The organism is Peptostreptococcus anaerobius 653-L, assembly GCF_000178095.1.
Taxonomy (GTDB): domain Bacteria; phylum Bacillota; class Clostridia; order Peptostreptococcales; family Peptostreptococcaceae; genus Peptostreptococcus; species Peptostreptococcus anaerobius.
Window position 1 is genome coordinate 57,672 of record NZ_ADJN01000015.1, and the last position, 115,343, is coordinate 173,014.

Genomic DNA, 115,343 nt, shown 5'->3' on the forward strand with positions numbered 1-115,343 from the left:
TACTCTATTCCTGTACCTATGATAGGAGCTTCTCTTCTCACTAGAGGTACCGCCTGACGCTGCATGTTTGATCCCATTAGGGCTCTGTTGGCGTCGTCGTTTTCAAGGAAAGGTATCATGGCTGTGGCAACTGATACAACCTGCTTAGGAGAGATATCCATGTAGTCTACCCTATCCTCTGATACAAGTTCAACAGCACCTAGTACAGTTCTACAGATTACCCTGTTATTTATGAATCCACCATCTTCATTAAGTGGTTCATTGGCCTGGGCTCTAACATATAGGTCTTCTTCATCTGCTGTTAGGTAGTGTATTTCGTCAGTTACAACCTTATTTACCTTGTCGTATTTTCTATATGGAGATTCTATAAATCCATATTCATTTATCTTCGCATATGTAGAAAGTGAGTTTATAAGACCGATATTTGGACCTTCTGGAGTCTCTATCGGACACATTCTACCGTAGTGTGAGTGGTGAACGTCACGCACTTCGAAGCCTGCTCTTTCTCTTGATAGACCACCTGGTCCTAGAGCTGAAAGTCTTCTCTTGTGTGTTAGTTCTGATAGTGGGTTTGTCTGGTCCATGAACTGAGAAAGCTGTGATGATCCAAAGAATTCCTTAATAGCAGCAGACACTGGTCTGATGTTTAAAAGGGCCTGTGGAGTCATAGATTCCATGTCCTGAACCGTCATCTTTTCCTTGATTACTCTTTCCATTCTAGAAAAACCTATACGAACCTGGTTCTGTAGTAGTTCACCTACACATCTGATTCTTCTGTTTCCTAGGTGGTCTATATCGTCTATATTACCAACTCTCTCCTTACCGTCTATTATATAGAATAGGCCAAATTCATATGATATAGATGCTATGATATCATCTAATAATATATGCTTTGGTGATAGGACCTTGTGGTTGGCCTTTATTACTTCCTTAAGCTCTTCATCATCTTCATACTTGTCTAGGATTTCCTTTAAAGTTGGATAATGAACCTCTGGCTTGATACCTAGTTCGTCTATATCAAAGTCAACATGGGCTCTGATATCTACAAAGTTGTTACCTATAACCTTTATTTCCTTGTCTTCAGCAACACTTACCCAAACGGCATTTATTCCTGAATTCTGGATTGCTGTTGCAGTCTCAAAGCTTATATTTTCGCCCTGCTTAACAAATACTTCACCTGTTTCTTCATTTACTACATCTCTAGTAGCTATCTTGTCCATAATCCTGTATCTTAGGGCAAGCTTCTTGTTGAACTTGTAACGTCCAACCTTGGCTAGGTCGTATCTCTTTGGATCGAAGAACAGTGAGTTTAATAGTGAAGAAGCACTCTCTACTGTCGGTGGTTCACCTGGTCTTAACTTCTTGTATATCTCTACTAGACCTTCTTCTACATTAGTAGTATTGTCCTTTTCAAGAGTAAGTCTTAGTCTCTCATCATCTCCTAATAATTCTAGGATTTCTGCATCTGAACCAATTCCTAAGGCTCTTAGAAGAACTGTAACTGGCTGCTTTCTAGTTCTGTCAACTCTTACAGATATTACACCTGTTGAGTCTGTCTCGTATTCCAACCAAGCACCCCTATTTGGTATTACTGTAGAAGATATAAGTCTGTTACCAGCCTTGTCTCTTTCTTCTGCATAGTAAACACCAGGAGATCTTACAAGCTGTGAAACTATAACTCTCTCAGCACCGTTTATTATGAATGTACCCCTGTCTGTCATTAGAGGGAAGTCACCCATAAATACTTCCTGTTCCTTGATTTCTCCTGTCTCCTTGTTGATAAGTCTTACCTTAACCTTCAAAGGAGCACAGTAAGTAGTATCTCTTTCCTTACATTCTTCAATATCGTACTTTGGCTTTTCATCTAAAGAGTAGTCAACGAACTCTAATATTAGATTACCAGTGTAATCTTCAATTGGAGACATATCGATAAATACCTCTTTTAAGCCCTCTGCCAAGAACCATTTATAAGAATCCACCTGGATTTCTATAAGGTTAGGCACGTCAGCTATTTCCTTGATCTTGGAAAAGCTCATTCTTTCTCTTTTTCCAATCGTGACTGGATGTGGTAGCACAATCTTCACCTCACTAAATTAAATTTTGATTGCATTTGTTAATTTATGAGTATACGATTAAAAATCCACCTCGCTCTTTGTAATTAAATGCAGAAATTTACCTTTGCGAGCCCACTTTATTAACCGTAATATACAAAATAAGTGTTTAATGACTTTTATGGCTTGATTTTTTTAGGAAATTGTGAACCCTTTGATTTTCAAGTACAAGAACTTTTTCTCAATCTTAAAAATCCGAGTTTCAACCTAAAAATCGGCCTAATCTCTCATATTAAACAGTATTTTATTATACACGTTTTTTGTATTTTTTTCAAGCCCTTTAGAACTTTTTGTTTTTCCAAAATTGCAATATCAATTTGTACACTTTTTGTTTTTTAATGTTAATTCGCAAAGTAGATTCTAGTAAATCCTTGAAAGTAGAATTTAACATGATATATCTATGGCTAGCCTCAAGGGAAAAACGCCTTATGAAATATTTGAGTTTACATACGTTAAAAAAATATCTTGGGAACAGAACTCTAAAACTGGCTAAAAGAGAAACGAAACTAGAGTTAAATGGGGGTCAACCATACGAGGATTAATCATTCAAAAAGAGGATATATTGCACTCTTTTTTTTGAATGAATTTATCAAAAAAATCTCAAATGGGGTATAATAGTATTGAAAGCAAAATAATGGGAGAATTTCTATTGTTTTATTAGAAATATCATAACAACGAATTTATGGAGGAGAAAAATGTTAAAAAATCAATTAAAAAAATTGACTGTAGCAGCGTTGATTGCGGCTATGATTGTGCCAGCAAGTGTATCAAATGCTGCGGAACAAAAAGTTATAAGAATTTCAGGCAAGGATAGAATCGCAACATCTGTAGAAATATCCAAATCAGCATATTCCACATCTGAAAATGTCGTACTTGCAAGTGGATTCAACTTTGCAGATGCATTATCAGCAGGTCAACTTGCATCGGCACTTAACGCGCCACTATTATTATCTTCAAAAGATAAGTTGGATAATGAAACTGAAAGCGAAATTAATCGTTTAAAAGCAAAGAATGTTTATATTGTTGGTGGAAATCATACCATCAAAAAGAGCAGTGTTGATTCTTATTTGAAAAAGAAAAACATCAAAGTAACTAGATTAGAAGGTAACAACAGATATAAAACTTCAGAAAAAGTAATGGAGAAAACTAAGGAGTTTATCAATCCACAATACTTGCTAATCGCAAGTGGCAAGGACTTTCCAGATGCATTAGCTGCAACATCACTTATGGTAAATCACAAATCAGTAATGGTTTTAAGTGATGGTAATTCTTACCCTAGTTCAAACTTAAAAGAAATTGCAATAGGTGGTAAAAAGCAACTTCCGTTAGAAAAATTCAAAGGAGAAAGAATTTCAGGAAGAAACAGATATGAAACTGCGCTTGCAATAGCCAAGAGATCATTTAATGATAATGAAAATGTCGTTTTAGCAAGTGGACAAGTTTTCGCAGATAGCTTGTCAGCAGTAAGTTTAACTAAAAAACACAATGCGCCAATTATTCTTACTGAATTCGAAAATCTTACTAAAAATACTAAAGAGTATTTGAATAAGAAAGAAAGTATATATATTGTTGGCGGATTCAAAACTATCGATAAGGATATTTTAGCAAATATTACTTCTGAAGAAAAATACGAAAGAAACAAAGAAAGAATTAAAGATCAAATCAAAAGCCTTGAAGAAGAAGCTAAACAATTCGAAGAAACTAGTAAACCTAAAATCGAAGAAGCGAACAAGAAAATTTCTGAAGTAGATGCTTTATTATCAAAAACTGATGAAAGAATAAAAGAGGGGGCATTTGCATTCTTCCCATGGGTAGTAGAAAATTATCCGGAATACAAGGAAGATGTGGATAAAGGGCTTGCAATATTGAATGAATTTTATGAAAAAGGCGATGTTAGGAAGACACCTGAAGACGCAACATCCTATGAAAACATGGTAATGACTGCAGATTGGCTTGAACAATTAAACGGTTTAAGATTAAAGGATGAACACTTCACAGGTTTGAAAAAATTAGATACTAATTTTGAAATTCTAGCTAAGGCTATGGTTAGTTGTGATAGATCATTGGATTACACTAAAGGTCACAGACACACATTTAGTGTTTGGGAAAATTTATACTGGGGAGCTACAAATCCATTTAAGGGATGGTATGATGATGAAAAATTAGTTTATGAAGAATTGATGAATACAATAAACACTAAATATTCTGCAGAGAATAAAGATGTTGCGCTTGAAAAGGCAAAAGCCGATTTTATGATAAAATACAACGGAGAAAAACCTGTAATCGGTCATTACACTAATATTTTAAGTGATAGCATTAATGTTGTCGCTGTAACTAAAAATTCTTCACAAAATGGATATTTTAGAAATACATTTTGTATGAATGGAGATTTCGGACATAGATATAAAACTTTTATTTCCGAAGAAAAATACCGCGAAATCATCAATGCATACGCTAAGATTAACGACAAGAAATATCTTCTTGAAGAAAAAGCAAGTGCACAAAAAACTATAAAAGATATTGAAAACGAAAAAAATTCAAGAAAACAAAAAATTCAAAATCTCAAAAAAGGAAACACTGAAAAGATTATTAAAATCAAATAAAACATCAAACTTGCGGAACAAGAATTAGAAAAAGCGGAAAAAGATTATAATATTCACAAAGTGTTATATGACAAAGTTAAATAGTTTTAGAGGTGGACACAAATGAAAAAAATCTTAGTTACAGGCGCAACAGGTCAAATAGGCGGAGATTTAATATCCGAATTATCTAGAATATATGGTAAGGACAAGGTCATAGGAAGTGCAAGAAGAAAAGATCCTCTAGACCTAGACTGCAATCGTTATTATTCAATGGACTGCAGAAACCTTGATGATTTCTATAGGATAGCCAAGGAGGAGAAGGTCGATACAATACTCCACCTTGCTGCAATACTCTCAGCCAAGGGCGAGGAAGATCCAAACCTACTTTGGGATATAAATGTAAACGGACTCTACAATGCCCTTGAAGTCTCAAAGGAGATTGGAGCAAGTCTTTTTGTGCCTAGCTCAATCGGTGCATTTGGTCCATCTACACCAAAAGACAGGACCCCTCAAAATACAATCCAAAGACCAACTACAGCTTATGGAGTGAGCAAGGTGACCGGAGAACTCCTATGTGACTATTACCACCAAAAATACGGATTAGATACGAGGGGGGTTAGGTTTCCAGGATTGATATCCCACAAGACACTTCCAGGTGGAGGAACTACAGACTATGCTGTACACATCTACTATGAAGCGATTAAAAATAAGCACTACACTTCTTTCATAGACAAGGGTACCTACATGGACATGATGTATATGCCAGATGCTATAGATTCAATTATCAAACTAATGGAGGCAGATCCCGACAAACTTATAGATAGAAATGCATTTAACGTTTCTTCTATGTCATTCGAGCCAGAAGATATAAAAAGATCAATACAAAAATATATACCAGAATTCACTATGGATTACGATGTAGACCCTATCAGGCAGTCTATAGCAGGTTCTTGGCCTAATTCACTTGATACTAGTCAGGCAAAGCTACAATGGGGCTTTAAACCAAGATATGACCTAGACGCCATGACAAAGGATATGTTAGACAATCTCAAAAATAAAATATAGCATTTAAATACAAAAATTAAAGGGAGAAAGTATAACCAGTCTATCAAGACCAGAGATACTTCCTCCCTCTTTTTTTAAAAATAAAATCATCTACAAAACCACATATAGTTTTATAGGCTTTGTTTTATTCAAGTACCACTATATCTCCATATAAGGCACTACTACATCTTTCCTATAATATTCATAAGCTCCTGATTATTCATAAGCTCTACACCAGATATTACTATAGATATAATTAAAAATACAAATACTGCAGCAACAGATGTTCCACCCTTTGCTATAATTTCAGACTTTCTCTCTTCTCCTCTTGAGCTTATAGCCTCTATATCCTTCTTTGCATGCCTAAAATACAACCAATTGGCAGTAGCTGGCACCAAAAATGTAATTATAAGGCTTATCACATGTAAAAATCCTATCTTTTTAGTGAGTAGGCCTAGCGCTGTGGAAACAACCAGTAATATACCTGACTCTATATACATCTTTCTATAGGCCATCCATAATACAGGAACAAATAGGGCCGGCCAATTCCACCCGATCTTAGACTCACTGTCTATTATATCCTCAAATCTTGTTGAGTAATACACCTCTTTTTTGGGACCAACATACAGCTCCAACTCTTCAAGAAGGGACATACTATTGTTAGTAGTGTATGTTTCATTTTCAATATCTTTTATTACCTCTTTTACAGTTTCACTTCTCTCTTGACCAAGGTCATTATTTTCCGAGCTCATATTTTCTTGTGCATTTTCTTGCCTAGAGATATTTTTATTGTCTTCCATAATTTTATCCTCCCCAATATTATAAAACTGACTCAAAGTATTTTTTAATTGCTAATTCAATTCATTTAATTATATCATAGGGTATATAAATCCTCAATTAAATTAATATATTTTAGAGTAATCTTTTTTATTATCAACTTTTTCTAAATCACTCTAAGTAACAAGTTTTTCATCAAATTATTTTTCCAAGATAGAGGGAAATCTACCCCTTACCCACCACAACTTAATAATTACTTTTTAGTTACTTTATAGTTACTTATTAGACACTGTATTTTTGTATTCTATCATTTTAGTCACTTAAAAGGTACTTTTTATTAGCAATTTAACATTACATAAGTTCCTTATTAGTTACTTTTTTATAATATACTATTATTTGTGTAGCTATTTAGGAACTAATATGGTATAATCATACATAGACAATAGAAAGAACAAAACAAATATAATCTAATATAATAAAATAAGACATATATTATTCAAACGATAATTTTGGAAGATAATTAAGAGGATAATTAAGAGGATAACTAAGAGGAGGAAGAAAAATGGATACACAAATAATAGGATTAGATATAGGTAGAGGCTATGTAAAGGGCTACTCATTATACAACGAAAACGAGTATTCATGCCTATTTAAGAGCGTTTATGGAGACGGAAGAAACATATCATTGGAAGACTATAAAGACAACCCGATCTACATAGAAATCGAAGGTACAGAATACTTTGTAGGAGCCTTATCTGAAAAAGAGAGTATGAAATGTATAAGAAATGCCGGTGATAGCAAGGTTTCACCTGTTGTAAAAACACTTATAAGCGCTGCACTATCAGAAATAGCAGTATCTGACAACGTAAGTATTATGCTAGGTGTACCATACAAGATATTCAAGAAATCAACTTTGAAGGAAGTACAAAAGGAATACAAGGACACTACTATATCAGTGAAAAACAAGATAAACAACAGTGTCAAAACAATAAACATAGAGAACATCAACATATTTAGGGAAGCAGATGCAGCCCTAATATACGCCATGGACGGCAAAATAAACGACAAGAACCCAGTAGGCATGGTAAATGTAGGCTTTAGAACTACAGAGCTTAGCTACTTCGACAAGGGCTTTAAGTTCAATGACAAGCTTTCAACTACTATAGAATCAGGTAATCAGAACGCCTTGAAGCTAGTACAAAAAAGGCTTGTAGATATAGGTATCACTAAGAGCCTTCCAGAAATAGACTCAGCCGACGACTACCCAGAGTTAAAAGATCTTGCATACACACTTACTTCTGATGATACCAACGAAATAATCGAAGAAACATGGAATAACCTAGATGAAATGAACATCTATGTATCAGGTGGAACTAGCTTAAACCTTAACTTAAACGATAAATTTACAGTAGTAGATGACAGCCAGATGGCAACTGCTAAAGGCCTGTATGAGGTTGGTGTTAGACTTGAAAAATAACAGGATCAGACTAACTTCATACATTAGTCCAGACCTTGATGATTTGATAGAAGAGTTCATGGAAGAAAATAACATATCGACAAAGAGCCAGGCACTAGAGAGAATGCTCATCGAATTTAGGTATATGAGAAATGAGGTTGAGTTTCTAAGAGGTGTAGTAGGTGGCGGTGGTATGACGGGTAGCTTTGGCTATAGCAGGCCACCAGTAGGTCGTAGAGCAGCTTCAAAACCAATTGACAAGGTAAAGACTAGCATAGACGATATATACTCAAATATGCCGGATTAAACATAACAAAAAGAGGGAGTAAGCTTAAATACTATCCCTAAACATCGAAAAACACCGAGGGTGAAATCCCTCGGTGTTTTCGTATATTTAATTTCTATATTTTTACTCGTTCAAGCTAAGTATTGACGCATCTGTATTAAAAGTATTTATATTCCCTAAAATCAATACATCTGTAACCTCAGCATTATTCATTAAATCTTTGATACTACCAGTAAAGTATCTCATGTCTACCACATTTATTTCAGAGAAGTTGTTCACCAAGAAAGGCAACATAGCATTTGCATAGGAGTCCTTTATAACCAACAACTTTCTTTCCGTATCTATGTTTGTTCTTATCCTGATCTGAGTGTGGTTACCTCCAGTGAAGACCTGGTAAGGATCCTTTGTAGATAACTTAGATACATCATATAGACTGGCTACCTTCTTCTTTGTATCAAAGTACTTGACAAGTACTGGATTGTTGTCCTGTTGCAGGCTAAGGTACAATTGATCCGGTTTACCAATACCAGCTGCATTCTTGTAGTAGAGGCTTCCATAGAAATCATTGCTAGCAAGTGAATTTGTAAAGGAATTTCTGTTCGCAGGTTGTAAATTCATGGCCTTACAATAGTCCTCGTAGGCTGCATAGGCCCCTTCTACAGTCCAGTGATGGTCTGTCTTAAAGTACAGCTGCTCATTGTTCTTTAGCCTGTTAAAAGTGCTTATAACATCAACTAACTTGACCTTTGAATTTAACTTTGACTTTAGAACCTTCATATACTCAGTCTGTGAATCTTCCGGCGCAAACTTAGGTAGGTAGTTCTTGTATATCTCGACCTTATTAGGAGACAGCAAGACTGATACATTCAATTTAGAATTGTTTTGAGCAAACTTATTAATTGCATCAATCTTGGTCTGTGTAACCTCATCACTCGCCATCTTGAACCCTTCCATCAAGTAACCGTCTTTACCTATATAGACACCATTTATCTTGTCCTTACCTGTTAGGAGATCAAACCTTGACTTTGCCTTTATAAATCCTGATCTCATAGGGAATTGGTCAGACACATAATCAGAGAATTTTGAACTATATTTTCCAGATACTATATCACTTATAGATAGCGCCGGTCTCTGTTCAAGCGTCCTATTTTCTGCTTCAGATTTAGGAAGATCCTTATGAAGTATGTTCATAACCAACAACAAGACCATAAGGCCCATGAATACAAGGGAAAATACTTGATTAAATTTCTTATCAAGTTGCTTTTTCTTTTCTTGAGATACACTGAGTTTCTTCTCCCCTCCATGAAGCAAGAAGTTAAAGAAAACACTTATGCCATGGATAACTACAAACATCAGGTTAGAAAAGTTAAAAGTCTTTGAAGATTTTTCTCTTTTTATCCTTGTTTTTTTATTATCGTCCAAGCCCCTAGAAGGCGTTTTTAGCTTTCCTTTATTGACATTTATATTGTTGGTACTATTTCTCTTAGTATCCGGTTTATATTGGCTTGTAGGGGCTTTTTTAGCATGTTTTGTTTCAGATTTAATAGCGACCTTGGTCTTCTTAGTCAGTTTATCATTTTTCTTAGGGACTTCCTTTCTAGGACCAACTTGCTTAGTCGGTCTAGGTTTCTTGGCATCTATTTTTTTACTCTTAGTTTTGGACTTTGTTTTTTTGGATGCATACTTCTTGGGTCCTATTTTTTTGGTGCCCCTACCAAGGGTATCTTCAGCATCCAAATCCATCAATATTCTAAGGCTTTCAGGCATTTTCGGTTCTTCATAACGTACTTTTTTCATATCCTACTCACCTCCATTTAAAATTTAAAATATAGGAATGGACTGAAGCTGTCTCCAACAAGAGATGCTACAGATAGGTAAAGAACTACAATATAGAATACTGACATTCCTATATATCCCCTCTTACCAAACCTAGACTTTATATTATTTATAACTTTCATTACAAAAGGTGTAGAACCTATAATCGCTGGTAACATCAACTTCCAAGAAGTCTTTATGATGTGTAGGGCCTCTTTATCAACGAGACCTGTAGATCCAAATATAAACATATTTGAATAGAATTTAAATATCTCAGAAAGGCTAGTAAAGTCAAATAATACCCATCCCATAACAACTATCAGCAAGCAGTATAGGCTTTGTATCTTCTTATTTGTTTTGGCTAGTCTCCTTCCCAAGCTAAGCTTTTCAAAATATATAAGTAAGCCGTAGAAAAGCCCCCAAAGGACAAAGTTCCAATTAGCTCCATGCCATAGACCTGTAACCATCCAAACTACAAATATATTCCTCATATTTATAAGCTTTGAACACCTATTTCCTCCAAGTGGAAAATATATATAGGTCTTAAACCAGTTTCCTAATGATATGTGCCATCTTCTCCAAAACTCTGTTGCAGACTTGGCCACATAAGGATAGTTAAAGTTTTCGGCCCATTCAAATCCCATCATATATCCAAGGCCTATAGCCATATCTGAGTAGCCACTAAAGTCAAAGTATATCTGTAGGGTATAGGCTATTATACCCAACCAAGCGGTCATAGCAGACATTTCAAGACCTGGAATACCCTTGACACTGGCCCATATAAGAGCCATGTTATTGGCTATGAGTACCTTTTTACCAAGACCTATAATAAACTTTTCTACTCCCCTACCAAAGTGGTCAATATCATTTGTCCTAGATTTTAACTGACCTTCCATCTCTGAGTACTGAACTATAGGTCCTGCACCAGCCTGAGGAAATATAGATATGTACAGAGCAAAATCTGCGAGAGATTTTTGAGGCCTTGTCCTAGCTGTATACACATCAACTATATATGATATTATCTTGAATGTATAAAATGATATACCAAAAGGAAGCGGTAAATCTATTATCTTAAGGTTTAGTCTAGTAATAAAATTAAAGTTATCGATTAAAAATCCATAATATTTAAAGAATCCTAGAATTGCTATGTTAAATACTATTAGACATACCATGTAGAATTTGGCTTCTTCTCTACTCGTTCTAATCCTGTGTATATGCCTAACCCCAAACCAAGTCACCAAAATAGACAGCAACAAAAGTAAAAGATAGGCAGGCTCTCCCCAACTATAAAAAATCAAACTCAGTACTAATAAGCTCTTATTCTTTAACTTCTTCGGAGTCAAAGCGTAGACAATCATAGCTAGAGGGAAGAAATAAACTAAAAATGTTAAACTAGTAAAACTCAATTATCATCCCCCCTTACTTATAAGAATTTTTAATAGCTTCATCAATTGCTTTTTGGTTCTTAGAAGAAATAAAGTATATGTAATCACCCTTTTTCTTCAATTGACTGTTGCTGATTATCGTATATTGGTCAGGCGCATAGTTTTTAAAAGAATTAGATTGGGCATCAATTCTAGCCTGAATCTTGGCCATAACAGGATCTGTCATACCTTTTTTGCATTTTACTATCAAAATCTCTGTAGCCTCCATATTGGATTTAGGAGCCAGCAAAGTATAAGCTTCAACCTCAAGCTTATCTATACCATAAAGCTTTCTAAGAGTAGCATCATTTCCCATGACCATATTATCCATACTGACCCGGTTCTCAATCTGACTAGATAGCTCCTTAAAGTCTATATCCCTTACTTTTACAAACTGATATGCAAGTATAAATACTATAAGGACAATTCCCCAAAGTATGGCATACTTTTTCCTATACATGGAACTCATCTTCATAGGCTTTCTATTTACAAACCTGTCCTTTATGGATTCCTTGGGCCTATTACCACCCTTTACAGTGTCTTCTATTTCTTCACTTGTAATTATTCTGAGCCTAGCTGTCTGTTCATAATTGGAGGCATTAGGCTGTTTTTTATCCCTTTTATCACTCATATTCTACCCTCCTATATATTCTCGCTCAAGAATTGAAGCCAATTTAGGTAGAATCCATACTTAAAATGTATTCCATCCTGCTCAAATTGTTCTTCATCGTTTACAAGGCCATCAGAAGATAAGAATGTAGCACCTGTCTCATTTGCTGCAGCCTTTGCAGCCTTAGTGAATTCACTGATATTCTCGTTGCTTATTCGATAATCCTTGGCCTTAGATATCCTATCAAGAACTGGTAGAGGAGCCTGAATATATATTTTAACACCCTTATCAACCGCCTTGATATCCTTGATCAACTTGATGTAGTTTTTCCTAAAAACATCCGGAGAATAAGCAGTGATGTCATTAGCTCCATACAATATGACTATGCTCTTTGGCTTTAAGCTCTTGACTTCATTTATATGCTTGCGAGCCTGTAATACGTGCTCACCCTTCATGGCTAGAACACTGGCTGCATCTAGAATATTAGCTTCCCTAAGGTACTCAGTTATAGAATCGCCCAAAAATACCACATCATCAAACCTGCTCCTAGCACTCTTGATATCGAACTTTCCTAGCTGTGTATCCTTATTAACCTTATTTATTTCCCTCTCAACATCATTGATGTTTTGTTTTTCTAGCTTTGTCAAAAAGTTTTTGGTCCAACTAATACTTTCAGAATCCGTTTTTAGTGAGCCAGCCGCAAATACTTGACTCGCCATCACAGATGTAATTAAAATACCAGTGATAGTTAAAATTCGTTTCTTCATAAGTTATATTACCACCCATCCAAATATTATGCCGCTTAAAAAATTGTAAAAGCTGGCATTCTACGTTTATTATATCATGTAAGCAGACTTTAGGTAACTACTATTAACAAAGTATTCTTAATTAACAGCTTATTGTCCACAAAAAATAAACAAAGTCCACACCCTGCCTTGTGCGTGGTTAATTATACAACAAAAAAAGAGCCCCCCGATCCTAACGATACAGACGACCCCTTCTTATCAAATTAAATGCTATTGTTTAATCTTAATTAATATCTAAATAAAGTCTTAATTATTTAACTTCTACAGTTGCACCAGCAGCTTCAAGCTTTTCCTTGATCTGTTCTGCTTCTTCCTTAGATACGCCTTCCTTAACAGCCTTTGGAGCGTTGTCAACAACTTCCTTAGCTTCCTTTAGTCCAAGACCAGTTATAGCTCTAACTTCCTTGATTACTCCAACCTTTGAAGAACCAGCTGATGCTAGTATTACATCAAACTCAGTCTTTTCTTCACCAGCAGCTCCACCAGCAGCTCCACCAGCAACCATTACTGGAGCAGATGCAGATACACCGAATTTTTCTTCTGCAGCCTTAACTAATTCATTTAATTCTAAAACTTTCATGTTTTCTATAGCTTCTAATATCTGTTCTATTGTCATTTTATTGCACCTCCGTGTGTTATTTTTAAATTCTTTTTAATATTGACCGACCGAAAATGGTCATAAACTATATCCTAGGCTATGCAGCCTCTTGGACCTCTTTTTTGACTATGCTTCTACTGCTTCGTCCTGCTTCTTTGCAACAGCATCCAATAAGTAAACAAAGTTTGACATTGGAGCCTTCAAGCTGCCAAGAAGTTTTGCGATAAGTTCTTCTCTTGATGGTATTGCTGCAAGAGCAACTATCTTAGCTTCATCGTAGAATTCACCTTCTACAACACCCATCTTTAGAGAGATCTTATCAGGGTTCTTATCCATGAATCCCTTTAATATTCTAGCTGGAGCAACTGGATCTTCATATCCGAATGCTATAGCGTTTGGACCTACTAATTCAGTATCATTGAAGTTAGCATATGCTTCACCTTCTATAGTCTTAGCAGCTCTTCTTACAAGTGTATTCTTGTATACCTTGTAATCTACACCAGCTTCTCTCATCTGACTTCTTAATTCTGTAACCTGTTCAACTGTTAGTCCCTTGTAATCTACAACGATAACAGAAGCAGCCTTTTCTAGCTTTTCAGCAATCTCAGCTACAACAGCTGATTTCATTTCAATAGCCTTACTCATTTCTTAGTGCACCTCCTTCACAAAAATAAAGTTTAGCACTCACCGTAAAAATAAAAGTCCTCCCTATCATAGACAAGGAGGACGCAAGTATCACGTATATCGCAACCTCGGTGGGAAATTAAGTCATACAACACCCACTGTCTACGGCAAATCTATTCTTTTTCAACATTGACAATAATATCATATTTGTCAACCTGTGTCAACAGTTTTTTAATTATTCAGTAACTCTAACTGGGTTTACTCTTACTCCAGGACCCATTGAAGAAGCAACTGTTACGCTTCTTAGGTACTGTCCCTTTGCAGCAGATGGCTTAGCCTTTATTATAGCTTCCATTAATACCTTGAAGTTATTGAATAATTTTTCCTGACCAAATGATGCCTTACCAACTGGAACGTGGATGATATTAGTCTTATCAAGTCTATATTCAACCTTACCAGCCTTGATTTCATCAATAGCCTTAGCTACATCAAATGTAACTGTACCAGACTTAGGGTTTGGCATTAATCCCTTAGGACCAAGTACTCTACCTAGTCTACCTACTACACCCATCATATCTGGAGTAGCAACTACTATATCAAAGTCAAACCAGTTTTCTCCCTGGATCTTCTGAACTAGTTCTTCAGCACCTACAAAATCAGCTCCTGCAGCTTCTGCTTCCTTAGCCTTTTCACCCTTAGCGAAAACTAATACTTTCTTTGTCTTACCTGTACCGTGTGGTAGCACGATAGCACCTCTAACCTGCTGATCAGCATGTCTAGAGTCAACACCCAACTTGATGTGGGCTTCTACTGTTTCATCGAACTTTGCACTTGCAGTATCAACTACTAGTCCAAGAGCTTCTGATCCATCATAGTAAACACTTCTGTCTACTTTAGCGATCGCCTGAGCGTATCTCTTACCTCTTTTTGCCATTTTAAATTCCTCCTTGTGGTAATTACGGTTTTTAACCTCCCACTATTAGGCACTGCCTATATAGCGAATAAATAAAATATGCTATTATCGCCAATTATGACGATAATCAGCATTCACTTTAGACTTAATTAGTCTATAACTTCAACACCCATACTTCTAGCTGTTCCAGCGATCATTCTCATTGCTGATTCAACTGAAGCTGCGTTTAGGTCCTTTAACTTTAACTCAGCGATTTCTCTAACCTGAGCTGAAGTTATCTTACCAACCTTCTTCTTGTTTGGTTCTCCTGACCCTGACTGTAGGTTGATTGCCTTCTTGATAAGAACAGCTGCTGGTGGAGTCTTAGTTATGAAACTGAAAGATCTATCCTGATATACACTGATTACTACCGGTATAATCATTCCTGCCTGATCTGCTGTCTTAGCATTGAATTCCTTTGTGAACGCCATAATGTTAACACCGTGCTGTCCTAGTGCTGGTCCAACTGGTGGAGCTGGAGTAGCCTTTCCTGCAGGTATCTGTAATTTAATCTGTCCAATAATTTTCTTAGCCATTTTATTGCACCTCCTTATACTTTTTCTATATTTTCAAGCCCTAGAGTTACTAGTGCCTTTCTACCAAATGCATTTACATAGACTTTTACTTCTCTTTTTTCAATGTTTACATCGTCAACTTCTCCAACATTATCGACAAAGGCTCCACTGATAACCTTAACTGTATCTCCAGGAGCTAAATCTATCTCACCACTAATAATCTTAGAAGCTGGTAGCTCTATTCCCATCGCCTTTACCTCATCAACTGTCAAAGGTACTGGCTTTGATCCTGGGCCAACAAATCCTGTTACACCCTTTGTATTTCTGACAATGTACCATGATTCGTCTGTCATTTCCATCTTTACTATTACGTAACTTGGAAATACTTTTCTCTGTGTTAGTTTTTCCTTACCTGTCTTAGTAGTTGTAACTACTTCCTCAGTAGGCACTATCACCTGTTCGATAATGTCTTCCATACCTCTGTTTTTTACAGTATTTTCAATTGTCGTTTTGACCTTGTTTTCATGTCCTGAGTATGTATGTACGACATACCATTTTAAATCTCTTTCTTCTGACATCAAAATCATCCTTTCAAAGTTGCCAAACTACTTAACTATCAAGCTAAGTACTTTTGATAAACCTGTATCCACTAGCCATACAAAGACTGTTGATACAACTACAACCCCTAGTACGACACCTGTCTTACTAGCAAGTTCTTTTTTTGTCGGCCAAGTAACCTTCTTTAATTCTTGTCCAGTTCCTTTTACAAATCCGACCTTTTCTTGTGATAATTCTACGTTTTCTTTAGCCATTTACTCACATCCTTATCTTATTATTTAGTTTCCTTATGAGTAGTGTGCTTCTTACAGAACTTACAGTATTTCTGCATTTCTATTCTGTCAGGATTGTTCTTCTTGTTCTTAGTAGTATTGTAATTTCTCTGACCACACTCTGTACATGCTAATGTTACTTTAACTCTCATCGTTACACCTCCAAATTAGATTTTTATATGATGATATAGCTTCCTGAAAAAATCAAGTAACTATTACCTTCCGCAATTAATTTTATATATTTTTCCAACTCAAACTAACGACTATAACAAAGCCGTCTTACATAGAATACTATATAGACGGCTAAATGTCAATTATTTTGAACATATTTATGTGTTTAATTTAATTTTGTTTTTTCTGAGGATGACTCAGATTACTCAAAGTTTATTTTTCAGTAAACTTCTCAAATATACTGCTAATCTTTTCCATATACATTTTTTTAGCTTGCTGGCTTTCTATATTAGTATCAACCATTGAAGTATATAAGTCTTTAACTTCATTTATATTCAAATACCTCAACTTTTCTCTTACAACTGGAAATTCACCTATTAAATATTTAATGTCACTCTCTTTAAAGTCACTTTCTTTATTCAATACAGAATAAATAACATATTCATTGTAATTGACTTTAATATTTTCCAGGCTAGGATCAAGAGCATTGTTTTTTATAATCAACTTAGAAAACTTCTTGTAATCATCTTCCTCTATTTTTTTGTCTCCATCAAAATAATTTATTCTCTCCAATGAAGAATAAAAAACTTTCATCTTATCCAAAAAATCTAGTAGTTTATCCTCGCCTTGTTTTTCTGATATATCTTCATTTTTATACTCATACATAAATAAATTGCCTGTATCTATTATGGTCATATATTCCTGTCTTTTATCTTTCCCACTGTTGCCGTAATATACTAAGCCTACAATAACCATAGACAATATTATAGCAAAAAGTGTAAAACAAGCATTCTGATTTTTGTTTTTCATAGTAACTCACCTATCTAAAAAGTAAGAGTTTCCTGAACTATCTTTTCACCCCTAACCCTTCTTAACAAAGAATTTCCAAAGTCTCCACCATCATTATGGAAATTATAGTATCCTGGTGGCAGTTATCCTTAAATTTGCTTTCGCATATTCTACCGCACCCTCTGCATCATAACTTGGTATAGCCTTTGTTGAAATCATATTTTTAATACTTTCCTCAAAATAGACCGATTTATCAGATAACTTAGTTAAGAGACTGCTGTCTACATCATTTGAACAATCGTTCAACCTAGTCAAAAGCGAATATAACAAATCTGCATACTCCTCATCACTTAAATGGTAGCACTGTTGCCTCAGTTCGTCGTAGTTTTGGATGATACATTCCATTTTGGGTTTGTCCAACTTCGCTATACCATCATCAAAGTTTTTCTTCAAAAAACAGTCCAACTTAAATCATTTTCGTGGTATTCAGCATCCCCAGAAATACCATTTTCTGCATAATTTGAATCATCTGACAACACTACCATCATCTTGAAAATGCAAGTATAGCCGATAATAGCATAGTCTCTTGGTTCATTTTAATTTTCATAATAGCAGGATGTATTTTTGAAATACTCTTCTACAACTTCATCTGGACTTTTAAATTTTAAACTTGTTTTTGCCGTACTATTATATCTTCTTTCATGCTTTGCCACCTGATTTATCAGATCTTTTTCGCTAGTAAATACTTTTCGATTCTTGGATAGTAAAATCATTAAAACTACATAACTTTTCACTTGACAAATATCGCTTAATTATATACAATAATATTGAGAATATTCTTGATACTACACATCGAATTAAAAGGAGAAACATTTATGAAACTGAAAAACAAATTTTTTGTAACTTTTTTATTATCCGCATTGTTGATATCAAATATCCAGATAATATCTAATGCTTATGAACCAGATTCATCTGCACCTGAAATAAATAAAAATATTGTCAGTTCAAGTGCAAGAAGTGATGTTACAGTTAAATCCATTAACCCAGTTAGGTATAGGAAAGAAAACGTCAGAAAATCCACTGAGTATTCACCCTACAAACGTGCATCAAAAAGTTATGGAAGAGGCTTCACTATTTCTGTAGACAGAAGTGTTTCATTCTCTGTTACAGCAAGCGGTGCAGACGGTCTATATAGTCTCGGCGCAACAGTATCTCATAAAGAAAGTGCAACAAGAACTAATAAGAAATATAAGATGGCATATATAGGTTGTAGGTGCCGCTATTCAGTAGAAAGAGGAACAAGAGTAGTTTATAATGCCATGAATGGTAAAATTCTTGGAAAGAACCCTTACGTTGTTAAAAAACCTGTTTCTTACCAGTATGAATTATGTCCGGACAGGTAAATTCTATGAATGGAAGAATTAATAAAAAAGACTTAGGAATGGCTCTAATACTTATCGATATATGTATATGTATCCTGGTTTATTTATATTTATCAAGAACCGTTCCAATAGACAATAATGAAATCCTAAATATACTTTATTTCGGAAGAAGCAAGTTATTTATCATCGGTCTGTTTCTGATTTTGTTGGATAAACTAGAGCACAATAATAAATAAATTCAATTTATTTAAAATAAAGAGTATGCAGAAAGCTCTAAATTAAAATAAGTCCTTCTATGGTAACCTAATATCATAGGAGGACTTTTAAGGTTCTTCTCCAAGTCTTTGTAAATAATCCCCCTTTAAACATAGATTTGAATAAAAGGGGGATATACTTATAAGATTATTATATTTCTCTTGTTGCTTCTTTTAACCAAGCTCTTTCTTCATCTGTTAGATGTGGTCCTATGATTTCATACACTTTTTTATGGTACTTGTTCAATTCTTCCTTGTCTGAATCAGTCAACATATCAACATTTATCGCATCAAAGTCAAATGGGCAATATGTGATAGCTTCAAACTCCATAAACTGGCCATACTCTGTCTTTGGTCCATACTTAACTAGCAATTCATTTTCCAGTCTGATACCATGTGAGCCTGCTATATATATACCTGGCTCATTTGTAATTACCATACCCGCTTCAAATGGGTGTATTTCATGCTTTCTCACCTGCCACCTGAAACCTGTTGGTGGTTCGTGGATATTGCCTAGGTATCCAACTCCGTGACCTGTACCGTGGTTGAAGTTTCTTCCTGCATCCCAGAATGGTTGTCTAGCTAATATATCTAGGTTTAATCCTGTACAACCATACATAAATTTAGCCTTGCCTAGTCTTAGGTTGGACTGAAGTACTGTAGTATAATCGTCTTTCATTTCCTGAGATATTTCTCCTAGAGCTGTCGTCCTAGTGATATCAGTTGACCCCTGCATATAGTTAGCACCTGTATCTGTCAAGAACAATGTTCCCTCTGCAAGATTTACATTAGTTTCTTCTGTAGCAGCGTAGTGAACTATGGCTCCATGCTCTCCAAAACCTGCTATAGGTTCAAAGCTTGGGCAGATAAAATCACCTTGGTCTACTCTAAGTGATTCTAACTTGTCTGATGCTGACATTTCTGTTTCTTCACTTATCTTGCCATTTTTAACCAACTCTTTCATCCAGTAGATAAACTTTGTATGAGCTATACCGTCTTTTATGTGGGCCTTTATTATATTGTCTATTTCAACATCATTTTTTATAGCCTTCATGAGTATTGTAGGGTTCATAGCCTCTACTACCTTCACAGACTCTGGTATATTCTTATACATAGCATAGTTCAACCTATCTGGGTCAACTAGAACACTTGTCTTTAAAGATTTTACATCTTCATAGATATCATTGTATGGCTTTATAACTACATTGTCCTTTACTAATATAGCCTTTATCTCATCGCTTATCTTGTCCTCATTTATGTATAATACAACCTTGTCATTGTAAACTATTGAATAACAAAGAATAAGTGGGAAGTACTCAACATCCCTACCCCTTATATTTAGCAGCCAGCCTGTATCATCAAGTGTTGTTATGATATGGGCTTCTGCACCAAATTTTTTCATCTGTGCCCTTACTCTTTCTATCTTGCTAGCAGCAGATTCACCACTGTATTTTTCATCAAGATAGAATATTGGTTCCTCAGATAGGGGAGGTCTATCTTCCCATACTTCATCAACTAGGTCAAGATCGTAAACTATGCTACCATTTTTAGCCTTTACTATAGATTCTAGTTCTACACCGTCACCAAATGGAACAGACCTACCGTCAAAGCCTAAGACCCCACCTTCTTTTAATTCACTCTCTACAAACTCATTTATTGTAGGAACATTTGGCTCACCCATCTTGTATAGGTCTACACCTGAACCCTTTAACTGGTTGCCAGCCTGTAGGAAATATCTACCATCTGTCCATAGACCAGCCTTATCTTCCTTTACAAGAGCTGTACCTGCAGAACCGGTAAATCCTGTCAAAAATGCTCTTTCCTTGAAATGTTCCCCTACATACTCACTATTATGATAGTCAGCAGTAGGAACCATATATAAATCTATCTTATTGTCTTTCATTAAGTCTCTTAATTTTGCAACTCTATCAGATACCTTCATAAGTTAATCCCCCTTATTTGAATAATTCTTTAAATCTATCTGTAGCCCTAACCAAACTATCTACAATTTCAGGTTCTCCTGAAGAATGACCTGTAATAGTAGCATCAAGCGTACAATTATTTAGCTTCTTACTAAGTAAGTATGCACCTATAAACCTACAGTCCATATCGTATCTACCATGGGCTATATGAGTAGGTATATCCTTGATAATATCTGCTTCATCTAGGATATAGTTCATATTGTCTCTGAACATATTGTTCATCCAGAAGTGGCACTCAATAGTTGCCATAGATATTGCATAGTCTTCATCACCAAAGTCCTCAACTAGATCATCATTTGGATGAAGTGTAACTATACTACCTTCCCACATAGACCAAGCCCTAGCAGCCTCAACCCTAGTAGCCCTGTCTTCGCTAGTCAACCTCTTGTAGTAGGCAGTTATAAGGTCTCCTCTTTCCTCTTCTGGTATAACCTTAATAAAGTTCTCCCACTTGTCTGGGAATATATTTGATGCTCCACCCTCTTGGTAGATCCAATCTATATCTTCCTGTCTTCCTAGGAAGATTCCTCTTAGGACTAGACCCATAGTCTTGTCTGGATGCTGTAGGGCATAGCTAAGGGCTAGAGTTGATCCCCAGCTACCACCGAATACCAACCACTTGTCTATTCCTAATTTTTCTCTTATCTTTTCCATATCACAAATAATGCTATCTGTATCATTGTTTGTAAGGTTAGCATGAGGAGTACTCTTTCCACTACCCCTCTGGTCAAATAATATTATCCTATAAAACTCTGGATCAAAGAACTGCCTGCATGATGGTGCTGTACCGCAGCCAGGACCCCCATGAAGAAATACCACTGGATGACCATTCGGGTTACCAGATTCTTCGTAATAAATTGTGTGTACATCGTCTACCTTTATGAAGTCTGTAAAATTGGCCTCTATTGAAGGATATAGTGTTCTTAGTTCTTTCATGATTCCACCTCTATTGTTTTATTTGCGAGAAAATCTCCCAATAATAATTAAGAAACCTTTTCTCACCTAAGACAAATTATAACATATTTGAACTAACTTTTCTAGCTAGTAGGACTATAATGAATATTCAAATAATGTTACAGGACAATTTTCACAAAAATATTATAGTAAATAATAGATTACTTTCACACTTTTCAAATTATATCGACATTTTTTTATTTAATTTTTGAATATAAGTGTTATAATATACATATCGGTGGGCTGGATAAGGATTTCAGGCGAGTTTTTGTGGCTTGGACCCTACTTACCTACCTACTATAAATAGATATTAGGAGGCTTTATATGAAAGAAAACAGAGTAAGTCAAGTATTGAAAAAGATGAAGGAAAATAACATTCCTCAGTTCCTAGTGAGTGATCCACTTTCTATATTTTATTTAACTGGTTATTTCCTAAATCCAGGAGAAAGATTATTCTCACTATACCTTAGCGAAAAAGGTGACCACAAGTTATTTGTAAACGCCCTATTCCCTATTGAAGAAGACCTAGGCGTTGAAAAAATAATCTTTACAGACACAGACAACTCAATAGAAGTAGTTGCCAACCACATAGACAAGTCAGCTACAGTAGGTGTAGACAAGAACTGGCCAGCTAGATTCGTTCTAGGTCTAATGGATTACTGTGATGGCAAATTTGTAAATGCCTCATATATAGTAGATACCCTAAGAATGTACAAGGACGAAGAAGAAAAGGACCTAATGAGAAAGGTTTCTTTGATGAACGACGAAGCTTGTGAAGAAATAATAAAGAGAATAACTGGCGACAAGACTGAAAAGCAGATCGCTAGCGAGTTAATAAAATTATACGAAGAAATGGGCGCTGAAGGCCTATCATTTGACCCAATCATCGGTATGGCAGCTAATGGAGCTAACCCACATGGAGAACCTGGTGACAGATATGCACAGCCAGGAGATGCTATCATAATTGACATCGGTTGTAAGAAGGATATGTACTGCTCAGACATGACTAGGACAGTATTCTGGAAGGAAGTAAGTGAAAAGGGCAAAGAAGTATTTGAAATAGTACTTGAAGCCAACAGGAGAGGTATAGCAGCATCAAAGCCAGGTGCTAGATTCTGCGACATAGATGCAGCTTGTAGAGACTACATAACAGAAATGGGCTACGGCGAATACTTCACTCATAGAACTGGTCACCATATAGGACTAGAGGACCACGACTACGGAGATGTATCTTCTGTAAATACAGCAGTTGCTGAGCCAGGAATGATATTCTCTATAGAGCCAGGAATCTACCTACCAGGAGAATTCGGTGTAAGAATAGAAGACCTAGTTCTTATAACAGAAGATGGTTGCGAAGTACTAAACAAGTTCGACAAGGAACTTACAGTAATCGGCAACGACTAATACTAAAACTTAAAACTAATCTTGGGACTAGGGATTTTATCCCTAGTCTATTTTTTTAAATATAGGTAAAATCGACAACAATATAAAAAAACACTAGCTTGTGCACACAAGCTAGTGTTTGTAATTATTATCTTCAAAATGATATTCTTATTCTTCGTCTTCCTTCATCAACTTAGTTAAAGGCTTTGTTAATAAGAATAGTATTATTGCTGTAACAAATGATACAACAGCAAAAGTTGTGAATATAGTCATTATACCAAGCTTTTCAACGAATATCTGAATGTATCCGTTTAACTTAGCAGCTGCGAATGAAGCAAATAGCCATACACCTAGTAATAATGATAGGTACTTCTTTGGAGCATGCTTACTGATGAATGAGTTTCCAAGTGGAGAGAAACAAATTTCAGATAGAGTAAGTAATGCACCAAATAAGAATAACCATAATACAGATGCCTTGACAGCTTCTGGTGCACCAACACCTCTCACTATTTCCATAGCCATAAGCACAACATAAGATGCCCCTAGGAACAAGAATGTAATTGTGACCTTCTGGAACATTGAAAGGTCGCCCTGTGGTCTCTGAGCAAGCTTCGCCCATAACTTAGAAGCAGCTAAGCTTAGGAATATACATAATAGACCATTCCAAGTAGTTGTAACGTGCTGTGGAGCTATTTCTACACCAGCTATATGCATATCAACGAACTTAGTCATGTATATAGTAAGTGCTAGTTCCTGCTGATAGTAGAATAACCAGAATATGATTGATACAAATGATATGAATAAGATTGCTACAACCTTGTTCTTTTCTATCTTTGTAAGAGGTTTAACAGCCTCTTTTTCTATATCCTTAGCTGATTCATTTTCCTTTTCACCTATAAGGTTACCGTGGATATCTGTCTCATACTTAAATGGCTTTATACCCTGACCCTGAAGAGTCTTGTAGCCTAGTGTGAAGAACACTCCACCTGCAAATACTAATATAGCACAAACAAGGAATACTGGTCTAAATCCTAGAACATCACCAACCTTGAAAGTATTTAAATATAAGTATCCTGTTATAAGAGAACCAAAGAAAGCTCCTATATTAACGAATGAATACTGAATTGAGAACGCTGCGTCAAGCTTTTCCGGATCATCGAATAATCTACCTATAAGACCTGCAAGGTTACCCTTGAATAGACCAGTACCGATTGAAACAACGGCTATCATAAGATTTATACCTGTTACAGTATACGCTTTCCATCCTATTAAATAACCTAATCCCATCAATAAACATCCAACAGAAACTGCATATCTAGCACCTAAGAACCTGTCACATATCCATCCACCTACAACTGGTGAGATGTATGTCCAAGCTGTAAAGTTAGCAGCTATGATAGAACCTTCTACTGCACTTATTCCTAAACCACCCTTATTAACAGCGGTAACTAAGAATACGATAAGTAATGGCTTACTTCCATAGAAAGCGAATCTTTCAAATGTGTAAGTAAGACAAGACACCCAGAACCCCATAGGGTACTTTGTTGTTGTTGCGTTAGTTTCACCCATGAACCTAAACCTCCTAATATTAAATTAATCCTCCATGTCAATAAAATGACACAGGTCTTTACGTGGGTACAACCCTACAATCTAAGTTTATATTCATATTAAGTTTTAGTCAAGGTATTTATACTAAAAATTATAAATTATCTGTTATTTTTTCTTTCTAACATTTCTTTTTTTAGTATTTTTCGACTTTTTATTTGAATTGTTTAGCTTACTATTACTTGCTTTCTTATTTTCTGATTTTATCTTGCCTTTATTTTTTTGCAAGCTTATTATGCGAAAATGCGAAAACAAAGCTACAATTGTAAATACAATAGCCATACCTAGTGTAAGTTTAAAAGCGCTACTATCAAGTCTATTTCCACTAATTTTATAGGCATATGCCATACCTAAAACAGAACTTCCCGCAAAAATAAGCATATTTTTCCTAAAATCTGCCAACCTCTTTATCTCATCTTTCATAATGTATAGTCGGATAGGTCCGACTCCTCCTTTCAATGCAATGAAATTATATATTTCTTATTATATTGTAAGTTTACAATAGGCCTATGTCAATAAAACTGAGTGTATTTATAAATTAAACCAGTATATTTTTCGGAAAATTTAAATTTTTTATAAATATATGCTAATGTAACTTTCATTTAAGACCCTATAAGCTTATAATGAATATAGGAACTTATAAATTATAGAGGAGGAAATCATGAAATATCTCGATAAAAGCATAAAAATAAATAAACTAGACATAAAAAACAGACTGGTATTCCCTCCTATGGCAACTTCTAAGTCTATAGATGGGTGGGTAAACGATGATCTAGTTAGCTACTATGATGAAAAATCAAAAAGCGGTAAAATAGGCCTTATAATAACTGAGCATGCCTATGTATCTATGGATGGTAAGGCCAGTGAAAACCAGGTATCTATATCTCGTGATGAGGATGTTGAGGGTCTATCTAGGATTGTAGATGTAATCCACAAAAACGGTTCTAGGGTATTTGCCCAAATCAACCATGCTGGTAATGCAGCAAAGACCGAGATTACAGGTTGCGATGTTGTATCAGCTTCGGCCCTTGAAATGGATGTAAGAGGTACAAAAAGACAAGCCTCTATTGAGATGACAAAAGAAGACATAGATAAACTTATACAGAGCTTTGTAGACTCTGGAATCAGGGCAAAATCAGCAGGCTACGACGGTGTAGAAATACACTCAGCCCATTTCTACTTGCTCAACCAATTCTACTCACCCTTATCAAATAAGAGAAGTGATGAATATGGAGGAAGCCTAGAAAATAGGATAAGAATCCATCTTGAAATAATAAAAGCAATGAGACAGGCCCTTGGTCAAGACTATCCTCTTGCCCTTAGACTGGGTGCTTGTGACTATACGGATGGAGGAAACAATCTAGAAGATGCTATCAGAGCCTCTAAAGCATTTGAAGAAGCCGGCATAGACCTACTGGATATATCTGGTGGTTATTATATCTTCAACAACCCTTATTCTACAGAAGAAGGCTATTTCAAGGATGTAACATATGCAATCAAGTCCAATGTCTCTATTCCTGTTATACTGACAGGAGGAATACATTCAGTAGACACTGCAGACTATCTGATAGAAAATAAGTACGCAGATATGATTGGTGTTGGCCGTCCAATATTTAAGGACTCTAGCTGGCCAGAAACCAACATGAAATAAGTCAATCAACCAATAGCTAGCTTATATTTTCCATTGGGAGGTAATTAAATGAACATAGCAAAACTAAGAGATCCAATCAGTTCCATAACGCATCTAATAGGAGGTGTACTTTCCATATTAGCCTTGCTGTCACTAATTTTAAAGCAGGTAATCATAGGTAACATCCATGTCAGCCTCTTTGTATCTACAATTATATTTGGAACATCAATGATTCTACTATACTTCACTAGTGGTATCTACCATGCAATCAGCGCTAGAAAAGAGAAGGCCGTCCTAATCATGAAAAAGGTCGACCACTCTATGATCTATATCCTAATAGCCGGGTCATACTCTCCTTTCTGCCTGTATGTACTACCAAAAAGAACTGGCATACCGGTATTTATAATCCTGTGGGTCATAGCAGTCTTAGGTATTACCATGAAGATACTATGGATAAATATGCCTAGGAAACTATCCTCTGCCATGTACATAGCCATGGGATGGGTAGCAATATTTGTTATAAAAGACCTATATATCAACCTAGCGCCAGGAGCCTTCTTCCTACTTGTTTTGGGCGGTATATTGTACACTATAGGTGGCCTTATCTATGCAATAAAAAGACCAAACCTAAAAGTATGGAACTTCCACGATATATTCCATATATTTATCATGCTTGGTTCCCTGGCACACTTTTTATTGGTCTTCCTATTCTTGATATAGTTAACTTTAAGAGTATTACTATTTAAAAATCAAATACAGATAAGCTTTTGCTTATTCATAAAAAGCATCTCCTTTTTTGTTTTTATTAACATTAAATCATGGAGATGTTTTTTTGTACAAAACTATTTACTCCAAGTCTATCTTTATCTTGTCGGATAACTCATGTATTTTAGGTCTTTGTTTTATAGCCATTAGATATCCATTTTGTTCTAAGCTACCTAACTTATTATCTTTTAACATACCCTTAATCGTCGTATCAATTCTCGATATCTTTGCCAAAGTTTTCAAAAAAACCCCTATTTTTTGATTTATATTATTTTATATATTTTATAATATAAATCAAAAATAGGGGTTTTATTCTTTTATATTATGATTTTTTAAATATAAATCCTAAAAATAGGATTATTCTTTTTTATATCGTAATTTTATATAAACTTATAGTATCCTCATATTCTTAAGGCTCATGTCCAAGGCCTTGACAGAATGGGTCAAGGCTCCACAAGATATTATATCTATACCAAGCCCCCTGTAGGAACTTATGTCATCCAGTCCAATATTACCTGACACCTCTATCAAGGCTGAGTCACCTATCATGCTTACAGCCTCTTTGATAGTTCCTATATCCATATTGTCTAGCATAATAATATCGCAGCCAGACTCTAGGGCCTCTCTTACCATGTCTAGGTCTTCAACCTCTACCTCTATCTTACTTGTAAAAGATATTGATCTTCTTGACCTTTTCACGGCTTCCTTGATAGATCCTGCTACCCCTATGTGGTTGTCTTTTAGCATGACCATATCAGAGAGATTGTACCTGTGGTTTACCCCACCACCTATAGTTACCGAATACTTGTCAAATATCCTAAGGCCTGGAGCAGTCTTCCTAGTGTCGGCAAGGCCTATCCTGTCATCATCTAGGATATCTACCATCTTCCTAGTCATAGTTGCAATCCCTGACATCCTCTGAATAAAATTTAGGGCAGTCCTCTCTGCAAACAACATGGCCTGGGCCTTGGAATAGATTCTTGCAATTTTTTGTCCCTTTACAATCCTATCGCCTTCTTTAGTATAGAGCTCAAACCTTGCATCAGGATCCAATATCTTAAAGGTATGGCAGAATATATCAATACCACAAATTACACCATCCTCCTTGGCTATTAGGTCTGCCCTAGCATCTTGATACTCGTCAATTATACCCTCAACACTTATATCCTTGTAGGTCAAGTCCTCCATAAGAGCTTCTTGGACCCTACTAAGCATTTTCATTTTTAAGCCAGTATTCATAAAAATCCTTATTCCTTTCCCTTATCCTATCTATAAGTAACCTATGGTGGTCTTCAAGTATTTCATCTATGTCCCTTGTCTCATGGTTTTCCTTGATTTCAGTTATAAAATCATCAATCGATATATTTATATTCTCGCTACACCTCATTCCGCAGTAGCAGGCTTCTAGTAGGGAGTTGGATGCCAGCCTATTTCTTCCATGAAGTCCAGTACAAGCAGCCTCTCCTATGGCATATAGGGCCTTCATACTAGTTTGTCCGTCTATCTGAGCCGTTATTCCACCCATATGGTAGTGCTGGCCTGGGCAAATAGGTATCATATCATTTCTGATATCTATGCCCTTTTCCATACAAGCATTGAATACTGTAGGAAAGTTTTCATCTACCCTGTCCCTATTATGGATATTCTCCAAGGATAAATACACGTAGTCTGACCTATCAGCTTCCATCTTGGACCTGATAGCCTTAGAGACAATATCCCTAGGCTTGAGCTCATCTATAAATCTTTTGCCATTTTTATCAAGGAGTATTCCTCCTTCTCCTCTGAGCGCCTCTGTAATAAGGCTGTGTCTTCCCTTTTCTTGGTCATACAAAACCGTTGGATGAATCTGGACATATTCTATATTGGACACCTCTACACCATGTTTTATGGCTATAGAAAGCCCCTCACCAGATATTGATTTGAAGTTAGTAGATGAGTCAAATATCCCTCCTATACCACCAGTAGCTATAACTATTGCCCTTGAATATATATTCTGGTATCTGCCCTTAGCATATACCTTTATACCTATAGCCCTATCTCCTTCCACTATAAGGTCATAGAATGTAGTATCCTCACACACATCTATATTGGGTGATGACATTACTCTTTGAGCCATAGTCTCGCAGATTGATTTACCTGTAAAATCTCCCACATGATATACCCTAGCTAGTCTGTGGCCGCCTTCCTTGTGCAGACTATACTGGTCTTGTTCATCCTTTTCAAATGGGACCCCATAACCTATTAGGGACTTTACAACTTCTAATGAATTGTCCAATATATCCCTTACAACCTCTGGATCATTTTCATAGTGACCTGCTCTTAGGGTGTCTTCAATATAGTCATCTATATCTTCATTTACCCTCTTAGCTGATATTCCCCCTTGTGCAAGGTAGGAATTTGCCTCTGACATATCCTTTTTTGATATTAGACACACTTCAAAACTAGGATCTAGATTTAGGGCACAAGATAGACCTGCTGCCCCAGCCCCAACAACAACGACATCATAAAAACCTTTCATTTTAACTCATCTCCATCATCTTTATTAAAGGTGCTTTAGCATCTTTTATTAATCCTTCGTCGAGTATTACTTCTCCAGTCTCATCTCTCAATGTTAGATAAAGACTCTCTAAGTCTATTTTCTTCATATCTCTACAATCATTCATAGAGCTAGGTATTATAAATTCACTTTCTGGAGATACCTTCTTCATTTGGTGAAGAATTCCAGATTCTGTACAGACTATATATCCTTTTTTCTTAGTGGCTGCCACATACTCCAGTAGAGCCTTTGTAGAACCTACAATATCAGCCTCTTCAACTACAGATTCCCTGCATTCAGGATGCGCTAGGACATCATATCCATATTTTTCTTTTAAGTCCTTCACTTCTTTTATATCTACATGATGGTGGTACTTGCAGTATCCTTCATGGAGTATAAAATTCTTACCCTTCACCTGATTTTTAATATAGCTACCCAAGTTCATATCCGGCATAAAGTATATATTTTCGTTTGGCAAATTCGATACTATCTTCATAGCATTTGATGAGGTAACGCATACATCAGCTAGTCTTTTTACATCTGCATTGGTATTTATATAGGATACTATGGCTAGGTCTTCGTATTTTTCCTTTAAACCTGCTATTTGGTCATAATCTACCATATCTGCCATTGGACAACCTGCACTAGGAGCTGGTATCAAGACCTTCTTATCTGGGTTGAGTATCTTTGCACTCTCTCCCATAAAGCTGACACCGCAAAAACAGATTATCTTATTAGTAGACTCCTGTGCCATCTTTGCAAGCTGAAATGAATCTCCAACTACATCAGCTATTTCCTGTACCTCCCCTCTTGTATAGTAATGGGCAAGAATAAGAACATCTTTTTCTTTTTTTAGCCTCTCAATCTCTGTGACCAAGGCTTTACTATCCCCTAGTATATTTACTCCTGATTCGGTCATAAATGCCTCCCTTTTAATCTACAGTTCAACTTTATAAGAAACTGCACATCTTTTATAAAAATTATTTTTTGTATATTTATGTGAATATACTTATGTATATACACATAATAACTATATATTACTACACATCTAACAAAAATCCAACCTTTTTTAAATAATTTGTTGTAAAAGCTCCCAAGAAATAGACACTAGATGGATCAATCATCATAGTGCCTATTTTTATGTCAAATATAAACTTGTAAATAAAATGAACTGGCTAAATCAGCCAGTCCATTTTGATATATTATTATTGTTTTATCATATCCTTTACCTTCATCAGTCTAGTTATAGAACTTCTGTCGTTTTCTTCTAGTTTCATCCTGATATAGGTAATTGTCTCTTTTAACTGAGGTATTGTCATATATTCAAGAGCATTTACTCTTCTTCTAGTGCTCTCGATTTCGTCGGCCATTAGCTGACACGCCTTCTCTATCTCTGCAAGTTTTAACAGGTCTGGAAGTATGTCATACAGTTTCTTGACAGCTTCATCAAGTTCTGATGACGTTCCACCGAAACCATATGGGTATATGGCTGATGTGTCCTCTTGGTCACTCCTAGAAAAAGTCATCACCGGAACGTTTACGCTCATCAAGTTTTTAGTCTGTATATCCAGCTGTATACTTTCTTTTGATATAGCCAAGGCCTCGTCTAACATCTGTGATGAGTTCATAGATCTAGCCAATAGAAAATCCTCAAATGAGTCTGTAAGCTTAGCTTCAACAGATTCTCTAAGTCTCTTATTTTCCTTGATCATGGCTATAAACTGTCTCATAAGTTCGTCTTGCTTATCTTTAAGCAGTTTGTGACCCCTTGTAGATGTAGCTAGTCTTGCCTTCAACCTCGAAAGCTCCATTCTAGTTGGATTTACGTTTAATTTCGCCATATTAATCCACCTGGCTTTCCTCAGGTAAATACTTCTCGATATACTTGTCCTTTATTCTCTTTAATTCTGTTCTTGGAAGAATCTTTAGTAGGTCCCAACCTATATTCAAGGTTTCTTCTATTGTTCGGTTAGTTGTGTAACCCTGTGATACGTATATATTTTCAAATGCATCTGCAAACCTTGCAAAGGCCTTATCTGATTCTGATAGGGCAGATTCACCAAGTATTACCTGTAATTCCTTGGCTTCCTTACCTGCTGCATAGGCTGCGAACAACTGGTTCATAGTATCTGCATGGTCTTCTCTAGTCTTGCCATCTCCTATACCCTTGTCCTTTAGTCTTGATAGAGACGGTAGAACATCTATCGGTGGCATCATATTTTTCTTATATAGGGCCCTTGATAGGATGATCTGTCCTTCTGTTATATAGCCTGTAAGGTCAGGGATTGGATGTGTCTTATCATCTTCTGGCATTGTCAGGATAGGTACTTGAGTGATTGAACCTGGCCTGCCCTTTATCTTACCAGCTCTTTCATATAGTGTTGAAAGGTCTGTATATAGGTATCCCGGATAACCTCTTCTACCTGGAACCTCACGTCTAGCTGCTGATATTTCTCTTAGGGCCTCACAGTAGTTTGTAAGGTCTGTCAATATTACTAGGACGTGCATACCCTTTTCAAAGGCTAGGTACTCTGCACAAGTAAGGGCCATTCTTGGTGTAGATATACGCTCGATAGCCGGGTCATTGGCTAGGTTCATAAATAGAACTGACCTGTCTATCGCTCCAGTCTTCTTGAAGTCATCTATAAAGTACTGGGCCTCTTCGAATGTAATACCTATAGCACCGAATACAACGGCGAACTTATCATCAGTTCCAAGAACCTTGGCCTGTCTAGCTATCTGGGCAGCTAGGTTGGCATGTGGTAGACCTGAACCTGAGAATATTGGTAGCTTCTGGCCTCTAACAAGGGTATTTAGTCCATCTATGGCAGATACTCCTGTCTGGATAAACTCAGACGGATAATCTCTTGCCACCGGGTTGATTGCTATACCGTTTATATCTAGCTTGTCTTCTGGTATTAGGTCTGGTCCGCCATCCTTTGGTTTACCCATACCGTCAAATACCCTACCTATCATATCTTCTGATACACTTAGGGTAAGGGGCTTGGCAAGGAACCTTACCTTAGAGTCCTTTAGGTTGATACCTGATGACCCTTCGAATAACTGAACCATGGCCTTGTCACCATTTACTTCAAGGACTCTACCCCTACGAATTTCTCCGTTTTGCATCTCTATTTCAACTAGCTCTTCGTATTTAATTCCTTCAACACCATCTACCATTAGTAGGGGACCAACAATTTCTCTTATAGTTTTATATTCCTTAATCATCTAGTCCACCTCCTCTATTTATTAATTCATTTATAACATCTGTTATTTCATCAGATATAAGATCTAGCTTATCTATATGAGCTTCTTCAGTATACTTGGCTCTAGCTATTTTCTCCCTAACTGGTAGGTCTAGTAGCTCACTTAGGTATACCTTGTTATCTAGGGCTCTTAAAGACTCTCTGTAGAACTTCAATACTAGGTCCAGCATCTTGTCCTGCTTTTCTAGGGATGTAAATGAATCGACATCCTGGAAGGCATTCTGCTGTAGGTAGTCTTCTCTAATTGACTTGGCTACTTCCAACTTTAGCTGGTCTGCCTCAGATAGGGTATCCTTACCTACTAGTCTTACGATTTCCATTAGGGATGTTTCTTCCTGTAGTAGGGCCATTGCCTGGGCTCTATTAACTGGGAATCTTTCTGATACATTTTCACCCATCCACTCATCAACATCTGGTTGGTATAGCGAGTATGAATCTATCCAAGATATGGCTGGGAAGTGTCTCCTATAGGCTAGGTTGGCATTTAATCCCCAGAACACCTTTACTATTCTAAGTGTAGCCTGTGATACTGGCTCAGATATATCTCCACCTGGAGGTGACACGGCACCTATTATTGTAAGGGCTCCCTCTCTATTATCGCTACCCTTACATATTACCTTACCTGCTCTTTCATAGAACTCTGCAGCTCTAGAACCTAGATAGGCTGGATAACCTTCATCACCAGGCATTTCTTCTAGACGACCTGACATCTCTCTTAGGGCCTCTGCCCATCTTGATGTAGAGTCGGCCATTACCGCTACTGAATATCCCATGTCTCTAAAGTATTCAGCTATTGTAATACCTGTATATATACTTGCCTCTCTGGCTGCAACTGGCATATTTGACGTATTAGCTATAAGAACTGTTCTCTTCATTAGAGATTCGCCTGTATGAGGGTCAATCAGTTCTGGGAATTCATTTAGAACGTCTGTCATCTCGTTACCACGTTCTCCACAACCAACGTATACAACTATCTGAGCATCTGCCCACTTAGCAAACTGGTGCTGAACTACTGTCTTACCTGAACCGAATGGCCCCGGTACACAAGCAGTACCACCCTTAGTTACTGGGAAGAAGGTATCAACTACTCTCTGACCTGTTATTAGTGGAACCCTAGGAGCTATCTTTTCCTTGATTCTTCTAGACTTTCTTACCGGCCACTTTTGCATCATCTGAACTGACTTTATATCACCCTTGTCATTCTTTATAGTAGCTATATCTTCTATGATAGTAAAGTCTCCCTCTTCTACGATTGACTCTACAAGACCCTCTACCTGGTAAGGAACCATTACTAGGTGCTTGACTACCGGTGTTTCCTGAACATAACCAAGTACGTCACCTTCGGATACCCTGTCGCCTACCTTGGCCTGTGGGTGGAATGTCCATTTTATATCTCTATCAAGTGATGGAACTTCTACACCCTTAGTCAAAAAGTCTCCTGCAACAGCCCTGAACTTCTCTAGCGGTCTTTGTATACCATCAAACATATTCTCTATTAGACCAGGTCCTAGCTCAACGCTTAGGGGTTCTCCTGTTGTCTCTACTGGTTCTCCAGGTCCTATACCTGAAGTTTCCTCATATACCTGTATTGAAGCTTTATCATCACGCATTTCGATGATTTCACCGATTAGTTTAGAATTCGATACCTTTACAACGTCGTAAATGTTTGAATCCTCCATTCCTTCGGCTACAACTAGTGGACCAGATACTTTTACTATTTTACCTGCCATATGTCGCCTCTCCTCCTTATTTATCCGAGTTGGCAAAGATATTGCTACCTACTGCCTTTTCAACATTTTTATTTATTTCGCTCATTCCTATACCTAGGCTACCCTGGTTAGAAGGTATTAGTATTATAGCTGGAACTAGCTTTTTCTTATATCTCTGTATTGTTTCTTCTATATCCTTGGCTATCTGCTCTGTTACGAATATAAGACCGTATGAGTCATCGGCCATGGAATCTATTGCCTCTCTTGCCTGCCTAGCATCTAGCACAGGGTATACATCTATACCTATGGACTTGAATGCTAGGATGGAGTCCTTGTCTCCAACCGCTCCAATCTTATACATTATATATCACCCAGCCTCTCTCTTAGCTTGGCTGATGAGATCTTATTTAGCTTGCCTACTAATATAAGTCTTATCATTGAAATCTCTTTTTCCTTTGCCACAAGATAAGCAAATATAGGCTCTGGACCAAATGGTATAAATCTTGAATCTGAATTTAGCCTACTCAGATACACATCCTTCATTGAATCTACAACTGTCAGGCTACAACCACTCGCCTTGTAGTCATCTATGCACTCAACCAAGCTTCTTCCGATTTTTTCAGACTTAAGAGTAATAGCCAACCTATCAAATTCTTCTCTTGAAAGAGATATGAGTTTATTTACTGATATACCTCCTCCATCTACTAGAATTTCATTTAGGAAGTTTGTAGACTTGCCCATCTTGACTGCCCTTAGCATGGAAGATATATTATAAAAATCTATACTTGCGCCTACGTAGTCATTAAATAGATCTATATCCAAAGATTTTGCTATGATAGATAGATGGTTATAATAAGCCCTATCCATGACTATATCTATCATCTGTGGATCAAGTGTATCTGTGTACTTTGCCTCTGCCTCTCTTAGGGCATTTGTAAATTCACTCTTAGTATCTGTAAAATGACCACTCTCAAACTGCAACTTTATCTTGTCTGGCCTGTTATCACTAGAATAGATAAAAAGATCATCCATATCCTTACCAGATACCTTGGCCTTGACCATTGTCTTTAGGTTGTGGTAGTCGTATTTAAGTGATAGTATCTCAAGTATTCTCTTGTCGCCACCCAACATTTCACTACCTGCCTTAAAGGCTCTTGCAGTCTCATTTTTAAGGAGCAACTCATAATCCCCCACACCACTTACGCCGTCAGCACTCTTGGCATAGTCAGTATCCATAAGTATCTTGAAGGCTTCGTCTGCATCCTTAGCGTCTATCATCTTGTCCAGTCTTGCCCTGTCGAGTAGTTTCTTTTCATAAACCCTCGCCATTACTACACCCTGGGCGTAATCTAATCTATCCATAAACTACCCCCTATTCAAAAAGTACCCTTGCTATTTTTCCCTGTACCTCGTCTTTTATGTAATCCATCTGAGTGCTAAAAGTAAAGTTCTTTTCTATACCATCCTCTAGTTCAATAAATCCTGTTTCACAGAACCTATCCCCAATAGTCTGAACCTGTGGGAAGGTTTCCTTTACCCTTGCAAATTTATCCTTCATAACAACTAGCTTGCTCTTATCTGAAAAACTAGCATTATTCTTTATATACTCAAGATACTTATCATCATCTATATTCTTTAAATCCTCAATAGCTGATTCAAAGACCTTGGCTATTGTCTCTTGCTTTGCCTTTAGTTCATTATCCCTTGCCTTTAATTTGGCATTTGACCTCAGTCTTTCTTTTAGGGTATCTGCTTCAGCCTTACCCTTTTCGACCATCTGATCATACTTGGCTTCAGCCTGGCTCTTAGATGTATCCTCTATCTTCTTTGCCTTTTCCCTAGCAAGTCTTAAGATATCATCTCTTGATCCTATAGCCTCTTCCAATATTTTATCGGTAAGCCTTTTTAGCTCTGCCATCTCATCACTTCCTTCTCTTTATAATATGCTCTTATTCCTAACCGAAAAACTTTGTGAAGTTGAAGAATAATAGAAGTGATATAACGAATGCTAATAGTGCATATGTTTCAACCATTACTGAGTAGATGATACCCTTTGTAGTCTGTGATTCGTTCTTTGCAAGGATTCCAACACCACTGGCTGCAACCTTACCCTGAGAAACCGCTGAACCCCAACCAACAAAACCTATCGGCATACCTACTAGGGCTAGGTACATACCCTGACCTAGACTCATGTCACCTGACAATTTTAATAATATTAATAGTCCTATAACGAAACCGTATAGACCCTGTGTACCTGGTAGAAGCTGTAAGATAAGTGTCTTACCAAACTTCTGTGGTTCTTCTGGAACTAGACCAGACGCTGCCTGACCAACTATTGATAAACCTTTTGCAGATCCAATTGCTGCTAGCAAGGCTGCTATAACACCTACTGCACCGAATACTACTCCACCGTTTTCTACTATCCAAGTTGCGAAATTCATAAATAAACCTCCTTGAGTCACTCTCTTTAATTATTATGCTTTATAAGCTAGTTTATTATTTCTGGTCCTGTATATTCTACAGGTTGGACCATGACCTGTAGCCAAAATTCTTATTTGAAATCTCTCTTAAAAATCTTTCTTTACTTTCTTTATAATCTCTTTTTAAATCCTATCTTTTACTTTTAATTAATCCTCAAACTGCCTATCTAGGTTGATGTACTTGGCTTCTTTTCTAAAGAACCTAAAAGCACGACCACCGCCCTCGTAGAACTTACCGAAGAATTCTACGTATATTAGTCTAAGTGCATGTACATATGCTCCTAAACAAGATAGGAACAAGTTGAAAGCATGGAACAAAACTAAGATTATAATGGCTGCGACATAACCTAAAATTGTCTTGCCCCAAACCATTCCTGCTATCATATTTACCGCAAAAGCTATATAACCACCTGACATACCAAGAGCCATCAGACGAGAATATGATACAAAGTCGCCTATGTAACTAGATATACCATATACATTGTATAAGCCTGCTGCTATCTTAGGTCCTATACCCTTAGCACCTCTGGCACCACCAACTAGTAACATAACTATACCTATTATCATAGCGTACATACCTGCCTGAGTTGCTACTGGTCCAACGACACCAAACTTTCCTATCAAAAAGACTATTATGCCACTAAGGGCAACGTACCAGGCTATAACATCAAAAATCATATCCACTATTAGACCATCCCTAATCTGCATGTAGGCCTTGATAGCTAGACCATAGTAAAGGTGGATACCACCCATTATAATTGATATTACAAGTATAGTCATAAACTGCTGACTTAGGTCAAATAGTCTCCACATACCCGGTATTGCCGCCCCGAAATAAGATCCGTATAAGAAGCCCCATATCAAGGTAGATATACCTATAAGCTGGAAGAACTTGACATTCTTTCTCATGCTTGGTGTAAAGTTGCATAGCTTAAGTCCTAAAGTAGTAAGAACCAATAATACTGCCCCATATGCAAAGTCAGCCGACATCATACCAAAGAACAAGGCATATATCGGTGCATATAGAGGAGTTGGGTCTATTTCGTTGTACTTAGGTAGGGCATATGTAGAAGTTACTGATTCAAAGGCCCTCACCAATCTGTTGTTCTTGAGCATTATAGGCACTGAATCACTGTCCCTATCAACTTCTTCAAACTCTATAGTGTAGTCACCCTCACAAACATCAGATACAAGTTTTTCCAACCTAGCTGTCTCAAAGTCTGGGCAATATCCCGTGATTGCGAATACATTGGAAGTATTCATAAAATCCTTCTCAGCCAAAGACCTAAGTCTCAAGTTCTGTAGGTATTCATACCTAAGCTTGAAGTCTTCTAATGCTTGCCCCTTACTTGAAAGCTTGCCCACCATCTCTATTTCTTTAATCTTCAAATCCTCAATTTCATCATTTAGTCTAGCTATATTATCAGCAGGTAGACCCTTTTCATTCAACTTCATTCTGTTGAAGTTGGAATATCTCATCAGCTCAAATAATTGGTCTAAATCTTCCTTAGCTGAAATAATAAAGTAGTAGTACTCTTCCTTATTTACACCCAACTTCTCAAAATAGGTATTTTCAAGTTTGGATAGACCTTCTTCAAAGGAATCTACTAACTTACCTGATACAGCCCCAACCATAGTATCAAAGTTTTTAAGTTTTTCCATATCATCAAAACCTACATCTAATTTAGATACTGGTTCCAATTCAGCTATCAACTCTTTTTTCTTTGCTATTTGGCTGTTAATAATGCCTAGATTATCGCCTATACCTCTGATTTCAGAGTATACGTGCTCGTAATCCTTAGACTCGACCTTGTCTTCTAGTTCTTCAAAGGTAAGATTTGGAAGGCCCTTCATCAAGGCCTTTAATCCCTTATCTGTCTTGGCGTACTTGGATACTAAGTCAATAACATAGTTAGATTTTGAAATCTCTTCATCATACATAACAACCATTTCATCTACCTTGGGTCTTTTAAATGACCCAAGACTCTGGTCACTAAAATCCTCTTCCTCGCAGACATCTTCAAACTGAATATTTCTAAACACCTGCAAGTTTCTCAATAAAGTTTCCCGATGAGAGTTTAATGCTAAAAGGTGAAATTTTTTCATTTTTACAATAGCCATATTATTTCACTATCCTCTCTATCAGTATTTTCTTGGCTTCATCAAACCTATCCTGAGGAATATCAATTATAGACCTACATCTCTTGTCACTTTCTAGAGCTATGGAGTCCAACTCTCCCTTCATCTCTTCTTGTGCCTGAGCCTTTAGCCTATCACATTCAATCCTAGCCTTGATCGTAAGTTCCTCTAGGATTTTTTTAGATCTTTTGTCAGCAAGGATAGCCATTTCCTTGGCATCCTCTTTAGCTTTCTTTATCATCTGGTCGGCTTCCTTTTCAGCTTCGACCACTTTTAATAAAGCCTCTTTCGCCATCTTAGTTCCTCCTTTCAAACAAATTTCTTAATTTTCAGATATTAGTTGTTAATTATTTTACACCATTTACTTATTAAATTCAAGTACCTTAAATTTATACTTAAATTTCATTTTTATACCAAAATATACAAAATGTTTAAAATAAGTTAATAATAAAAATAGTTTATTATTAACTTACCCACAAAAATTAATTTGACTTATTTTTCTGAATTTTTCTGTACTGATACAAATCACTCTTATTAAGCCCAAACCATCATATATTCTTATTTTGAAAAACCAAATTGTATTTTAGTTGTTTTTTATGGTCATAAAATCAAAATATGTATTATTTAAACAAAAAGTTTTTTTTATTTTTTTATTTTTATAAAAAAGACTGGTTTTTCTAATAAAAAAAAGCCCTCTTAAACTTAATTAATAGGGACTTTTTATAATATGTTTTTTCTTTATTAAGTATAGTCTTTATCTATAGTTATTTTTTTATCATTGAAAATGAATGTAATCATTCACTATATATTTTTTCTATTGACTCTTTTTGTTATATTTGAAAACTAAATCAATGTTTTAGTTACCAAATCTACATAAGATTGTGTCTCTATATACAGACATCTCTCATCTATATCAAATAAATTGTGGTGGTGTGGATATGAGTTTTTACTTGAAGATTTTGATCCCACCTTTATAAAAGTGCCCGGTACAACAGCTAGATAGTCAGCAAAATCCTCAGCTCCAAGAGACTTTTCAAGGTCTCTTATCACATTATCCTCACCAACAATTTGATTTGCTATTTCTTGATAATATAGGGTTTTTTCCTTTTGATTTATAAGAGGTGCTGCAGCATCATAGTTCTCAAACTCTATAGAACAACCATGTATCTTTGCTGTAAGTTCTGCTATAGTTTCAACCCTCTCTAGGATGAATTCTCTGGTTTCCTGACTAAAAGTCCTGACAGTTCCTTCTATTACACCCTCGCTAGCTACTACATTGTACCTTGTTCCAGACCATATCTTTCCTATAGATATCAAGCCCTCATCAAGAGGACCTATCTGTCTTGATACTATGTTTTGGAGCTCTAGAACTATGTTAGATGTAGCAACTACAGCATCCCTGCCCAAATGAGGCGTAGATGCGTGGGCACCTTGACCTAGAACCCTTATCTTAAAAATATCACAAGATGCACTTTGGGGACCCTCTGTAACTCCTAATTTACCTACTTCTATATTAGATGCTAAATGGGTTCCAAATACAAAGTCAACATCATCTAGGTGACCTGCTTTTACAAACTGTCTAGCTCCAGCCCCTATCTCTTCAGCCTGCTGAAAGGCCAATTTTACTATCCCACCAAATTCTCCCCTTCTCCTATTAAGTATCTTGGCTGCACCAAGTAGGCTAGCAGCATGGGCATCGTGACCACAAGCATGGCATAGTCCCTTATTAATGGAAGAATATTCTATGTTCTTATCATCGTTTAACTCTAGGGCATCAATATCCCCTCTCAAAAGTATAGTCCTTACTCCTTTTACTCGTTGGTCTGTCAAAAGAGGAGACCCAGAAATTTCTCTTCTATCTCTTGATTCCAAGTCCTTCTCCCCCCTTATAATGGCTAGGGTTCCTGTTTGTCCTACACCTATATAGTCAATACCTTCCTTTTCCAACTCAGACCTTATATAGGCACAGGTATTATATTCTTTTAGGCTAGGTTCTGGATTTTGATGGAAATACCTCCTGTGCCTTACGACCTCGTCATATATTTCAACCACATCCTCATCTAGGCTTATCTTTATACCATTTATCTCTTTTTCAATTCTCTTAGTCATAATCATTTCCTCCCTCTATTTCATCTATGTTATTTGTATTTTTGTCTATTACAACTGGATGACCATCATAGTATGGAGATCATCCAGTCGTAGCCAATAACTTGGCTATCGACCTCTTTTAAAAAACTCGACTACTTATTTTCCCAAGCTGGAATTGATGACCCCTTTGAAGTTTCTTCTATAACTTTCTTTACATCATCAGCCTGGTAGGCAGCTACTATCTTTTTGAATATCTCCTTGTCCTTGTCAGCCTTTCTTGCCACTATAATATTTATATATGGCTTAGAATTTTCGTTTACTGGTTCTAAGAACTTAGCATCCTTGTTTGGAATAAATCCCGCATCTACAGCCATTCCTGAGTTGATTACAGATAGGTCAACATCCTTCAAAGACCTAGCTGTCTGGGATGCATCAACAGGTGTAATCTTTAGCTTTTTAGGATTTTCTTTTATGTCATTTACAGTTGCTAGGTTGCCTGCCTTTTCATCTAACTTGATAAGACCTGCTGTCTGTAATAAGACTAGGGAACGTCCCTGGTTAGTTACGTCATTTGGTATTACTATACTTCCACCCTCCTTGATATCAGTCGGTTTTTGAAGTTTTTCTGAATATATTCCAAGCGGTGCTATAACTGTGTCCGCTATAGGCTCTAGGTCGCTTCCCTTTTCCTTGTTGTAATTTTCTAGGAATATCCTGTGCTGGAATGAATTTAAGTCTATATCCCCATTTACAAGGGCATCATTTGGTTGGTTGTAGTCAGTGAACTTTACTAAGTCAAGCTTGATTCCATCCTCTTTTTCAAGCTTCTTGGCTACATAGTCCCATACATCTGTATCGCTGCCTACAAGACCTATCTTTACTGTTTTCTTATCTGCTGAATCCGCCTTTTTTGACCCACATCCTACTGATGTAAGTGCTATTGCTCCAACTACTAATGTCAATGCTAGTCCTTTGATTATCTTATTTGTTTTCATAATTTTACCTCTTTCTTATTATAATTTATAGTTTTTAATTTTATTGACGACTTATTTTTTTAACGATTTAGTCTTTATTAATTGCTTAGTCTTTATTAACGACTTAGCCTTTCTTGATTACCTAGTCTTTATTAATTACTTAGTCTCTATTAATGAATAATTCTTTTTATAATTACATTCCCTATGTATTGTATTACAAATACTATGACCAATATTATCATGGTAGACACTAGGGTCACATCGTTTTGGAACCTATTGAATCCTTGGGATACGGCCAAATTTCCCAGACCACCTGAGCCAACAGCTCCAGCCATAGCTGTCAGACCCACAAGGGATATAAGTGTAAGTTGAGACACCCTCACTAGACCTGCAAGGCCCTCTCTTAGGTAGACACCAAATATTATTTGCAGTGGTGAATCTCCCATGGACCTAGCCGCCTCTATTATACCCTTGTCCACTTCAACTAGAGAATTCTCAACCTGCCTTGAAAAGAATGGAACAGTTCCACATACAAGGGGTACTATAGCTGCTGTAGGCCCTATAGTGGTTCCCACTAAAAACCTAGTAAATGATGCCACAAGGGCTATGATTATGACAAATGGTATAGACCTTGTTATATTGACTAGCTTGTCTAGGACTGAGTATATTTTTTTGTTTTCAAGTATTCCTCCTTTCCCAGTGACTACAAGAGCAACACCTATTGCCAATCCCAAGATGCCCGCTATAAGAGCTGTGACCAGGGTCATATAAAGGGTCGCCCTCGTCTCGATTAGAAATTGTTCCTTTATAGCCAGTGAATTTTTAAAGTAGCTCATGTTTTACCTCCCTAAGATTTATTTCATCAACTATAGCTCCCCTGTCTGCTAGGTGGACTATAGCCTTGTCCAAGTTTATTTTTTCTCCTTCCAATATAAGCCCCAAGTTACCAATAGGTTGACCACCTATCACCTCTATATTGCCCCAGATTATATTGGATACTACAGAATAGTTTTTGAGTAACTCTGCCACAACCGGCTCCTGAGATACCTGACCAATATATACCAGCTTGACCAACCTCTTTGTAGGGCCTAGATTTTCGGTTACTGGTAACTTTTCAACCTCTGTTAGAAACTCGTCTGTATGGTTGACCGTCTGAATAAAATTCTTGGTCACCTGACTGTTAGGTCTAGCAAATATATCAAATATATTCCCCTCTTCTACAACCCTACCTAATTCCATGACAGCCACTCTGTTACATATGGATTTTACAACCTGCATCTCGTGGGTTATAAGGACTATTGTAATTCCTAGGTCCTTGTTGACCTTCTTCAGTAGTTTGAGGATCTGTCCAGTAGTCTGAGGGTCTAAGGCTGATGTTGCTTCATCACACAAGAGTATGTCAGGATCGTTGGCAAGGGCCCTAGCTATTGCCACCCTCTGCTTTTGTCCACCCGATAATTGAGATGGATAGGAATCTGCCTTGTCTCCTATATCCACTAAGTTGAGTAGGTCTTGGGCCTTTTTCTTTCTTTGGACCTTGGATAGACTACTGTTTTTTAGGGGATAGGTTACATTTTCCAGAACAGTCCTTGAATTCATCAGGTTGAAATGCTGAAATATCATTCCTATCTTTTCCCTCTTTTTTCTGAGTTCCTTGCCATTCAAGTCCAGTATATTTTGTCCTCCTACTATGACCTTGCCAGATGTTGGCCTCTGAAGAAGATTTATAGTCCTTACAAGAGTAGACTTACCAGCCCCACTAAATCCAACTATACCAAATATATCTCCCTTTTCTATTTTGAGGTCTACCCCATCAACAGCCACAACCTTTTTATTATCCTGTTCAAACTCCACCCTTACATCTTCTAAACTTATCACTATACTCATCCTCCAATCTAATACTGACTACAAGTGGACTATAAAGATTTCCACCTTAGTCTTGTTAATTTTCAAAACTCAACTTGTCAATTTAAATTTAACTCCTAAAATTACCAATAAAAAAAGTCCCTTCCAACTATTAGTTGAAAAGGACGTCATAAACGCGTTACCACCTTTTTTCGAGATACCTTCACAAGTACCTCCTCATCAGGTACACCAAGTAAATCGAAAATATCTTCAAGTACTATCATACCCTAGCGCTATAACAGGCGCACCCGTCTGAGCCTAAATATCGACCCAGAGTCTCAGAGACCATGTTCACTAGCTTAATCTTCCTCTGCTCTCACCAAATGCAGATTCTCTGTAAAAAACGCTACTAGCTACTCTTCTCTTCAAAGACTTTATTTTCTTAAATTTATTATGTTTATGATTATATAGGCTACTAGATATATTGTCAATACCTTTTTGAAAATTTATTTTTGGTTTACTTTTTCTATTTTCTGTTCATATTCTAAATGCCTTGTTTTTACACGCTTTAAAAAGCAAATCACAATGAAAATTTTTTAACAAATCGTTTGCCGTCTGATAAATCATTTTTTTCAAAAAAATACCCTTTACAAATCCTAACAATAGGTCTATAATAAAACTCAACTTAATATTAAAAGGATAGAGGCGCAATCAACATCAGTAATAACAGACCATGTAGGCAAACTGTCTGTTGTAAAAGGGGCGATTGCCGAAATTAGGGTCACACTGCCTTGTGATTTTAGTTGGAACATTGGTTAATAGCCCTTGTTCTGTCATTATCTAGATGATAATGGAGAGCTAACCGCAAAATTACTAGTAATAATGGTTCAATCTATATGATTGCCGCTTTTTATGCTATGTCAAGACAAATGCAGGTTTTCTCATTTGTCTTTTTTTTATATGGGTGCAGTACTTGCTGGAGTTATAGAGCCAGCCAATGCCAACCCAGTAGTAGTAGAAGACAATGTCCTAATAGGGGCCAATGCAGTCATACTTGAAGGGGTCAGAATCGGCCAAGGGTCTGTAGTTGCAGCTGGTGCTATAGTCACTGAAGACGTCCCAGCAGGAAGCGTGGTAGCTGGTGTACCAGCCAAGATTATAAAGAAGACCAACCAGGTTGAAGGTCAAAAGATCAGCATAATAGATGCCCTTAGGTCCCTAGACTAATAAAAACTCAGGCCTAGATTCATCAATAGGGTCAATATAGAATTAGAAAAATATATCTAGAGAATGGTTATAAATAATATATATACAGAATACAAAATATATAATAGAGAATAAATAAAAGAATAAAAAATAAATAATGAATAAAAAAGAAAAGAGAATATAGAGTATATGAGATTCACAAAAGTGGAAGATATAATCAGGTGGAGACGTCATATCCACCAAAATCCTGAACTATCAAAAGAAGAGTTCAAGACAACAGAATACATAAGGGAAGAGCTAAGGTCCATGGGGCTTGATTATGAAGAGGTCGATGGTATGCCTACTGCTACTATAGCCTACATAGGGACAGGTATGGACAGCGCAAAGACCATCCTACTTAGGGCCGATATAGATGCCCTTCCAATAAAAGAGGAAAACGACATAGATTTTAAATCTTGCAATCCGGGAGTTATGCACGCTTGTGGCCACGATGCCCATGCTGCTATGCTACTAGGGGCAACACGTGAAATTCTAGGCCTTAGGTCAGAGGGTAAATTAAAGAACAACGTCCTAGTAGTATTCCAGCCTTCAGAAGAGTCTACAGGTGGAGCAAATGTACTTATAGACTCCTACCCCTTTGAAAAATACAGTATAGATGCAAGTTTTGCCCTACATATAAATCCAGACTTTGAAGAGGGAGTAATAGCGACTCGACCAGGCCCTATAATGGCATCTTGCAACGAGTTCACAGTCAAGATAGTCGGAAAGTCAGCTCATGTAGGCATCAGGGAAAATGGAATAAATGCCATAAACGCAGCAATCCAAGTCTACCAGCAGTTTCAGACAATACCTACCTATGACCTAGATTCAAAACACACCAACATAATCCACATTGGCAAAATGAATGTAGGAGAAGTTATGAACTCAGTTCCAACAAATGGCTATATGGAGGGTACCATCCGTACCTATGATATGGATGACCTTGAAATATCAAAAAAGAGAATGCAGGAAATATGCCAGGGGGTTGAGCTATCGACAAGAGCTAGTATAAACCTACATTTTGAAGATGGCTACCCTGCCCTACTAAACGATAAGGACCTAATCGACTTTGTAGCAAGTACAATTGAAAAGTCCGGGGCAAGGTCCTATATCATGCCAGATCCCTACCTATTAGGAGAGGACTTTTCATTTTTCAAAAATGTATCCCCTATATCCTACTCTTTTGTAGGTATAAGAAACGAAGATCTTGGCTATACTTCTGGTCTTCATACACCTTGGCTTCAGATGAGAGAAGAGGCCCTAGTATATGGTGTAGACTACCTAGTCGAGATAGCAAAGACCTACTAGCCATAGAGGAGGTTACAATATGCAAAAAATCTACAATAAACCTGAGTCTAACCCTAGACTCACAATAGACCTAGATGCCCTACACAAAAACGCCCGCCACCTAATAGGTATGACAGGAGGTGGGCTTATAGCCGTAGTAAAAAATGACGCCTACCATTTCGGACTTGAAAGAGCAGTAGAAACCTTCTACCAGGCCGGGGTCAGGTTTTTTGCTACAACTAGTCTTAGAGACTCTATACGTATAAGAGATCTCTATGATGACGTAGATATATTTATGCTTAATCCATGTAGGGACTTTGATAGCCTAAGAGACTACTCGATCACAGCTACCCTTGCTAGTCTAGATTTTCTAAGGGAAAATAAGGACTCTATGCATGATATATCCTACCACCTAGAATGGGCTGGTCAAATGAGGAGGTCAGGTTGTAGGTCAAAAAAAGAAGTATTAGAAACAATAAGACTGGCCAAAGAATCAAACATAAAATTAGACGGTATATGGACCCACTTTTCTTGGGCAGATGAATTCGACCAAGAAAACTCCTACGAAAAAGAAAAATCAGACTGGTTAGATATACTGGAGTCTGCCCAGAAAATCCATAAATTTAAGGTTGTTCAGGCCCAAAACTCAGCCTCACTCCAAAGGGATGGCTTGTTGGATAATCACAGCCATGCAAGGGTTGGTATCAGCCTATACGGTTGCCCACCCTACAAGGGAGCTGACCTTACAAACAACCACCATGCACTGACACTTTCAGGTTCCATAATATCAATCAAGGACCTTGAAATAGGAGAATCAATCGGCTACTGTTCATCCTTCAAGGCAGACAAAAAATCAAGGGTGGGTGTCATCAATATAGGTTATGGAGATGGCCTTCTTAGAAAAAGGGTTATGGGTCATGACGTTCTTATAAATGGCAGAAGATACCCCCTAGTATCTATGATGATGAGCCACACTATTGTATTGCTAAACGAAGATGATAATAGTGTAAAAGTTGGTGATCAGGCTATTTTTTACGGTCAAGATATACCTGTATACGAGTATACTTTCAAGGGAGTCGGAGCAAATTCCGAACAGATATCACCTCTTAACTTCCAGACTCTTGATCTAATCTACCTACCAGTAAAAAATAGACTTTGAACAGGCTTTAGAAAGGAATAATATGCAACTACACGGAAATTCAAAAATAAATCAGAATGGTCAACTTGAGATTGCCGGCATCACCAGTATGGACCTAGTAGACCAATATTCTAGCCCCCTATTTGTATACGATGAAGACCTAGTCACAAACCAATGCAGAAGGTTTCATAGTGTGCTTGAAGGCTCTGGCCTAGACTACCATATATCCTATGCCAGCAAGGCCTTTATCTGCAAGTACCTTGTAGGGATTATGGCTGAAGAAAATATGGGCTTGGACGTTGTGTCGGCTGGAGAATTATACAATGCCCTGAGTGCAGGTTTTGACCCTCAGAAAATTCACCTACACGGAAACAACAAGACGGACTTTGAGATTGAATATGCCTTGAAGGAAGACATAGGTTGCTTTGTCATAGATAGCTTTGACGAAGTAAAAAGGCTAAACCAAATTGCAGGTCAAATGTCTAAAAAGCCTAGGTGCCTACTAAGGGTTACACCTGGTGTAGAGGCCCATACCCATGAGTATATATCTACTGGAAGTACCGATTCCAAGTTTGGTCTTAATATAGACAATGGACAGGCATTTAAAGGAGTTGCAGACATACTCCAAGCAGAAAACCTAGACCTTATAGGTATCCATTTTCATATAGGGTCTCAGATATTTGGAACGGAAGGAACTAGAATGGCTGTAGACAAGGTATTTGGGTGGTTCGCTAAACTAAAAAAAGACCTAGACTACACACCTTCTGTCTTGAATATTGGTGGAGGATTTGGCATTAGGTACACAGATGAAGACCTGTCATATCCTATAGAAACAGCCCTTGATGAAATCATCAGCTGCCTAAAGGATTCATCTAAATCCAACAATCTTCCAATACCTCAATTGTGGCTAGAACCAGGTAGGTCAATAGTCGGAGAGGCCTGCACTACCCTATATAGGATTGGAACTATCAAGGAAATACCTGATGTAAGGACCTATGTATCAGTAGACGGTGGTATGAGTGACCATATAAGAACTGCCCTTTATCAGGCAAAATATGAAGTTGCTCTAGCCAACAAGATGACTGCACCTATATTCGGACTATATACACTGGCAGGAAAGTGCTGTGAGTCAGGAGATATCATAGCATACGATGTAAAACTCCCAATGCCTGAAATTGGAGATATAGCTGCTGTGAGCTGTACAGGAGCCTACCACTATTCAATGGCGTCAAACTACAATCAAATGCCAAGACCAGCAGTAGTATTCGTAAAAAACGGCACTTCCAAGCTAGCTATCAAAAGAGAGTCAATGGAAGACCTGATTAAAAACCAATTATAAATATACTTGAAAAAATCTTAATTTTTTATTAAAAGTATATGATACTGGAATAAAAATTAATGGAACTTTTTATACTAAGGATGAGTTTTCAATATTATTAAAATCATCTAGGGAAATTCCTATACGACAAAAAAGAACTGCTCTTACAATTCCCGCCGCAGCTGGTGCTTATTTTATTCCTGGTGTCGGTCAGGTATTGATCACAACCACAGGAATCGTTATCTTGGCAGGGGCAACCATTGCCACTGGTACTTGGGTATCAAATAGAATTATTAGCTATTTCAAAGAACACACTAAAAACAAACGAAAGAGTACACATGATAAACATACAAAACCTCGTCCAGGAAGATCCAATGAAAAGAAAAAAGATCCTAAAAAGGGTTGGAAACCAAAAAATCAAAAGAAACCTCAGCAACCTAGAAAAAGAAAGAAACACTAATTTATAAATACTTTATGGAGGTAATTTATGAACACACAATTTAAAAAAAATTGTTTGATGGAAATATATACCGAATGTGACGAATCATTTTTGGTTGGATTTTATTTATCTAGTTTTGACGAATATTCTTTATTTCATTTACTGGATGAACAAGGTAAAATAGATGGCATATATTTGATAAAAAATAAATTTATAAAAAATACTAACTACGAAACAGAATATTTAGAAAAAATAAATTTATATGCTGAATTTTGGAAAATCAACTCTGATAAGAACATCTTTAATATTGGATTAAAACAAAAAAATATTTCAAATATTGGAGATATCTTGAAATATATAAAAGAAAATAAGATTATATCAAGTTTTAAAATAAACAAGAAAAAATATATAATAACGGGATATATAAAATCTATCAATAAAACAAATATTGAAGTGCAAGAAATAGATCTAGAAACAGCTAAAGAATTTGAAACAACTTCTTATTTTCTAAAAGATAATATTTTGTTAATAGAAATAGATAGCGTAAATAATAGATTATTAGATTATGCCCATCTAAAAAATCATTAGTCTGAGTACATAAAATTTTTTCTGTAAATTTGCCGGTTAAACCTATTAATTTTGCCCCCCTATGTTTAGGGGGGGGAACACCGGTTAATTATCATCATTTTTCACACATAAACTAGACCCTAAAAAATCGATAGTTACTGTAAACATTCCATCTTTTACATCAACCCTGATATAACCGTCCATTTTTTCAATTAATTCTTTAGTTATAGCTAAACCCAATCCCGTAGACCCACTATGTCTTGATGCATCAACCTTATAAAATCTATCAAATACTCTTTCTACATCTATCTTTTGAGATTCATCAATTCCATTTGCTATTTTGAGTCTTGTATATCTCTTTTCAGTATCTTTGCACTCAATATCTGACAAACTAATCTCAAGTCTTTCATTACCATGTAGAAGTGAATTTCTAAATAAGTTATCCAATATCCTAATTGTAATCTGCCTGTCCCCATATATAAAAATGTTTTCCTCAAGACCATGCAAATCAACATCTATATTTTTTTCTTCCAGTTCCTCATAAATGTGGGTAAGATTTCTAAATACCAACCTACTCATGTCTATTTTTTCGTATACCAATTCAAGTTTTTTCTCCTGTAACTTTGCATATAGATATAATTCATCAAAGATATACTTCATAGCCTCTGTACGCTCTCTTATCAGAGAAATATACTCCTCTTGTTCCCCATTCATATCTGTATCTTCTAACAATTGAACATACCCATCTATGCCTGCTAGAGGCGTTCTTATGTCATGTGATAAATTTATAACAGCCTCTCTTACTATGGTATTTTTATTTCTAACTTCATAGCTATCTTTCCTATATTTTTCCAAAACACAATTAATGGAATTTATCAGTCTACTTATCTCCTTACCTGGACCTATGCTCGTTATTTTTAGATTAGAATCCTCTCTTTCTAAAAACGCAAGCTGACGACAGATATAGTCTATCTGTCGTCTAAATGCTATCAGGTAAAATATTGAAACCATACTTATTATTAAAATTATAATCAACAAAAACAGTATCATATACTTCCCCCCAAAAATTTACATTCATTACTATCGTATTACCTTACATCACGTTTTGAAAATACCCTAGTTGTGATAAAACTCCATACAAGTATCCATACAATTGCCAAGATTGTTACAAATAAAAGATGATCATATACCTTGTTATCACCTACTAACCAAGATTCTAGAGAATAAAGACCTATATTAAATCCTTTTACTCCTACAAACTTAGTTATTGCATAATTTATACCCGTATATATTGATCTACTCATTCCTAGTGACAACAATACCGTAACCAATAAACCTACATATGCTGAATTGACCAACATAGTAATGGCCACTGCAAATATACTAAATGCCGTCAACAAAAGATACTGTACCACGAAGTTATATATCAAGGTTGATACATCACCCAACCTCAACCAATCGCCTAATATTATCTTACCTATAGCAAAATCAAATACATAGTACATGGTTAAAAATGCCAATGTTATCATTCCTGTACTTATAAATTTGGCAAGAGCAATATGCTCTCTTGATGAAACTGCACCTGCTATATTCTTCCTAAATCCCTTTTTATTGTCAGCACTCGAAAACATGATTATTGAAACGACTGCCAGTAATACAGTACCTCCCCCTAAACCATTTTCTGTTATATGTCTATTCAAATCCATCCCCTTTTCTAAATAGGTTTCTGAACCATTATCAAGGGCAATCGCAAAACCAGTATCTTCGGGAGATGTAGCCGTTCCTATTGAGGCACCTGCCCCTTGGTTAATAGTCATCTGTTGCATAAGACAGGCAAATAATGCATATATAATTACTGCAACTGCAAGCTTTAACCACATTCCTTTTACAAATCTATACCTGTCCATCTTCACTAAATTAAACATTTGCACTACCTCCTACCATGTCCAAATAAAACGATTCTAAGTCTTTAGACTCCATCGCAAGTCTGCGCACAGCAACACCATTTTTTGCTAGTTCTATTGATATGTTGTCTGCCTTATCAAAATCATCGTATATATGGACCAGTTCATTGCTAATCACCTTATATTTTTTAATACATAAAGAATCTAAAACTGGTATTGTTTTAGCTGTATCAGAAACATCTAGTATCATCACTTCCTCACTTTTAGACTCCAACTCTTCCTTTGTCATCTCTGCTACTAATTTTCCACCTGATATAAAACCATAACTTGTAGCAATCCTAGACAATTCTTCCAAAAGGTGACTAGAAATTATAAATGTGATATTTTTTCTCTGTTTAATTTCAATATAAGCTCTCTTATTTCAACTATACCCTGTGGGTCCAAACCATTGATTGGTTCATCCAACAATACTAGATCTGGATTTCCAACCATAGCCAAGGCTATACCCAATCTCTGTCTCATACCTAGTGAAAATCCCTTTGTCTTCTTCTTTCCTACATTTTCCAATCCAACTAAATGAAGCAACTCATTTTCATGCCCCTTACGAGTAACTCCCTGTGCTATAGCCTTTAGATGCAAGTTATCCCATGCACTTAAATTTGGAAATATGCCCGGCTCTTCAATCAATGCACCTATATTGGTATTTAAGTGCATGGCCTCCTTTCTCCTTTTTCCATAAAAGAGAATTTCCCCACTAGAGGGTTCAGCAAGATTTGCTAACATTCTCAATATAGTGGTTTTACCTGCACCATTTTTACCAATTAAGCCATATATGTCTCCTTTTTTTATTGAGAGATTTATATTTTCAGCAGCCTTTTGTTTTCCGTATACTTTTTCTAAATTTGTCGTCTGAAGTATATAATCCATAAAATTCCCTTTCTTAACTACTTTATATTATTTGTTATAATAATATAATACTCTCGTAATTTTAAAATATATCAAGCAAAGTTTAAAGAAAGTTTAAAGTTTATAAAACCACTTACTCATACACTCTAGATTTTACTTGGATAGTCTAAATCCAATTCCCCATATTGTGTCAATATAAGGTTCATCTGAAAATTCTCCTATTTTTTTCCTTATATTACTAATGTGCACACTTATAGTCCTATCATCTCCTGTATATATTTCACCCCATATTATCTCATAAATATCCTGTTTTGAGAAAATCCTTTTTTGATTTTTCAAAAATAATTCTAATATTTTAAATTCATACTTTGTCAAAATTAACTCTTTACCACATACAAATACATCAAAAGTTTCCGGAAATAATTCTAAATCTCTATATCTTAAAACATTTTCCATATTTTCAGCCTTATTATCTAACTTGGACACCTGAGAAATTCTAGCCTGTACCCCAATTCTCGCAAGCAGTTCTTTATTATCAAAAGGCTTTGTAATATAATCATTGGCTCCAGCATCAAGCAGTTTCACCTTGTCAACAATGTCACTTATAGCTGACACTACAATTACTGGTACATCCAAAATATCCTTTATCTGGGGCAACAACTCATATCCATCTATTCCCGGTAAAAATAGGTCCATTATTATGATATCTATTTCCTCTTTTCTTGATTGGCAATTGAGTAGACCTTCACTTCCTGAATAAGCTTGAATTACACCAAATCCATTCTTCTCAAGCACTCTTTTTTCAATATCGTTTATACTCACATCGTCTTCTATAATTAAAACGTTTAATTTATTATTCATAAAAACTATCACCACCTCTAATTATATTCTATACCATAAAAAACTAAATTTAACTAAAAATAATAAAAAATACATTCTAAATTGCAATATCAATTCATATGATTATAAAAACAGGAATTTAAAATTCATGTATTTTTGTATTGACATTTTATTCCAATCATTATATCATTAAGCTAAATATAGACATATTTATTGTCTTAATAATATATTACTAATTATTTTTTCTCGTGTATTTGCATTGTAGAAAGGGGACGTGTTTATGAAACTTAAAAAGGGTTTATGTCTTGTTTTGTCGATGTCAATTTTGATGACTTTTACTATTCGCTCTCATGCTCAGGACAAAGAATTTATAAACATTAATATAACCACTGAAGAAGAACTGTTTAATGATAATGATATCAAATTATCTAGAAGTAGCAGCAGTCCCTCAGTTAAGGATGACAATTTGGACGAATTAACACGAAAAAGAGATTTTTTGATAAGAGAAAATTATAATGTTTATAGAAACAAAATAAAGTCAGGAGCAATCGGGTATAACAAATATTTTAAAGAAATGCTAGATTCATAATACGGCATTAGTAACTTTTTCACTAAAAAATTTGTTGATTCTAGTAATAAGGATATCTTAAAAAAAGAAATCTTATTCATAAATTTCATGAATAATAATGATTGTACATTTATAAACGTACAAGGTTTTTTGCCTAGTTACTACAGTTCTTTTGAGAGCCTTGTTTATAGAAATAATAACGACCAAAAAGATCTTGTTAAACAGACTAAGCAGATGACAGAAGAAGAGTTAAAAAAATTATTTGAATTTTATCTAGAAAATATAGAAGATTATTTGAATAGCACAAAATCTAGCGTAGAATCTGTGTATCAAACTGTTTACCCTATAGGTATAGATAATCTTAGTGATGACTTTGAGAAAGACATAAGAAATAAGTACAAAGAAAAATCTCTTGAATATGCTGGAGAAGATTCAAGAATAAAGGCTTTTTTTGAACTGATTAATAAAGATGATACAGACAAGTTAAATTTTTATATAGATTCTAAATTACAATATCAAATATCACATTTTCCTCCGATAGCTTTGAATTTTAAGCTGTATAATAATATATTCTGCAAAGTAACAAAGTGAAATACATTCTTACAGTAGAAATAACACTACAAAAGTGTGAATCTGATACTGTTAGGAAATGCTTATAAAAAACAACGAAGCTGGTGTATCTTTTCACTCACCAGCTAACGTTGTTTGAATCCCCATTAATCTTATTTAACAAAGATCCCAAAATTTTCTATAAATATATATTCTTTAATCTAAGCTACTATTTAGCCATCTCTCTACCGGCTGCAAATGCCTTTTTATTTAGTTCAACAAACTTTTCAGGAACACTAGACACTATAGCCTCTATCCATTTATCTTCTGGTATATCCTCTACAAACATTGAGCAAACACCTAGTAAAACTATGTTTGCAGCTGATTTATTTCCTAATTCAACTGCCTTAGCTGTACAGTCTTCAAATATGACCCTACCGGCATATTTATTTAATTCTTCTTCTATATCGGTAGCATATTCTTCTACACCCTGCTGGACAAGAGTTGGAGCCATCTCATACCTGTTTACTATAGCTACTGATGTGTCTTTCTTTAGCTCTTTTCTAAATCTTCTACCCTCTAGGGCTTCAAAACCTATCAGTATATCCACATCTCCTGGTCTCACGTTAGGAGAAAATACTTTTTCACCTATTCTTATACTTCCCCATACCTTACCACCTCTTTGTGATAGGCCTACAACGTCATTAGTCTTTACGTCAAGTCCTGCTAGATGGGCTGCCTGAGCTATTATCTTGGTAGTCATTACAAGACCCTGACCACCTACACCTGCTAAAATTATATTTGTATTTGCCATTTTACTTACCTCCATATACCTACTTAGATTCTTTTCTCTTTATTGCACCAACTGGGCAAACTTGAGCACATATACCACAACCTACACACTGGTTTGGATCTATTGATGATTTTAGTTTTTCTATACCATCATACTTCTTCATTCTTAGAGGAGGACAGTTAGTTTTGATACAAGTCTTACATCCTATACATACTGTTGGATCTACTTCAAATGGAGTTTCTTTTACCTTGTATCTCAAGGCACACGGTCTACTTGTTAATATTACTGATACACCCTTTCTCTTAGTAGCTCCAACGATTGCTTCTTTTGCTTCTTTGTAGTTGAACTGGTCTATCACCTGGATATCATCAAAGCCCATATTTCTAAGAGTCGCCTCTATAGATATATCCTGGCCTGTCTGGTCCATATGAAATGACTCACCTGTTGGCTGACCACCAGTCATGGCTGTTGTAGCATTATCTAGGACTATCATAGTGATGTTTTCGTCGCCCTTTAGCTGGTACTGTAGGTTGGCAAAGCCTGGTATTCCTGAATGGAAGAATGTACCATCGCCTATTACACCTACTACTGGCTTGTCTACATCACCTTGCTTGTCCATAGCATATCTTAGACCCTTTATGATACCAAGAGATGCACCCATACTGATATTTACCTTTAGGACTTCCCATGGGTACAATAATCCCATTGTATAGCAGCCTATATCTCCTACAACTGTCACCTTAGACTTTTTCAGTATATCGAATACTGGTCTATGAGGACATCCTGCACAGAATAATGGACCTCTAGCTGTAGTGTCGTCCTTGGCTGGATCTAGTAGTTTCCTTTCCTTTAGGACACCTATCTTTACTAGGCCTTCTTCTATTACTTCTGAGTGTAGTTCATTAGTAAAGCTGAAATACTCCTTACCTACACAGTCTATACCATTTAACTTTAACTCATTTTCAATAAATGGCATCATTTCTTCTATTACTATTACTTTTGAATACTTTTTAGCAAGATTTTTGATCTTGTCTATTGGAAGTGGATATACCATACCTAGCTTCAGTACATCCACGTCTGGACAGACTTCCTTGAAGTTGTAGTAACATATACCTGATGTTATAACTAGGCTATCACTCCCATATTCTTCTAGCTTGTTTATACTTAAATCGTTGGCAGCTTCCTGTAACTTTTCGATTCTTTCTTTCATTGTATACTGGTGCTTAAAGGTATGAGGAGGCAACATACAAGAAAGTGATGGCTTGCCACTGAACTTCGGTCCCATCTTTTCTTCTCTTTGACCTATCTCTACTAGGGACCTAGCATGACATATCCTACTTGTTATTCTCATCATTACTGGCATCTGGTATTCTTCACTGATATCAAGGCCTGCCTTTACATAGTCCTTGGCATCCTGTGAGTCAGCTGGGTCGAATATAGCCATATTGGCAAACTTACCTAGTATTCTATTGTCCTGTTCATTCTGTGAACTTGACATACCTGGGTCATCACCTGATACTAGCATAAATCCTGCATCTATAGGCGACTGAGTAAAACTCATCAATGGGTCCATACAGATATTGACACCAACGTGCTTCATAGTTACAAGTGTCCTAAGCCCACCATAACAAGAACCTATACCTACTTCAAGCGCAACCTTCTCATTCATTGAAAACTCTGAATATATATCATCGCTGTACTCGCTTTTCATAGATTCGATTACATCAACGGTTGGTGATCCTGGGTATGCTGTTGCAACCATACCACCTGCTTCATAAAAACCTCTAGCAATAGCCTGATTACCACTTAATATTTCTTTTTTGCTCATTTGTCCTTCTCCTTTACCTTTTTCGATTTATAAACTCTGTTTTTTAAGTAAAACTTTAATTTCATAATAGGAAATCGTTATATTGCTAGTATACCCAAAATACAGGTATCTAATTTTTTTATTTGTAGAAATTTTCAAATTATTTAATTAAACTCTAAACCAATAAATATCCACATTTAATATTGAAAACTCCAATTTCATCTTGGAAACTTAATATAATTGTGTATTTTGCTATTTAAATTAAACTTTTTGTCATTCGCTTAAAATAAAAATACCACGAGAAAATTATTTTCTCATGGTATTTATAGTGTGTGATATTATAAATTGTAAAAATCTACTCTCTACAGATTACTATTTTCCATAGTAGGCATTTAAGTACATCTCCTTTAGTTCTTCAACTAATGGATATCTTGGGTTGGCACCTGTACATTGGTCATCAAATGCCTGTAAAGCCATGTCATCTATACTATCCAAGAAGGCTTTTTCATCTATGCCGGCTTCCTTGATGGTAGCTGGAACTCCAGTTTCCTTTCTCAAGTCTTCTATAGCCTTTATAAGGTTGTTTACTGTTTCCATGTCATCATTTCCAGACTTAACGCCACAGAATCTAGCAAATTCAGCATATCTTTCAACGCAGTCAGGATACTTATACTGAGGGAAAGTTCCCATCTTTACTGGGGCCTCTGAACAGTTGTATTTTATAACATGAGTTATTAACATAGCATTGGCCACACCGTGCTGAACATGGTGGAAGGCTCCTAACTTATGAGCCATTGAGTGACACACTCCCAAGAAAGCATTAGCAAATGCCATACCTGCCATAGTTGATGCTATAGCCATCTTTTCTCTTGCCTTTTCATTAGTAGTTCCTTCTCTGTAGGCCTGAGGAAGGTATTCGAATATAGATTTACCAGCCTTAAGAGCAAGTCCATCTGCTGGCTCTGACCTCATAACTGATACGTATGCTTCTAGAGCATGTGTCAAGGCATCTATACCTGATGAAGCAGTCAACCTAGGTGGCATATCCATCATCATATCAGCATCTACAATAGCCATATTTGGAAGTAGCTCATAGTCTGCTAGAGGATACTTTATACCAGCATCCTGGTCAGTTATTACGGCAAATGGAGTAACTTCTGAACCAGTACCTGCTGATGTTGCTATTGCACAGAAGTAGGCTTTTTCACCCATCTTAGGGAATGTATATACCCTCTTTCTTATATCCATAAATGTCATTGCCATATCCTTGAAATCAGCCTCAGGATGTTCATACATAACCCACATAATCTTACCAGCATCCATAGCTGAACCACCACCTATAGCTATTATAAGGTCCGGTTCAAAGCTCTTCATGGCCTCTGCACCACGTCTTGCACAAGCTAAAGTTGGATCAGGCTCAACATCAAAGAATGTAGTATGTACAATGCCCATAGCATCTAGCTGGTCTGTTATATTCTTTGTGTAACCATTCTTATATAGGAAAGAGTCAGTCACTATAAATGCCTTTTTCTTGTTCATAACATCCTTAAATTCCTGCATAGCAACAGGTAAACATCCCTTTTTGAAATATACCTTTTCAGGTGTCCTAAACCAAAGCATATTCTCTCTCCTCTCAGCTACAGTTTTTGTATTTAATAAGTGCTTTACACCAACATTTTCAGATACTGAATTTCCACCCCAAGAACCACATCCAAGTGTAAATGATGGTGCTAGCTTAAAGTTGTAAAGGTCACCTATACCACCCTGAGATGATGGAGTATTGACTACTATCCTACAAGTCTTCATAGACTTGATAAACTTGTCTAGTTTTTCCTTACACTTTATAGTGTCTATATATAGTGATGATGTGTGTCCAAGACCACCTTGTTCTACTAGGTGCTCTGCCTTTTGAACAGCATCATCAAAATTTTCATACTTGTACATAGCTAAAATAGGTGAAAGTTTTTCATGGGCAAATGGCTCCACAAAATCTGTTTGCTCAACCTCCGCTATGACTATTCTGGCAGTTTTTGGTATATCAACACCTGCCAACTTACCTAGATTTCTAGGTGATTGACCTACGATTTTACTATTCAATCCACCAGCTTCATTCAAAATTATTTTTCTAAACTTATCTACTTCATCGCCCTTTAGAAGATAGGCTCCCCTGTATACAAATTCATCCCTTATCAAATCATAGTCCTTGGCTGGCACTAATACTGACTGCTCTGATGCACATATCATACCATTGTCAAAAGACTTAGATAGGATTATTGAACTTACTGCTGTCTTATAGTCAGCGCTCTCGTCGATTATAGCTGGAACATTACCAGCCCCTACACCAACAGCTGGCTTGCCTGATGAATAAGCTGAATGCACCATACCAGGACCTCCAGTTGCCAATATTAAATCCGCTTCCTTCATCAATTCTGCTGTAAGTTCTATAGATGGTTCATCAACCCATGCTATTATTCCCTCTGGAGCCCCCGCCTTTACAGCTGCCTCCAATACAGTCTTAGCAGCAGCTATAGTCGATTTTTTTGCCCTTGGATGTGGGGATATTATTATACCATTTCTAGTCTTTAAAGATATCAATGTCTTAAATATTGCAGTTGAAGTAGGATTAGTAGTAGGTATAACCGCTGCTATAACACCAACTGGTTCATATATTTTCTTGATTCCAAAAGCATCATCTTGTTCTACCAGACCACAAGTTTTTGTATTTTTATAGGCATTGTAAGTATATTCAGCAGCATAGTTGTTCTTGATGACCTTGTCCTCAAGAATACCCATTCCAGTCTCTTTGTTTGCCATTATCGCTAGGTCTATCCTTTTGTGGTTGGCTGCAAGAGCCGCTTCCCTAAATATATGGTCTACTTTCTCCTGGCTGAAGCTGGCAAATATATTCTGAGCCTCTCTTACCTCTTTTAGTTTCCTCTCAAAAGTACTTAGGTCTTTTACAATATAATCCTTATCTTCTTGTATTGCTTGGTTTTGCTTTGACATCTCTCTACCTCCAAAATCATAATAATATGGGCCCGTTTTTAAATAAATAGTATTAAATAAGTTTATTATCGTTTATTTATTAACATTATTGTACTCCCACTCTGTTTATTTGTCAACATATTAACTGATAAATTTTATGAATTTTTTATGTTTTTTTGTCAAATTAATAGGGTTTTTTATGATAATTACCTATTAAACCTATTATTTATAGATTTTCAAGCTTTCCTGACTATAAATAATGTTTAATTATAAACAATGTATCCTTTATTTTATAACCTTATCTTTATTTTATTGTTAATTTATTATCCTAAATGTCGAGATAACGATATCCCCTTTAATTATATAAATTTAGCGTAGAAGAGCCAAATAAACATCAGCTATACATCTACGCTAAAAACTACTATATTATATTGTAAATATATCTAAGACCTTATATCAAATTTATTGTGGTCTTTGGGCTCTTCTGAATATATACTCTCCAAATAAGATGCCAAAAAAGTCTTATCACAATACTTTTGCCACAATCTATAGCCATCACTCTTGATATTGAGTTCTGGATGCTCTAACATCCTTCCTGAAAAATATGCTATGCTAGTATCGACCATAAAATTCATCATCTTGTATTTTTCTTCTTCATCTATTTCAATATTCTTTATAACCCTATCCGTCTGATTCTTTGTCGCCCTCACTATAAATTCCCTTGAATAATTCTTAAAGTTCAAGAGGTTTTTGTCTGGCTTTGAATACAATTGAGCCCACTTCTCTACCTCTAGCCTCATGGTCTCGTAGGACATATCTCCCCTGAGTCCTATACTTATTACAGAATACTGGTTGGGATATAGGCTAAGACAGGATACGGCAGCATCATATACATTCTTGTACTCTGCAAGGTGTTGAGAATGCATATGACCACTTAGGTTTAGCCTTACATTGTACTTGTTGTAGAGGTCTACTAGCTTGGAACTGTTATCTATCTTGTAGCCTGATACAAACATCTTGTTGTGGGCAAGGATATTTTGGTGGCTGACCCCTATCACCCTTTCATTTCTCTTGTGAGCGCTTATCAAAGCGTTTTCTATCCACCTATATGTAGAATTGCAGATGTACTTTTTATTCTTGCCTGTGTTTGTATCTAGCATCAATAAGCTAACCCCTGGGCTAAGCCTGTATAGGTAGCTCAGTGAATGCTTGTCCCTTGACATGACTCTAGATGAATCTCCATATCCAAAATCCCTATATATATTTACAAATTCATCTATTGATACGTTGTCTACTTCTTGGTCTTGGTCTCCAAAAAAACTACAAGAAATTTCATTGTCTATGTCGTGGTTGCCCGGTATTACAACAACCGGTATCTTGTTGGACCTAAGAACCATCAACTTATCCCTTAGATCTATATGGCTTAGTCTTTCGCCATTAAAGGTTAAATCACCGCTAAATACAACCAGGTCTGGCTTGGTATTTATGCACTCCTGTACAAAGCAGTCAAATATCTCCCTTACATACCTAACTGACTTGGCATCGAAGTACTCTACCTTATCCTCGAACGATTTTTTGTAATCTGTAAGCCTAGCAGATAAATAATGAAGGTCACTTATATGGTATATCTTTATCTCCTTGCTAACCCCGTCTCTAATCTCTTGTCTGACCTGGTCTGCTATTGAATTATCAACCTTTTCCTTATTCCTTGATAGATATAAAAAACCTGCTATAAAGGCTATTAACATACCTACAAATATATACATATCGATACCTCCCTTACTATCTTTTATATATTTTTATTATACACCCTAAACTAGATTTATAGACTATCTTTTCAATATCAAGCAAATTTTCCAAGAACTATTGTCCATTTTAGAAGTTTGTGGTAGAATATTTATTGTAAATATATGTCTTTGTAGCTCAGCAGGATAGAGCGTTCGCCTCCTAAGCGAAAGGTCGCTGGTTCGACTCCAGTCAGGGACACTTTTAGTACTGGTCATTTGACCAGTACTTTTTTATTTCCATAAAAAATAAAGAGGTGGACTAGCTTGTAATATATCATCCTCTTACTGGTAGGTCCAGTGAGGAAAATAGATATAACTTGGGTCAACCTCTTTTATCTACTCTATAAATCATACGAGCTAGAGAACTACTTCAGAATACTCGCTCAGATTTTTTTCTAATTTTTTCTTTACCCTCTGGATAGCATTGTCTACAGATTTTGCATCCTTGCTTAGGGATATCGCTATATCACTATAGGACTGGCCTGATAGGTATCTGATAAAGACCTCTTCTTCAAACTTGCTCAAGGTCTTTTTCATCCTATTTTCCATATCCTTATAGGCTTCCTTGTCTATAACCAAGCCCTCTGGATCATTGTCTAGACTTGTAGTTACCATATCATATAGGGTTCTTTCTGATTCCTCTTCAAACATGGGTCTATTAAGAGATATGTATGTGTTTAGAGGTATATGCTTTTGCCTAGTAGCTGTCTTTATAGCCGTTATTATCTGTCTTGTAACACAGATATCTGCAAAATACCTAAATGAACAAGTCTTATCTTCATCATAGTCCCTAATAGCCTTATATAATCCTATTAGTCCCTCTTGAATAATATCTTCTTTATCAGCCCCCACCAAGAAATATGTCTTAGCCTTGGCCTTTACCATTATAGAGTATTTTTCTATTAATTTATTGATAGCGTATTTATCACCCTGTTTTGCCATATCCACAAGCTCATAATCTAGGTCTTGTTCATGGCAGTTAGGATGTTGGGCTTCTATCTCTTCCTGCATACAAAAATCCCCCTATTTTATTTTTTTCTCCTAATTTCTTCCAACCTAGAAAATACATCAGGAGATATCTTATTCTCCAACCTATTCATGTTGTTGTACTTCTTTATCCTAGAGTGATTGTCACGTCTTAGTTCTTCCTTGGCTGAAGAAAGGTCTCCTATCAGCTCTCTTGCAGGTATCCTAGAACATCCCTTGCCCAGGATTATCTGCTGCTCGGCATAGTCACTTGTTGCTACATATACCTCATCATACTTTGAAAGACCTGATATAAACTTCTCTATATAGGTATCCGCTGTCTGATTTTCCTTTGTAAATACAACCGTAACATCATGGTGGTGCTCTATTTTTTCATCCACGCCCTTTACATTATAGGCGTCAAATACCACATGGGCCTCATATCCCTTTATCTTGGAATACTCCATCACATAAGCTACCAACTTATTTCTTGCAGACTCCAAGTCATCTTCACCTAGCTTTTTAAGTACAGACCAAGCATTTATTACATTATAGCCATCTACTATCAAAATTTTTCTCGCTACATACTTATTTTTTTGCATTTCTCTGTCTATATACCTCATATAATAGTATACCACCTGCAACTGAAGCATTTAGGGATGTAACATTACCTGACATAGGCATAGATACAGTAAAATCACAGTTCTCCTTTGTCAGCCTAGATATTCCCTCTCCTTCACTTCCAACTACTAAGGCAAGTGGTCCTGTAAGGTTGGTCTGGTAAAATGCATCTCCACCCATATCTACGGCAGCTATCCATAGACCTTCCTCTTTTAGTTGTTTGATAGTATTTACTATATTTGTTACTTTACATACTGGTACATATTCAACAGCTCCTGCTGATGCCTTGGCAACTATAGGAGTTATATGTACACTCCTCCTCTTAGGTATGATAATACCATGAGCACCAACCGCATCTGCTGTCCTGATGATAGACCCTAAGTTGTGGGGGTCTGTAATACCATCAAGTATTATAAAAAATGGGTCTTCTTCTTTTTCCCTAGCCTTCTTTAGTATATCTGACAACTCATAATATACATAATCGCTAGTAAGGGCTATTACCCCTTGGTGGGCATGGCTCTCTGACATCTCATCTAGCTTGTGTCTGTCAACCTGTTGGATAATTATGTTGTTATCCTTTGCCATACCTATTATCTTCTTTATTGAACCCTCCTTAGATCCCTTATTGACCATTATCTTTTCTATTGGCCTATTGTTCTTTAGGGCCTCTATTACGGGGTTTCTTCCTTCTATTAGAGCCAAAATATCACCGCCTTATCTGTTTTCTATTATATCTATCGACTCTTCTACCAAATAGTCTAGTCTGTCTATGTCACCTTTTAAATACACATATCCTATAACTGCTTCGAATCCGGTAGCATGCCTATAGTCTATAACGCTGGCATTTTTGGCAGCTGTGTTTTTCTTATGGTTTCTTCCTCTTTTAAATATTGTCGTCTCTTCCTCTGTCAGAATATCTTCTAGACCCTTTATAGCCTTTGACTGGGCATGGGCACTCACATATTTTATTGCAGACTTGTGAAGGTCATTTATCTTTAAGAATATATTTCTCTTTATCAAGTACTCTCTTATATACGATTCATATACTGTGTCGCCTAAATATGCCAAAGTGAGTGGCGATATCCTCGCCAACTCACTCTCTTTTATTATTTTCTCTTCCATTTTACACCCTGTCTTGTATCTTCTATTACTATGCCCATTTCTAATAGTTCTTCTCTGATCTTGTCAGCTAAGGCAAAGTCTTTGTTCTTTTTAGCCTCTGCTCTTTTTGCTATCATTTCTTCTACAGTCCTTGCCAAGTCGTCATTTTCTTCTACTGACTTGTTTGCTATATTAAGAACTCCTGTAAGTTCATTAAATAGGTCTATATTTAGTCCTATAAATTCCTTAGAAGATGTATCCTTGATATTTGTATTCATAAACTTGGCAAGTTCAAATATAGCTGAAATTGCATCAGATGTGTTCAAGTCGTCATCCATAGCCTCTATAAACTTGGTCTTGTATGAGTTTAATTCATCAACTAGACCTGTCTCTTCTGGACTCATCTTTGTATCCTCTAGCTTAGACATCATAAACTCTGCATTGTCTCTAGCATTCGTAAGTCTTTCAAGACCTGCCTTGGCCTGGTCTAGGATAGTGTCTGAGAAGTTGACTGGGTTTCTATAATGAGTAGATAATAGGAAGAATCTCACTAGTCCTAGGTCATACTTTTCAGCAATTTCCCTTACTGTAAAGAAGTTTCCTAGGGACTTAGACATCTTTTCTCCATCTACATTTATATAACCATTGTGCATCCAATAGTTGGCAAATACATGTCCATTTCTACATTCACTCTGGGCTATTTCATTTTCGTGGTGAGGGAACTGTAAGTCCTGACCACCAGCATGGATATCTATTGTGTTGCCAAGGTACCTACTAGACATTACTGAACACTCTATATGCCAGCCTGGTCTACCTTCACCCCAAGGAGATTTCCAACCTGGTTCTCCGTCTTTTTTAGCCTTCCATAATACGAAATCTAGTGGATCTTCCTTCTTGTCGTCTACGTCTATTCTAGCACCTAACTCAAGTTCTTCTATATTCTGGTGGGATAGCTTGCCGTATTCCTTGAACTCCCTAGTCCTAAATAGGACATCTCCATTAGACTCGTATGCATATCCCTTGTCTACTAGGTCTTGAATAAAGCTTATAATTTCCTTTATATTGTCTGTTACCTGAGGATGAACTGTAGCCCTCTTTATGCCTAGGCCATCACAGTCTATAAAGTACTCCTTGATGTACTTTTCAGCCACTTCTTCAGGAGATATGCCTTCTTCATGACTTCTCTTGATGATCTTGTCATCTACATCAGTAAAGTTCTGAACATATGTTACTTCATAACCCCTGTACTCAAAATATCTTCTTAGTGTATCAAAAACAGTGAAAGGTCTTGCGTTTCCAAGATGTATAAAGTTATAAACTGTAGGTCCGCACACATACATCTTTACCTTTCCCTCTTCAAGAGGTATAAATTCCTCTTTTTTTCTTGTCATAGTATTATATACTTTCATTAGAGCACCTCCAAATTATTTACTTTGTATCTAAAATCATATTTATTAACTCTAGGCTTGCTACTTCATTATTTCCTATACCAACCTGGTATACTTTTCCTATCTTCATAGCTGATATGGCATCTCTTTGCTGCTTTTTAAGCTTAGAATGTGCTAGTACGATTGGAGATTTTGTCTTTGCAGCATAGGCTCCAACTGCCAAACCATCTATTAAAGAATCCTCTCTCGGTATGCCATCTTTGGCAACAAAGGCAAATTCTGAATTCCTATTCTTGTAGAAATAGTCTATTATACTTGCATTTGTATTATTTCTATTGTTACCGCTAAGTCTCAATGGATTCTTACTAGACTTTTCTAGTCCTTCACTTAAAGATCCACTTCCCCCTATTATATAGGTCTTTTCAATCTGGCCTATTTCAGTAGGTATATTAGCCTTCATATTATTGCCTACCAATATAATAGGTATATTCTTCTCTCCTGATATTGGTGAAAAGCTGATTGCATCGGCTAATCCCCTTCTTCCATTTACTAGGGCTACTGAGTTGACACTTGTATCTTTAGATTTTGATAACCTAGCGACTTCTTTTGCTATATTTTCACTGGTTTCATACCTATTTCTACCTGCTATTCTCTCAACCTTCATGCCTCTTTTTGAAAGGTATTCACTTATTTTCATAGATACAGAAGAGTCTCCACCTACTACTATGATGTTTTTGGCAGCCAATCTATTGATTTCATTTTCTATATCCGGATTTAACTTGTTCTTGTCTGTTATCAGTATAGGTGCAGACTTTAAACTTGCAAGAGATGTAGCTGTAAGGGCATCTGGCATAGACTTGCTATTTACAAGTACTACATTTTCCGAATTGGTCCAGCCTTTTTTTGATACCTCAACTGCTGTCTTGTACCTATTGCTTCCAGCTATTATATTTTCTCCACTCACCTTATTTTTGGATGTTATGGCCTTTATTACCGGATTAGTTGATTCAAGCCCCCCTATTTTCTTCATATCTACTAGGGAATCATTTATAAGCACAAATGACTCACCTGGGTTGGAACTTGACTTATACATCTTGTATCCGACTACGTCTTTTTCTATGTTTATTGTAGACTTTTGACCAGCCTGTGTATTGTCTATCCTAATACCTATAGCACCCTTGCCATTCAATCTATGGTTGTTGATATCTACTGTTGTATAGCCTGAGTGGTCTACCCTACCTGACTTGAGTAGTAATTTTTTACTGTAGTCATAACTATTAGATACATATGGTATATAGTATATTTCATAGTTTGCCCCCTGAGAATCTGTTGCAAACATAACCCCCTGTAGGACCTCGCCTGCCTCAAAATTAAAGGCATTTGCTACTGTTAGGGCCTTGTCATCCCTAAGATTTGAGGACATAGAATACTCATGCTGGTATATCTTCTGACCCTGGTCCTTTTTTACATTGGATATTGCGTAGTTGTCTGAATATGACAATATATTCTTATCTTCATAAGAGATCCACATATAGCCACCTTCACTATTGTAGTTGCCCCAGCTGTTCTTTACTAGCCAAGCCCCATTTGAATTTGGCCTTGCAAGTCCTGTAAACTTGTCCCTCGGATAGTCATTGTCCCAACCTACAATAGTTATAGCATGGGTCTGACCCTTCTTGTCATCACAGTAAAAGGCATTCTTATCTAGACTCATATACCTCTTATCATCATAGTAACCACTCATAACAGCACCATACTTTAAGATTGCATTCTTGACAGACACCTCATCAGTGGCTACGTTTACTACATCGGTTACACGGTAGTCAAGCATCTTGGCACTATCATAGTTATATGGCTTTTTTGCACCTTGTTCAGTAGTCATCCTACCATTGTAGGGAATATCAGCCTCTAGCTTAGGTCCCATCCAAGATGTAAAGTATCCAACAGAAGTCTCATTTGTAGAACCTTCCGTATCGCCTATATTCCAATTGTATAGTCCACCCTTGCCCCACCATCTCATATGTTCTTCAGAAAGGTCATAGTCACCTAGGCCTGATTTTTTAAGATATGACTCAAGGGTCGCATTTCCGGCAAAGGTCCAGCATATACCTAGACTCTGCTGGTCTCTTACAGGGGTCATGTAACCTAGTGACCTTGGATCATACTTGCTAGATGCAGAAGTATATGTTCCAAAACCGCTCTGCTTTACAAAAGACCTCAGTCTAGTACCCCTAAAATCAAATGTAGTAATATCCATGGTATGGCCATCTTGGGTCTTAACTGGCTTTGGTATATTCACACTCTCCCCATTTACATTGTCTCCACCATTATCATCGCTACCATATATGATATCTACATCATTAAGACTGCTTGTTTCTGGACCATCATAGGCTCTAACTCCAGAGTGTCCTATTGGTCCTGCTAGCATTATACCTGTCAAAAAACAAAGTACAGCCTTCTTAAACTTATTGTCTTTTCTTAATTTCTTATTTCTATTATAAACCATTTATTAAATATCCTTTCACTCTGTACACATATGCAATCTTTCTCATACGCCACAAGCTCTAGACAAACTTCCTTAGTTTAAACCTCTTAAAACAAGGTCGAATTCCTAGCCAAATCATACTTAGCTTCATCAAAAATGCATACACTTGTACTACTACATCTTACCACGAAATCCCAATATATTCAACTTTACTGGATATATACATACTGGTCTGTAGGCTGTCTTGTAGGCTCAAAATCAACATCGCTTATCTGGGCCAACTCCTCATAATTATAGGTAAAAGTCTTCTTTGAACTTATCTTTCCAGTTACCCAATACCACTCGTTGTCCTTTAGTTTTTCATAGCCCTTGCCAGTATAAATAAAGCCACATGGCTGCATATCTGCCATACAACATACCATACCCATCCTGCCTAGGACGACGAATTTTCCCTTTTGGCTAGGATCCTTGAATACCCTTACCAATATTTTAAATTTAACATCCTTATAATTATCCCACATAAGACTAGAGTCATAGTACCACTTTAGGTACTTTGAGTCATCTATCTCTATATAATCCTTTCCAGGCTCCTTTTTATAGACTGTTTTTTCAAAAGTCTTTATATCATAGTCTGGTTTTGGCTGGTTGCTGACAAGGCTAGTCCCCTGAGATCTAACAACAAAGGCATCATTATTTATATAAAAAGTCACCATAAGAGGTATCATAAGGACAAAATACTTGGCTAACTGGTTCATATGCCTTGGCCTAAATAGGCTAGGTATGGAAAATACAGCTATCAATACTAAGACAAGCGCTGTAATTCCCAATATAAGGTTGAACTTTGGATGGACTAGGTCATTTATCCTGCCAGTTGCCAAACTTATACCTATGATAAGAGCCATAAATACCTCTATCAAAATCTGTACTAATACTTCATAATTTATCTTATTATACAAGTTTTAAGCCACCTCCCATCAGTGAAAATACCACAAATGAAATATATACAAGGACTGCTATCAACTTGAATACAAATCCCTTCTTAAAAGTACCCAACATTACGGACAAGTTGGTTACGTCCAACATAGGTCCCATTACCATAAAGGCAAGCAGAGAATTTAAGGGCATAATATTGTAAAATGACCTAGCTATAAAGGCATTTGAAGTAGAGCATATAGATATAAAGAATGCAGCTACAATCATAACCAATACAGATATGGAATTGACCTTATTTACCTGAAGGAATAACCCCTTTGGAACCATTACCTGTAATACTGAAGATATAAAGGCCCCTATAACCAAATAAAATCCCATCTTAAACAACTCATTCTTGGTATGGATAGATATGGCCTCTAGGTATCTCATCCTTCCCTTTAAATTCAGCCTTGCCAAAGACGCCTGACTGATAGAGTACTTATTTATATAATCCTTTATAATCTTATTACCCCATCCGTAAGACCAATCACCCTCAGTATTTATAAAATGGCCTTCAATATTAGATTGTCTAGATTTTCTCTTGTATAAAGTCTCCAAAACCATAAGGGAAAGTCCAGCAAATAAGGCTATCAATAGGCCAAATACCACCCTGTAGACCACCATCATAGGTTGGTTAGGAAAGGCGTATACTGTAGACATTATGACTACTGGATTTACTGCCGGTGAAGCCAACAAAAATGTTATGGCAACTGGAACTGAATATCCCTTTTTTACAATTGATGTCGCAATAGGAACCATTGCACAGTCACAAACAGGGAAAAATACACCTGCAAACAAGGCCGCCAACATAGATTTTGGACTAGTCTTGGCAAATATCCTATTGAATTTACCAGCAGGCACAAAAACCTGTATCAGACTAGATATTATGGCACCAATCAACAAAAATGGAAGAATCTGCACTAACAAACTAACAAAAATACCCATTATCCTCTGAAATGACTCCTTGTAGAAGTTTGGAAATACATACTTAAGACCTATAATCACCATATTAAATACCAAGAACATCATAGCAAATTTGACTATCTCAAGGTCTGATCTCGTCATCTTATCATTTATGATATCTGCCTCTTCCTCAACAAAGAGCTCATCGTCAGTAAATACATCACATGACTTGTTTATAGACTTTATAACACGAAACTTTTGGTCTAAGTCATCTTCATATACAGGTTGGTTGATAACAACTATATCACTGTTTTCTATCTTGTCCACTATAACAGACTCCATATTGGATATATAAGAATCAAAGGTCTTGTAGTCAACAAGGCTGATTAGGTTCTTGATATAGAATCCATCATCAAACTTCATCTCTAGAATATCTGCAATTTCCCACATACCATTGTATTCTACAACTATGTAGTCAGGCTTGTATTCTCCTATCTCCTTGTTTATCCTATCCTGGTTAAAATCATCTTTTTTGAATATGTCAACAGTCCTTATATCTAGACCCTCAACTTCAAAATCTGAATAAGACTCCATACCATATTCGCAATTTATTATTAGTATCCTGTCATAGTATCCTAGGACTTCATTTTTTATTAACTTTTTTATAAAAGTGGTCTTGCCTGACTCAAAAAAACCAGCCACAAGATCAATACATTTTGCCATTACAAGCTCCTTTTCTAATTTTTTTCATAGTCTTACAACCTATAATACCCTATTTTTTTAAACTTTTCATTAACTTTACTATAAATTAAGCTTTAAGTTATATGATAGACAAGAATTATAGATAAGTATTATCATTGGATATTAGGAGGTCATAATGGATAAGACAAAAATAGATATCATATCTGGTTTTTTAGGTTGTGGCAAGACAACATTTATAAAAAAAATCATAGAAGAAGCCAGTGATTTCTCCAACACAGTAATAATAGAAAACGAATTTGGGGAAGTAAATATAGATGGTAACCTTTTGAGAAGACACGGAGTAAACGTCAAGGAAATAACTGCCGGTTGCATCTGTTGCTCTGTATCAGGAGATTTCGATAAATCAATCAGGGAAATAAAGGACAAGTTCCAGCCGGAAAGAATAATAATAGAACCATCTGGCATAGGCAAACTATCTGATATAAGCTCAATATGTATGTCATATCCAGACCTATTTGAAATAAACAAGATGATAACTATACTGGATATAACCAAGTACTTTATGTACCTTAACAACTTTGGCGAGTTCTACTCTGACCAAATAGAACATTCAAATACAATCCTATTCTCTAGGCTCAATATGAAGGATAAAATGGGAATAGACCTGTCTGCTATCAAGGACAGTATAAAGGAATTGAACCACCACGTACATATAATAGATAAAGAATGGAATGAGTTCTCTAGCCTAGACCTACTTGAGTCAAAACTAGATGGACCTAAGGACCACAAGACTTGTGGATGCCATGGACATATCCTAGATGCATTCTCAGATTCATCATGCGGTTGTGGACATAACCATGAAGACCACGACCACCACCATGGAACTTGCTCTCATTCACACGACCATGATTCTTGTGGTCATGACCATACACACAAGCACTCTTCTGATGAGTTCTCAAATATATCAATAAAAGTCACTGAGGCCATGACAGAGGAAAAACTAGAAAATCTTCTAAAAACCCTAGACAAGGACCCTAGCCTAGGTCAAATCATAAGAGCCAAAGGTCAGGTCAGCTCATTTGACCACAACTTAGAATTTGACTATGTGCCTGGTGAGATAAATATATCAAAATCACCTGACAAAAACAAACCTATACTAGTAATAATAGGAAAAAACCTTAATATAGAAAAAATAGAGGACTTGTTTTGTAAATAAATAAGTCTCCTCCCTATAAAACCCTATACAAAATAAAAGTCCAAGATGTAAATCAATACACCTTGGATTTTTTATTTTGAAGTATTATTTAAAAATATATTTTGATGTCACAAACAAAAGATATCTGTGTTATATTTATAGAAAGAATAATCGATTACAAATTTTGCACTACTATTTTAGGCATAATTATGAAACCACACAAGAGGGGAGAGAAAATGTGAAGAAGACTGACTTTGAAAAAATATACAGCCAATACCACAAAAACCTATATATCTATGCCCTTTCACTGTGTGGAGATCCAAACCTATCAGAAATACTTGTGCAGAATACTTTCACAAAGGCCTACCTGTCATATAAGCCGGGTGGCAGTCTCAAGTTTTGGCTATCCAAGGTCTTAAAAAACGAATTTTTAAACCATATTAGACATGAGGCAAAATTTGTAGATGACCCACAACTTGTATTTGACAAGCTCCACTCAGATGACAACCCTATCAACATCTTGATAGAAGAGGAAAATATGAGGGAAATTGCCATCGCCATATCCTTGCTCCCAATCAACCAAAGATCTGTAATAATGTATAGAATATATATGCAGCTCACAGACAAGGAAATATCCCAAATAATCGGAACTAGCGAGGTGAATATAAGAAAAATACGGTCAAGGGCTAGACAAAACCTGAAAAAAATACTAGAGGAAAGGAATATAGGTGATAGATATGACAGACAAAAAAGAAAATAGTATAGACCCTGAACTAGACAAGTTTGAAGAAATGTTTGACAGTGAGGAAAATCTAGAGCTAGAAAAAAAACTAGAGGAATTGATAGACAAGGAAATCAAAAAAAGGATTGTTAGGACAACAAAATCTACCCTATTAAAATTAGCACTTGTGGGGTTTTCGCTGGTATTGATAGTAAATCCTCTGGTTAAATCATTTTATCCTAACTTTAATGACCTATCCAGTAATGAGGATAAACCACTATATGGACTGGAGTCCTACAAGAATGCTCTTGTAGAAAAAATAGAAAATTTGTTTGGGATATACTACTATAACAATGGTTTCTTAAACGATGGATACAATGACTCAAAACTAAAGCATATGGTCGGCCAATTTATATCCAATACAAATCCCTATGCCTTGATCAATTACCTAGGAGTCAAGGACAAGGGCTTTGGTAAATATGAGTTTCATCTGGGTTTTGATGATATACTTAAGGGTTCTAAAAAAAATAACTACTCCATAGCAAACTCTGGCGATGTAAATATATACTATACTAGGGGTAAGTCTGAAAAAACCAGCTACCAATCCCATAGATACCTTTATGACTACACGGCCTATTCAGAACCATACATCGACAAAAAGCAGATGATTGATGAAATAGTAGGTAAGTTACCTGATTCATCACAGGTATTTGCAAGTATAAAGCTAAAGGAACCACAGTCTATACTGGAACTTACTAAAAAATTGGATAAGGATTTTGAATCTGTACCATTTTGGCTAAGAGTGGTATCTCCTGATGAGTACATGGCCATCGAAAAAGAAGATGAGGCTATCAAGAATTCCAAAAAAGATACTCATCCCGAGAATATGTATACTGAGCTAGGCATAAATATGGTATTTCCATACAAGACTGTAAAGGAAAAAAACAAGTACAAGGATATTGATGGCGAAGAATATTCACTGATTAAAACAAGCTTACATAATGAACTCAATACCTTGACTGAAAAATATCTAAAAAATGAGTACCTAAAACAGATAGATTTAATCTACAATAACATAAATATATTCAATGTATTTTGCCAGATACCACTTTCAAGAGATGCTGTTAGCCAGGATTCCAAGTTCGGAATGTCCGCATCTTCAATGATCTTGGAAGAAGTTCCATATGCCCAGAGTGTAAAAGACTATGGACCTGGTGAAGAACTGAATAAATATATAAATAGCATCAAAAAGTCAGATAAAATTAAAACAAATCTATTTACCATAGTCATTGACAAGAATAAACTTATAAAGTTACTAAAGGAAGACTACGTAGAGGGTGCAACTATATTGGATGAAAAATCAAGTGCCTTTTCCAATAGATAAATTATATACTTTTATGGGTAATATCACAAAAATCATAAAAACCCCTAAATGGAAATTCCAACTAGGGGTTTTTAAATGCTTATCTTTTTATAATCATAGAACCAATCAAGGTTATAACTCCTACCATAACTATCGTACCTCCTGGCTTTAGACCATAGTAAAAAGACATGGTAAGACCTATTATGGTAAATACGATGGCAAATATAACTGCTAGTATAACTGTCATCCTGTATGAGGATGAAAACCTCATAGCACAAGCCACCGGTATGACCATAATCGATGACACTATAAGGGCACCAACTGTCCTAGATGCTATAGCAACTGTAAGGGCTGTCAGTATAGTAAATATAAAGTTAACAGTCTTAACTGGTATACCAACTATCCTAGCCCCACTCTCATCAAAGGCCATATGCATTAGTTCCTTATACAGGGCTATAAAGGCCACCATAACAAGTATTGAAAGTACTACCACTAGATAGAGTTCAAAATCTGTAATTGCAACTATACTACCGAATAAGAAGCTTGAAAATCCAGCTGAATTAGAGGTGAACCCAGACAATATACCAGCCAAACCGACACCTGCCGACATGACTATAGATATGGATATCTCTGCATACTTAGGAAACTTCTTTCTTATAAATTCTACTCCAAAACCTGCAACAACCGTTACAATTATGGCCCCCAAGATAGGGTTTATACCTAATAAAAGTCCCATCGCAACACCTGCAAGAGATGTATGAGACAGGGCATCACCCATCATGGACAGTCTCTTTAGGACTATAGTAACACCTATACATGGTATAATCGTAGCCAGTAGCAAACCTACGACAAAGGCCTTTCTCATAAATTCATATTCTAACATGGTTACGCTCTACTCACTTTCTAATTCCACAATCTTGTTGGAACATTTCTTTATTTTCTCTATATCATGGGAAATCATGACTATAGTAAGATTTTCTTTTTCCTGTAGCATCTTCAATAGGTCATACAATACTATCTCAGACTTTTTGTCTATGCCCGTTGTAGGCTCATCCATTATGAGTATCTTAGGCTTGTTGACGATGGCCTTGGCTATTACAACCCTCTGCTGCTGACCACCTGATAGGTCTGAAAACTTCCTATTTTCAAAGCCTTCCATGCCCACCATCTCAAGGGCACGCCTAACAGCCTCCTTGTGGTGCTTCTTTACAAACCTAAAGAGGCCTATCTCTTGGTACATATTCATCATTACAATCTCTGACACCCTAGCTGGAAAATCCATCCCCCTAGACCTGCCCACCTGGGGTACATAACCCACAGAGCTGAGACACTTGGCTAGCTGGGGATCCTCCCCATAAATCCTGACACTTCCATTAGTCGGCCTTAACTGACCTAAAATAAGCTTGATAAGGGTTGATTTACCTGCACCATTGGCTCCTATAATGCCTACAAAGTCTCCCTCATAGATATCAAAATTCAAGTTTTCAAATATGTAATCCCTGTCATACTTAAAGGACAGGTCTTTGACTTCTATTATTTTATTCATTATTTTCTCCAAATTATTAAAACTCATAAATCTTGCAAATTACTTATTCAAGAATGACTTCACCATATATATTATACACCAATCGCCACTGGTTTGCATCTAGTTATCCTATTTCTATAAACAATCTTACTCTAGAAATAATTTATACCCCTTTTTTAGTGGTTTAATTTTCTTAACTTGCTAGTTAGCCAGCCTATATATTCGTACATATACTCATCCTGCTTGTATCCATGTTTCTTGCCCTCTGCAACCACAACATTTACAGAGCCTCCTTTTTTAACTAAACTAGCTATATATCTTTGAGTTCCCTTTGGATTTACAATCTTATCCTTGGTTCCATACGATATAAACTGACTCACAGATTTTGACCCTATATTTTTAGGTAGGTCTAACATTTTGAGTATAGCCTCCCTTTTCTTGTCATCCCTCAGACTTTGAGCATCAAAGCTGGCAAACAACATAGGTACATTGTACTGGTAGGTAAGGCATGGATATATCATAGCGGCTGTCTTTATATGGTCTTTTTCCCTATCTACATCATCCCTTGTATAGTCCTTGGGGAATAGATCTTTGCCGGCTACTATATTTATATGCTGACCTACTAGACACCCTCCCGCTGAAAAACCAAGTAGGCTGATCTTGTTTTTATCTAGGCCATACTTGTGGGCATTGTGCCTAAGGTATCTTATAGACCTTTGGACATCTAACTGGGGTATTGGATACTTGTATGGATTTGACCTATAATGGAGTACAAAGGCATTTATGCCCCTCATCTGAAGGCTCTTTGCCACTTCCTTACCCTCAGCTTGAGACCCATCTATAGTCTTAAATACAAATCCTCCACCCGGTATTATTATAACTGCCTTGTCGCTATTTGAAACCCTGTATGGTATCAGATAAGGCTTGTCGTCATACCTCTCACTTTCATAACCAGGTTTGATCTCACTATGATAGGTAAATGTATCAAGGGCTTCCTCTACATCCTTAAATTTTTCTCCTACTATGCCTGAAGAAAAGGAGAGACTAGGTCGTATACTGGCCCTATCCAATTTCATATCTTCGATCTTTGTCTTTTTACTGTAACCCACTGGCTTGTCCCATATCACTATCCTTTTATCGTAGTCTGCTGTTTTACTTGAAGGAAGACCCAGAGCTTGAGACTTCACAACTCCCGTCATACCAAGGCACAATTGCACAGCCAATAAGACAAGGGCTACTTTTTTTAACTTAAACATAGAATCCTCCCCCACTAATTTTCTTCATCTAATTATTATAGCACATAAAAAAAGACACAAAGGGTAATTTACCGATTATGCCTTTAGTTATATTTATTTTTCTACTATCATATAATATATCTTACTTAAGTGCTGCAAGTATATTTGTTAGGTTTCTCTCCATAATTGAGAAGTAGTCCTGACCATCCTTGATCTGTTCATCTGTAAGACCTTCTATTGGGCTAAGGACCTCTGTCTTTGCTCCAACTTCCTTGGCTATAGTCTCTGATACCTTTGGACTAATAAGCTCTTCAAAGAATATATACTTTACATTGTTCTTCTTGGCAAATTCTGATACTTCCTTCATCTTTGCTGCATCTGGTTCAGAATCAGGACTAAGTCCTTCTATACCAACCTGATTAAGTCCATATGCCTTGCATAGGTAACCAAATGCCTCGTGTGATACTATTATATCCTTCTTTGTTGTCTTTGATAATTCTGCTTTGTACTTGGCATCTAGGTCATCTAGCTTCTTAGAATATGTATCAAAGTTCTTCTGGTAGTAGTCCTTGTTCTTAGGGTCTGCCTTTACTAGACCATCTAGTATGTTCTTCATCTGTGCCTTGGCATTCATTGGAGCCAACCATACATGTGGGTCATACTCGCCATGGTGATGATGTTCATGGGCATCTTCATGGTCATGATGCTTATCTTCAGCATCCTTGTGGTCATCATGCTTGTCTTCAGCATCTTCATGATCGTGGTGCTTGTCTTCAGCATCCTTGTGGTCATCATGCTTGTCATGAGCATCTTCGTGGTCATGATCGTGTTCTTCACCCTTTAATAATTCAATTCCCTTAGATGCCTCAACCTTTGTAAGCTTTCCATCCTTTACATTTTCATCTAACTTGTCTACCCAAGACTCCATTCCAGCACCACTATATACAAATAAGTCTGCTTCACCTATTTTCACAAGGTCCTGAGCACTTGGCTCCCAGTCGTGTGGCTCTGTACCTGATGGCACCAGGTTGACAACTTCAACTTTATCTCCACCTATCTTAGACGTAAAATCGTACATAGGATAGAAACTTGTATATACTTTTAGCTTCGAATCATCGCTCTTTTTTGTCTGACTTGCCTGTCCACCGCTGCAACCTGCAAGTGCAAAAGATGCTGCTATAAATAATGCTGATACCTTTAATCCTAGTTTATTCATATAAAACCTCCTAATTAGCTTAATGCAAATGCATTACTTTTGCATTTTCTTTTCTCTTAAAGTATAATCTTATTAGTTTTCTTTGTCAATATTCTAGTATTTAATTTTATTTTTAATTCACCATTTTATTTTTAAAGTCACACTTTTAGTGGTATAATTTTATTTAGATACGTTTTTATCAAGAAGGAGAGGTAAAATGAATTCATGTAATTGTTCAAATGATAACCATAGAAAAGAAAACAATGAACTGCTTAAGTCTGCCAACCTAAAAACAACAAAAAAGAGGATGTCCCTAATAAATTGTCTAAGACATGCAGATAGGCCCCTAAGTGCAGAAGAAATATACTCTATAATTAAGGAAAATATCAATATAAATCTTTCTACTGTATACAGAACCCTGACTGCTCTTTGTGAGTCGGATATAGTTATCCGTCATGTCAATTCTGATGGTAGTGGTATATTTCAGCTAAACACAGGTTCCCACAAACACACTATAAGGTGTAAGGTATGCGGCAAGACTGAATACGTAGAAAAATGTCCCCTACCCGATATCCTTGATGAGGTAGAAAATGATACTGGCTACCAGGTAACATCACATCAATTGGAATTTATAGGTATTTGTCCTGAATGTTCAGAAAAAATTGAGAATAAATAAAAAAATATGTTAAACTAGTTTTTTTATGGGTATTAATTTGATATAATAAAATAGCAATAAAAACAAAAAATAAATTATATTTGGAGGTATTTGATATGAAGAAATATGTATGCGATGTATGTGGTTACGTTTATGATCCAGCTATAGGAGATCCAGATTCAGGGATTGAACCAGGAACAGCTTTCGAAGATATTCCAGAAGATTGGGAATGTCCAGATTGTGGAGTTACAAAGGAAGATTTCTCTGTATACGAAGACTAATCAGTAAACATTTAGCTAGGAGCTTTTGCTTCTAGCTTTTTTATTTTCTTTATATAAAGTAACTCTGACTAGCTGTGTTTCATATTATGCTGCCTTATTGCGGAGCATACGACTCCTTATACCCTACCTATATTTTTATTTTTGTCTTATATTTTTCTTACATTAGGACAATATCCACATATAAGCATAGTACAAAAAATTGATGAAATAAAACAAAATATGGCTTATAATATTTATATACAAATGAAAGGAAGTGCTTATGTTAAAATACTGCTCAATCGGTAGTGGTTCAAGCGGAAACTGTCACTATGTAGGCTCTAAGGATACAAATATCCTTGTAGATGCAGGACTTAGCGGCAAGAAAATCACAGGGTCTCTTGAGGAAATCGGAGTTGACCCAACAAAGCTAGATGGCATACTGGTTACCCATGAACATTCAGACCATATCAAGGGTATAGGTATCCTATCAAGACGCTACAAACTACCTATCTATATAAATTATAAAACCTGGCTTGCGACAAAATCAAAGATAGGCAAGGTTGACGAAAACCTTGTAAATATATTTGAAAACGACAAGGCCTACAATATAAAAGACCTTTTGGTAAAGCCATTTTCTATCAGCCACGATGCCAGTGACCCTGTAGGATTTAGATTTACAAACGAAAAAGACAACAAGATCTCAATAGCAACTGATATAGGCCATGTGTCAGAAAATATCAGAAAAAATATCCTAGGTTCTGACCTAGTAATTCTAGAGTCTAACTATGACAAGGAGATGTTGCTGATGGGTTCATATACCTACGCCCTAAAAAAGAGGGTAATGTCTGATATAGGCCACCTGTCAAATGAGGATGCTGCAAAGTTTGTGGTAGACCTTATAAACAATGGTACAGAACACATACTTCTGGCCCATCTCAGTAGGGAAAATAACTTCCCCCAACTGGCATACGAGACATCAAACCATATCCTAAAGGAAAACTCCATGATAATTGGCAAGGACGTAAACCTAGATATACTCCTTAGAGACTCCCTATCATCCCTACACGAGGTGAAAAAATAATGTTAAAGATAAGTATAATATCTGTCGGAAAGATAAAAGAAAAATATATTAAGCTGGGCATAGATGAATTTTCCAAGAGATTGTCTAGATATGCCAAGTTGGAAATAATAGAGCTAAATGATGAAAAAGCTCCAGAAAACCTGAGTCCAAGGGATATGGAAATAATAAAGAACACAGAAGGAGACGCAATTCTCTCAAAGATAAGGCCAAACTCATATACTATAGCCCTCGCTATAGACGGCAAAAACTTGTCCTCTGAGAGCCTTGCCAAAAAGATAAACGACCTGAGTGTCAGCGGCAATAGCCATATAAACTTTGTAATAGGCGGATCCTTGGGTCTATCTGATTCAGTACTAAAGGCCTCTGATTTCAAGCTTTCATTTTCGGCTATGACCTTTCCACACCAGTTGATGAGGCTCATACTACTAGAGCAAATCTACAGGTCATTTAGGATAAATAACTCAGAACCCTACCACAAGTAGGGCCAAAGAAAGGAGGACTAATGTTTTACAGAACAATAAAAAATGAACTTTATAGTGATGTCACTATACCAAGTCTTTTCTTGGATATGTACATACCAATAGCCTCTGGAGATCAATTAAAAGTCTTCCTTCTAGGATACAGGGAAGCTTATTTCTACAGGGGTAGAGCAAAAGAAGACCTAAACAATGAAACAATAGCAACAACCCTTAGCATATCTGAAGAAGAAGTAATGGATGCTTGGAGATTTTGGGAGGATATGGGTGTGGTTAAAATCCATACAGGCCCAAATGATACAATATCCATAGAGTTCTTGGATATCAAATACGACCATATCAAAAAGCACCTAGACCAACCCCTGGGTGAAGATCAGGAATACGATGTGGACAAGGCTTCTAGTAGTGACTATATAAGTATGTATGAAGATATAGAAGCAATAGCGGGTCGTCCACTGACTCCAAATGAAAAGCTAGAAATAATGGAAGCCATAGAATACTATCAGCTAAATACAGACCTAGCCATAACAGCCTTTGTAAGGGCGAGTGAAAACAAGGGTAGAATAAAGTCTATAAGCTATGTAAAAGGCATTATGAAGTCTTGGTTTGACAACAATATTTCCAGCCTCCATGACCTAGACCTGTACGAGGAAGAGTCTAGGACAAAAAATGAAATATACAGGGAAGTATTTAGGTCTCTAGGTATAAATAGAAAAAATCCAACTTCCTATGAAGAAGAAGTCATGGAGGATTGGATAGAAAAGTATCAAATGGACAAGGACATGATTCTTATGGCCTGCTCCAAGACCATAAATACTAGTACGCCTAGTATAAAGTATATAGATGGTATAATAAAGGCATGGCATAAGTCAGGAGTAAAGACCCTAGAAGATGTAGAGGCAGAGGATAAGAGATTCATCAAGGCCAAAGAGGATAAGAAAAAACACTCACAGGCTAAATCACCTAGACAGGCTGTCCCTGTCAAAAAAACTGCCTTTCACAACTATAAGCAGGGAGCTGCCTCCAAGTATTCACCAGAGGAACTAACCCAGCTAGTACGTAAGTTAAATAAAAAGTAAGGAGGTATAGATATGGATCCTAGCAAGGAAAGAGAAATCCTACTCGACTACCAGTACACAAGAGATAAAAACTTGGCTCTACAAGAAAATAGAATCAAAGAAATCAATGAAAAATATCCTGATATAGCCTCTCTTAGCAATGACATCAGGATGATGGGTCTTAATATAAGCAAGATGCTCTTTAATTCTTGTTCAGATGAAGATATAGAGACTATGAGGTATGAGCTTAACTCTATGATAAAGAAAAAGTCAGACCTCTTTGAATACTATGGGATACCTAGTGACTACCTAGACCTAAAGTACAGGTGTCCAATCTGTAAGGATACCGGATTTTTGGAGTCAGGCGACCAGTGTAAGTGCCTAAAGCAGAAAATCCTCCAAGACTCCTATAGGATGTCCAACCTAGACAAGATATTGGAAGATAGCAATTTTGACAAGTTTAATTTTTCTGTTTTCTCAGACCAAGAATTTGAAAACTACGAACTCAGCCCTCGTGAAAATATGAAAAACATAATGTCAGACATTGACGAATATCTCTATTATTTCAAGGAGAACAAGACCTGTGGCAAGGACAATCTACTCTTCACAGGAACTCCAGGCCTTGGTAAGACCTACCTTTGCAGCTGTATAGCAAGAGAGATCCTAAAAGAGGGCCACACTGTAATCTACCAGACAGCCTTTAACCTAATGGACATAATAGAAAAATACAGGTTTAAAAGAGCGGACTACTCTAGGTCAGACCAAGAAAACTACAATAACGTCTACGAAACAGACCTCTTGATTATAGATGACCTAGGAACAGAGATGGTCAACTCATTTACAATATCAGAACTATTTAACATCCTTAACTCTAGGATTAATTCTAAGAAAAAGACAATTATATCAACAAATCTAGATGTAGGTATGCTATACCAAGTATACACAGATAGGATCACATCTAGAATCGTCGGTAATTTTAAAATATTTGAATTCTATGGTCCCGACCTAAGGTTGACCTAAATCTTATCCATAGACTTAACCACAGACTTATACACAAAAATTGTGTATAAGTCTGTGGAGTAAGTGGATAATACAATCCCTAAATATCAAGTAATACACACAAAAAAATAGAGTTATCCACATTTTTCTGTTGAAAAGAACATATTTTCTGTGAATAACTCATAAATTTTTAGAATTTTGGTACCAATTTATTATACCGACCCATTAACTATATTCATTAGTAAATTCGTTATTTATATTGAACATATCATAACTTTAAATTTATCTTTTTTAAAATTAACAAAATCTATATATAGATTTTAGCTTCCTATTTCTTTTGCCTTGTCCTTGAATTTTTGTATTTCACTTATCCATACAAGCTCAATAGTTGACAATTCTCCATGCCTGTTTTTGGCTATCTTGATGTCGGCTATATTCTTTTTTTTAGTCTCAATCTCCTCATAATAATCTTCTCTATATATAAACATTACTATGTCTGCATCCTGCTCTATGGCCCCTGAATCCCTAAGGTCAGATAGCTTAGGTGTATGGTCCTTTGTACTTTCCGTATTTCTAGATAGCTGTGATAGGGCAAGCACTGGGCAATCCATCTCCTTTGCTAGGATCTTAAGACCTCTGGATATCTTTGAGACCTCCTGCTGTCTTGACTCAGCCTTTCCATCCCCCTCCATCAACTGAAGGTAGTCTATCATTATCATATCAAGTCCCTGGTCTATTTTGAGCTTTCTACACTTGGTCCTAATCTCAGACATCTTTATGCCCGGAGAGTCATCTATATATATATTGGCTACACCCAAGACCTTCATAGCGTCTATCAGGTCGGACCACTGATTGTCTGCTATTTTACCAGTAGTTATATTCTTTAGCTCTACATTTGACTGGGCTGATACAAGTCTTTGAACTAACTGCTCCTTTGACATTTCAAGGGAGAATACCGCCACCTTAGCCTTGGCTCTTAGGGCTGCATTGGCAACTAGGTTAAGGGCAAAGGCCGTCTTACCCATACCAGGTCTTGCAGCTATTAGGATCAGGTCGGACTTATGGAATCCACCTAGCTTGTCATTTAGGTCCTTAAAGCCTGTATCAAGTCCTGTCATTTCACTTCCGTTGTTGTAGTTGTCCTCTATATTTTTAAATACGTTTTTAAGGATTTCATTTATGGGGTTAAAGTCTACACCGGCATTGTCCTGAGATATATCGAATATCTTCTTTTCTGCTATATTTAGGATCTCCTCTATACTCTCACCTGGATTGTATGAAAGATTCATTATATCTCCTGAGGCCTCTATGAGCCTCCTTAATATAGATTTTTCTTTTACTATATCTGCATATGTTTTTACATTTGAGGTAGTAGGTATAATCCTTGTCGTACTAGTAAGGTAATTGACTCCACCTATCTGGTCTAGGAGCCCCTTATTTCTTATTCTCTCAGACAATGTTACGACATCTATTGGTATTCTCTCATTGTTGAGTTCGGCCATAGTGTCATATATGATCTTATGGGACCCTATATAGAAGTCATCCCCATTTAGGACTTCATCAACTATTAAAAATGTATCTGCATCCAAGAGAATAGACCCTATTACGCACTGTTCAGACTCCAGACTATAGGGAATATTTTTTTTGATATCCTCCACTATTTTCACTCCTTTATAAATTTTAAGCGAGGTAAAAACCTCGCTCTCTATTTTACTACTTATTTAAGATCAGATTTTTATATTTATCCAACCTAGACCTATCTAAGTCGCTCCTACTATATTTCCTTTACATCTACTCTTATTCTTGTTGTAACCTTCTGGTGTATCTTTATATCTACAAATCTTGATCCTAAAGACCTGATTGGCTCATCAAGACTTATCTTTCTCTTGTCTACATCTATGTTCTTCTGCTTCTTTAGCTGTTCTGCTATTTCCTTTGATGTTATTGAACCGAATAACCTTCCGCCCTCTCCAGCCTTGGCCTCTATAACTATATTGACCTCTTCCATCTGCTTGCCTAGTAGGACAGCTTCTTCATAGGCTATTAGCTCTTTTCTTTCCTTTGACTTGGCCTTTTCATCTAACTCCTTCATATTTGTTCCAGTAGCCTCTACTGCAGCGCCCTTCTTTAGTAGGAAGTTTCTTGCGTATCCGTCGCTTACTTCCTTTATTTCTCCCTTTTTACCTGTTCCCTTTACATCTTTTAATAAAATAACCTTCATAGTTATTCTTCCTCCTCTAAATAATCTGTAATAATTTCTTTGACCATATTATAGGCCTGAGATAGGCTGACATCCTTTAGCTGGGCTCCAGCTATATCAAGATGACCTCCTCCTCCAATCTTCTCCATCAATACGTGAACATTTATATCACCAATTGACCTTGCACTAACGAACACCACGTCTCCCTTCATCCCCAGTACAAAGGATGCCTCTATCTTTTTGATATTTAAGAGTTCGTCTGCTGCCTTGGCAATCACTATATTTATATTATCTATCTGTTCATTTGAATAGGATATACATATCTTGTTGTCTATTATCTCTGTTCTCTGTATTATCTCTGCCTTTACCAAGAAGTCCTCTGCATGAGAATTGAAGAATTTCTTGACTGCTAGGGTATCAGCCCCCATATTCCTAAGGAATGATGCAGCCTCAAATGTTCTAACACCTGTTTTAAACTCAAAATTCTTAGTGTCTAGGTATATACCACCAAGTAGCCCCTCTGCCGTAAGCTTATTTATATTTATATCGGCATCGATATACTGGATTAGCTCTGTAACCATCTCACAAGTAGATGATACATATATCTCATGGAATAATAGTACTGTGTCATTTATATACTCTACGCCCCTTCTGTGGTGGTCTATAAGCACTATCCTCTTAGATATATCAAGTAGCTTGCTGCACTCTGTATAGCTTGGCCTGTGTGTGTCTACAACTATCACTAGGGTGTTTTCATCACACATGTCTATAGCCTTGTCATGCGATATAAATATATCCTGGTAGTAATCATCCTCTTTGACCCTCTCGACAAATATTTCAACTGCTTCAGTAACATCGTTAAGGACTATATTTGCCTTTTTGCCAAAGGACTTACATATATCATATACTCCAACTGCAGCCCCCATAGCATCCATATCTGGATAGTGGTGACCCATTATAAGTATCTTGTTGGACTGGTTGATTATCTCTTTAAGAGCAAGACCTATCAGCCTTGATTTTACCTTGGTCTTTCTCTCATACCCCTTGGACTTACCTCCATAGAAGTTAAATCCTTCCTTGTCTCTTACAGCGACCTGGTCTCCTCCACGGCCAAGAGCCATATCCATAGCTCCTGATGCAAATTCCCCAGTCTTTTCTATGGTATCTCCTCCACGGCCAACACCTATTGACATAGTAACGGGTAGGGAGTTGCCATGCTCTATTTCCCTAGCCTTTTCCAAGACAGAGAACTTGCTCTTTTCAAGCTCATTTAGGGACTCTTCATTGGTAAATAGTAGGTACTTGTCATTTGTGACCTTGGTAAGCAGTCCCTTGGTCTCATCTTGAAGACTAGTAAGAAGCCTCTCAATATCCATTGCTATAATAGGTCTGTTTTCTTCTGGTGTAGACTTCATGACCTCCTCATAACCATCAACTTGTATATTTAGGACTACTTCCCTATTGTTTTCAAGCTCTTTATTTAGGTTCTTTAGGTCTGTAATATCAAACCAGTATATAACAGCCATATAGTCTACACTTCCGTCTTGTATGTCATTTTTCTTGTTGAAATAATATACTATCCTGTAGTCCCTATCATTGAAGCTGTACTCATCTTCTATAACCTTTGTTTCATCTAGTATCTTCCTAAGAGTGATATCGCCGACATAGTCTTCTAATTCCTTGTCGATTGGATATTTGTCTGACACCATCTCTTCAAACTTTTTATTAGCCCATATTATCCTTCCATTTAGCTCGATAAAGCATACTGGAACGGGTATATTGGCAATTGAAGTCCTAGTCATCTTATCACAAGTCATAGTCAAAGATTTTACATCTTCTCTCCAACTATCAGACTCCAACCTTTTATTTCTGCTCCATACGTATATGATTGCCACAGTGACTATTATAGCCGCCAGTCCGAGTAATATATTTTTAAGAAGGACATATAGGCATAGGGCCAACATCACTAAAAAACATATATACTCGAGGTAATCAGAAACATATTTTTTTCCCTTCTTATTTTTCATTATTCCCTCCTACTAAAGGCAACCATCTCTCTCTAAAATTCATCATATTGTCTAACATACCTATAACTGCTATTCCGGGCAATACACCCATAACAATTGTAAGTCCCAATATCAAGAACCAGTTAACCTTTTTCTTAATACTACCCCATTTTTTTATACTGAAGATAAAAAGTGAAATACCTTCCAAGAAAAATAGGATATTCATAACAATGATAAAGTTATTTATAACTATATCCATATTATATTCCTTATAAAACCAACCTATAGAAAATAGGATCAGTATACTTATAAACATAAATACAACAGGATTTCCAGGAAGTATAATCATACTTATAGGAAGGTTCAGTATCTTTTTCTCATATACTAAGTTGGCGATTAGGGGTGCTACATAATACGTCACAAGCGCTAGGATAACAGCCCTCAAGAAAACAAACACCGGAACCATACTGGCTATATTTTTCAATTGGTCAATAGCTCCGACCTTGTTTAACTTGTCTATTTCTTCCTGACCTATATTGGCTAGGTATAGTTTTAAAAACTTGTCAAAAAATACCTGCATCTCCTTTATAAGGTCAACTCCCTGAGTATATTTCATAAATAGGTAGTAAGTACTTATACCAACTACATACACTACTATGGATACAAAGAATAGCTTGAGATTTATAAATGTCATAACCTCTTTGCCCGTCTCCTTAGAGAAAATCCCCACATTAGAATAATTGGAAAACTTATACATAAAACTCTTAGAAAAGATAAGCCCGGATATAGTTGCCGGTAATAGATATACAAGTACTATAGCTCCAGCCTGTCCAGACCCGCCCAGTGAGTATGCAAGTGCACCCAAAATACCGACTGCTGATATAGAATATACCATATTAGCCCTCATAGCCAATATAGTCATTGGTATAAGTCCGATTATTGCAAATATATAGGTAGTCTTTACTGTTAAAGCCACCAATAAAGACAGCAATAAAACCAGTATAGCATTTACTATATTAGGATTGATATAATTTCTTTTAATTAATTCTTCTAGGTATTTTCTATTTTCTTCTTCTGTTTTTTTATCAAAGCTCAATTCACCACCTCCAATGGTAATTTAGGTATTAATACCCCATTATTAAGAGTGTATACCATACTTAATTATACCACCTTAGATGTATAATGTAAATCAATTGACCTTCTTAGACATTTTGTAGATATAAAAAAAGTCGCTGATTGTCAGCGACCTTTGTTATATTTACAATATAGATTTATTCAACTGTATATGGTAATAGAGCTATATTTCTTGCCATCTTGATAGCCTTTGTAAGCTCTCTCTGGTGCTTAGCACAAGTACCAGTTATTCTTCTAGGAAGTATTTTGCCTCTTTCAGTGACAAACTTCTCTAGCTTCTGATAGTTCTTGTAATCTATTTTAGTGTTCTTGTCAGCACAGAACTGACAAACTCTTTTCTTCTTACGTCTTTTCTTGTTTATCATGACTAAATCTCTCCTCTCCATTAAAATGGCACATCGTCATCGTCAACAGCTGAAAATTCAGAAGGACTAACTACGTCACTTGGCTCAAACTTAGGAGCACTAAATCCACCATCAGATGGACCTGGCATTACGCTACCTGAAGCCTGGCTATTCTTACTTTCCAAAGCTTGTATGTTACGACCTGCGACCTTTGTGAAGCTTCTCTTTTCTCCATTAGCAGCATCATATCTATCAACTCTGATAGAACCCTGAACTCCTACTAATCTTCCTTTTGTAATATAATTGGCACAAAATTCGGCTGGCTTTCCCATTATCTCTACAGGAATAAAGTCGGTAGTTGTAGAACCATCCCTATTCTTGTAATCTCTATCAATAGCTAATGTGAATGTAGCCACTGGTGTTCCAGAACCTGGTATATACCTCAATTCTGGGTTTTTAGTTAATCTTCCGACTAGTACAACATTGTTCATATTAACACCACCTATTATTTTTCATCCTGCGCAACTATGATATGTCTTATTACGTCTTCACTTATCTTTAATCTTCTGTCTAATTCCTTTGGAAAATCAACAGTTGCCTTAAAGTTCACTAATGTGTAAACACCATCTCTGAACTTCTGGATTGGATAAGCTAACTTTCTACTTCCCCAAACATCAACTTCACCAACTTCACCGTTAGCTTCTGTTATTATGTTCTTAATTGATTCTAGTACAGCTTCTCTAGCTTCATCATCTAGAGTTGGCTTTACTATGTAAAGTAATTCATAAGCTTTCATTATTTTTCACCTCCCTTTGGACTATACGGCTCCGATCCTACTCGGAGCAGAGACGAGAATCTTTTATTCTCATACCCATATATTTTATCCTATTAGAAGCGATCCGTCAAGATAAATATAAGAATTTGACATATAATATTTGCAATTTAATTTTTATCTACTAGTTTGATCTTGTATTTACAACTTTACTTGTTGCTGATAGATTGCTGACTGACTAATTATCTAGTCTGTTTTTTTAAATAACAAATAGTGAGGAGAGATTTGTCACTCAATAACTTATGTTCAATTTTTGATTTTTTTAAACCCCTTTTAAGCTCTTTTAAGATTTTTAATCTATCTTCAAAAACATTCTTATCTTATAAATATTTTACTAATGCCTACAATCTAATTCGTCCCCTATCTATCCAATCCTGCATTTCTTCAGGAGATGCTTCAGATAGAATATCGTCTATCTCTTTTATCATCTTGTCATTGTCTCTTGGAGCTATTCCCTTTATATACATAGTGTTTGAGTTGTGGGCAGATGATAATAGGGATGTCTTTTGTGGGTGGAGATTTTCTAGGATAGACCTTAACTCTATCAACCTGTCGTACTCCGTAGCTTCTTCATACTCACCCCTCCTATTCAAGTCCCATAGCTCCGTACCTGGTACGAGGGTCACTGACATAGGAAATATACCCCTAGTATTGACCTGGGATAGCATAAGGCCAGTCAACCTTCCATTTTCTATAGCCTTGTCTACTCCACGTCCCATAAGACCTGTAAGTATCATAGCATAGTAATTGTAGTCAAACTTGTCTAGCCTCTTCATTTGAGTAATAGCCTCTTCAACTGTGTTTCCCTTATTGATAAATTCAAGGGCTTCTTGGTTGCCTGATTCTATACCAAGATAAAGGTCATTTATACCTGCATCTTTAAGCATCTTTAGCTCTTGGTCAGACTTGTTTTCTATATCTTTGATAGATGAATACATACATATGACCTCTACCTGTGGCAGGTGCTTGTGTATTATATCTGCTATTTTTAGGAGTCTTTCAGTTTTTAATACAAATGGATTACCATTTAATAGGAATACTCTCTTGACCCCCCTATAGTATGGGTGCTGGCTGGCCTCTATTACATCCTCTTCTATCTGGTCTAGAGACTCCATCTTGAAGTTGGTATACCTGTACATACCACAAAACTTACACTTATTGTGGGTACATCCACTGGTTACCTGAAGAAGTATAGACTTATATTCCTTGGGTGGTCTGTATATCTGTTCATCGTACTTCATAAACATCCTCCTAATTTTAATTATTCTTATAATAATTATACCATAAAAAACGGTCCCCGTAGAGGAGACCGTTTCCAATAATATTATATATATTATACTAAATTTATTTTGTAAAGTCTTTCTTATAAAGCCGCTATTGCTTCGTAAAGAGCCTTACCTAGTCTCTTACAGCCTTCAACTATTCTTTCATCAGGCATACAAGAATAGTTCATTCTAAAGTGGTTAGCATTTCCACCGTTTGGATAGAATGGTTCACCTGGTACATAAGCAACGTTGTTTGGAAGAACAACATCCCTCATTAACTTAGCTGCATCTATGCCTTCTGGAAGAGTTACCCAAGTAAACAGACCACCATCTGTTCTAGTGAAAGTAACTTCCTTAGGGAAATATTCATCCATAGCATCCATCATAACTGTTCTTCTGTGTCCGTATACTTCCTTGATCTTTTCAACGTGAGCATCAAGGTCATACATTTCTATAAACTTAGCTATTTCCATCTGAGATACTGTAGAAGCCTGAAGGTCAGCTGCCTGCTTAGATATATTGAATTTTTCAATAATTTCTGGTGCTGCTGCAACCCAACCAAGTCTGTATCCTGGACAAAGTATCTTAGAGAATGTACCGAAGAATAGTACTAGACCCTTTTCATCAAATGACTTAAGAGATGGGAATATTTCACCTTCGAATCTTAATTCACCGTATGGGTTATCTTCTGCAACAGGTATTTCATACTTGTTGATGATTTTCATGAATTCTTTTCTTCTTTCTACTGGCCAAGTTCTTCCTGATGGATTCTGGAAGTCTGGTATAACATAGATGAACTTAACATCTGGATTTTCTTCTAATGCCTTTTCTAGTTCAGACATTATCATACCGTCTCCGTCTGTTGGTATTTCTATAAACTGAGGACCATATGCCTTAAATGCATTAAGGGCTCCTAGATAAGATGGACTTTCTACTATTATCTTATCTCCTTCATCAAGGAATACTCTACCCATGAAATCTAGACACTGCTGAGAACCGTTAGTAACTAATATATCTTTAGCTTCAACATTAGTGTATAACTTTCTGTTCATTCTTTCAGCTATAGCTTCTCTTAGTGGTAGGTAACCATCTGTTGCAGAGTACTGCATTGCTGCCTGTCCCTGTTCTTCAAGAACTACTTCAGCAACCTTCTTCATTTCTTCAACTGGGAATAGTTCTGGAGCTGGTAATCCTCCTGCAAATGAGATAACCTCTGGATTAGAAGCTAACTTAAGGATTTCACGAATTGCTGAACCTTCCGCATTTTCAAGTCTTTTTGCAAATTTTACTGCCATTTTAAAAGCACCTCCATTAATTAAAAACAAAATAATATATCAATTTACTAGCCCTGCATAAGGCAGGGCCTTAAAATTAATTACAAAAACTTTTTAATTCTTTTTTCTGCAGTCTCCCTATCAAGCATGATAACTCTACCGCAATTGTTGCACTTAAATTTTACATCGGCGCCCGTCCTAGTAATAGTAAACTCCTTACTGCCACAAGGATGTTGCTTTTTTAATTCAACAAGAGATCCCACCTTTAAATCCAAGGCCATAAAATCCCTCCTTTAATCCTCTATCTTTATTGCCTCTCTACTCCCATCTTCATTTTTGACTATATGGAAGATACCTCTTCTTTCAAGAGAGTTGTCTGTCATAATGACATTGATTCTATCAAAGTCATCATAATCAAATTTAATAGATAGACCACAGCTAGCTGCAATCTCTCTAGGTGTTGGAAGAGTCATTATCTTAAGTCCCTCAGACTCAAGTAACTTCTCAGTCCTTATTGCATGATGTGTCGAGTTAAATGACACTACATAAAAATCGTTCATATATTCCCCTATCCTATTGTTACTACCTTTGATGCTGATTTCATATTCTCAACTATTGTGTACATATTAGTTATAGAACCAACCTTCAACTCATCCTTAAGACCATAGTAGTCAAGACAAGTACCACAAGAAAGTATCTCAACTCCCTTTGATTCAAGAGTTTTTATATGCTCAACTGTGGCTTCGTTGATAGTAGTAAGTTCTACGCCACCATTTAAGAATAATATAGATTTTGGTAAAGGAGATGCTTCAGTCTGCGCAAATAAAAATCCCTTTATAAGAACAGCACCTAATTCATCATTTCCACTACCTATTTTATTGCTCATAATGGCTATAACTTCTCCTCTACCACTTGGTAGGTCACAAGTTATATCTTCATCATTGATGTCTATATTTACATTCTCACCCTTTTTAATCCTAATAACTGTAACTGGTCCATCCTCGCTTACTACTTCAGCTTCACAGTTCAAAGATTTAGCGAATTTGATAACATTTTCCCTAGGAGCTACATCATCTACTGTAACCTCAACTACTCCAGATTCTATTTCTTCTAGAGCCTTCTTTGTTTTTATAACTGGCATTGGGCAAGCTAGACCCTTTGCGTCTACTTTAATATCCATTAAAGCTCCTCCTCTCAAAAGTTTGATTGCACTTCTACATACATCATAACACAATATTCAGATTATTTACATATGATTAATAAAAATTTTTGTTTAAATAAGCATTTTTTTTTATAGATAGTTGAAAAAATATTACTATTAAATATATGGTTTTCTATACTATACATCCTAATATTGTCCCCAACAAGTACAAAAAATATAGCAATTGTGGTATAGTTATCCTTAAGGTTGGTATATTATTATTAAGATAGTATACTTATTTATGTATTGTGTTTATTAGTTAAAAATACAAGGAGGTAATTGTGAAAATAAAAAATACGATTAAATATCTAGTACTGGTTGCTACACTTACAATAACTGCTGGTTTTGCAGTAGGATGTCAGTCACAAAAAGGTCAGGCGAGCTCCCAGAACAAGCAGGAACAAGACAAGGAAGAAAACAAGGATGTTCAAAAGGACAACATTGAAACTAACGATAGAGAAACATCATCAACAAAGGATGAAGACGGGAAAAAATCAACTAAAAAGAAATCTGATAAGTCAAAAGGGGAAGATAAGGCTATAACAGCAGACCTAAAAGAAATAACTTATTACACTTATGATATCAATACAGAAAAACTTACACCACATACAAAGTTGGTAAACGAAATAAGCGTTGGAAATATAATGAAGGAACTATCAGCAAATGGTGTAATACCAAAAAATGCCCAGGTAAATACTGCCAAGGTAGTAACAGTTGATGGAATCAGGACCCTAAATGTTGACGTAAATGATGCATTTGTAAACTTCGACCAGGGATCAAGTGCTGAGAGCCTTTCACTACAGGCCTTCACAAACAGTATGGTAAAGACATTCAAGGTAAAGCAGGTCAAGCTAACAGTTGAAGGAAAGAATTATTCAGGCGGTCATATAGCCCTAAAAGACAATGAATATTTAAAGTTTAAATAGACTATAGTTTTCATTAAACTTACATACAATAAATTTAATAAGGGGGTAAATAAATGATTTATTTAGACAATGCTGCCACAACATACCCAAAGCCAGAAAAAGTCTACGAAACAATAGACGACTGCATGAGAAATTACTGTGCAAATCCTGGTAGGTCTGGTCATAAGATGGCCTATAAGTCAGCCATGGTAGTTGAGGAGACTAGGGACAAGCTAGCTAAACTATTCAATATCAAAAACCCAATGGACGTAGTATATACTTTCAATGCTACAGACTCATTAAACCTAGCAATTAAGGGTCTACTAAAAACTGGTGACCATGTAGTAACAACCACTATGGAGCATAACTCAGTCCTAAGACCTATTATGCAGCTGGAAAATATAGGTGTCAGTCATACATTTGTAAAGGCAGATTCTGAGGGTAGGGTAAATCCCGTAGACATAGAAGAAGCAATTAACGAAAATACAAAGCTTATAGTCACTACCCATGCTTCAAATGTTGTAGGAACCCTTGTAGATATCAAGACTATCGGTCAAATATCTAAAAAGCATGACATAGTATACTTGGTAGATGCTTCTCAGTCTGCTGGTGTATATGATATAAATATAGGTGAAATGAATATAGATATGTTGGCAATGCCTGGACACAAGTGTCTACTTGGACCTCAGGGAACAGGAGTCTTATATGTCAACAACAAGATAAGACTAGAAAGCCAAAGGGAGGGTGGAACAGGTTCTCATTCAGAGGAGATAGTCCAGCCAAACCTATACCCTGACAAGTATGAGTCAGGTACCCACAATACACCTGGTATAGCAGGTCTTGGAGCTGGGGTAGACTTTATCCTAGAGACTGGCATAAACAATATACGTAGACATGAAGAAGAGCTTACACAGTACTTTATAGACAATATATCAAACATAGAAAATGTAATCTTATACGGTCCAAAATCCGCCAAAGAAAGGGCAGCAGTTGTTGCCATCAATATAGGGGATATGGACTCAGGAGAAGTCACATTTAGGCTAAATTCTGAGTTTGATATAGCTACAAGATCAGGAATCCACTGTGCTCCACTTGCCCATCAGACAATAGGGACAATAAGGCAGGGAGCTGTGAGATTTAGCTTTGGCTACTTTAATACTAAGTCTGATGTAGATAAGGCTATTGAGGCTTTAAAAATTATAGCTAAAGATTATAAATAATTATAGGGAATATTTTAAAGGAAGTATTACTTGTGCTTGTTTGTAACCTGTCGATTAAATAAATTATTTAACGCCAATGGTTATTTCACAAGCACAGTTTATACTTCCTTTTTATAAACCTTTTTTAGTTTTTGAAATCTTTGCTATAAATATTTAAAGTCAATTACTAAGTGATATAAGAGATCACTAATCCGCTTATTATCTATTAAAGTGGATTTTTTGATGGTTTTCCAGCCTTACGTGGGTATTTTATCGGTGTATTTTTTTCTTTCTTAAATATCAAGACTGTATGTTTTAGTTCTTCATCTGGTAGGTCAACCTCTATAAGCTCTACTAGTTTGACTCCCAATATTTTGATGGCATTTTGTGCCTCTTCCAGTTCCTTGACTGCATTTGGTCCCTTTAGGCAGATAAAGAAGCCTCCTATTTTTACAAATGGTACGCATAGCTCAAGTAACACTGGCAGATTGGCTACAGCCCTTGCAGTCGCTATATCAAACTTTTGGCGGTAGTCCTTGTTCTGACCTATCTCCTCTGCCCTACCGTGGACATAGTCTATATCATCAAATCCAATTCCCCTTCCTACCTCTTTTAAAAAGTTTATCCTCTTGTTTAAGGAATCAAGTAGGGTAAGTTCAATATCTGGATTGGCGATCTTAAATGGTAGTCCTGGAAATCCAGCTCCTGTACCAACGTCTATTACCGACAAGTCTCCAGTCAGGTAGCCATGCTTAAATATGGCAACTGAATCTAGGAAGTGCTTGATATATACCTCTCTTTGGTCTGTGATACCGGTAAGATTCATATGCTGGTTAAAATCAACTAGGATCTCCCTGTAGGTTTCAAACCTATCAAGCATGATATCATCACAATCTATCTTGTAGTTTTTAAGTCCGTCTCTTAGCAGTTTAATATTCTCTTCTGACATTGATTCCTCCTATTTTATTACTTTTCAGACCTATTAGCCCTTCTCTTCTGTTCTAGGTATATCAGTAAGACTGATATGTCTGCTGGTGATACTCCTGATATTCTAGATGCCTGACCTATTGACGATGGCTTGATATCATTTAACTTCTGTCTTGCCTCAAGTCTTAATCCCTCAATCTCATCATAGTTCATGTCTTCTCTAAGTTTCTTGTTTTCAAGCTTTCTGAACTGGTCTATCTGCTTCATCTGCTTGTCTATATAGCCCTCATACTTGATGACTATAACAGCCTGGTCTTTGACTTCATCTGATAGATCAAGGTCACTTGCCTTTCCTAGGTCTTCTAGGACTGAATAGTCTATCTCTGGTCTTTTTAGGAATTCATAAAGTGATATACCATTGTTCAGTAGAGCATACCCTCTTTCTTCTAGGTAGGCATTGGCTTCATTTGGAGTGACTCTGTCCCTTCTAAGCCTGTCTATTTCAGCCTCTATCTTGGCCTTTTTAGCCTGGTACCTGTCATATCTTTCCTGAGTGACTAGTCCAATATCATAGCCCTTTTGAGTAAGTCTTGCATCTGCATTGTCCTGTCTTAGGTAGAGCCTATATTCTGCCCTTGAAGTCATCATCCTATAAGGTTCATTAGTACCCTTGGTTACAAGGTCATCTATAAGCACACCTATATAGGCTTCTGACCTATCCAATATAAATGGTTCTTCTCCTCTGATCTTAAGTACTGCATTGATACCCGCTATTATCCCCTGGGCTGCAGCCTCTTCGTAGCCTGACGTACCATTGAATTGGCCAGCTGAAAACAGGTTCTCTACTCCCTTTATTTCAAGGTTTTGCTTTAGCTTGGTAGGGTCTATACAGTCGTATTCTATGGCATAGGCAGGTCTCATAATCCTTGCATTCTCAAGGCCCTTGATAGTCCTATACATCTTGGTCTGTATCTCCATAGGGAATGATGTAGACACTCCCTGTATATACATCTCCTTGGTATCTAGACCCTCTGGCTCAATAAACAACTGGTGGGTCTGCTTGTCTGAGAACTTTACTATCTTATCCTCTATAGATGGGCAGTACCTAGGTCCTGTTCCCTCTATATTACCTGAATACATGGCTGACCTATGTATATTTTCCTGGATCAATTGCTTTGTCTCAGGAGTGGTCCTAGTAAGGTAGCAGGTAATCTGGTCTTTTTCTATATCTTCATTCATAAATGAGAAAGGAGTTACTTTTTCATCTCCAAGCTGTGGCTCCATAACAGAAAAATCTATAGAATCCCTATGTACCCTAGCTGGAGTACCGGTCTTAAACCTCCTCATATCAAGTCCTAGTTCCACTAGAGAATCTGTTAGCTTCTTGGCATAGTTAAGCCCATTTGGTCCCTCATCAAAAGTATCGTGGCCTACAAATATCTTAGACTTTAAGTATACTCCTGTGCACAGGATAGTCATCTTAGACCTGTATATATTTCCCAGTCTTGTAACAACACCTAGGACCTTCTTTTCCTCATGTAAAATTTCTTCTACCTCATCCATTACTAGGTCTAGGTTATCCTGATTTTCTATCGTTTCCTTCATAACCCTATGGTATAAGTTCTTGTCAGTCTGGGCCCTTAGTGAGTGGACTGCCGGTCCCTTGGCTGTATTTAACATCCTTGACTGGATATATGTTTCATCTATGTTTAGGCCCATCTGCCCACCTAGGGCATCTAATTCCTTTACAAGCTGTCCCTTACCTGTTCCACCGATTGATGGGTTGCATGGTAGGGCTGCTATTGAGTCTAGTGACATAGTAATCATCAGGGTCTTCATACCCATTCTTGCAGATGCAAGGGCTGCCTCACAACCAGCATGACCTGCACCGACTACAACTATGTCATAATTTCCTGATTCGTATCTTTCCTTCATATATTTTCCTCTCTATTACTTACCTATACAGAAGTTCTTGAATATAGTATCAAGTAGGTCTTCTGTAACTGTATCTCCATTTATAAATCCTAGGCTGTCCCAGGCATCCTTTAAATCTACCCCTATAAAGTCATATGACATATGGTCTTCTAGCCCCTTTATAGCGTCATTTATCGAATTCATGGCCTTGTAGATGGCATCCTTATGCCTTGTGTTGGTGATCATTACATCACCCTTATTTGAGACCCTACCCTCGTATACCATGGTTTCTATCTTGTCGTGGATACTTTCAAGTCCCTTGTTTTCCATAGCAGATATATGTATTATATTTTCCTCTGCTATATATTCTTTGACCTTATCCATATCAAGTCTAGACTCTAGGTCTATCTTGTTGATAAGAACTAGGGTCTTTTTAGGGTTGATGGCATCCAAAATCTCTAGGTCATCTTCTTCTAATTCTCTTGAAGAGTCAAGCACCACCAATACTAGGTCTGATGACTTCATATGGTCTCTGGACTTTTCTACACCTATTTTTTCAACTATATCGTCTGTCTCCCTGATACCTGCAGTATCGACTATTTTTAGGGGTATACCTTTGATATTTACAAATTCCTCTATTACGTCTCTTGTAGTACCAGCTATCTCCGTTACTATGGCCCTATTTTCTCCAAGTATCCAGTTCATTAGGGATGATTTTCCTACATTCGGCTTACCAAGGATGGCTGTCTTTAGGCCCTCTCTAAGGATTTTACCCGTATCAGAGGTCTCATACATCTTTACTACCTCTTTTTGTATCTGACTAGTCTTGTCTGTTAGTTCCTTGTAGGTAATAAACTCTATATCCTCTTCTGGATAGTCTATAGAAACCTCAACCTGGGCTAGGACCTCAGTTATCATATTTCTAAGGCTCCTTACCTTTTGGGACAAGGCCCCCTCTAGTTGGGTCTGGGCTATATCATGGGACTGGTCAGTCTTGGCGTTTATAATATCTATTACAGCCTCTGCCTGAGAAAGGTCTATCCTGCCATTCAAAAATGCCCTTTTGGTAAACTCACCTGGGTCAGCCAGTCTAGCCCCCTTTTTTAGCACTAGTTCCAATATCTTCTTTACAGATATGAAACCACCATGGCAGTTGATCTCGACTACATCCTCTGCAGTATATGAATTGGGTCCCTCCATGCGGGCTATCAATACTTCATCTATGACCCTATCAGAGTCGACTATATTACCGTAAACTAGACTCCTGTTTGGATAGTCTAGCAGATTTTCCTTGTAAAATGGCTTAAATATACTACTCGCTATAGCTATAGAATCAGCACCACTGATCCTTATAATACCTATACCACCCTCACCAGGGGCTGTTGCTATTGCGGCAATTGTATCGTCGATAAACATCTAATCCTCCTTATCTTTTCATAATTTATATATTATCTAAGTCCTGATATTCAAAATTACTTAACCTTTTGATTATACCATATATACCACAAAAATATCAGTATGATGCCATATAATTCAATACTTTAGGTCTAAAATAACAATTTTATAGCTACTTGATATGATTTGATTTAAATATTAGCTCAGACTTAAGATGTAAATATTAGATTAGACTTAAAAAGTATAAGGATAAAATATAGGGATAAGGACCAAGCAATTATTTATAAAATAAGCTATAGATATCTATATTATCATTGAAAACTATTTCTTGTTCCTATATAATAAAGTTGTACTAATATTCGTAAAAAATAGAATAAACCGGGGTTTTAATTTGTCTTTTATTTTTGTCCGGTTTTTCTATTTATTGGGAAGGGACGATAGCCATGGTAAACAATATAGTAACAAACCTAGAGGTTGTAGAATCAATGTTATACTACTGGTCTTCAGTAGCAGATAGGGAAAAAGTAAATGAAAGCTTTTTTGTAGATGTAGCCAATATGGAGGCCATGAAATTAATCCAAACTGAAGATTTCAATGGAGAATCTATCAGAAAAGTACTTAGCTCAATCCAGAATAGGGAGCTACTTTCAGTAGCCACTAAGCCTGAAAAAAGATTCTGGTCAAAAAATATGTGGATAGCAGAAGACGTATCTATAGCCACTAAAATGGCTCAACCTATAAAGGTCCTAAATGTGGATGACCTAGTTGAAAAATTAAACGAAAAATACCCTGATTTTAATCAGGAAAAAATCGTAGTACACTTTACTCCTCTTCACAGAGACCCTTATTATATCAAGGACGGCCAGATAATCATCAACTTCTTTATGATCTATTTTGATGAAAATGACCAGGCAGTTATTGACGGACAGAATATCAAGGACTATGTATTCGATAGACTTTGCGAGCTTGCAGAGGCTTAATTAAAGAATTTTTAGGGTGGGAGATTTATCTTCCACCTAAATTTTATGTATTTATAGGAGGCCCTTATGAAATTTTTTGTATTTGATATAGATGACACCCTGTACGACCTCAAAGACCCCTTTGTAATGGCCTTTGAAAAAATGTTTGGCTACCTGCCGCATGATATTGATGACCTCTTCTTGGACTTTAGAAAATACAACAACCAAATCTATGACAAGGCCCTAAATGGTCAAATTACAATGACTCAGATGTGTAACTACAGGGCTCAAAAATCCTTTTATGACTACGGTATTATACTTGATGAGTCTAGTGCCCAAAAATTTCAGAGGACCTATGAATCAGTCAAAAACAATATCACGGTAAACAAGCACATACTAGACCTTATGGATAGGTTAAAGTCAAATAATATACCCATGGGTATAATTACAAACGGACCAACTTACGACCAAAATATGAAAATAGACTATCTAGGCCTTAGGTCTTATTTTGATCCAGACCTGATACTAGTATCAGAAGAGGTAGGATTTCACAAGCCAGATAAGGCAATATTCGATGAAATGAAAAATAGGATATGTCATAAATACAATTGCCCAAGTCCTGAAATATACTATATGGGCGACTCCTACGATAATGACATTGTCGGTGCAAAAAAAGCCGCCTACAATACAATTTGGCTCAACCATAGGAGGGTGGCTCCCCTAGACTTAAGCGTAGTTGACTACCACCTGACAAGCTATTCAAGCATAAGTATCTTGATGGATATATTTTAAGCCCACCTATAAATAGGCTCAATCAAATAGACTGACGACATGGAGTCATATAAAAAAGGACCCTCCAAGAAATTATCTTGGCTGGTCCTTTATTTTTAGCGCTTATTCTTACACTCTATTACTACTCTCCTGTATGGGTCTGTTCCCTCGCTATAAGTGATGACATACCTATCATTCTGAAGGGCTGAATGTATGATCCTTCTCTCATATGGATTCATATAATCTAGCTTCTTAGTCCTTCTTGTCTTGGCAACCTCTCTAGCTGCCTTGTAGCAATATCTCTTTAATGATTCTTCCCTCTTTTTTCTGTAGTTTTCAATATCTACAAAAACCCTAGTCTTAGAATCCTTGTTTACCCTGTTTAGGGCAAGTCCAGTAAGGAACTGGATAGCATCCAATGTATCTCCCCTTCTACCTATTAGGCAGCTTGCTTGATCACCAGATATCCTAACCTTCATAAGGTTGTCCTCTACCTTGATGTCAACATCGGCATCCACATCGGCATTTTTCAATAATGTCTCAACAAAATCTCTTGCTACCCTTACTTCATCTTCCTGAGTTATGTTTACTGTTTCTTTATCTTCTAATATTTCCTTGTTTTCTACTTCATTCTTAGCCTTGGCTTCCTCTTTTTGAGTAAGCTTTGGACTAATTTTTTCTTCTTTGACAATAACCTTGTCTTCAACTAATTTGTAAGTAAGTTCATAGATTCCGTCTTTCGAACCAAGTCCCAAAAATCCCTTACTTGGCTTTTGCTTTACCAAAACCTCAATACTTGATCTTTCAGCATTTGTAGATTCCAGTAATTTCTCAACAGCTTCATCTGAACTCTTTGCGTAAATTACCTTTGATTCCACTATAATTACCTCCTACAAGCTATTACTTACTGATCTTTCCATTTGCCTTAAGCTCTTTCTCCCTAATCAGCTTGTCCTTTAAAGGCTTTGTGATTATCTTATGCTGTAGGACAGAGAATAAGTTTGACACTGTCCAATAAAGAGTTAGGGCTGCTGGGAAAGAGAATCCCCAGAATAGTGATAAGGCTGGCATCATGTAGTTCATAACCTTCATTGATCCCTGCATCTGGTCCTTTGGTACTGTAACCATCTGCATAACATAGGCACTCACACCAGATAAAATAGCTAGTATGTAGTCTGGTTTTGTAAGAGATTTCACCCATACAAAGCCTACATTAGCTGCATCAAATGCTTGTTTTGTTTCGAATACTCCATACTTCATTGGGTCCCTAAACACCCAGAATAGAGCAAACAATATTGGTAACTGTACAAGCATTGGCAGACAACCTGAAAGTGGGTTGATATCTGACTCCTTGTATAGTTTAGATATTTCTTCGTTTTGCTTCTCAGGTTTGTTCTTGTACTTAGCCTGAATCTCCTTGATTTTTGGATTGATTTCAGACATGGCAAAAGTCGATTTTGTCTGCTTTACCATAAGCGGCATCAAGATAATCTTGACCAATATAGTAAAGAGGATAATCGCAAGACCGTAGCTACCTACAGCTGTGTGGATAGCCTTTAGTACTAAACCTAAAGCATTTGCTATATGTCCCATTAAAACCTCCTAATTTTTACCTCAACTTTTGAGATAGACCTTCTATTTCAAAGGGTCGTAACCACCAGGGTGAAAAGGGTGACACTTAGATACTCTTTTAATTGTCAACCACAGTCCCTTTAGAAAGCCATACTTTTTAAATGCTTGTATAGAATATGAGGAACAAGTAGGATAAAACCTACAAGTCGGCCCCTTTAGAGGAGATATATAGAGTTGGTAGAACCTCACTAGGCCTACTGCTCCCCTTACCAATAGGTTTGAACAAGCCCTTATAAATCGCCTTATCAAACTCATATCACTACCTCCAACTAGTCCTATACCATTTTGGCCTTTTTCGCTAGGTACTTGATAGATTTTTCTATATCGTGGTAGCTAGCATCTGAGCTATTTACCCTCGCTATAAATATGTAGTCGTATCCACCCTTGACATATGGGTCTATATTCAACCTATAAGCCTCCTTGATGTACCTCCTAAGTTTATTTCTAACGTGGGCCTTACCTACCTTCTTGGATATAGAAATACCAATCCTAGATTTTTCTTTTTTATTTTTCATCTTATAGACTACTAAATTTCTGTCGGCCATTGATTTACCACTTCGGTAAATCCTCCTGAATTCAGGATCCTTTTTGATTCCATCTGTGTTATTAAAATGCATAACAAGCTCCATCTTTTTTGCCCTGCTAAATATTACAAAAAAAACCACTTAACAAGTGGCTTTTTAATATCTGATACTTAGCAAAAGCTTAGCTAACTTCTTATTAGTGAGTTAGTCTATTTCTTCCCTTAGCTCTTCTTCTCTTTAAAACATTTCTTCCATTTGTTGTTTTCATTCTTTTTCTGAATCCATGTTCTCTTTTTCTCTGTCTTTTCTTTGGCTGATAAGTTCTCTTCATGACCAAACACACTCCTTTCTTTTAATCCTTAATTGTAAACATAACACTATAATTATAAGTATTTCAAGTCGAATTGTCAATTACATTTTAATATTTTTATAAGATTTTTACCTATATTTTAAGCTTGTCAAAAATATAGGTCTAGTTTTTCCACATCGGTAAATAAATTTTATGCGAAAAAATATTTTTTTATATTTTTTCCACAACGATATACTGAATTTGTTAATAGATTAATTCACATTATACACAACATATAGATTACAATCTTATCAACTTATACTTATCCACAAAAATGTGGACAACTTTGTGGACAACTCTATATTTATATTGTGTATAATAGATATTAACAATAAATCAAGCCATGTTATCTTATTGATAAGTATCCAGATATTATTCACATACCCTGTTTATAATATCTCATTTTGGACTTATAAATTATATCATGAAAGTTATCAACAGAATTAATATACATTTATTGCACAGATTTATACCATTTTATATAAGGAGGTTGATTAATACAAGATGGATGCTAACAAATTATGGATCTCTACTAAACAAAAATTAAAGGGAGAATTTCCAAAGAACCACTTTGACCTATATTTTGAAGACAAGAATGTAGTTCCAGTTGACATTATAGACAATGTTTTCTATTTAATGGGAGAAAAAAGGGTTAAACACTTTTTCGAGGTTCAGCAAAAGGACAAGCTGCTGGAGACTTTTTCACTCTTGGCAGTAAACATAAACGACATAGTAGTGCTTACAAACGAAGAGGATGCCAACAGAATTAGACTAAATTCTATTAATAATAAGGAAAAATCAGAGGACCTGGATACAGATAAGGACAAGGGTATACTAGAGCTTGCAAATACTCTAGCCAACTCAAACCTAAATCCTAAATATACATTCGATACCTTTGTATCAGGACCAAATAACAACATAGCACTAGCTGCCAGTCTAAGTATGGCTGGTTTGAACAACAACTTAAAAGGGAAAAACCCCCTATACCTATACGGAGGTGTAGGACTTGGCAAAACCCACCTAATGCAGGCAATAGGTCATGAAATCATAAGAAAAGATCCATCAAAAAAGGTCTTGTATGTGACTTCAGAGACATTCACAAACGACCTTATCATGTCCCTAAAAAACAATACACCAGAGACATTTAGGCAAAAATACAGGTCTGTAGACGTACTGATGGTCGATGATGTCCAGTTCTTTTCCGGCAAAAACTCTACTCAGGAAGAGCTATTCCATACCTTCAACGTACTTCAGGGCCAGAACAAGAAAATCATATTTACAAGTGATAAGTATCCAAAAGACATATCAGGTCTTGAAGATAGGCTGACATCTAGATTTGGCTCAGGTGCAGTATTTGACATACAGCCACCAGAATTTGAGACAAGGGTAGCCATCCTTCAGAAAAAGGCCCAGGACGAAAATATGTCAGTAGATATGGATATAATCTACTATATAGCAGAAAATGTAAAGTCAAATATAAGAGAGCTTGAAGGTGCCTTGAACACTGTATCTTTCTATGCGAGTATAGCAGGAAGAAAAATAGACCTAGATACAGCTAGGGAGGCCCTAAAAAATCAGATTATCTCCTACAATACAAAGGAAACTAATATACTTAGGATAAAGGAAACTGTAGCAGATGCCTACAATGTAACAGTTGAAGAGCTTGACTCAAAGAAGAGAAGTAAGAATATAGCATTTCCTAGACAGGTTGCCATGTACCTTGCAAGAAACCTTCTAGACAAGTCCCTTCCTAAGATAGGTGAAGAGTTCGGTGGAAGAGACCATACTACTGTTATGCATGCCATAAAGAGAATTGAAGACGAGATAGAAAAAGACGATATGACTAGGATGAGGATTGAAAAAATAACATCTGATCTTAATGGATAATATTCAAGTTGGTAGATTTTAAGTACAAAGGATATCTACATTATCCACGTTAATAAAATGTTAATAATTTTAGGATATTTACTTATCAACATTTGCACATTTTATAAATGGAGAATTCAGTAGTTTATCTACATGTTTTTTTACAGGCCTACTTGCGTATATTTCAAGCTTTTAGGTAGTTTTATACACAATCTACAGGCCCTACTACTTATACTACTAAAATATATATTTTATTTATATGTATTAAAGGATTTTTTATTATCAAAAAGGAGGAAATTAAATTGAAACTTATATGTGGACAAAAGAAACTTGCCAATGCTATTAATAATGCTCAAAAGGCAATAAACAATAGAACAACTATAGAACTTTTAAGGGGAATACTATTCTCAACTAAAGAAGATATGTTGACTGTAACAGGTTACGACAATGAACTATGTATAGAAACAAAGATAGATGCCAGTGTAAGCAAGGCTGGAAAGATTGTAGTAAACTCTAAATTAGTCGGAGATATAATAAGAAAGTTGCCAGACTCAATGGTGTCTATAGAGGTAGATGAAGACTATAATATGTTTATTTCATGCCTAAACTCTAGGTACAAGATAAAGGGAATAAATGCAGAAGAATTCCCAGTGGTTGCAGATCTTGAAACTGAAAAGATGATCAAGTTCAACCAGGCTGAAATGAGACATATGATAAGACAGACCGTATTTGCTACAGCAAATGAGCCTGTTAACCCAATACTTGCTGGTGAATTGATAGAAGTCAGCGAGGGTCATATAAATATGGCTGCCGTAGATGGCTATAGGTTGGCTGTTAGAAAATCTATCCTAGAAGATTCAAGCAGCGATGATATAAGTGTAATTGTACCTGGTACCACACTTAACCACCTTAATAGTTTGCTTTCAGATGATGGTGACTTCTATATGGGAGTTGACCCAAAGAACATAGTATTCGTACTTGGCAATACAAAGATAACAGCAAGGCTTATGGACGGTAACTTTACAAAATACGACAGTCTCCTTCCTAAGGAATATATGTCTAAGGTATTGGTAAATACTAGAAATCTTAGAGAGTCTGTTGAAAGAGCAGCCCTACTATTTTCTTCAGAAAAGAACAATATAATAAAGGTTTCTGTTTCAAGTGGTATGATGGTTATAACTGCCAACAATGAAAATGGAAATGCCTATGAAGAAATAAATATAGAACTTGAAGGAGAGGATCTTGAAATAGCATTCAACTCTAGATATTTCTTAGATGGAATAAAGAATATAGATTCTGAATTTATAGAAATAGAACTAGGTGGACCTGTTAATCCATGTATTATAAAGCCAGTAGATGGAGTTGAATATATTTACCTTATACTTCCAGTTAGGGTTAGCAACTAATAAAATTACCAAGTCTGAAAATAAGCGATACAATACTAGTGTCGCTTATTTTTAATTTAATTAAGTAATGTAGAATTCACAAAAATACATGGAAATATGGTATAATATTATATTGTATATAAAGCAAAATTGCCTGTATACACGTTTAATATAATTAAAATTTATTCAATAAGTTTTAATAGTCATGTATTTTTAGTATATTGCATATGGGATTTTGAATTAGGAGAAAATATGAAAAATATAAAGATTGAGTCGGAATTTATAAAGCTTGACCAGTTTTTAAAATTAGCAGATATAGCTAGTACTGGTGGAGAAGCCAAGGTTATGATTATGTCTGAAGATATAAAGGTCAACTCACAAGTTGCAACTCAGAGAGGTAAAAAGCTAGTAAGGGGAGACATAGTAACTTATATGAACGATGACTATATGGTAAAGTAGGTGTAGTTTTGCATATAAATAGTCTTAAATTGGTAAACTATAGAAATTATAATGATTTATCAATTGATTTTAACGAGCATATAAACTTAATACTGGGAAAAAATGGACAGGGAAAGACCAACATAGTCGAGTCTTTGACCCTGATAGCCATAGGTAAGTCATTTAGGACTAGTAAGGACAAGGAACTGATAAAGTTCGACAAGGATAGCCTGTATATAGGGTGTTCATTTACTAGAAATAATATAGACAAGAAGATAGAGATCGCCATAGCCAAGGATAAAAAAGGCATCAAGGTCAATGGCGTATCTGTAAAGTCTATTCAAGACCTACTTGGCAACCTTAATGTTGTTATTTTTTCTCCTGAAGACCTTAAGCTAATAAAGGATGGCCCCAAGGAAAGACGTAGCTTTATAGACAAGGAAATAAGCCAGATTATGCCTAGGTACTATTCTATATTGACTAGTTACAACAAGGTGCTTGACGAGAGAAATAAGCTCCTTAAGAGCCAGTATATAGACAGGAACCTACTTGCTGTCTACAGTGAGACTTTGGCTAATTATGCGGCTGAAATATACCTTATCAGGAGAGACTTTGTAGGCAAGTTATCTATAATATCCAGTGACCTACACCAAAAGCTAACCTCTGATAAAGAGGTCTTAAAGATCAGGTACAAGAGCCAGATTGAGGTCACTGACCAAGATGATATAAGGTCTATGAGGGAAAAAATAATAAGCGCCCATGAGGAAAATATCGATCACGATATGCTAAATAGGAATACTAGGATCGGTCCTCATAGGGATGATATAGTTATTTATTTAAATGATATTGATGTTAGGTTATATGGTTCACAGGGCCAGCAGAGAACGGCCTCAATATCCCTTAAGCTTTCAGAAATAGAGCTTATAAAGCAGGAGATAGGAGACTATCCAGTCCTGATACTGGATGATGTCTTTAGTGAACTAGATCAAAACAGGCAGAAAATGCTAGTTGAAAAACTAGAAGACATACAGATGTTTGTTACAACAGCAGACCCCCTACACAAGTTGATACTGGGCAAGGATGATTACTCAGTATTCAACATAGAGGCGGGCAAGGTAGTGGAAATAGAAAATGGAGGTAAATAAATGTCAAAACAGGAATATGGTGCTGATCAAATACAGGTCTTAGAAGGTCTGGAAGCCGTAAGAAAGAGACCTGGTATGTACATAGGTTCAACAGGACCTAGGGGACTTCATCACCTAGTATACGAAGTGGTGGACAATTCTATAGATGAGGCACTAGCAGGAAATTGTTCTGAAATATATATATCCCTAAACGATGATGGCAGTGTAACTGTAAGGGACAACGGTAGAGGTATACCAGTAGAGGTCCACCCCAAGACTGGTCTTTCAACTCTTGAGACAGTTCTTACAGTCCTTCATGCAGGTGGTAAGTTTGGTGGTGGAGGCTACAAGGTATCTGGTGGACTTCACGGAGTTGGTGTTTCAGTAGTAAACGCCCTTAGCGACTGGGTTGTAGCTGAGGTATCAAGAGATGGCAAGCTATACAGACAGAGATACGAAAAGGGTGTTACAAAGACTAAGCTAGAGGTTGTAGATGAAAACCAAAAAGAAAGTGGTACATCTATAACATTTATGCCGGATGCTAGTATTTTTGATGAAGTAGTGTTCAGCTATGAAACTTTGGAATATAGGTTTAGGGAGTTATCATTCCTAAATAGAGTCATCAAGATAGTATTTGATGACAAGAGAAAGGGCCAGGAAAAATCTAAGACTTTCCATTATACTGGTGGTCTAATAGAGTATGTAAAGTACCTTAACAGGACTAAAAATACACTTCATGACCAGATTATATACGTTGACAAGATGCAGGATGACTGCACTATAGAGCTAGCACTTCAGTATACTGATGCCTATAGTGAAAATATATACTCATTTGCCAACAACATAAATACACACGAGGGTGGTGTCCACCTATCTGGATTTAAGACAGCCCTTACAAAGGCTATGAATGACTATGCCAGAAGGAACAACATCCTAAAGGACAAGGATTCAAATCTTACAGGTGAAGATATAAGAGAAGGTATAACAGCAATAGTGTCTGTCAAGCTTCCTGAGCCACAGTTTGAAGGTCAGACTAAGACAAAGCTAGGAAATACCTTTATGAGGGGGATAGTGGATTCTATAGCCAATGAAGAGATAGGTGCCTTTATGGAGGAAAACCCATCTGTAGCAAGAGTGATCATAGACAAGTGTCTAAGGTCTCAGAGGGCTAGGGAGGCTGCCAAAAAGGCCAGGGAATTGACTAGGAGAAAGTCTGTCCTTGAGACTACTTCACTTCCAGGCAAGCTAGCTGACTGTTCAGAAAAATCTCCAGAGAAGAGTGAGATATTCCTAGTCGAGGGTGATTCTGCCGGCGGTTCAGCTAAGGGAGGAAGAGATAGGAATATACAGGCGATACTTCCACTTAGAGGTAAGATACTAAACGTTGAAAAATCAAGGTTAGACAAGATTTTGTCATCAGAGGAAATAAAGAATATGATAACAGCATTCGGCTGTGGTATAGGTGAGGACTTTGACGAGGCCAAGCTGAGATACCACAAGATAATAATCATGACCGATGCCGATGTCGATGGTGCCCACATCAGGACCCTTCTTTTGACATTCTTCTTTAGGTATATGAGACCACTTATAGAGCAGGGCTATGTCTATGCAGCTATGCCACCTCTATTTAAGATTAAAAAGGCAAAGAAGGAGTACTATGCCTATACAGATAGGGAGCTAGGTTCCCTTTTAGATGAAGTTGGTAGACAGGGAACTGAGATATCTAGATACAAGGGTCTTGGTGAGATGAATGCCAACCAGCTTTGGGAGACTACAATGGACCCTGAGCAGAGAATACTTCAGCAGGTTACAATTGAAGACGCCATATTTGCAGACGAGACATTCTCGATGCTGATGGGTGACAAGGTAGCCCCTAGAAGAGAATTTATTGAAGAAAACGCAAAATATGTTAGAAACTTGGATATATAGGGAGGTGGACAAGTAAATGGATACAAATAATAGAATTATTCCCATAGAGATATCAGAAGAAATGAGAAAATCATACATAGACTATTCTATGAGTGTTATCGTAGGTAGAGCCCTACCAGACGTAAGAGATGGTCTAAAGCCTGTCCACAGAAGAATATTATATTCTATGATGGAGCAGGGAATCACTCCAGACAAGCCATACAGAAAGTCAGCCCGTATAGTCGGTGACGTACTAGGTAAGTACCACCCACATGGTGACTCATCTGTATATATGGCTATGGTAAAGATGGCCCAGGACTTTTCAACTAGGGGACTACTAGTTGACGGCCAGGGTAACTTTGGTTCAGTTGATGGTGACAGCCCGGCTGCCATGAGATACACAGAGGCCAGAATGTCAAAGCTTGCCCTAGAGCTTCTTAGGGACATAGAAAAAGAGACAGTAGATTTTGGACCTAACTTTGACGAGTCCTTAGAAGAGCCTATAGTATTGCCAGCTAGGTATCCAAACCTATTGGTAAATGGATCAAACGGTATAGCCGTTGGTATGGCGACATCTATACCACCTCACAACCTAGGAGAGGTAATAGATGCAACAGTCCACTACATAGACAACCAGGATTGTGATGTAGATGAACTGCTTGACTACGTAAAGGGACCAGACTTCCCAACAGCTGCAACTATTGTAGGCTATGACGGTATCAAGCAGGCCTATAAGACAGGTCGTGGCAAGGTGAAGGTAAGGGCCAAGGCAGAGATAGAAGAACTACCTAAGGGTAAGCAACAGATAGTAGTAACAGAGATACCATACCAGGTAAACAAGGCAAGATTGGTTGAAAAGATAGCAGACCTAGTCAAGGAAAAGAAGGTAGAGGGAATATCAGACCTTAGAGATGAGACCAACAGAGAGGGTATGAGAATAGTAATAGAGCTAAAGAGGGATACAAATGCCAATATAGTTCTAAACAACCTATACAAGCACTCTCAGCTAGAGGATACATTCTCAATTATAATGCTTGCTATAGTCGATGGAACACCTAAGATACTCAACCTAAAGCAGGTCCTAGGCTATTACCTAGACCACCAAAAGGATGTAATAACTAGAAGAACTCAGTTCGAGCTTAGAAAGGCACATGCTAGGGCTCATATACTTGAAGGTTTGAAGATAGCCCTAGACAATATAGACAGGGTAATATCAATTATCAGGTCATCTAAGACAGGCCAGATAGCCAAGGATAGATTGATAGAAGAATTTGCCCTATCAGAAATCCAGGCCCAGGCCATATTGGACATGAGACTCCAGAGACTTACAGGTCTTGAAAGAGAGAAAATTGACAAGGAATACAAGGACTTAATGGCTAGGATAGAATACCTTGAGTCAATACTTGCAGATGAATTAAAACTACTTGGAGTAATCAAGGAAGAGATGCTTGCTATAAAGGCCAAGCACGAAGATCCAAGAAGGACACAGATCATACCAGCAGAGGGCGAGTTCGATGTAAAAGACCTATTTGAAGAAGAAGATGTAGCAATCACACTTACTCATTTAGGATATATAAAGAGACTTCCAGCTGATACATATAAGAGTCAAAAAAGAGGGGGAAGGGGTATAGCAGCCCTTACAACTAGGGAAGAAGACTTTGTAAGAGAGCTTATATCCACAACAACATATTCAACAATCCTATTCTTTACAAATAGGGGTAGGGTATATAAGTTAAATGCATATGAAGTTCCAGAAGGCAAGAGAACATCAAAGGGAACAGCAATAGTCAACCTACTTCAGTTAAATCCTGGAGAAAAGGTAGCTAGGACAATAACATTTAACTCAGATAACGATACTGGAAATGAGTCAGATTATCTACTTATGGCAACAAAAAATGGTATAGTTAAAAAGACTCAGATAAGTGAGTTTAAGAATATAAATAAATCTGGTCTAATAGCCATAAACCTAAAGGACGGAGACGAACTGATAGGGGTAAATATGACTGATGGAAACCAGGAAGTAGTACTAGTAACAGAAAATGCAATGTCTATTAGGTTTAATGAAGCAGATGTCAGACCAATGGGTAGGACGGCTACAGGAGTCAAGGGTATAACCCTATCAAAGGACGACAGGGTAGTATCTATGAACCTAATAGGAGAAGGAGACAATCTCCTAGTAGTCAGCCAGAATGGTTTTGGTAAGAGAAGTGATGTAGAAGAGTACAGGCCACAGATAAGAGGTGGCAAGGGGATCAAGACATACAATATCACATCAAAGACAGGTAAAATAGTAGGTTCATCCCTAGTAAATGAAGATGACGAAATGATGATGATAAATTCAAATGGTGTCTTGATAAGGATAAGAGTTAATGAAATTTCTATATTCGGCCGTATAACAAGCGGTGTGAAACTTATGAGGACTGATGAAGAGGTCGAAGTAGTTTCAATAGCCAAGATAAAGGCAGAAGATATAGAAGAAAATTAGGAGGTTGTTAGTATGTCATTTGGGATTAATTCAGCATATGAAAATGATCAGCAAGTTTGGAATGTAGGTCTATCAGGAGAGCTAGATCTATCTTGTTCAGAAGAGTTAAAGATGGAGTTAAACAACAACATTGAATCCAATTTATCTGATATAAATATAGATATGTCTAAACTTAAGTATATAGACTCAACAGGTGTAGGCGTTATAGTAGGTATAATGAAGAACCTAAGGAGCAAGGGCAAGGATATAAAAATATTAAATGCTAGAGATAATGTGAAGAAGATATTTAATATAACAGGACTCGATCAGATAATAAAAATGGAGGGATAGTAGAGTGGAAACTAGTGTAATAAACATGAAAATGTCAAATGATCCAGATTTAGTTTCAGTGATAAGACTGACAACATCTGGTATAGCTAGTAAGATGGGATTTACAATGGAAGATATAGAAGACTTAAAAGTAGCTATATCAGAAGCTTGTACAAATGCTATTAAACACAGCAAGGAAAAAGAATTTGAGGTCAAATTCCTAGTCAATGAATCAAGATTAGATGTTGAAGTAATCGACCAAGGTATTGGCTATGACACGGTAGCTGTAGCAGAACCAGACCTAAAAAATCCTAAGACTAGTGGTTTAGGTTTATTTATAATAAAATCTTTAATGGATGAAGTGGAAGTTAAATCTTGCGAAGAATGCGGTACTGTAATTAGATTTTCTAAATTAGTTGGAGTTGAAGAGTAATGAATCATGGAGCCACAGGAAAATACGAGGAAATGGATGTAAAGGATCTTTTTAAGATTTTTTCTGAGGACAAAGATAATATTGCAATTAGAAACATACTGATAGAAAAGCACCTATATTTGGCGAAGATACTTTCAAGAAAATATATGAATAAGGGTGTGGACTACGAAGATATTTTTCAGGTGGCATCATTAGCTTTGATCTTTGCTATTGACAGGTATGACGTATCGAAGGGATTTGAATTTTCGAGCTTCGCAACACCGACGATAGTAGGAGAAATCAAAAAGTACTTTAGAGACAAGGTTTGGACACTGAGAGTACCTAGAAGGATCCAGGAGTTGAGTAAAAAGATAAGCAATACCAAGACTCTACTGGAGCAGGAACTAAAGAGGAGTCCAAAACCAATAGAAATAGCAGAATATCTAGAAGTTGACCTAGAAGATGTACTAGAGGCAATGGAAGCATCTTATGGATACCAGCCTATGTCACTGGATACACCTAGCAACGAAGATAACGAAGACAAGGATATAACCCTTGGAGATAAGATAGGTTTTGAAGAAAAGAACTTTTCTCAGATTGAAGATATGGACTTTTTGGACAAGTTTATGGAGACATTAAACGAGTTAGAAGTGTCTATAGTCAAGGGGAGATTCTTTGAAAATAAGACCCAGTCAGTTATAGCAGGAGAACTTGGAATTTCACAGATGACTGTTTCAAGACTGGAAAAGAAGATAGTTGAAAAACTAAAAAAAGAATATTTAAAGGTGGTTTAAAAATACAAACTAATGAATAATATGGAAAATACAATCGAAAAGCAGACAACTATACTTGGTATGTATAGTGAAAAACTGACAGCCATGTTGCCAGAGATAATATTTTCATTGATATTGTTTATTGTCAGCCTTTTTGTAGCCAAGTTGGTCAAGATGATACTTACTAGGTTGCTGGACAAGTACAAGACTAGCATAGGCCTAGTGAGCCTTATAATCAATTTTGTGCAGGTTACCATTATACTTGTTGGTATAATGCAGTCCTTGGCTGTCTTGGGGGTCAATACGGCATCCTTTGCAGCCATACTAGGAGCGGCAGGTTTTTCTATAGGTTTGGCCTTCAAGGAAGTCCTAGCCAACCTAGGTTCTTGCCTTATC

Annotated in this window: 115 protein-coding genes, 1 tRNA gene, 1 pseudogene, 1 riboswitch and 2 other annotated features (2 of these 120 cut by a window edge); of the genes and pseudogenes, 40 read left to right on the plus strand and 77 right to left on the minus strand. The window is 36.6% G+C overall.

What is annotated here, in order from left to right; translation table 11 throughout:
* Positions 1-2,036: the 5' portion of a DNA-directed RNA polymerase subunit beta gene (gene rpoB / locus HMPREF0631_RS01465; protein WP_100068877.1), read on the minus strand. 1,654 nt of this gene lie to the left of the window's left edge; only the first 2,036 of its 3,690 coding nucleotides appear in the window; its start codon is at positions 2,034-2,036; the stop codon falls past the left edge of the window.
* Positions 2,037-2,806: 770 nt separating this feature from the next.
* On the opposite strand from rpoB, the gene HMPREF0631_RS09540 reads away from it, so the two are divergent.
* Together HMPREF0631_RS09540 and HMPREF0631_RS01475 are read left to right on the plus strand one after the other, a co-directional pair.
* The gene (locus HMPREF0631_RS09540; protein WP_002842921.1) at positions 2,807-4,714 is read left to right on the plus strand and encodes a cell wall-binding repeat-containing protein; all 1,908 of its coding nucleotides are present in this window, start codon (positions 2,807-2,809) and stop codon (positions 4,712-4,714) included.
* Positions 4,715-4,816: 102 nt separating this feature from the next.
* On the plus strand, positions 4,817-5,758 hold the full coding sequence (locus HMPREF0631_RS01475; RefSeq protein WP_002843052.1) for an NAD-dependent epimerase/dehydratase family protein: 942 nt from the start codon (positions 4,817-4,819) through the stop codon (positions 5,756-5,758).
* A 161-nt stretch (positions 5,759-5,919) separates the two neighbouring features.
* On the opposite strand, the gene HMPREF0631_RS01480 is transcribed toward HMPREF0631_RS01475, so the two are convergent.
* Entirely contained in the window at positions 5,920-6,537 is a 618-nt protein-coding gene (locus HMPREF0631_RS01480; RefSeq protein ID WP_002843004.1) for a DUF2628 domain-containing protein, read from the minus strand.
* 539 nt (positions 6,538-7,076) lie between these two features.
* Between HMPREF0631_RS01480 and HMPREF0631_RS01485 the strand changes: the two genes are divergently transcribed.
* On the plus strand, positions 7,077-7,991 hold the full coding sequence (locus tag HMPREF0631_RS01485) for a ParM/StbA family protein (protein WP_002843046.1): 915 nt from the start codon (positions 7,077-7,079) through the stop codon (positions 7,989-7,991).
* Positions 7,972-8,277 carry a hypothetical protein gene (locus HMPREF0631_RS01490; protein WP_002843012.1) on the plus strand — a complete coding sequence of 102 codons (306 nt, stop codon included), beginning with the start codon at positions 7,972-7,974 and terminating at the stop codon, positions 8,275-8,277. The genes HMPREF0631_RS01485 and HMPREF0631_RS01490 overlap by 20 nt, the downstream gene beginning before the upstream one ends.
* A gap of 102 nt (positions 8,278-8,379) precedes the next feature.
* Here the strand turns inward: HMPREF0631_RS01490 and HMPREF0631_RS01495 are convergent, their stop codons facing one another.
* From HMPREF0631_RS01495 to HMPREF0631_RS09940, 13 genes are all read right to left on the minus strand, one after another.
* Positions 8,380-10,053 (minus strand): DHHW family protein, encoded by a 1,674-nt coding sequence (locus tag HMPREF0631_RS01495; protein ID WP_002842889.1) that lies wholly within the window; start codon positions 10,051-10,053, stop codon positions 8,380-8,382.
* A gap of 17 nt (positions 10,054-10,070) precedes the next feature.
* Positions 10,071-11,477 carry an MBOAT family O-acyltransferase gene (locus HMPREF0631_RS01500; protein ID WP_002842863.1) on the minus strand — a complete coding sequence of 469 codons (1,407 nt, stop codon included), beginning with the start codon at positions 11,475-11,477 and terminating at the stop codon, positions 10,071-10,073.
* A gap of 13 nt (positions 11,478-11,490) precedes the next feature.
* Entirely contained in the window at positions 11,491-12,126 is a 636-nt protein-coding gene (locus HMPREF0631_RS01505) for a DUF4358 domain-containing protein (RefSeq protein ID WP_002843030.1), read from the minus strand.
* 11 nt (positions 12,127-12,137) lie between these two features.
* Positions 12,138-12,872 (minus strand): GDSL-type esterase/lipase family protein, encoded by a 735-nt coding sequence (locus tag HMPREF0631_RS01510; RefSeq protein ID WP_002842996.1) that lies wholly within the window; start codon positions 12,870-12,872, stop codon positions 12,138-12,140.
* A gap of 289 nt (positions 12,873-13,161) precedes the next feature.
* Positions 13,162-13,527: a 50S ribosomal protein L7/L12 gene (gene rplL / locus HMPREF0631_RS01515; RefSeq protein WP_002842856.1), complete on the minus strand. Its 366-nt coding sequence runs from the start codon at positions 13,525-13,527 to the stop codon at positions 13,162-13,164.
* A gap of 108 nt (positions 13,528-13,635) precedes the next feature.
* A complete protein-coding gene (gene rplJ, locus HMPREF0631_RS01520; RefSeq protein WP_002843085.1) occupies positions 13,636-14,154 on the minus strand; it encodes a 50S ribosomal protein L10 in 519 nt (172 codons plus the stop codon).
* 41 nt (positions 14,155-14,195) lie between these two features.
* Positions 14,196-14,319: a sequence feature (ribosomal protein L10 leader region), on the minus strand.
* Positions 14,320-14,368: 49 nt separating this feature from the next.
* Positions 14,369-15,067 (minus strand): 50S ribosomal protein L1, encoded by a 699-nt coding sequence (gene rplA / locus HMPREF0631_RS01525; RefSeq protein WP_002842947.1) that lies wholly within the window; start codon positions 15,065-15,067, stop codon positions 14,369-14,371.
* Between the two features lie 128 nt (positions 15,068-15,195).
* Entirely contained in the window at positions 15,196-15,621 is a 426-nt protein-coding gene (gene rplK / locus HMPREF0631_RS01530) for a 50S ribosomal protein L11 (RefSeq protein ID WP_002843028.1), read from the minus strand.
* Between the two features lie 14 nt (positions 15,622-15,635).
* Positions 15,636-16,178, minus strand: a complete 543-nt coding sequence (gene nusG / locus HMPREF0631_RS01535; protein WP_002842945.1) for a transcription termination/antitermination protein NusG — start codon at positions 16,176-16,178, stop codon at positions 15,636-15,638.
* A 27-nt stretch (positions 16,179-16,205) separates the two neighbouring features.
* Entirely contained in the window at positions 16,206-16,412 is a 207-nt protein-coding gene (gene secE / locus HMPREF0631_RS01540; protein WP_002842917.1) for a preprotein translocase subunit SecE, read from the minus strand.
* 20 nt (positions 16,413-16,432) lie between these two features.
* Entirely contained in the window at positions 16,433-16,582 is a 150-nt protein-coding gene (rpmG, locus tag HMPREF0631_RS01545; protein ID WP_002843084.1) for a 50S ribosomal protein L33, read from the minus strand.
* 232 nt (positions 16,583-16,814) lie between these two features.
* On the minus strand, positions 16,815-17,411 hold the full coding sequence (locus tag HMPREF0631_RS01550) for a hypothetical protein (protein ID WP_002842900.1): 597 nt from the start codon (positions 17,409-17,411) through the stop codon (positions 16,815-16,817).
* Positions 17,412-17,513: 102 nt separating this feature from the next.
* Positions 17,514-17,855 (minus strand): hypothetical protein, encoded by a 342-nt coding sequence (locus HMPREF0631_RS09940; protein WP_198400979.1) that lies wholly within the window; start codon positions 17,853-17,855, stop codon positions 17,514-17,516.
* A gap of 410 nt (positions 17,856-18,265) precedes the next feature.
* Between HMPREF0631_RS09940 and HMPREF0631_RS01560 the strand changes: the two genes are divergently transcribed.
* Positions 18,266-18,793, plus strand: coding sequence for a hypothetical protein (locus HMPREF0631_RS01560; protein ID WP_002842886.1), 528 nt, complete (start codon positions 18,266-18,268; stop codon positions 18,791-18,793).
* A 384-nt stretch (positions 18,794-19,177) separates the two neighbouring features.
* On the opposite strand, the gene HMPREF0631_RS01565 is transcribed toward HMPREF0631_RS01560, so the two are convergent.
* Together HMPREF0631_RS01565 and pip are read right to left on the minus strand one after the other, a co-directional pair.
* Positions 19,178-20,968, minus strand: coding sequence for an aminopeptidase P family N-terminal domain-containing protein (locus tag HMPREF0631_RS01565; RefSeq protein WP_002842991.1), 1,791 nt, complete (start codon positions 20,966-20,968; stop codon positions 19,178-19,180).
* A gap of 13 nt (positions 20,969-20,981) precedes the next feature.
* Positions 20,982-21,944: a prolyl aminopeptidase gene (pip, locus tag HMPREF0631_RS01570; RefSeq protein WP_002843077.1), complete on the minus strand. Its 963-nt coding sequence runs from the start codon at positions 21,942-21,944 to the stop codon at positions 20,982-20,984.
* 342 nt (positions 21,945-22,286) lie between these two features.
* Here pip and HMPREF0631_RS01575 point away from each other — a divergent pair, with 342 nt between their 5' ends.
* Complete coding sequence (locus HMPREF0631_RS01575; RefSeq protein ID WP_002843014.1) at positions 22,287-23,366, plus strand: M24 family metallopeptidase; 1,080 nt, start codon at positions 22,287-22,289, stop codon at positions 23,364-23,366.
* Between the two features lie 147 nt (positions 23,367-23,513).
* On the opposite strand, the gene HMPREF0631_RS01580 is transcribed toward HMPREF0631_RS01575, so the two are convergent.
* The gene (locus tag HMPREF0631_RS01580) at positions 23,514-24,914 is read right to left on the minus strand and encodes a peptide MFS transporter (protein ID WP_002842898.1); all 1,401 of its coding nucleotides are present in this window, start codon (positions 24,912-24,914) and stop codon (positions 23,514-23,516) included.
* Between the two features lie 144 nt (positions 24,915-25,058).
* The gene (locus HMPREF0631_RS01585) at positions 25,059-25,352 is read right to left on the minus strand and encodes a hypothetical protein (RefSeq protein WP_227214141.1); all 294 of its coding nucleotides are present in this window, start codon (positions 25,350-25,352) and stop codon (positions 25,059-25,061) included.
* Between the two features lie 259 nt (positions 25,353-25,611).
* Here HMPREF0631_RS01585 and HMPREF0631_RS01590 point away from each other — a divergent pair, with 259 nt between their 5' ends.
* The gene (locus HMPREF0631_RS01590) at positions 25,612-26,601 is read left to right on the plus strand and encodes an NADH:flavin oxidoreductase (protein ID WP_002842930.1); all 990 of its coding nucleotides are present in this window, start codon (positions 25,612-25,614) and stop codon (positions 26,599-26,601) included.
* Positions 26,602-26,649: 48 nt separating this feature from the next.
* The gene (trhA, locus tag HMPREF0631_RS01595; RefSeq protein ID WP_002842986.1) at positions 26,650-27,300 is read left to right on the plus strand and encodes a PAQR family membrane homeostasis protein TrhA; all 651 of its coding nucleotides are present in this window, start codon (positions 26,650-26,652) and stop codon (positions 27,298-27,300) included.
* 126 nt (positions 27,301-27,426) lie between these two features.
* Here trhA and HMPREF0631_RS09945 read toward each other — a convergent pair whose 3' ends face one another.
* From HMPREF0631_RS09945 to HMPREF0631_RS01675, 17 genes are all read right to left on the minus strand, one after another.
* The gene (locus tag HMPREF0631_RS09945) at positions 27,427-27,588 is read right to left on the minus strand and encodes a hypothetical protein (RefSeq protein ID WP_002843017.1); all 162 of its coding nucleotides are present in this window, start codon (positions 27,586-27,588) and stop codon (positions 27,427-27,429) included.
* A gap of 147 nt (positions 27,589-27,735) precedes the next feature.
* Positions 27,736-28,584 (minus strand): carboxylating nicotinate-nucleotide diphosphorylase, encoded by an 849-nt coding sequence (gene nadC, locus HMPREF0631_RS01600; RefSeq protein WP_002842952.1) that lies wholly within the window; start codon positions 28,582-28,584, stop codon positions 27,736-27,738.
* Positions 28,553-29,863 carry an L-aspartate oxidase gene (locus HMPREF0631_RS01605; protein ID WP_002843087.1) on the minus strand — a complete coding sequence of 437 codons (1,311 nt, stop codon included), beginning with the start codon at positions 29,861-29,863 and terminating at the stop codon, positions 28,553-28,555. The genes nadC and HMPREF0631_RS01605 overlap by 32 nt, the downstream gene beginning before the upstream one ends.
* Before the next feature lies 1 nt (position 29,864).
* The gene (gene nadA / locus HMPREF0631_RS01610) at positions 29,865-30,800 is read right to left on the minus strand and encodes a quinolinate synthase NadA (protein WP_002842878.1); all 936 of its coding nucleotides are present in this window, start codon (positions 30,798-30,800) and stop codon (positions 29,865-29,867) included.
* Between the two features lie 286 nt (positions 30,801-31,086).
* Entirely contained in the window at positions 31,087-31,722 is a 636-nt protein-coding gene (locus HMPREF0631_RS01615) for a V-type ATP synthase subunit D (protein ID WP_002842976.1), read from the minus strand.
* 1 nt (position 31,723) lies between these two features.
* Positions 31,724-33,109 (minus strand): V-type ATP synthase subunit B, encoded by a 1,386-nt coding sequence (locus tag HMPREF0631_RS01620; protein ID WP_002842944.1) that lies wholly within the window; start codon positions 33,107-33,109, stop codon positions 31,724-31,726.
* Positions 33,102-34,877 carry a V-type ATP synthase subunit A gene (locus HMPREF0631_RS01625; protein WP_002843065.1) on the minus strand — a complete coding sequence of 592 codons (1,776 nt, stop codon included), beginning with the start codon at positions 34,875-34,877 and terminating at the stop codon, positions 33,102-33,104. The genes HMPREF0631_RS01620 and HMPREF0631_RS01625 overlap by 8 nt, the downstream gene beginning before the upstream one ends.
* Before the next feature lie 16 nt (positions 34,878-34,893).
* Complete coding sequence (locus HMPREF0631_RS01630; protein WP_002843068.1) at positions 34,894-35,217, minus strand: V-type ATP synthase subunit F; 324 nt, start codon at positions 35,215-35,217, stop codon at positions 34,894-34,896.
* Positions 35,217-36,218 (minus strand): V-type ATP synthase subunit C, encoded by a 1,002-nt coding sequence (locus HMPREF0631_RS01635; RefSeq protein WP_002842940.1) that lies wholly within the window; start codon positions 36,216-36,218, stop codon positions 35,217-35,219. The genes HMPREF0631_RS01630 and HMPREF0631_RS01635 overlap by 1 nt, the downstream gene beginning before the upstream one ends.
* A 10-nt stretch (positions 36,219-36,228) precedes the next feature.
* On the minus strand, positions 36,229-36,774 hold the full coding sequence (locus tag HMPREF0631_RS01640) for a V-type ATP synthase subunit E (RefSeq protein WP_002842933.1): 546 nt from the start codon (positions 36,772-36,774) through the stop codon (positions 36,229-36,231).
* Positions 36,775-36,811: 37 nt separating this feature from the next.
* On the minus strand, positions 36,812-37,297 hold the full coding sequence (locus HMPREF0631_RS01645) for a V-type ATP synthase subunit K (protein ID WP_002843018.1): 486 nt from the start codon (positions 37,295-37,297) through the stop codon (positions 36,812-36,814).
* A 186-nt stretch (positions 37,298-37,483) separates the two neighbouring features.
* Positions 37,484-39,394 carry a V-type ATP synthase subunit I gene (locus HMPREF0631_RS01650; protein WP_002843007.1) on the minus strand — a complete coding sequence of 637 codons (1,911 nt, stop codon included), beginning with the start codon at positions 39,392-39,394 and terminating at the stop codon, positions 37,484-37,486.
* A gap of 64 nt (positions 39,395-39,458) precedes the next feature.
* Positions 39,459-39,770, minus strand: a complete 312-nt coding sequence (locus HMPREF0631_RS01655) for a hypothetical protein (RefSeq protein ID WP_002843059.1) — start codon at positions 39,768-39,770, stop codon at positions 39,459-39,461.
* Positions 39,771-40,318: 548 nt separating this feature from the next.
* Positions 40,319-41,584, minus strand: a complete 1,266-nt coding sequence (locus HMPREF0631_RS01660; RefSeq protein ID WP_002842884.1) for an amidohydrolase — start codon at positions 41,582-41,584, stop codon at positions 40,319-40,321.
* A gap of 131 nt (positions 41,585-41,715) precedes the next feature.
* The gene (locus HMPREF0631_RS01665) at positions 41,716-42,558 is read right to left on the minus strand and encodes a MetQ/NlpA family ABC transporter substrate-binding protein (RefSeq protein ID WP_002843025.1); all 843 of its coding nucleotides are present in this window, start codon (positions 42,556-42,558) and stop codon (positions 41,716-41,718) included.
* 149 nt (positions 42,559-42,707) lie between these two features.
* Positions 42,708-43,373 (minus strand): methionine ABC transporter permease, encoded by a 666-nt coding sequence (locus tag HMPREF0631_RS01670; protein WP_002843022.1) that lies wholly within the window; start codon positions 43,371-43,373, stop codon positions 42,708-42,710.
* The gene (locus HMPREF0631_RS01675; RefSeq protein WP_002846482.1) at positions 43,360-44,424 is read right to left on the minus strand and encodes a methionine ABC transporter ATP-binding protein; all 1,065 of its coding nucleotides are present in this window, start codon (positions 44,422-44,424) and stop codon (positions 43,360-43,362) included. The genes HMPREF0631_RS01670 and HMPREF0631_RS01675 overlap by 14 nt, the downstream gene beginning before the upstream one ends.
* A 136-nt stretch (positions 44,425-44,560) precedes the next feature.
* Positions 44,561-44,820 (minus strand) — a binding site (T-box leader).
* A 254-nt stretch (positions 44,821-45,074) separates the two neighbouring features.
* Positions 45,075-45,251: riboswitch (Lysine riboswitch) on the plus strand.
* A 94-nt stretch (positions 45,252-45,345) separates the two neighbouring features.
* On the opposite strand from HMPREF0631_RS01675, the pseudogene HMPREF0631_RS01680 reads away from it, so the two are divergent.
* The 6 genes and pseudogenes from HMPREF0631_RS01680 to HMPREF0631_RS01705 form a co-directional block, all read left to right on the plus strand.
* Positions 45,346-45,609: pseudogene (locus HMPREF0631_RS01680) on the plus strand (DapH/DapD/GlmU-related protein); the annotation flags it as partial.
* Positions 45,610-45,777: 168 nt separating this feature from the next.
* Positions 45,778-46,935, plus strand: a complete 1,158-nt coding sequence (locus HMPREF0631_RS01685; protein WP_002842872.1) for a M20 metallopeptidase family protein — start codon at positions 45,778-45,780, stop codon at positions 46,933-46,935.
* A gap of 19 nt (positions 46,936-46,954) precedes the next feature.
* On the plus strand, positions 46,955-48,073 hold the full coding sequence (alr, locus tag HMPREF0631_RS01690; protein WP_002842943.1) for an alanine racemase: 1,119 nt from the start codon (positions 46,955-46,957) through the stop codon (positions 48,071-48,073).
* Between the two features lie 22 nt (positions 48,074-48,095).
* A complete protein-coding gene (gene lysA, locus HMPREF0631_RS01695) occupies positions 48,096-49,391 on the plus strand; it encodes a diaminopimelate decarboxylase (protein ID WP_002843067.1) in 1,296 nt (431 codons plus the stop codon).
* Positions 49,392-49,630: 239 nt separating this feature from the next.
* Positions 49,631-49,837: a hypothetical protein gene (locus tag HMPREF0631_RS10100; protein ID WP_242821655.1), complete on the plus strand. Its 207-nt coding sequence runs from the start codon at positions 49,631-49,633 to the stop codon at positions 49,835-49,837.
* Between the two features lie 20 nt (positions 49,838-49,857).
* The gene (locus HMPREF0631_RS01705; protein ID WP_002842849.1) at positions 49,858-50,397 is read left to right on the plus strand and encodes a hypothetical protein; all 540 of its coding nucleotides are present in this window, start codon (positions 49,858-49,860) and stop codon (positions 50,395-50,397) included.
* A gap of 84 nt (positions 50,398-50,481) precedes the next feature.
* On the opposite strand, the gene HMPREF0631_RS01710 is transcribed toward HMPREF0631_RS01705, so the two are convergent.
* The 5 genes from HMPREF0631_RS01710 to HMPREF0631_RS01730 form a co-directional block, all read right to left on the minus strand.
* Positions 50,482-51,426, minus strand: coding sequence for a sensor histidine kinase (locus HMPREF0631_RS01710; RefSeq protein ID WP_002842974.1), 945 nt, complete (start codon positions 51,424-51,426; stop codon positions 50,482-50,484).
* 38 nt (positions 51,427-51,464) lie between these two features.
* Positions 51,465-52,301 (minus strand): ABC transporter permease, encoded by an 837-nt coding sequence (locus HMPREF0631_RS01715; RefSeq protein WP_002842875.1) that lies wholly within the window; start codon positions 52,299-52,301, stop codon positions 51,465-51,467.
* Entirely contained in the window at positions 52,294-52,626 is a 333-nt protein-coding gene (locus HMPREF0631_RS10105) for a hypothetical protein (protein ID WP_021934687.1), read from the minus strand. The genes HMPREF0631_RS01715 and HMPREF0631_RS10105 overlap by 8 nt, the downstream gene beginning before the upstream one ends.
* Positions 52,627-52,649: 23 nt before the next feature.
* Complete coding sequence (locus HMPREF0631_RS10110; protein ID WP_002842925.1) at positions 52,650-53,207, minus strand: ATP-binding cassette domain-containing protein; 558 nt, start codon at positions 53,205-53,207, stop codon at positions 52,650-52,652.
* 132 nt (positions 53,208-53,339) lie between these two features.
* Positions 53,340-54,047: a response regulator transcription factor gene (locus tag HMPREF0631_RS01730; RefSeq protein WP_002842916.1), complete on the minus strand. Its 708-nt coding sequence runs from the start codon at positions 54,045-54,047 to the stop codon at positions 53,340-53,342.
* A gap of 259 nt (positions 54,048-54,306) precedes the next feature.
* Here HMPREF0631_RS01730 and HMPREF0631_RS01735 point away from each other — a divergent pair, with 259 nt between their 5' ends.
* Positions 54,307-54,615: a hypothetical protein gene (locus HMPREF0631_RS01735; protein ID WP_002846471.1), complete on the plus strand. Its 309-nt coding sequence runs from the start codon at positions 54,307-54,309 to the stop codon at positions 54,613-54,615.
* Between the two features lie 129 nt (positions 54,616-54,744).
* Positions 54,745-55,185 (plus strand): hypothetical protein, encoded by a 441-nt coding sequence (locus tag HMPREF0631_RS01740; RefSeq protein WP_242821656.1) that lies wholly within the window; start codon positions 54,745-54,747, stop codon positions 55,183-55,185.
* 187 nt (positions 55,186-55,372) lie between these two features.
* Here HMPREF0631_RS01740 and HMPREF0631_RS01745 read toward each other — a convergent pair whose 3' ends face one another.
* The 4 genes from HMPREF0631_RS01745 to HMPREF0631_RS01760 all read right to left on the minus strand — a co-directional run bounded on the left by HMPREF0631_RS01745 (position 55,373) and on the right by HMPREF0631_RS01760 (position 62,494).
* Positions 55,373-55,957, minus strand: a complete 585-nt coding sequence (locus HMPREF0631_RS01745) for an indolepyruvate oxidoreductase subunit beta (RefSeq protein ID WP_002842870.1) — start codon at positions 55,955-55,957, stop codon at positions 55,373-55,375.
* A gap of 19 nt (positions 55,958-55,976) precedes the next feature.
* Positions 55,977-57,764 carry a thiamine pyrophosphate-dependent enzyme gene (locus HMPREF0631_RS01750; protein WP_002843063.1) on the minus strand — a complete coding sequence of 596 codons (1,788 nt, stop codon included), beginning with the start codon at positions 57,762-57,764 and terminating at the stop codon, positions 55,977-55,979.
* Positions 57,765-58,115: 351 nt separating this feature from the next.
* The gene (gene adhE / locus HMPREF0631_RS01755) at positions 58,116-60,749 is read right to left on the minus strand and encodes a bifunctional acetaldehyde-CoA/alcohol dehydrogenase (protein WP_002843033.1); all 2,634 of its coding nucleotides are present in this window, start codon (positions 60,747-60,749) and stop codon (positions 58,116-58,118) included.
* 422 nt (positions 60,750-61,171) lie between these two features.
* Positions 61,172-62,494 carry a metallophosphoesterase gene (locus HMPREF0631_RS01760; protein WP_002842993.1) on the minus strand — a complete coding sequence of 441 codons (1,323 nt, stop codon included), beginning with the start codon at positions 62,492-62,494 and terminating at the stop codon, positions 61,172-61,174.
* 146 nt (positions 62,495-62,640) lie between these two features.
* Between HMPREF0631_RS01760 and HMPREF0631_RS01765 the strand changes: the two genes are divergently transcribed.
* A tRNA-Arg gene (locus tag HMPREF0631_RS01765) sits at positions 62,641-62,714 on the plus strand.
* Between the two features lie 158 nt (positions 62,715-62,872).
* Here the strand turns inward: HMPREF0631_RS01765 and sigH are convergent.
* The 8 genes from sigH to HMPREF0631_RS01805 form a co-directional block, all read right to left on the minus strand.
* On the minus strand, positions 62,873-63,526 hold the full coding sequence (gene sigH, locus HMPREF0631_RS01770; protein WP_002842895.1) for an RNA polymerase sporulation sigma factor SigH: 654 nt from the start codon (positions 63,524-63,526) through the stop codon (positions 62,873-62,875).
* 17 nt (positions 63,527-63,543) lie between these two features.
* Positions 63,544-64,104 (minus strand): NYN domain-containing protein, encoded by a 561-nt coding sequence (locus HMPREF0631_RS01775; RefSeq protein WP_002843075.1) that lies wholly within the window; start codon positions 64,102-64,104, stop codon positions 63,544-63,546.
* Complete coding sequence (rlmB, locus tag HMPREF0631_RS01780) at positions 64,070-64,804, minus strand: 23S rRNA (guanosine(2251)-2'-O)-methyltransferase RlmB (RefSeq protein ID WP_002843060.1); 735 nt, start codon at positions 64,802-64,804, stop codon at positions 64,070-64,072. The genes HMPREF0631_RS01775 and rlmB overlap by 35 nt, the downstream gene beginning before the upstream one ends.
* Before the next feature lie 12 nt (positions 64,805-64,816).
* Entirely contained in the window at positions 64,817-65,224 is a 408-nt protein-coding gene (locus HMPREF0631_RS01785; RefSeq protein WP_002842866.1) for a Mini-ribonuclease 3, read from the minus strand.
* A complete protein-coding gene (cysS, locus tag HMPREF0631_RS01790) occupies positions 65,209-66,612 on the minus strand; it encodes a cysteine--tRNA ligase (RefSeq protein ID WP_002842983.1) in 1,404 nt (467 codons plus the stop codon). The genes HMPREF0631_RS01785 and cysS overlap by 16 nt, the downstream gene beginning before the upstream one ends.
* Before the next feature lie 19 nt (positions 66,613-66,631).
* The gene (locus HMPREF0631_RS01795; RefSeq protein ID WP_002842957.1) at positions 66,632-69,097 is read right to left on the minus strand and encodes a cell wall-binding repeat-containing protein; all 2,466 of its coding nucleotides are present in this window, start codon (positions 69,095-69,097) and stop codon (positions 66,632-66,634) included.
* Positions 69,098-69,285: 188 nt separating this feature from the next.
* Positions 69,286-70,032, minus strand: a complete 747-nt coding sequence (locus tag HMPREF0631_RS01800; RefSeq protein WP_002842887.1) for a TIGR03943 family putative permease subunit — start codon at positions 70,030-70,032, stop codon at positions 69,286-69,288.
* Positions 70,025-71,674 carry a permease gene (locus HMPREF0631_RS01805; RefSeq protein ID WP_002843044.1) on the minus strand — a complete coding sequence of 550 codons (1,650 nt, stop codon included), beginning with the start codon at positions 71,672-71,674 and terminating at the stop codon, positions 70,025-70,027. Before HMPREF0631_RS01805 ends, HMPREF0631_RS01800 begins: the two co-directional genes overlap by 8 nt.
* 154 nt (positions 71,675-71,828) lie before the next feature.
* On the opposite strand from HMPREF0631_RS01805, the gene HMPREF0631_RS01810 reads away from it, so the two are divergent.
* The 3 genes from HMPREF0631_RS01810 (at position 71,829) to HMPREF0631_RS01820 (ending at position 74,953) form a co-directional block, all read left to right on the plus strand.
* Positions 71,829-72,869, plus strand: a complete 1,041-nt coding sequence (locus tag HMPREF0631_RS01810) for a CobW family GTP-binding protein (protein ID WP_002842901.1) — start codon at positions 71,829-71,831, stop codon at positions 72,867-72,869.
* 217 nt (positions 72,870-73,086) lie between these two features.
* The gene (locus HMPREF0631_RS01815; protein WP_002842914.1) at positions 73,087-73,608 is read left to right on the plus strand and encodes an RNA polymerase sigma factor; all 522 of its coding nucleotides are present in this window, start codon (positions 73,087-73,089) and stop codon (positions 73,606-73,608) included.
* Positions 73,586-74,953 carry a hypothetical protein gene (locus HMPREF0631_RS01820; protein ID WP_002843088.1) on the plus strand — a complete coding sequence of 456 codons (1,368 nt, stop codon included), beginning with the start codon at positions 73,586-73,588 and terminating at the stop codon, positions 74,951-74,953. Before HMPREF0631_RS01815 ends, HMPREF0631_RS01820 begins: the two co-directional genes overlap by 23 nt.
* 79 nt (positions 74,954-75,032) lie before the next feature.
* On the opposite strand, the gene HMPREF0631_RS01825 is transcribed toward HMPREF0631_RS01820, so the two are convergent.
* The 4 genes from HMPREF0631_RS01825 to HMPREF0631_RS01840 all read right to left on the minus strand — a co-directional run bounded on the left by HMPREF0631_RS01825 (position 75,033) and on the right by HMPREF0631_RS01840 (position 78,908).
* Entirely contained in the window at positions 75,033-75,815 is a 783-nt protein-coding gene (locus tag HMPREF0631_RS01825; protein WP_002843056.1) for a metal ABC transporter permease, read from the minus strand.
* A gap of 9 nt (positions 75,816-75,824) precedes the next feature.
* The gene (locus HMPREF0631_RS01830; RefSeq protein WP_002842913.1) at positions 75,825-76,478 is read right to left on the minus strand and encodes a metal ABC transporter ATP-binding protein; all 654 of its coding nucleotides are present in this window, start codon (positions 76,476-76,478) and stop codon (positions 75,825-75,827) included.
* A 155-nt stretch (positions 76,479-76,633) separates the two neighbouring features.
* Positions 76,634-77,713: an alpha/beta hydrolase gene (locus tag HMPREF0631_RS01835; protein ID WP_002842883.1), complete on the minus strand. Its 1,080-nt coding sequence runs from the start codon at positions 77,711-77,713 to the stop codon at positions 76,634-76,636.
* A 121-nt stretch (positions 77,714-77,834) separates the two neighbouring features.
* On the minus strand, positions 77,835-78,908 hold the full coding sequence (locus HMPREF0631_RS01840) for a metal ABC transporter substrate-binding protein (protein ID WP_002842939.1): 1,074 nt from the start codon (positions 78,906-78,908) through the stop codon (positions 77,835-77,837).
* Positions 78,909-79,104: 196 nt separating this feature from the next.
* On the opposite strand from HMPREF0631_RS01840, the gene HMPREF0631_RS01845 reads away from it, so the two are divergent.
* The 6 genes from HMPREF0631_RS01845 to HMPREF0631_RS01870 all read left to right on the plus strand — a co-directional run bounded on the left by HMPREF0631_RS01845 (position 79,105) and on the right by HMPREF0631_RS01870 (position 83,437).
* Positions 79,105-79,563, plus strand: a complete 459-nt coding sequence (locus HMPREF0631_RS01845) for a Fur family transcriptional regulator (protein ID WP_002843073.1) — start codon at positions 79,105-79,107, stop codon at positions 79,561-79,563.
* 95 nt (positions 79,564-79,658) lie between these two features.
* The gene (gene rd / locus HMPREF0631_RS01850) at positions 79,659-79,823 is read left to right on the plus strand and encodes a rubredoxin (protein ID WP_002843076.1); all 165 of its coding nucleotides are present in this window, start codon (positions 79,659-79,661) and stop codon (positions 79,821-79,823) included.
* Between the two features lie 259 nt (positions 79,824-80,082).
* On the plus strand, positions 80,083-80,883 hold the full coding sequence (locus HMPREF0631_RS01855) for an MBL fold metallo-hydrolase (RefSeq protein WP_002842946.1): 801 nt from the start codon (positions 80,083-80,085) through the stop codon (positions 80,881-80,883).
* The gene (rlmH, locus tag HMPREF0631_RS01860; RefSeq protein WP_002843042.1) at positions 80,883-81,365 is read left to right on the plus strand and encodes a 23S rRNA (pseudouridine(1915)-N(3))-methyltransferase RlmH; all 483 of its coding nucleotides are present in this window, start codon (positions 80,883-80,885) and stop codon (positions 81,363-81,365) included. Before HMPREF0631_RS01855 ends, rlmH begins: the two co-directional genes overlap by 1 nt.
* Positions 81,366-81,385: 20 nt before the next feature.
* Positions 81,386-82,438 (plus strand): DnaD domain-containing protein, encoded by a 1,053-nt coding sequence (locus HMPREF0631_RS01865; RefSeq protein ID WP_002843037.1) that lies wholly within the window; start codon positions 81,386-81,388, stop codon positions 82,436-82,438.
* 12 nt (positions 82,439-82,450) lie between these two features.
* Positions 82,451-83,437: an ATP-binding protein gene (locus HMPREF0631_RS01870; RefSeq protein WP_002843005.1), complete on the plus strand. Its 987-nt coding sequence runs from the start codon at positions 82,451-82,453 to the stop codon at positions 83,435-83,437.
* Between the two features lie 299 nt (positions 83,438-83,736).
* Here the strand turns inward: HMPREF0631_RS01870 and dnaB are convergent, their stop codons facing one another.
* The 12 genes from dnaB to yedF form a co-directional block, all read right to left on the minus strand.
* Positions 83,737-85,074 carry a replicative DNA helicase gene (gene dnaB, locus HMPREF0631_RS01875; RefSeq protein WP_002843093.1) on the minus strand — a complete coding sequence of 446 codons (1,338 nt, stop codon included), beginning with the start codon at positions 85,072-85,074 and terminating at the stop codon, positions 83,737-83,739.
* A 116-nt stretch (positions 85,075-85,190) separates the two neighbouring features.
* The gene (gene rplI / locus HMPREF0631_RS01880) at positions 85,191-85,637 is read right to left on the minus strand and encodes a 50S ribosomal protein L9 (protein WP_002842980.1); all 447 of its coding nucleotides are present in this window, start codon (positions 85,635-85,637) and stop codon (positions 85,191-85,193) included.
* 2 nt (positions 85,638-85,639) lie between these two features.
* On the minus strand, positions 85,640-87,643 hold the full coding sequence (locus HMPREF0631_RS01885) for a DHH family phosphoesterase (RefSeq protein WP_002842867.1): 2,004 nt from the start codon (positions 87,641-87,643) through the stop codon (positions 85,640-85,642).
* Entirely contained in the window at positions 87,633-88,718 is a 1,086-nt protein-coding gene (locus HMPREF0631_RS01890; RefSeq protein ID WP_002842966.1) for a DUF2232 domain-containing protein, read from the minus strand. The genes HMPREF0631_RS01885 and HMPREF0631_RS01890 overlap by 11 nt, the downstream gene beginning before the upstream one ends.
* A 175-nt stretch (positions 88,719-88,893) precedes the next feature.
* Positions 88,894-89,121: a 30S ribosomal protein S18 gene (gene rpsR / locus HMPREF0631_RS01895; protein WP_002843026.1), complete on the minus strand. Its 228-nt coding sequence runs from the start codon at positions 89,119-89,121 to the stop codon at positions 88,894-88,896.
* A 20-nt stretch (positions 89,122-89,141) separates the two neighbouring features.
* On the minus strand, positions 89,142-89,591 hold the full coding sequence (locus HMPREF0631_RS01900) for a single-stranded DNA-binding protein (protein ID WP_002842990.1): 450 nt from the start codon (positions 89,589-89,591) through the stop codon (positions 89,142-89,144).
* 14 nt (positions 89,592-89,605) lie between these two features.
* Complete coding sequence (gene rpsF, locus HMPREF0631_RS01905; protein ID WP_002842919.1) at positions 89,606-89,896, minus strand: 30S ribosomal protein S6; 291 nt, start codon at positions 89,894-89,896, stop codon at positions 89,606-89,608.
* A 377-nt stretch (positions 89,897-90,273) separates the two neighbouring features.
* A complete protein-coding gene (locus HMPREF0631_RS01910) occupies positions 90,274-91,173 on the minus strand; it encodes a radical SAM protein (protein ID WP_002842988.1) in 900 nt (299 codons plus the stop codon).
* Between the two features lie 122 nt (positions 91,174-91,295).
* Complete coding sequence (locus HMPREF0631_RS01915) at positions 91,296-92,492, minus strand: aminotransferase-like domain-containing protein (protein ID WP_002842975.1); 1,197 nt, start codon at positions 92,490-92,492, stop codon at positions 91,296-91,298.
* An 80-nt stretch (positions 92,493-92,572) separates the two neighbouring features.
* A complete protein-coding gene (locus tag HMPREF0631_RS01920; RefSeq protein WP_002842904.1) occupies positions 92,573-92,752 on the minus strand; it encodes a DUF951 domain-containing protein in 180 nt (59 codons plus the stop codon).
* A gap of 12 nt (positions 92,753-92,764) precedes the next feature.
* Entirely contained in the window at positions 92,765-93,031 is a 267-nt protein-coding gene (locus HMPREF0631_RS01925) for a DUF3343 domain-containing protein (RefSeq protein WP_002842948.1), read from the minus strand.
* An 8-nt stretch (positions 93,032-93,039) separates the two neighbouring features.
* The gene (yedF, locus tag HMPREF0631_RS01930; protein ID WP_002842882.1) at positions 93,040-93,651 is read right to left on the minus strand and encodes a sulfurtransferase-like selenium metabolism protein YedF; all 612 of its coding nucleotides are present in this window, start codon (positions 93,649-93,651) and stop codon (positions 93,040-93,042) included.
* A 302-nt stretch (positions 93,652-93,953) separates the two neighbouring features.
* Here yedF and HMPREF0631_RS01935 point away from each other — a divergent pair, with 302 nt between their 5' ends.
* Together HMPREF0631_RS01935 and HMPREF0631_RS01940 are read left to right on the plus strand one after the other, a co-directional pair.
* On the plus strand, positions 93,954-94,598 hold the full coding sequence (locus tag HMPREF0631_RS01935) for a GerMN domain-containing protein (protein WP_002842972.1): 645 nt from the start codon (positions 93,954-93,956) through the stop codon (positions 94,596-94,598).
* Between the two features lie 53 nt (positions 94,599-94,651).
* The gene (locus tag HMPREF0631_RS01940; protein ID WP_002843080.1) at positions 94,652-95,797 is read left to right on the plus strand and encodes an aminotransferase class V-fold PLP-dependent enzyme; all 1,146 of its coding nucleotides are present in this window, start codon (positions 94,652-94,654) and stop codon (positions 95,795-95,797) included.
* 205 nt (positions 95,798-96,002) lie between these two features.
* Here the strand turns inward: HMPREF0631_RS01940 and rsmG are convergent, their stop codons facing one another.
* From rsmG to mnmE, 3 genes are read right to left on the minus strand one after another with little or no spacing between them, the layout of a single operon-like run.
* Complete coding sequence (gene rsmG / locus HMPREF0631_RS01945) at positions 96,003-96,725, minus strand: 16S rRNA (guanine(527)-N(7))-methyltransferase RsmG (RefSeq protein ID WP_002842997.1); 723 nt, start codon at positions 96,723-96,725, stop codon at positions 96,003-96,005.
* A gap of 17 nt (positions 96,726-96,742) precedes the next feature.
* Complete coding sequence (mnmG, locus tag HMPREF0631_RS01950; RefSeq protein ID WP_002843062.1) at positions 96,743-98,638, minus strand: tRNA uridine-5-carboxymethylaminomethyl(34) synthesis enzyme MnmG; 1,896 nt, start codon at positions 98,636-98,638, stop codon at positions 96,743-96,745.
* A 15-nt stretch (positions 98,639-98,653) separates the two neighbouring features.
* The gene (gene mnmE / locus HMPREF0631_RS01955; RefSeq protein WP_002843071.1) at positions 98,654-100,033 is read right to left on the minus strand and encodes a tRNA uridine-5-carboxymethylaminomethyl(34) synthesis GTPase MnmE; all 1,380 of its coding nucleotides are present in this window, start codon (positions 100,031-100,033) and stop codon (positions 98,654-98,656) included.
* 422 nt (positions 100,034-100,455) lie between these two features.
* Between mnmE and HMPREF0631_RS01960 the strand changes: the two genes are divergently transcribed.
* The gene (locus tag HMPREF0631_RS01960; protein WP_002842911.1) at positions 100,456-100,992 is read left to right on the plus strand and encodes a TDE2712 family protein; all 537 of its coding nucleotides are present in this window, start codon (positions 100,456-100,458) and stop codon (positions 100,990-100,992) included.
* 66 nt (positions 100,993-101,058) lie between these two features.
* Entirely contained in the window at positions 101,059-101,763 is a 705-nt protein-coding gene (locus HMPREF0631_RS01965) for an HAD family hydrolase (protein ID WP_002842998.1), read from the plus strand.
* A gap of 95 nt (positions 101,764-101,858) precedes the next feature.
* On the opposite strand, the gene jag is transcribed toward HMPREF0631_RS01965, so the two are convergent.
* The 5 genes from jag to rpmH all read right to left on the minus strand — a co-directional run bounded on the left by jag (position 101,859) and on the right by rpmH (position 104,229).
* Positions 101,859-102,620 carry an RNA-binding cell elongation regulator Jag/EloR gene (jag, locus tag HMPREF0631_RS01970; protein WP_002843040.1) on the minus strand — a complete coding sequence of 254 codons (762 nt, stop codon included), beginning with the start codon at positions 102,618-102,620 and terminating at the stop codon, positions 101,859-101,861.
* 22 nt (positions 102,621-102,642) lie between these two features.
* Positions 102,643-103,335 (minus strand): YidC/Oxa1 family membrane protein insertase, encoded by a 693-nt coding sequence (locus HMPREF0631_RS01975; protein ID WP_002843082.1) that lies wholly within the window; start codon positions 103,333-103,335, stop codon positions 102,643-102,645.
* Between the two features lie 42 nt (positions 103,336-103,377).
* The gene (gene yidD, locus HMPREF0631_RS01980; RefSeq protein ID WP_002842861.1) at positions 103,378-103,629 is read right to left on the minus strand and encodes a membrane protein insertion efficiency factor YidD; all 252 of its coding nucleotides are present in this window, start codon (positions 103,627-103,629) and stop codon (positions 103,378-103,380) included.
* A 20-nt stretch (positions 103,630-103,649) separates the two neighbouring features.
* Positions 103,650-103,991 (minus strand): ribonuclease P protein component, encoded by a 342-nt coding sequence (gene rnpA / locus HMPREF0631_RS01985; RefSeq protein WP_026333347.1) that lies wholly within the window; start codon positions 103,989-103,991, stop codon positions 103,650-103,652.
* A 103-nt stretch (positions 103,992-104,094) separates the two neighbouring features.
* The gene (gene rpmH, locus HMPREF0631_RS01990; RefSeq protein WP_002843086.1) at positions 104,095-104,229 is read right to left on the minus strand and encodes a 50S ribosomal protein L34; all 135 of its coding nucleotides are present in this window, start codon (positions 104,227-104,229) and stop codon (positions 104,095-104,097) included.
* Between the two features lie 522 nt (positions 104,230-104,751).
* Between rpmH and dnaA the strand changes: the two genes are divergently transcribed.
* The 10 genes from dnaA to HMPREF0631_RS02040 all read left to right on the plus strand — a co-directional run.
* Complete coding sequence (gene dnaA, locus HMPREF0631_RS01995; protein ID WP_002842971.1) at positions 104,752-106,134, plus strand: chromosomal replication initiator protein DnaA; 1,383 nt, start codon at positions 104,752-104,754, stop codon at positions 106,132-106,134.
* A gap of 281 nt (positions 106,135-106,415) precedes the next feature.
* The gene (gene dnaN / locus HMPREF0631_RS02000; protein WP_002842964.1) at positions 106,416-107,519 is read left to right on the plus strand and encodes a DNA polymerase III subunit beta; all 1,104 of its coding nucleotides are present in this window, start codon (positions 106,416-106,418) and stop codon (positions 107,517-107,519) included.
* Positions 107,520-107,750: 231 nt separating this feature from the next.
* A complete protein-coding gene (locus HMPREF0631_RS02005) occupies positions 107,751-107,957 on the plus strand; it encodes an RNA-binding S4 domain-containing protein (RefSeq protein ID WP_002843078.1) in 207 nt (68 codons plus the stop codon).
* A gap of 8 nt (positions 107,958-107,965) precedes the next feature.
* Entirely contained in the window at positions 107,966-109,081 is a 1,116-nt protein-coding gene (recF, locus tag HMPREF0631_RS02010; RefSeq protein WP_002843019.1) for a DNA replication/repair protein RecF, read from the plus strand.
* Complete coding sequence (gene gyrB / locus HMPREF0631_RS02015; RefSeq protein ID WP_002842935.1) at positions 109,082-110,989, plus strand: DNA topoisomerase (ATP-hydrolyzing) subunit B; 1,908 nt, start codon at positions 109,082-109,084, stop codon at positions 110,987-110,989.
* Positions 110,990-111,005: 16 nt separating this feature from the next.
* Positions 111,006-113,453 (plus strand): DNA gyrase subunit A, encoded by a 2,448-nt coding sequence (gene gyrA, locus HMPREF0631_RS02020; RefSeq protein ID WP_002842977.1) that lies wholly within the window; start codon positions 111,006-111,008, stop codon positions 113,451-113,453.
* A gap of 12 nt (positions 113,454-113,465) precedes the next feature.
* A complete protein-coding gene (locus HMPREF0631_RS02025) occupies positions 113,466-113,783 on the plus strand; it encodes an STAS domain-containing protein (protein ID WP_002842873.1) in 318 nt (105 codons plus the stop codon).
* A gap of 4 nt (positions 113,784-113,787) precedes the next feature.
* On the plus strand, positions 113,788-114,195 hold the full coding sequence (locus HMPREF0631_RS02030) for an ATP-binding protein (protein WP_002842959.1): 408 nt from the start codon (positions 113,788-113,790) through the stop codon (positions 114,193-114,195).
* On the plus strand, positions 114,195-114,968 hold the full coding sequence (locus HMPREF0631_RS02035) for a SigB/SigF/SigG family RNA polymerase sigma factor (protein ID WP_002843023.1): 774 nt from the start codon (positions 114,195-114,197) through the stop codon (positions 114,966-114,968). The genes HMPREF0631_RS02030 and HMPREF0631_RS02035 overlap by 1 nt, the downstream gene beginning before the upstream one ends.
* Before the next feature lie 12 nt (positions 114,969-114,980).
* On the plus strand, positions 114,981-115,343 hold the start of the coding sequence (locus tag HMPREF0631_RS02040; RefSeq protein ID WP_002842922.1) for a mechanosensitive ion channel family protein. It continues 468 nt past the right edge of the window; the window shows 363 of its 831 coding nt (coding positions 1-363); the start codon lies at positions 114,981-114,983; its stop codon lies beyond the right edge, outside the window.

Bases quoted from the DNA above. Each gene is read 5' to 3' on its own strand.
- HMPREF0631_RS02035 (WP_002843023.1), top strand. From the start codon at position 114,195: ATGAATCATGGAGCCACAGGAAAATACGAGGAAATGGATGTAAAGGAT.
- HMPREF0631_RS01840 (WP_002842939.1), bottom strand. From the start codon at position 78,908: ATGAATAAACTAGGATTAAAGGTATCAGCATTATTTATAGCAGCATCT.
- HMPREF0631_RS02025 (WP_002842873.1), top strand. From the start codon at position 113,466: ATGTCATTTGGGATTAATTCAGCATATGAAAATGATCAGCAAGTTTGG.
- HMPREF0631_RS09540 (WP_002842921.1), top strand. From the start codon at position 2,807: ATGTTAAAAAATCAATTAAAAAAATTGACTGTAGCAGCGTTGATTGCG.
- HMPREF0631_RS01885 (WP_002842867.1), bottom strand. From the start codon at position 87,643: ATGAAAAATAAGAAGGGAAAAAAATATGTTTCTGATTACCTCGAGTAT.
- HMPREF0631_RS01940 (WP_002843080.1), top strand. From the start codon at position 94,652: ATGATTTATTTAGACAATGCTGCCACAACATACCCAAAGCCAGAAAAA.
- rpmH (WP_002843086.1), bottom strand. From the start codon at position 104,229: ATGAAGAGAACTTATCAGCCAAAGAAAAGACAGAGAAAAAGAGAACAT.
- dnaA (WP_002842971.1), top strand. From the start codon at position 104,752: ATGGATGCTAACAAATTATGGATCTCTACTAAACAAAAATTAAAGGGA.
- pip (WP_002843077.1), bottom strand. From the start codon at position 21,944: ATGAAAGAACTAAGAACACTATATCCTTCAATAGAGGCCAATTTTACA.
- HMPREF0631_RS01575 (WP_002843014.1), top strand. From the start codon at position 22,287: ATGAAAGAAAACAGAGTAAGTCAAGTATTGAAAAAGATGAAGGAAAAT.
- HMPREF0631_RS01560 (WP_002842886.1), top strand. From the start codon at position 18,266: ATGAAACTGAAAAACAAATTTTTTGTAACTTTTTTATTATCCGCATTG.
- HMPREF0631_RS01920 (WP_002842904.1), bottom strand. From the start codon at position 92,752: ATGGCCTTGGATTTAAAGGTGGGATCTCTTGTTGAATTAAAAAAGCAA.
- HMPREF0631_RS01845 (WP_002843073.1), top strand. From the start codon at position 79,105: ATGAATTCATGTAATTGTTCAAATGATAACCATAGAAAAGAAAACAAT.
- HMPREF0631_RS01590 (WP_002842930.1), top strand. From the start codon at position 25,612: ATGAAATATCTCGATAAAAGCATAAAAATAAATAAACTAGACATAAAA.
- gyrA (WP_002842977.1), top strand. From the start codon at position 111,006: ATGGATACAAATAATAGAATTATTCCCATAGAGATATCAGAAGAAATG.
- HMPREF0631_RS01975 (WP_002843082.1), bottom strand. From the start codon at position 103,335: ATGGGACATATAGCAAATGCTTTAGGTTTAGTACTAAAGGCTATCCAC.
- nadA (WP_002842878.1), bottom strand. From the start codon at position 30,800: ATGACCGAATCAGGAGTAAATATACTAGGGGATAGTAAAGCCTTGGTC.
- rplL (WP_002842856.1), bottom strand. From the start codon at position 13,527: ATGACAATAGAACAGATATTAGAAGCTATAGAAAACATGAAAGTTTTA.
- rd (WP_002843076.1), top strand. From the start codon at position 79,659: ATGAAGAAATATGTATGCGATGTATGTGGTTACGTTTATGATCCAGCT.
- HMPREF0631_RS01710 (WP_002842974.1), bottom strand. From the start codon at position 51,426: ATGATACTGTTTTTGTTGATTATAATTTTAATAATAAGTATGGTTTCA.
- rpmG (WP_002843084.1), bottom strand. From the start codon at position 16,582: ATGAGAGTTAAAGTAACATTAGCATGTACAGAGTGTGGTCAGAGAAAT.
- HMPREF0631_RS01925 (WP_002842948.1), bottom strand. From the start codon at position 93,031: ATGAACGATTTTTATGTAGTGTCATTTAACTCGACACATCATGCAATA.
- nusG (WP_002842945.1), bottom strand. From the start codon at position 16,178: ATGTCAGAAGAAAGAGATTTAAAATGGTATGTCGTACATACATACTCA.
- HMPREF0631_RS01665 (WP_002843025.1), bottom strand. From the start codon at position 42,558: ATGAAAACAAATAAGATAATCAAAGGACTAGCATTGACATTAGTAGTT.
- gyrB (WP_002842935.1), top strand. From the start codon at position 109,082: ATGTCAAAACAGGAATATGGTGCTGATCAAATACAGGTCTTAGAAGGT.
- HMPREF0631_RS01655 (WP_002843059.1), bottom strand. From the start codon at position 39,770: ATGGCGAAAGAGGCTTTATTAAAAGTGGTCGAAGCTGAAAAGGAAGCC.
- HMPREF0631_RS01760 (WP_002842993.1), bottom strand. From the start codon at position 62,494: ATGTATATATTTGTAGGTATGTTAATAGCCTTTATAGCAGGTTTTTTA.
- HMPREF0631_RS01505 (WP_002843030.1), bottom strand. From the start codon at position 12,126: ATGAGTGATAAAAGGGATAAAAAACAGCCTAATGCCTCCAATTATGAA.
- HMPREF0631_RS01635 (WP_002842940.1), bottom strand. From the start codon at position 36,218: ATGGATAGATTAGATTACGCCCAGGGTGTAGTAATGGCGAGGGTTTAT.
- rplK (WP_002843028.1), bottom strand. From the start codon at position 15,621: ATGGCTAAGAAAATTATTGGACAGATTAAATTACAGATACCTGCAGGA.
- HMPREF0631_RS10110 (WP_002842925.1), bottom strand. From the start codon at position 53,207: ATGGATTATATACTTCAGACGACAAATTTAGAAAAAGTATACGGAAAA.
- HMPREF0631_RS01495 (WP_002842889.1), bottom strand. From the start codon at position 10,053: ATGAAAAAAGTACGTTATGAAGAACCGAAAATGCCTGAAAGCCTTAGA.
- HMPREF0631_RS01480 (WP_002843004.1), bottom strand. From the start codon at position 6,537: ATGGAAGACAATAAAAATATCTCTAGGCAAGAAAATGCACAAGAAAAT.
- HMPREF0631_RS01580 (WP_002842898.1), bottom strand. From the start codon at position 24,914: ATGGGTGAAACTAACGCAACAACAACAAAGTACCCTATGGGGTTCTGG.
- cysS (WP_002842983.1), bottom strand. From the start codon at position 66,612: ATGAAAGTATATAATACTATGACAAGAAAAAAAGAGGAATTTATACCT.
- HMPREF0631_RS01605 (WP_002843087.1), bottom strand. From the start codon at position 29,863: ATGAAAGGTTTTTATGATGTCGTTGTTGTTGGGGCTGGGGCAGCAGGT.
- alr (WP_002842943.1), top strand. From the start codon at position 46,955: ATGCAAAAAATCTACAATAAACCTGAGTCTAACCCTAGACTCACAATA.
- rlmH (WP_002843042.1), top strand. From the start codon at position 80,883: ATGTTAAAGATAAGTATAATATCTGTCGGAAAGATAAAAGAAAAATAT.
- HMPREF0631_RS01960 (WP_002842911.1), top strand. From the start codon at position 100,456: ATGGTAAACAATATAGTAACAAACCTAGAGGTTGTAGAATCAATGTTA.
- HMPREF0631_RS01830 (WP_002842913.1), bottom strand. From the start codon at position 76,478: ATGAATAAAATAATAGAAGTCAAAGACCTGTCCTTTAAGTATGACAGG.
- HMPREF0631_RS01785 (WP_002842866.1), bottom strand. From the start codon at position 65,224: ATGGAAGAGAAAATAATAAAAGAGAGTGAGTTGGCGAGGATATCGCCA.
- HMPREF0631_RS01670 (WP_002843022.1), bottom strand. From the start codon at position 43,373: ATGAGCTACTTTAAAAATTCACTGGCTATAAAGGAACAATTTCTAATC.
- HMPREF0631_RS01870 (WP_002843005.1), top strand. From the start codon at position 82,451: ATGGATCCTAGCAAGGAAAGAGAAATCCTACTCGACTACCAGTACACA.
- nadC (WP_002842952.1), bottom strand. From the start codon at position 28,584: ATGAATACTGGCTTAAAAATGAAAATGCTTAGTAGGGTCCAAGAAGCT.
- rnpA (WP_026333347.1), bottom strand. From the start codon at position 103,991: ATGCATTTTAATAACACAGATGGAATCAAAAAGGATCCTGAATTCAGG.
- sigH (WP_002842895.1), bottom strand. From the start codon at position 63,526: ATGCAGGAAGAGATAGAAGCCCAACATCCTAACTGCCATGAACAAGAC.
- HMPREF0631_RS02005 (WP_002843078.1), top strand. From the start codon at position 107,751: ATGAAAAATATAAAGATTGAGTCGGAATTTATAAAGCTTGACCAGTTT.
- HMPREF0631_RS01805 (WP_002843044.1), bottom strand. From the start codon at position 71,674: ATGGCAAAATGTATTGATCTTGTGGCTGGTTTTTTTGAGTCAGGCAAG.
- rplJ (WP_002843085.1), bottom strand. From the start codon at position 14,154: ATGAGTAAGGCTATTGAAATGAAATCAGCTGTTGTAGCTGAGATTGCT.
- HMPREF0631_RS01640 (WP_002842933.1), bottom strand. From the start codon at position 36,774: ATGGCAGAGCTAAAAAGGCTTACCGATAAAATATTGGAAGAGGCTATA.
- HMPREF0631_RS01775 (WP_002843075.1), bottom strand. From the start codon at position 64,104: ATGAGGTATATAGACAGAGAAATGCAAAAAAATAAGTATGTAGCGAGA.
- HMPREF0631_RS01795 (WP_002842957.1), bottom strand. From the start codon at position 69,097: ATGGTTTATAATAGAAATAAGAAATTAAGAAAAGACAATAAGTTTAAG.
- HMPREF0631_RS01705 (WP_002842849.1), top strand. From the start codon at position 49,858: ATGAACACACAATTTAAAAAAAATTGTTTGATGGAAATATATACCGAA.
- HMPREF0631_RS01820 (WP_002843088.1), top strand. From the start codon at position 73,586: ATGACAGACAAAAAAGAAAATAGTATAGACCCTGAACTAGACAAGTTT.
- trhA (WP_002842986.1), top strand. From the start codon at position 26,650: ATGAACATAGCAAAACTAAGAGATCCAATCAGTTCCATAACGCATCTA.
- HMPREF0631_RS01715 (WP_002842875.1), bottom strand. From the start codon at position 52,301: ATGTTTAATTTAGTGAAGATGGACAGGTATAGATTTGTAAAAGGAATG.
- HMPREF0631_RS01620 (WP_002842944.1), bottom strand. From the start codon at position 33,109: ATGATTAAGGAATATAAAACTATAAGAGAAATTGTTGGTCCCCTACTA.
- HMPREF0631_RS01810 (WP_002842901.1), top strand. From the start codon at position 71,829: ATGGATAAGACAAAAATAGATATCATATCTGGTTTTTTAGGTTGTGGC.
- HMPREF0631_RS01475 (WP_002843052.1), top strand. From the start codon at position 4,817: ATGAAAAAAATCTTAGTTACAGGCGCAACAGGTCAAATAGGCGGAGAT.
- lysA (WP_002843067.1), top strand. From the start codon at position 48,096: ATGCAACTACACGGAAATTCAAAAATAAATCAGAATGGTCAACTTGAG.
- HMPREF0631_RS01685 (WP_002842872.1), top strand. From the start codon at position 45,778: ATGAGATTCACAAAAGTGGAAGATATAATCAGGTGGAGACGTCATATC.
- yedF (WP_002842882.1), bottom strand. From the start codon at position 93,651: ATGGATATTAAAGTAGACGCAAAGGGTCTAGCTTGCCCAATGCCAGTT.
- HMPREF0631_RS01630 (WP_002843068.1), bottom strand. From the start codon at position 35,217: ATGTATAAGATTGGAGCGGTTGGAGACAAGGACTCCATCCTAGCATTC.
- rpsR (WP_002843026.1), bottom strand. From the start codon at position 89,121: ATGATAAACAAGAAAAGACGTAAGAAGAAAAGAGTTTGTCAGTTCTGT.
- HMPREF0631_RS01625 (WP_002843065.1), bottom strand. From the start codon at position 34,877: ATGGCAGGTAAAATAGTAAAAGTATCTGGTCCACTAGTTGTAGCCGAA.
- adhE (WP_002843033.1), bottom strand. From the start codon at position 60,749: ATGTCAAAGCAAAACCAAGCAATACAAGAAGATAAGGATTATATTGTA.
- HMPREF0631_RS01730 (WP_002842916.1), bottom strand. From the start codon at position 54,047: ATGAATAATAAATTAAACGTTTTAATTATAGAAGACGATGTGAGTATA.
- HMPREF0631_RS01965 (WP_002842998.1), top strand. From the start codon at position 101,059: ATGAAATTTTTTGTATTTGATATAGATGACACCCTGTACGACCTCAAA.
- HMPREF0631_RS01485 (WP_002843046.1), top strand. From the start codon at position 7,077: ATGGATACACAAATAATAGGATTAGATATAGGTAGAGGCTATGTAAAG.
- rplI (WP_002842980.1), bottom strand. From the start codon at position 85,637: ATGAAGGTTATTTTATTAAAAGATGTAAAGGGAACAGGTAAAAAGGGA.
- mnmG (WP_002843062.1), bottom strand. From the start codon at position 98,638: ATGAAGGAAAGATACGAATCAGGAAATTATGACATAGTTGTAGTCGGT.
- HMPREF0631_RS01675 (WP_002846482.1), bottom strand. From the start codon at position 44,424: ATGAGTATAGTGATAAGTTTAGAAGATGTAAGGGTGGAGTTTGAACAG.
- HMPREF0631_RS01865 (WP_002843037.1), top strand. From the start codon at position 81,386: ATGTTTTACAGAACAATAAAAAATGAACTTTATAGTGATGTCACTATA.
- HMPREF0631_RS01645 (WP_002843018.1), bottom strand. From the start codon at position 37,297: ATGAATTTCGCAACTTGGATAGTAGAAAACGGTGGAGTAGTATTCGGT.
- HMPREF0631_RS01660 (WP_002842884.1), bottom strand. From the start codon at position 41,584: ATGACTAAGAGAATTGAAAAAGAGATAAATGGTATAAAGATAAGCCTA.
- rpsF (WP_002842919.1), bottom strand. From the start codon at position 89,896: ATGAAAGCTTATGAATTACTTTACATAGTAAAGCCAACTCTAGATGAT.
- HMPREF0631_RS01900 (WP_002842990.1), bottom strand. From the start codon at position 89,591: ATGAACAATGTTGTACTAGTCGGAAGATTAACTAAAAACCCAGAATTG.
- HMPREF0631_RS01510 (WP_002842996.1), bottom strand. From the start codon at position 12,872: ATGAAGAAACGAATTTTAACTATCACTGGTATTTTAATTACATCTGTG.
- HMPREF0631_RS01565 (WP_002842991.1), bottom strand. From the start codon at position 20,968: ATGAAGGTATCTGATAGAGTTGCAAAATTAAGAGACTTAATGAAAGAC.
- HMPREF0631_RS01550 (WP_002842900.1), bottom strand. From the start codon at position 17,411: ATGAAAAACAAAAATCAGAATGCTTGTTTTACACTTTTTGCTATAATA.
- HMPREF0631_RS01615 (WP_002842976.1), bottom strand. From the start codon at position 31,722: ATGGCGAAATTAAACGTAAATCCAACTAGAATGGAGCTTTCGAGGTTG.
- HMPREF0631_RS01745 (WP_002842870.1), bottom strand. From the start codon at position 55,957: ATGGCAAATACAAATATAATTTTAGCAGGTGTAGGTGGTCAGGGTCTT.
- HMPREF0631_RS01910 (WP_002842988.1), bottom strand. From the start codon at position 91,173: ATGAAGTACGATGAACAGATATACAGACCACCCAAGGAATATAAGTCT.
- rplA (WP_002842947.1), bottom strand. From the start codon at position 15,067: ATGGCAAAAAGAGGTAAGAGATACGCTCAGGCGATCGCTAAAGTAGAC.
- HMPREF0631_RS01915 (WP_002842975.1), bottom strand. From the start codon at position 92,492: ATGGCAGTAAAATTTGCAAAAAGACTTGAAAATGCGGAAGGTTCAGCA.
- rsmG (WP_002842997.1), bottom strand. From the start codon at position 96,725: ATGTCAGAAGAGAATATTAAACTGCTAAGAGACGGACTTAAAAACTAC.
- mnmE (WP_002843071.1), bottom strand. From the start codon at position 100,033: ATGTTTATCGACGATACAATTGCCGCAATAGCAACAGCCCCTGGTGAG.
- yidD (WP_002842861.1), bottom strand. From the start codon at position 103,629: ATGAGTTTGATAAGGCGATTTATAAGGGCTTGTTCAAACCTATTGGTA.
- HMPREF0631_RS01835 (WP_002842883.1), bottom strand. From the start codon at position 77,713: ATGTTTAAGTTAAAAAAAGTAGCCCTTGTCTTATTGGCTGTGCAATTG.
- secE (WP_002842917.1), bottom strand. From the start codon at position 16,412: ATGGCTAAAGAAAACGTAGAATTATCACAAGAAAAGGTCGGATTTGTA.
- HMPREF0631_RS01735 (WP_002846471.1), top strand. From the start codon at position 54,307: ATGAAACTTAAAAAGGGTTTATGTCTTGTTTTGTCGATGTCAATTTTG.
- HMPREF0631_RS01750 (WP_002843063.1), bottom strand. From the start codon at position 57,764: ATGAGCAAAAAAGAAATATTAAGTGGTAATCAGGCTATTGCTAGAGGT.
- HMPREF0631_RS01855 (WP_002842946.1), top strand. From the start codon at position 80,083: ATGTTAAAATACTGCTCAATCGGTAGTGGTTCAAGCGGAAACTGTCAC.
- HMPREF0631_RS01825 (WP_002843056.1), bottom strand. From the start codon at position 75,815: ATGTTAGAATATGAATTTATGAGAAAGGCCTTTGTCGTAGGTTTGCTA.